At 57.8% G+C, this 97,995-nt stretch carries 81 protein-coding genes, 2 tRNA genes and 1 other RNA gene; 40 read left to right on the top strand and 44 right to left on the bottom strand.

The window, feature by feature from the left end; genetic code table 11:
* Positions 1-19 precede the first annotated feature (19 nt).
* The 6 genes from msrQ to ALP40_RS18470 all read right to left on the bottom strand — a co-directional run bounded on the left by msrQ (position 20) and on the right by ALP40_RS18470 (position 6,002).
* The gene (msrQ, locus tag ALP40_RS18495; protein ID WP_122209637.1) at positions 20-640 is read right to left on the bottom strand and encodes a protein-methionine-sulfoxide reductase heme-binding subunit MsrQ; all 621 of its coding nucleotides are present in this window, start codon (positions 638-640) and stop codon (positions 20-22) included.
* Entirely contained in the window at positions 640-1,653 is a 1,014-nt protein-coding gene (gene msrP, locus ALP40_RS18490) for a protein-methionine-sulfoxide reductase catalytic subunit MsrP (RefSeq protein ID WP_122209636.1), read from the bottom strand. The genes msrQ and msrP overlap by 1 nt, the downstream gene beginning before the upstream one ends.
* Before the next feature lie 63 nt (positions 1,654-1,716).
* Positions 1,717-2,574, bottom strand: a complete 858-nt coding sequence (gene pssA / locus ALP40_RS18485; protein WP_122209635.1) for a CDP-diacylglycerol--serine O-phosphatidyltransferase — start codon at positions 2,572-2,574, stop codon at positions 1,717-1,719.
* A gap of 146 nt (positions 2,575-2,720) precedes the next feature.
* Positions 2,721-3,737, bottom strand: coding sequence for a ketol-acid reductoisomerase (gene ilvC, locus ALP40_RS18480; RefSeq protein WP_122209634.1), 1,017 nt, complete (start codon positions 3,735-3,737; stop codon positions 2,721-2,723).
* Between the two features lie 46 nt (positions 3,738-3,783).
* The gene (ilvN, locus tag ALP40_RS18475) at positions 3,784-4,275 is read right to left on the bottom strand and encodes an acetolactate synthase small subunit (protein ID WP_025258538.1); all 492 of its coding nucleotides are present in this window, start codon (positions 4,273-4,275) and stop codon (positions 3,784-3,786) included.
* A 2-nt stretch (positions 4,276-4,277) separates the two neighbouring features.
* Complete coding sequence (locus ALP40_RS18470) at positions 4,278-6,002, bottom strand: acetolactate synthase 3 large subunit (RefSeq protein WP_122209641.1); 1,725 nt, start codon at positions 6,000-6,002, stop codon at positions 4,278-4,280.
* A 398-nt stretch (positions 6,003-6,400) separates the two neighbouring features.
* Here ALP40_RS18470 and ALP40_RS18465 point away from each other — a divergent pair, with 398 nt between their 5' ends.
* The gene (locus ALP40_RS18465; RefSeq protein ID WP_122209633.1) at positions 6,401-6,832 is read left to right on the top strand and encodes a DUF4124 domain-containing protein; all 432 of its coding nucleotides are present in this window, start codon (positions 6,401-6,403) and stop codon (positions 6,830-6,832) included.
* Between the two features lie 12 nt (positions 6,833-6,844).
* Here the strand turns inward: ALP40_RS18465 and ALP40_RS18460 are convergent, their stop codons facing one another.
* Genes ALP40_RS18460 through mrcB form a run of 3 tightly spaced genes read right to left on the bottom strand, consistent with a single transcriptional unit; the run spans position 6,845 to position 10,255 of the window.
* On the bottom strand, positions 6,845-7,174 hold the full coding sequence (locus ALP40_RS18460; protein WP_122209632.1) for a YqcC family protein: 330 nt from the start codon (positions 7,172-7,174) through the stop codon (positions 6,845-6,847).
* Complete coding sequence (locus tag ALP40_RS18455; protein ID WP_181116871.1) at positions 7,174-7,878, bottom strand: M48 family metallopeptidase; 705 nt, start codon at positions 7,876-7,878, stop codon at positions 7,174-7,176. The genes ALP40_RS18460 and ALP40_RS18455 overlap by 1 nt, the downstream gene beginning before the upstream one ends.
* Before the next feature lie 55 nt (positions 7,879-7,933).
* Positions 7,934-10,255 (bottom strand): penicillin-binding protein 1B, encoded by a 2,322-nt coding sequence (mrcB, locus tag ALP40_RS18450; protein WP_122209630.1) that lies wholly within the window; start codon positions 10,253-10,255, stop codon positions 7,934-7,936.
* A gap of 133 nt (positions 10,256-10,388) precedes the next feature.
* On the opposite strand from mrcB, the gene ALP40_RS18445 reads away from it, so the two are divergent.
* Together ALP40_RS18445 and ALP40_RS18440 are read left to right on the top strand one after the other, a co-directional pair.
* Positions 10,389-11,927 carry a bifunctional aminoglycoside phosphotransferase/ATP-binding protein gene (locus ALP40_RS18445; protein ID WP_122209629.1) on the top strand — a complete coding sequence of 513 codons (1,539 nt, stop codon included), beginning with the start codon at positions 10,389-10,391 and terminating at the stop codon, positions 11,925-11,927.
* A gap of 95 nt (positions 11,928-12,022) precedes the next feature.
* The gene (locus ALP40_RS18440; RefSeq protein ID WP_122209628.1) at positions 12,023-12,367 is read left to right on the top strand and encodes a pentapeptide repeat-containing protein; all 345 of its coding nucleotides are present in this window, start codon (positions 12,023-12,025) and stop codon (positions 12,365-12,367) included.
* Positions 12,368-12,629: 262 nt separating this feature from the next.
* On the opposite strand, the gene deoC is transcribed toward ALP40_RS18440, so the two are convergent.
* The gene (gene deoC, locus ALP40_RS18435; RefSeq protein ID WP_122209627.1) at positions 12,630-13,457 is read right to left on the bottom strand and encodes a deoxyribose-phosphate aldolase; all 828 of its coding nucleotides are present in this window, start codon (positions 13,455-13,457) and stop codon (positions 12,630-12,632) included.
* A 111-nt stretch (positions 13,458-13,568) separates the two neighbouring features.
* Entirely contained in the window at positions 13,569-14,330 is a 762-nt protein-coding gene (locus tag ALP40_RS18430) for a ChaN family lipoprotein (protein WP_122209626.1), read from the bottom strand.
* Positions 14,331-14,512: 182 nt separating this feature from the next.
* Here ALP40_RS18430 and ALP40_RS18425 point away from each other — a divergent pair, with 182 nt between their 5' ends.
* Entirely contained in the window at positions 14,513-14,851 is a 339-nt protein-coding gene (locus ALP40_RS18425; RefSeq protein WP_122209625.1) for a Rieske 2Fe-2S domain-containing protein, read from the top strand.
* A 13-nt stretch (positions 14,852-14,864) separates the two neighbouring features.
* Here the strand turns inward: ALP40_RS18425 and sfsA are convergent, their stop codons facing one another.
* Both sfsA and ALP40_RS18415 read right to left on the bottom strand, forming a co-directional pair.
* A complete protein-coding gene (gene sfsA, locus ALP40_RS18420; protein ID WP_122209624.1) occupies positions 14,865-15,578 on the bottom strand; it encodes a DNA/RNA nuclease SfsA in 714 nt (237 codons plus the stop codon).
* On the bottom strand, positions 15,578-16,750 hold the full coding sequence (locus ALP40_RS18415; protein WP_122209623.1) for a pyridoxal phosphate-dependent aminotransferase: 1,173 nt from the start codon (positions 16,748-16,750) through the stop codon (positions 15,578-15,580). The genes sfsA and ALP40_RS18415 overlap by 1 nt, the downstream gene beginning before the upstream one ends.
* A gap of 351 nt (positions 16,751-17,101) precedes the next feature.
* Here ALP40_RS18415 and dksA point away from each other — a divergent pair, with 351 nt between their 5' ends.
* The 17 genes from dksA (at position 17,102) to ALP40_RS18330 (ending at position 39,025) form a co-directional block, all read left to right on the top strand.
* Positions 17,102-17,542, top strand: a complete 441-nt coding sequence (gene dksA / locus ALP40_RS18410; RefSeq protein ID WP_122209622.1) for an RNA polymerase-binding protein DksA — start codon at positions 17,102-17,104, stop codon at positions 17,540-17,542.
* 248 nt (positions 17,543-17,790) lie between these two features.
* Positions 17,791-18,678 carry a tRNA glutamyl-Q(34) synthetase GluQRS gene (gene gluQRS / locus ALP40_RS18405; RefSeq protein ID WP_122209621.1) on the top strand — a complete coding sequence of 296 codons (888 nt, stop codon included), beginning with the start codon at positions 17,791-17,793 and terminating at the stop codon, positions 18,676-18,678.
* A gap of 98 nt (positions 18,679-18,776) precedes the next feature.
* Positions 18,777-18,953 carry a hypothetical protein gene (locus ALP40_RS18400; protein WP_004879930.1) on the top strand — a complete coding sequence of 59 codons (177 nt, stop codon included), beginning with the start codon at positions 18,777-18,779 and terminating at the stop codon, positions 18,951-18,953.
* Entirely contained in the window at positions 18,937-21,891 is a 2,955-nt protein-coding gene (locus tag ALP40_RS18395) for a sensor histidine kinase (protein WP_122209620.1), read from the top strand. Before ALP40_RS18400 ends, ALP40_RS18395 begins: the two co-directional genes overlap by 17 nt.
* A 22-nt stretch (positions 21,892-21,913) precedes the next feature.
* Positions 21,914-23,347, top strand: a complete 1,434-nt coding sequence (locus ALP40_RS18390; protein ID WP_122209619.1) for a sigma-54 dependent transcriptional regulator — start codon at positions 21,914-21,916, stop codon at positions 23,345-23,347.
* Between the two features lie 702 nt (positions 23,348-24,049).
* Complete coding sequence (locus tag ALP40_RS18385; protein WP_122209618.1) at positions 24,050-25,453, top strand: polynucleotide adenylyltransferase PcnB; 1,404 nt, start codon at positions 24,050-24,052, stop codon at positions 25,451-25,453.
* Entirely contained in the window at positions 25,428-25,952 is a 525-nt protein-coding gene (gene folK / locus ALP40_RS18380) for a 2-amino-4-hydroxy-6-hydroxymethyldihydropteridine diphosphokinase (protein WP_219853923.1), read from the top strand. Before ALP40_RS18385 ends, folK begins: the two co-directional genes overlap by 26 nt.
* Positions 25,953-26,185: 233 nt before the next feature.
* Positions 26,186-26,986, top strand: coding sequence for a 3-methyl-2-oxobutanoate hydroxymethyltransferase (gene panB, locus ALP40_RS18375; RefSeq protein WP_122209617.1), 801 nt, complete (start codon positions 26,186-26,188; stop codon positions 26,984-26,986).
* Positions 26,983-27,834 carry a pantoate--beta-alanine ligase gene (gene panC, locus ALP40_RS18370; protein ID WP_122209616.1) on the top strand — a complete coding sequence of 284 codons (852 nt, stop codon included), beginning with the start codon at positions 26,983-26,985 and terminating at the stop codon, positions 27,832-27,834. Before panB ends, panC begins: the two co-directional genes overlap by 4 nt.
* Before the next feature lie 7 nt (positions 27,835-27,841).
* Positions 27,842-28,222, top strand: coding sequence for an aspartate 1-decarboxylase (gene panD, locus ALP40_RS18365; RefSeq protein ID WP_122209615.1), 381 nt, complete (start codon positions 27,842-27,844; stop codon positions 28,220-28,222).
* Positions 28,223-28,414: 192 nt separating this feature from the next.
* Positions 28,415-30,079 (top strand): glucose-6-phosphate isomerase, encoded by a 1,665-nt coding sequence (pgi, locus tag ALP40_RS18360; RefSeq protein WP_122209614.1) that lies wholly within the window; start codon positions 28,415-28,417, stop codon positions 30,077-30,079.
* Between the two features lie 132 nt (positions 30,080-30,211).
* Entirely contained in the window at positions 30,212-32,149 is a 1,938-nt protein-coding gene (gene acs / locus ALP40_RS18355; RefSeq protein WP_122209613.1) for an acetate--CoA ligase, read from the top strand.
* 52 nt (positions 32,150-32,201) lie between these two features.
* A complete protein-coding gene (locus ALP40_RS18350) occupies positions 32,202-33,068 on the top strand; it encodes an oxygenase MpaB family protein (RefSeq protein ID WP_122209612.1) in 867 nt (288 codons plus the stop codon).
* Positions 33,069-33,196: 128 nt separating this feature from the next.
* Entirely contained in the window at positions 33,197-34,375 is a 1,179-nt protein-coding gene (locus ALP40_RS18345) for an acetyl-CoA C-acetyltransferase (protein ID WP_122209611.1), read from the top strand.
* A gap of 219 nt (positions 34,376-34,594) precedes the next feature.
* The gene (locus tag ALP40_RS18340; RefSeq protein ID WP_122209610.1) at positions 34,595-35,611 is read left to right on the top strand and encodes a class I SAM-dependent rRNA methyltransferase; all 1,017 of its coding nucleotides are present in this window, start codon (positions 34,595-34,597) and stop codon (positions 35,609-35,611) included.
* A gap of 109 nt (positions 35,612-35,720) precedes the next feature.
* Positions 35,721-38,693 (top strand): DUF748 domain-containing protein, encoded by a 2,973-nt coding sequence (locus ALP40_RS18335; RefSeq protein WP_183136065.1) that lies wholly within the window; start codon positions 35,721-35,723, stop codon positions 38,691-38,693.
* 50 nt (positions 38,694-38,743) lie between these two features.
* Positions 38,744-39,025 (top strand): DUF2845 domain-containing protein, encoded by a 282-nt coding sequence (locus ALP40_RS18330; RefSeq protein ID WP_122209639.1) that lies wholly within the window; start codon positions 38,744-38,746, stop codon positions 39,023-39,025.
* Between the two features lie 154 nt (positions 39,026-39,179).
* On the opposite strand, the gene ALP40_RS18325 is transcribed toward ALP40_RS18330, so the two are convergent.
* The 16 genes from ALP40_RS18325 to rlmE all read right to left on the bottom strand — a co-directional run bounded on the left by ALP40_RS18325 (position 39,180) and on the right by rlmE (position 55,200).
* On the bottom strand, positions 39,180-39,533 hold the full coding sequence (locus tag ALP40_RS18325) for a BON domain-containing protein (RefSeq protein WP_122209608.1): 354 nt from the start codon (positions 39,531-39,533) through the stop codon (positions 39,180-39,182).
* A 287-nt stretch (positions 39,534-39,820) separates the two neighbouring features.
* On the bottom strand, positions 39,821-41,926 hold the full coding sequence (gene pnp / locus ALP40_RS18320; RefSeq protein ID WP_004879969.1) for a polyribonucleotide nucleotidyltransferase: 2,106 nt from the start codon (positions 41,924-41,926) through the stop codon (positions 39,821-39,823).
* A 175-nt stretch (positions 41,927-42,101) separates the two neighbouring features.
* Complete coding sequence (gene rpsO, locus ALP40_RS18310) at positions 42,102-42,371, bottom strand: 30S ribosomal protein S15 (protein ID WP_002555121.1); 270 nt, start codon at positions 42,369-42,371, stop codon at positions 42,102-42,104.
* 159 nt (positions 42,372-42,530) lie between these two features.
* Positions 42,531-43,448, bottom strand: a complete 918-nt coding sequence (truB, locus tag ALP40_RS18305; protein ID WP_122209606.1) for a tRNA pseudouridine(55) synthase TruB — start codon at positions 43,446-43,448, stop codon at positions 42,531-42,533.
* Between the two features lie 3 nt (positions 43,449-43,451).
* The gene (gene rbfA, locus ALP40_RS18300; protein WP_122209605.1) at positions 43,452-43,868 is read right to left on the bottom strand and encodes a 30S ribosome-binding factor RbfA; all 417 of its coding nucleotides are present in this window, start codon (positions 43,866-43,868) and stop codon (positions 43,452-43,454) included.
* A 159-nt stretch (positions 43,869-44,027) separates the two neighbouring features.
* Positions 44,028-46,562: a translation initiation factor IF-2 gene (gene infB, locus ALP40_RS18295; protein WP_122209604.1), complete on the bottom strand. Its 2,535-nt coding sequence runs from the start codon at positions 46,560-46,562 to the stop codon at positions 44,028-44,030.
* Between the two features lie 27 nt (positions 46,563-46,589).
* Positions 46,590-48,071, bottom strand: a complete 1,482-nt coding sequence (gene nusA / locus ALP40_RS18290; protein WP_122209603.1) for a transcription termination factor NusA — start codon at positions 48,069-48,071, stop codon at positions 46,590-46,592.
* 59 nt (positions 48,072-48,130) lie between these two features.
* Entirely contained in the window at positions 48,131-48,589 is a 459-nt protein-coding gene (gene rimP / locus ALP40_RS18285) for a ribosome maturation factor RimP (protein ID WP_004879978.1), read from the bottom strand.
* A 130-nt stretch (positions 48,590-48,719) separates the two neighbouring features.
* A tRNA-Met gene (locus ALP40_RS18280) sits at positions 48,720-48,796 on the bottom strand.
* A 95-nt stretch (positions 48,797-48,891) separates the two neighbouring features.
* Positions 48,892-48,977 (bottom strand) — tRNA-Leu (locus ALP40_RS18275).
* A gap of 45 nt (positions 48,978-49,022) precedes the next feature.
* Positions 49,023-49,403: a preprotein translocase subunit SecG gene (gene secG, locus ALP40_RS18270; RefSeq protein WP_004879981.1), complete on the bottom strand. Its 381-nt coding sequence runs from the start codon at positions 49,401-49,403 to the stop codon at positions 49,023-49,025.
* Positions 49,404-49,407: 4 nt separating this feature from the next.
* Positions 49,408-50,163: a triose-phosphate isomerase gene (gene tpiA, locus ALP40_RS18265; protein WP_122209602.1), complete on the bottom strand. Its 756-nt coding sequence runs from the start codon at positions 50,161-50,163 to the stop codon at positions 49,408-49,410.
* A gap of 66 nt (positions 50,164-50,229) precedes the next feature.
* The gene (gene glmM / locus ALP40_RS18260) at positions 50,230-51,573 is read right to left on the bottom strand and encodes a phosphoglucosamine mutase (protein ID WP_122209601.1); all 1,344 of its coding nucleotides are present in this window, start codon (positions 51,571-51,573) and stop codon (positions 50,230-50,232) included.
* A gap of 16 nt (positions 51,574-51,589) precedes the next feature.
* Entirely contained in the window at positions 51,590-52,441 is an 852-nt protein-coding gene (folP, locus tag ALP40_RS18255; protein WP_122209600.1) for a dihydropteroate synthase, read from the bottom strand.
* A gap of 8 nt (positions 52,442-52,449) precedes the next feature.
* Complete coding sequence (ftsH, locus tag ALP40_RS18250) at positions 52,450-54,354, bottom strand: ATP-dependent zinc metalloprotease FtsH (protein WP_122209599.1); 1,905 nt, start codon at positions 54,352-54,354, stop codon at positions 52,450-52,452.
* A 195-nt stretch (positions 54,355-54,549) separates the two neighbouring features.
* Complete coding sequence (rlmE, locus tag ALP40_RS18245) at positions 54,550-55,200, bottom strand: 23S rRNA (uridine(2552)-2'-O)-methyltransferase RlmE (RefSeq protein WP_122209598.1); 651 nt, start codon at positions 55,198-55,200, stop codon at positions 54,550-54,552.
* 104 nt (positions 55,201-55,304) lie between these two features.
* Here rlmE and ALP40_RS18240 point away from each other — a divergent pair, with 104 nt between their 5' ends.
* Positions 55,305-55,613 (top strand): YhbY family RNA-binding protein, encoded by a 309-nt coding sequence (locus ALP40_RS18240; protein WP_122209597.1) that lies wholly within the window; start codon positions 55,305-55,307, stop codon positions 55,611-55,613.
* Between the two features lie 153 nt (positions 55,614-55,766).
* Here ALP40_RS18240 and greA read toward each other — a convergent pair whose 3' ends face one another.
* The 7 genes from greA to grpE form a co-directional block, all read right to left on the bottom strand.
* A complete protein-coding gene (gene greA / locus ALP40_RS18235) occupies positions 55,767-56,243 on the bottom strand; it encodes a transcription elongation factor GreA (RefSeq protein WP_004879992.1) in 477 nt (158 codons plus the stop codon).
* Positions 56,240-59,461: a carbamoyl-phosphate synthase large subunit gene (gene carB / locus ALP40_RS18230; RefSeq protein WP_122209596.1), complete on the bottom strand. Its 3,222-nt coding sequence runs from the start codon at positions 59,459-59,461 to the stop codon at positions 56,240-56,242. Before carB ends, greA begins: the two co-directional genes overlap by 4 nt.
* 135 nt (positions 59,462-59,596) lie before the next feature.
* Entirely contained in the window at positions 59,597-60,733 is a 1,137-nt protein-coding gene (gene carA, locus ALP40_RS18225) for a glutamine-hydrolyzing carbamoyl-phosphate synthase small subunit (RefSeq protein ID WP_122209595.1), read from the bottom strand.
* Positions 60,734-61,006: 273 nt separating this feature from the next.
* A complete protein-coding gene (gene dapB, locus ALP40_RS18220) occupies positions 61,007-61,810 on the bottom strand; it encodes a 4-hydroxy-tetrahydrodipicolinate reductase (protein ID WP_122209594.1) in 804 nt (267 codons plus the stop codon).
* A 21-nt stretch (positions 61,811-61,831) separates the two neighbouring features.
* Positions 61,832-62,971 (bottom strand): molecular chaperone DnaJ, encoded by a 1,140-nt coding sequence (gene dnaJ / locus ALP40_RS18215; protein ID WP_122209593.1) that lies wholly within the window; start codon positions 62,969-62,971, stop codon positions 61,832-61,834.
* 325 nt (positions 62,972-63,296) lie between these two features.
* On the bottom strand, positions 63,297-65,249 hold the full coding sequence (gene dnaK, locus ALP40_RS18210) for a molecular chaperone DnaK (RefSeq protein ID WP_258198135.1): 1,953 nt from the start codon (positions 65,247-65,249) through the stop codon (positions 63,297-63,299).
* Between the two features lie 65 nt (positions 65,250-65,314).
* Positions 65,315-65,878 (bottom strand): nucleotide exchange factor GrpE, encoded by a 564-nt coding sequence (grpE, locus tag ALP40_RS18205; protein ID WP_122209591.1) that lies wholly within the window; start codon positions 65,876-65,878, stop codon positions 65,315-65,317.
* A gap of 269 nt (positions 65,879-66,147) precedes the next feature.
* Between grpE and recN the strand changes: the two genes are divergently transcribed.
* On the top strand, positions 66,148-67,821 hold the full coding sequence (recN, locus tag ALP40_RS18200; protein ID WP_122209590.1) for a DNA repair protein RecN: 1,674 nt from the start codon (positions 66,148-66,150) through the stop codon (positions 67,819-67,821).
* Positions 67,822-67,891: 70 nt separating this feature from the next.
* Here recN and fur read toward each other — a convergent pair whose 3' ends face one another.
* Positions 67,892-68,299, bottom strand: a complete 408-nt coding sequence (gene fur, locus ALP40_RS18195; protein WP_002555142.1) for a ferric iron uptake transcriptional regulator — start codon at positions 68,297-68,299, stop codon at positions 67,892-67,894.
* A 98-nt stretch (positions 68,300-68,397) separates the two neighbouring features.
* On the opposite strand from fur, the gene ALP40_RS18190 reads away from it, so the two are divergent.
* Positions 68,398-68,922 carry an outer membrane protein assembly factor BamE gene (locus tag ALP40_RS18190; protein ID WP_122209589.1) on the top strand — a complete coding sequence of 175 codons (525 nt, stop codon included), beginning with the start codon at positions 68,398-68,400 and terminating at the stop codon, positions 68,920-68,922.
* A gap of 60 nt (positions 68,923-68,982) precedes the next feature.
* Here the strand turns inward: ALP40_RS18190 and ALP40_RS18185 are convergent, their stop codons facing one another.
* From ALP40_RS18185 to ALP40_RS18175, 3 genes are read right to left on the bottom strand one after another with little or no spacing between them, the layout of a single operon-like run.
* A complete protein-coding gene (locus ALP40_RS18185) occupies positions 68,983-69,300 on the bottom strand; it encodes an RnfH family protein (RefSeq protein WP_122209588.1) in 318 nt (105 codons plus the stop codon).
* The gene (locus ALP40_RS18180; protein WP_122209587.1) at positions 69,293-69,727 is read right to left on the bottom strand and encodes a type II toxin-antitoxin system RatA family toxin; all 435 of its coding nucleotides are present in this window, start codon (positions 69,725-69,727) and stop codon (positions 69,293-69,295) included. The genes ALP40_RS18185 and ALP40_RS18180 overlap by 8 nt, the downstream gene beginning before the upstream one ends.
* A gap of 7 nt (positions 69,728-69,734) precedes the next feature.
* A complete protein-coding gene (locus ALP40_RS18175) occupies positions 69,735-71,138 on the bottom strand; it encodes a sodium-dependent transporter (RefSeq protein ID WP_122209586.1) in 1,404 nt (467 codons plus the stop codon).
* A gap of 113 nt (positions 71,139-71,251) precedes the next feature.
* Between ALP40_RS18175 and smpB the strand changes: the two genes are divergently transcribed.
* Positions 71,252-71,734 carry an SsrA-binding protein SmpB gene (gene smpB, locus ALP40_RS18170; RefSeq protein ID WP_025996617.1) on the top strand — a complete coding sequence of 161 codons (483 nt, stop codon included), beginning with the start codon at positions 71,252-71,254 and terminating at the stop codon, positions 71,732-71,734.
* A gap of 209 nt (positions 71,735-71,943) precedes the next feature.
* On the opposite strand, the gene ALP40_RS18165 is transcribed toward smpB, so the two are convergent.
* Positions 71,944-72,711, bottom strand: coding sequence for a GntR family transcriptional regulator (locus ALP40_RS18165; protein WP_122209585.1), 768 nt, complete (start codon positions 72,709-72,711; stop codon positions 71,944-71,946).
* 397 nt (positions 72,712-73,108) lie between these two features.
* Here ALP40_RS18165 and ALP40_RS18160 point away from each other — a divergent pair, with 397 nt between their 5' ends.
* The 11 genes from ALP40_RS18160 to ALP40_RS18105 all read left to right on the top strand — a co-directional run bounded on the left by ALP40_RS18160 (position 73,109) and on the right by ALP40_RS18105 (position 87,143).
* Positions 73,109-74,800: a lactate permease LctP family transporter gene (locus ALP40_RS18160; RefSeq protein WP_122209584.1), complete on the top strand. Its 1,692-nt coding sequence runs from the start codon at positions 73,109-73,111 to the stop codon at positions 74,798-74,800.
* Positions 74,801-74,884: 84 nt separating this feature from the next.
* Complete coding sequence (locus ALP40_RS18155; RefSeq protein WP_122209583.1) at positions 74,885-75,721, top strand: (Fe-S)-binding protein; 837 nt, start codon at positions 74,885-74,887, stop codon at positions 75,719-75,721.
* Positions 75,718-77,181 carry a LutB/LldF family L-lactate oxidation iron-sulfur protein gene (locus ALP40_RS18150; RefSeq protein WP_122209582.1) on the top strand — a complete coding sequence of 488 codons (1,464 nt, stop codon included), beginning with the start codon at positions 75,718-75,720 and terminating at the stop codon, positions 77,179-77,181. Before ALP40_RS18155 ends, ALP40_RS18150 begins: the two co-directional genes overlap by 4 nt.
* Positions 77,178-77,849: a lactate utilization protein gene (locus tag ALP40_RS18145; protein ID WP_122209581.1), complete on the top strand. Its 672-nt coding sequence runs from the start codon at positions 77,178-77,180 to the stop codon at positions 77,847-77,849. Before ALP40_RS18150 ends, ALP40_RS18145 begins: the two co-directional genes overlap by 4 nt.
* Positions 77,846-80,674 carry an FAD-binding and (Fe-S)-binding domain-containing protein gene (locus ALP40_RS18140; protein ID WP_122209580.1) on the top strand — a complete coding sequence of 943 codons (2,829 nt, stop codon included), beginning with the start codon at positions 77,846-77,848 and terminating at the stop codon, positions 80,672-80,674. Before ALP40_RS18145 ends, ALP40_RS18140 begins: the two co-directional genes overlap by 4 nt.
* Positions 80,675-80,861: 187 nt before the next feature.
* On the top strand, positions 80,862-81,149 hold the full coding sequence (locus ALP40_RS18135) for a hypothetical protein (protein ID WP_122209579.1): 288 nt from the start codon (positions 80,862-80,864) through the stop codon (positions 81,147-81,149).
* A gap of 108 nt (positions 81,150-81,257) precedes the next feature.
* Positions 81,258-81,649, top strand: a transfer-messenger RNA (tmRNA) gene (ssrA, locus tag ALP40_RS18130).
* A 187-nt stretch (positions 81,650-81,836) separates the two neighbouring features.
* A complete protein-coding gene (locus ALP40_RS18125; protein ID WP_122209578.1) occupies positions 81,837-83,093 on the top strand; it encodes an integrase domain-containing protein in 1,257 nt (418 codons plus the stop codon).
* 942 nt (positions 83,094-84,035) lie between these two features.
* Positions 84,036-85,019 (top strand): integrase domain-containing protein, encoded by a 984-nt coding sequence (locus ALP40_RS18115; protein WP_122209638.1) that lies wholly within the window; start codon positions 84,036-84,038, stop codon positions 85,017-85,019.
* Complete coding sequence (locus ALP40_RS25890; RefSeq protein ID WP_122209577.1) at positions 85,012-85,335, top strand: hypothetical protein; 324 nt, start codon at positions 85,012-85,014, stop codon at positions 85,333-85,335. Before ALP40_RS18115 ends, ALP40_RS25890 begins: the two co-directional genes overlap by 8 nt.
* Before the next feature lie 47 nt (positions 85,336-85,382).
* A complete protein-coding gene (locus tag ALP40_RS18105; protein WP_122209576.1) occupies positions 85,383-87,143 on the top strand; it encodes a hypothetical protein in 1,761 nt (586 codons plus the stop codon).
* Positions 87,144-87,411: 268 nt separating this feature from the next.
* On the opposite strand, the gene ALP40_RS18100 is transcribed toward ALP40_RS18105, so the two are convergent.
* The 3 genes from ALP40_RS18100 to ALP40_RS18090 form a co-directional block, all read right to left on the bottom strand.
* A complete protein-coding gene (locus tag ALP40_RS18100; RefSeq protein WP_110746717.1) occupies positions 87,412-88,353 on the bottom strand; it encodes an Abi family protein in 942 nt (313 codons plus the stop codon).
* 124 nt (positions 88,354-88,477) lie between these two features.
* A complete protein-coding gene (locus ALP40_RS18095) occupies positions 88,478-89,950 on the bottom strand; it encodes a class I SAM-dependent DNA methyltransferase (protein ID WP_122209575.1) in 1,473 nt (490 codons plus the stop codon).
* Positions 89,943-90,536, bottom strand: coding sequence for a hypothetical protein (locus ALP40_RS18090; RefSeq protein WP_218278449.1), 594 nt, complete (start codon positions 90,534-90,536; stop codon positions 89,943-89,945). Before ALP40_RS18090 ends, ALP40_RS18095 begins: the two co-directional genes overlap by 8 nt.
* Before the next feature lie 352 nt (positions 90,537-90,888).
* Between ALP40_RS18090 and hsdR the strand changes: the two genes are divergently transcribed.
* The 4 genes from hsdR to ALP40_RS18070 all read left to right on the top strand — a co-directional run bounded on the left by hsdR (position 90,889) and on the right by ALP40_RS18070 (position 97,636).
* Entirely contained in the window at positions 90,889-93,252 is a 2,364-nt protein-coding gene (gene hsdR / locus ALP40_RS18085; RefSeq protein WP_122209574.1) for an EcoAI/FtnUII family type I restriction enzme subunit R, read from the top strand.
* Between the two features lie 99 nt (positions 93,253-93,351).
* Positions 93,352-94,821 (top strand): class I SAM-dependent DNA methyltransferase, encoded by a 1,470-nt coding sequence (locus ALP40_RS18080; RefSeq protein ID WP_122209573.1) that lies wholly within the window; start codon positions 93,352-93,354, stop codon positions 94,819-94,821.
* On the top strand, positions 94,818-96,512 hold the full coding sequence (locus tag ALP40_RS18075; RefSeq protein ID WP_122209572.1) for a restriction endonuclease subunit S: 1,695 nt from the start codon (positions 94,818-94,820) through the stop codon (positions 96,510-96,512). The genes ALP40_RS18080 and ALP40_RS18075 overlap by 4 nt, the downstream gene beginning before the upstream one ends.
* Positions 96,513-96,547: 35 nt before the next feature.
* Positions 96,548-97,636: an endonuclease NucS domain-containing protein gene (locus ALP40_RS18070; protein WP_122209571.1), complete on the top strand. Its 1,089-nt coding sequence runs from the start codon at positions 96,548-96,550 to the stop codon at positions 97,634-97,636.
* The last annotated feature ends 359 nt before the right edge of the window (positions 97,637-97,995 follow it).

The following is a 97,995-nucleotide window of genomic DNA, read 5'->3' as shown; positions in this document are numbered from 1 at the left end:
AGCGCGTCAACCGTTATTTTCAGATTTTTGCCGATCGCTTTACACCGACATTAACCAGACGCGGGATTCGCCTAGCAATCATTGGGATTCGAAGAATTAATAGCACCGCTCCGATCGCTGCATATAAAGACCACTCCTTTAGATCGGCTCGAACGATCCAGAACATATGCAGCAAGCCCAACCCCAAAACCACATAGCTAAGGCGATGGAGCTTCTTCCAGCGCGCACCCAGTCGACGCTGACTGTAGCGATTGGAGGTCACCGCCAACGCCAGCAAGCACAGGAATGCCAGTGCCCCCACAATGATGTAAGGCCGCTTGACCAGCTCCACCCCCAACTGACCAAAATCCAGCCCAAGCACGAACAGCGTGTACATCGTCATGTGCAGAACAACATATGCAAAACACCAAAGCCCCAGCTGCCGACGTACCACGATCCAGAACGGCCAGCCGCTCAACTTCTGAAGCGGCGTCATGGCCAAGGTGATGAGCAACAGTATCAGCGTCCCTAAACCGAAGTTCTCAACCAGCGCCTTGCCCGGATCAGGCCCCAGCGCAAATATCCATGCCTGATAAAGCCAGAGAACAGGCGCGACACAGGCGGCAAGAAACACACAAAGGCGTAGGAACGGATAGCGCATCAATAGTCCTTCCGCAGGTCCATGCCCGCATAAAGAGAGGCCACCTCCTCCTCGTACCCATTGAACATCTTCGTGTCCATGACATTGGGACTGAACAACCCACTCGGCAGCCGTCTTTCACGGGCCTGCGTCCAGCGCGGATGATCCACGGCCGGGTTCACATTCGCATAGAAACCATACTCGTTGGCTGCAATGCTCTGCCAGGTCGTTTTGGGCTGCTCACTCACAAGGCTAATGCGCACAATCGATTTCACACTCTTGAAGCCATACTTCCACGGCACCACCAACCGGAGCGGCGCACCGTTCTGATTGGGCAATTCACGCCCATACATGCCCACTGCCAGAATCGCCAACGGGTTCATCGCCTCATCCAGACGCAACCCTTCTACATAAGGCCAGTCGATCAACGCAAAATCCGAGCGCTGCCCAGGCATGGACTTAGAGTCTTGAAGGGTTTCGAAACGGATGTATTTGGCCTTGGAAGTGGGTTCGACCTGCTTCAACAACTCAGAAATCGGGAATCCAATCCAGGGAATCACCATCGACCAGGCTTCGACGCAACGCAGACGGTAGATGCGCTCTTCCAGTTGATAGGGCTTCATAAAGTCTTCGAGCGCATAACGGCCTGGCTTACCGACCTCACCGTCGATCACCACGCTCCACGGTTCGGTCTTGAGCGAACCCGCATTTTTCGCAGGATCCCCCTTGTCGGTGCCGAACTCATAGAAGTTGTTGTAATGAGTCGCGTCCTTGAAGGGCGTGATCGCCTCATTCTTGACGTTGACCGCCTGCCATTTGGTGTCCGGAAGTTTTTCAGCGAACCAGCCCGGTGCCTTGCCTGCCTCAACATCGGCGTAACGGGAAGGATCTGCGGCGTCGGCCCAGCGCGGCAAAGCGCTCACGGCCAGACCGGCAAGTGAGCTGGCCAGCAATGTGCGGCGAGAGAGATAGATGGATTCAGGCGTGACGTCGGACTCTTTGGAGTCGGACGCAGAAGGAAGCTTGATTAGCATGATGACTCCGCAGCCTAGGGGAACTGATGCACCAATAGACTACGGAGTATGGGGTAAATTAGATCAATTGGCGGCTTTGTGGCGACGAAGACGCAACAAATATTGTGCAGGCCCGGACAGCGCGTAGCCGAGGAAGATCAGCAGCAGGATGCGCGGCGGATCGCTGAACACAACCGCGAATACCAGCACCACGGCCAGAATTGCAACGAATGGCACACGCCCCCTCAAGTCCAGCTCCTTGAAGCTGTTGTACTTGATGTTGCTGACCATCAGCATGCCTGCGCCAGCCACCAGTAGCGCGACCAGAAATGATAGTTTTGAGCCTTGAATGCCGAAGTCACTGAACGCCCATACCGTACCCGCGACTACACCCGCAGCAGCCGGACTGGCCAGACCGATGAAGTAGCGCTTGTCGGCCTTGCCCACCTGGGTATTGAAACGCGCCAGACGCAATGCCGCGCCCGCGACATAAATGAAGGCGACCATCCAGCCCACCTTGCCCATGTCCCCCAGTGCCCAGCCAAATGCCAGCAAGGCAGGCGCAACGCCAAAGGCAACCATGTCGGACAACGAATCGTATTCGGCACCGAAGGCACTTTGGGTATTGGTCATGCGTGCTACCCGACCATCAAGCCCATCCAGCACCATCGCCACGAAGATAGCGATGGCGGCAAAGGCAAAATACTTGCTGGCCCCCGCCGTATCACCGGCACTCAAGGCGCTCTGGGCGCTCATGGAGCTGATGATGGAATAGAAGCCCGCAAACAGGTTCGCGGTGGTGAACAGGTTGGGTAGCAGATAGATGCCGCGATGACGGACCTTGCGCCCTTCGGCGTCGTGTCCTTCTTCAACGTGCTCATCAATGGGTAGCAGACTTTCAGCGTCAGAGGCCTTGTTCGGCTCTTCAGGACGTTCGCTCATGGACATTACCTTGCAGCGGTTTGAAAAGGTTCGACAGATGTCTGCGACGAGGGTTCGTCCGCAAACGATGCAGCTTTATACCAGAGCCTGACCCCAGAACGAAAAAACGCGGCCGGTTGGCCGCGTTTTTTCATGAACCGAAAAGATCAGTTCTTTTCTTTGTCGACGATTTTGTTCGCCGCAATCCAAGGCATCATCGAGCGCAGTTTCTCACCGATGACTTCGATGCCGTGCGCAGCGTTGTTACGACGCTTGGCGGTCATCGATGGGTAGCCGGTAGCACCTTCGATGATGAACATCTTGGCGTATTCACCGTCCTGGATGCGCTTCAGAGCGTTGCGCATGGCCTGACGGGATTCGGCGTTGATGACTTCAGGGCCGGTCACGTACTCGCCGTATTCAGCGTTGTTGGAGATCGAGTAGTTCATGTTGGCGATACCGCCTTCGTACATGAGGTCAACGATCAGCTTCAGTTCGTGCAAGCATTCGAAGTAGGCCATTTCTGGCGCGTAACCGGCTTCAACCAGTGTTTCGAAGCCAGCCTTGACCAGCTCGACAGTACCGCCACACAGAACAGCCTGCTCGCCGAACAGGTCAGTTTCGGTTTCGTCTTTGAACGTGGTTTCGATGATACCGGTACGGCCGCCGCCAACGCCCGAAGCGTAGGACAGTGCAACGTTCTTGGCATTGCCCGAAGCGTCCTGGTAAACAGCGATCAGATCAGGAATACCGCCGCCCTTGACGAACTCGGTGCGTACGGTGTGGCCTGGAGCCTTAGGCGCGATCATGATCACGTCCAGGTCAGCGCGTGGCACGACCTGATTGTAATGAATGGCGAAACCGTGGGAGAAAGCCAGAGTGGCGCCCTTCTTCAGGTTTGGCTCGACTTCGTTCTTGTACAGCTGGGACTGGAACTCGTCCGGGGTCAGGATCATGACCAGATCGGCAGCAGCAACGGCGGAAGCAACGTCAGTCACTTTCAGGCCATGAGCTTCAGCTTTGGCGACAGTGGCCGAACCTTTGCGCAGGCCAACAGTGACATCAACGCCGGAGTCTTTCAGGTTGCACGCTTGAGCGTGACCTTGGGAGCCGTAACCGATGATGGCAACTTTCTTGCCCTGGATGATCGAAAGGTCGCAGTCTTTGTCGTAAAAAACTTTCATGGAAATCCCCTGTTATCTTGGCCGTTCAGGCCATTTGCTAAATGAGTTAAATGCTCAGCACTTTGTCGCCACGGGCAATGCCCGTCACGCCACTGCGTACTGTTTCCAGGATGGCGGCAGTGCCGATGGCCTGAATGAAGCTGTCCAGTTTGTCGCTCGTACCGCTCAACTGCACGGTATAGACGCTTGCGGTCACGTCGACGATCTGCCCACGGAATATATCCGTGGTGCGTTTGATCTCGGCACGCTGTGCGCCGGTGGCCTTGACCTTGACCAGCATCAGCTCACGCTCGATGTGCGCGCTCTCCGACAGATCGACCAGCTTGACCACTTCAACAAGCTTGTTGAGGTTTTTGGTGATCTGTTCGATCACCTCATCATGGCCAACAGTGGTCAGCGTCAGACGCGACAGGGTCGGGTCCTCGGTTGGCGCTACCGTCAGGCTTTCGATGTTGTAGTTACGCTGCGAGAACAGCCCGACGACGCGAGACAATGCACCCGGTTCGTTTTCCAGCAGTAGGGAAATGATGTGCCGCATGATTATGTCCGCTCCGTCTTGCTCAACCACATATCGCGCATGGAGCCGTCCTTGATCTGCATCGGATAGACGTGCTCGGTGACATCAACCTGAATGTCGAGGAAGACCAGACGATCCGTCATGGCGAAGGCTTCTTCCATTTTAGGCTTCAAATCTTTCAGGTCAGTGATGCGCATGCCGACGTGGCCATAGGCTTCGACCAGCTTGACGAAGTCAGGCAGCGATTCCATATAGGAGTGCGAGTGACGAGCGCCGTAGCTCATGTCCTGCCACTGGCGGACCATGCCGAGCACACCGTTGTTGAGCAGAATGATCTTCACCGGCAAGCCATACTGCAGGCAGGTCGACAGCTCCTGGATGTTCATCTGAATACTGCCTTCGCCGGTTACGCACGCAACGTGCGCATCAGGGAAATTCAGTTTGACGCCCATCGCTGCCGGAAAACCAAAGCCCATCGTGCCCAGACCACCGGAGTTGATCCAGCGGTTCGGCTTGTTGAAGCGGTAGTACTGAGCGGCGAACATCTGGTGCTGGCCCACGTCGGAGGTGACATAGGCATCGCCCTTGGTGACTTCGCACAGTGTTTCGATAACGGTCTGCGGCTTGATGACCGAACCATCGCCACGGTTGTAAGGGAACAGATCACCCCCGGCACGCCACTCATCGATCTGCTTCCACCAGGCAGCAACAGCGGCCTTGTCAGGTGTTTCGCCGATGTCTTTCAGGGTGGCGACCATTTCGGTCAGTACGCTTTCTACAGGACCTACGATAGGCACATCGGCCTTGATGGTCTTGGAGATGGAGGCAGGATCGATGTCGATGTGGATGATTTTGGCATTCGGGCAGAACTTGCTCGCACCGTTGATGACTCGGTCATCGAAGCGCGCGCCAACCGCCAGGATCACATCGGTGTGGTGCATCGCCAGGTTGGCGGTGTAGCTGCCGTGCATGCCCAGCATGCCGACGAACTGACGATCCGTACCCGGGTAGCAGCCCAACCCCATCAAGGTGTTGGTGACCGGTGCGTTGAGCAGTTGAGCCAATTCGGTCAGCGGCGCCGAACCGTTACCCATGATCACGCCGCCACCGGCATAAATGATCGGGCGCTTGGCCGCCAGCAGCATTTCGACCGCCTTGCGGATCTGGCCGGAGTGACCACGAACCGCCGGGCTGTAGGAGCGCAGCTTGGCTTTTTTTGGAAAGATGTATTCGAACTTCTCGGCCGGGTTGGTCATGTCTTTCGGGATGTCGACAACGACAGGACCAGGACGACCGGATTGCGCCAGGTAGAATGCCTTTTTCAGGATTTCCGGGATTTCCGACGCGTGCTTGATCATGAAGCTGTGCTTCACGATGGGACGAGAGATACCGATCATGTCGGTCTCCTGGAACGCATCGGTGCCCACCAGCGTACTGGCGACCTGACCGGACAGCACCACCATCGGGATGGAGTCCATGTAGGCGGTCGCGATACCGGTGATCGCATTGGTTGCGCCAGGACCTGAAGTCACCAGCACCACGCCCGCCTTGCCGGTCGCACGCGCATAGCCATCGGCCATATGCGTGGCAGCCTGCTCGTGACGAACGAGAATGTGGCTCACGGCCGGTTCTTTGAACAGGGCATCGTAGACATGTAGAAGGGCACCACCCGGGTACCCATAGATATGCTCAACGCCTTCGTCACGCAAAAAGCGGACGATCATTTCAGCGCCAGATAAAAGCTCCACGTTGTTCACCTCTAAAACGCCAGAATACCGCCCACTCCGGGACGGGTCTTAATAGGTTTACTGCCAAGCAGAGCATGAGCGACGGTGGTCGCCGACTACGTCAGCACTACTGAGCAAGTATTGGGATGTCCCTGAGTGTTGCGGAACATTCCCACCCAGCGCGAGGTAACGCGTTGCGGGTGTTACAGGTCGGCGCGGGTGTGCGCCTCATGATCTACCGAGAGGGTCTGCTTCTGGCAGTCCTTCTACAGCGAACTTTGGATTGTTGTGATTCGCCTCCCTCAAGTCAAGTCATCGTTGAGGTTTCTTGTTACCGAGGTCCTGAAAATGCACTGCTTCAGACGGAGGCGCACCGTTATGGTAGCTTTCCAACGGCAAAAACATCTCAAGGAAACAGCATGCAATGGATGATAGTGGCCGCCGCGCTGGCAATGGCCGCAAGCGCGAGCAGTCAGGCAGCTCCCATTTACAAATGGGTGGACGCCCAGGGCATCACTCATTTCGACGCCCAGCCCCCTGCCGGCAAAGAGGCGCAGCAAATCAACGTGCAAACACCAGTGCCTGCCTCACGATCGCCCTCATCTTCAGCGCCTGAGCGTTCGGACGCCGCCGAGCAGCGAGCGGTCGATGACAAAGTCAAAGGACAGCTAAAAGCGCAGGAAGCGAAACTCGAAGAGAACTGCGAGAACCTGCGCACCAACCTTGCGCAGTTACGGAACAACCCGCGGGTGCGCGAACAGGTTGGAGGGGAAGTGAGGCGTCTCACGGAAGAAAACCGCAAGACGCGCATCGAAGAGACCGAAAAAGCTATCAGCGAGTATTGCCGCTAGAACAGCCTTCGGTCAGCTGACGTCCGTGATCAACTGATCGAAACGGGCAAGACTTTGCTGCAACTGCCGGGTTTCGCCCAAGCGACCGGAATAGACCATTTCAGCCATCTCCAGAATGCCGGACGCGTTGGGCAAGGGAAGGTCGCGCTCAAGGATGATTTTCATGCGCGGCAGGAAAATCCACTGCAGCCATTGCGCAAACTCAAGCGTGTCGACGCAGAAAGGCTCCTGGCTGGACAACGCCTGCTCGCTGGGCGGCGTGGTATCCCACCAGCCCAGCACACGCAGCTCCCGTTCGATCAGCAATAACTGCTCGGCGATTTCAGGAAAGCGCTTGTCCATCAGCGGGCCTTTTGACGCGCCAGCGCAGCACCGGCCGAGTCACCCTGTTTCTCGCGGGACTGAGCGATCAATTCCCACAAGCTTGCCTGAAGACTGGCGCGGCCACTGGCGTACGTCAGACCACGACGGGCCAACTGTTCGGCTTGGGCTGCGTCACCCTGAGCCAAGCGCACCTGCGCCAGACGATAAAGCACCTGCGGCTCGCGAGGCGCGACACGCTGCGCACGTTCGAGGCTGGAGGATGCGCCATTGAGGTCGCCGCCGCTCTGTTGCTGTTGCGCGGTTGTCAGCAATGCCAGTACTGGGCCATCGAGCTGCTCATCTTCCGACAGGCCGCCACCGCTGGACGGAATGCCGGTCGGCGCCGAGGCTGGCGGCATGCTGTAGCTGGTATTGCTGGCAGGCGCAGGATTGATCGGTGCCTGATTGACCGGCGAGGTGTCGATAGGCGGCGCGTCTACGCTAAACGGTGCCTGACTGGCAGGCGCCGAGAAACTCTGACCTGAATTGCCGCCGCCTGCACCCGGGACCATCACCACAACGCCCGAATCCTGGGGCACGGCCTGAGGCTGCTGAGCCTGGGTGGTGTTTGCCCGGTACCCGCCATTACGCGACCCCGCGGAACCGTCACCATTCGAGACTCTCGAGCCCGAGTCCACGACCGGAATCGAGCCGCGCTCTACGCTGGCACAACCGTTGAGCAAAGCCAGAGCCGTTAAAGCTGGAATCCACCATTTATTCACTTCAAACCCTCATTGCTTAGTTCAACCAACCCTTGACCCAGTCCATCACCTCGGTGGCAGGTGCCGGACTGCCGCCGCATGTAGCACCGGGCTGGGGCTCACTGCCGCGAATATACGGCATCTGGACGGCATTCGGGCAGCTGGCATCAGAACCTTGTCCGGTCTGAGCATCAACCCAGGCCTGGACGACGTTGTCCGGCATGGCCATGTCCAGCGGCAACGGATCGGCCTTACGCATGAAACTGGTCCACACCTGCAAGGCACCCGTCGCGCCGGTGAACGGGGTTTTGCCGTTGTCATCGCGGCCCATCCACACAACGGCGAGCAGGTCCTGGCTGAAACCGGCGAACCAGCTGTCGCGCGAGTCGTTACTGGTGCCGGTCTTGCCCGCCAGGTTCAAAGATGCAGGCAAGACGTTGTACACAGACTTGCCTGTACCTTCGCGCATTACCCGCTGCATCGCATTCTGCACCAGATAAATGGCACCCGGATCGAAGCGTTGCTCGATCTGGAACGGATAGCGCTTGAGCGGTTCGCCCTCAGCGGTCAGGACGCTACGGATGCCACGCATCGGCGTGTTGAAGCCACCACTGGCAATGGTCTGATACATGGTGGCGACTTCCATAGGCGTCAGGCCACCGGCACCGAGCAGCATCGACGGATAGGCGGGCCATTCACGCGTGACACCCAGCTTGGCCAGCGTTTTGAAGACGGTCGGAACGCCCAGTTCAAGACCCAGTTTGGCAGTCGACAGGTTGTAGGAATGCGCCAGCCCCTGATACAGGAAAATATTGCCGTGGGACTTGTGATCGTAGTTCTGCGGCTTCCAGACCTGACCGTCCGCACCCTTGACCTGAAACAGCTCATCGGCGATCCAACTGGTCAGTGTGTACTGGCTTGGACGCTCCAGGGCTGTCAGGTAGATAGCAGGCTTGACCAGCGAGCCAATCGGTCGAACCGCATCAATGGCCCGGTTGAAGCCTGCAAACCCGGCTTGGCGGCTGCCCAGCAACGCTTGCACTTCACCGGTTTCAGGATTCGTCACGACCATTGCCGCTTCAACCTCATCCGAGCCCTTGCGCCCGGCCAGGCGCTTGAACGTGTCGTCCATTGCGGCCTGGGACTTCATCTGCAGGATCGGATCGAAACTGGTGAAGATCCGTAGACCTTCCTCGGTCAAGTCTTCGTCACGATAGTCTTCGCGCAATTGACGTTTGACCAGATCCAGGAATCCAGGGAATGAGCTGTCGGCCAACGTGCCGGTCTTGGTCACGCCCAATGGCATTTTCTTGGCTGCGGCCACGACTTCGGCGGTCGCAACGCCTTGCTGCTCAAACAAATCAAGCACCAGATTACGGCGCTCCAGCGCACGCTCGGGATTGCGGCGCGGGTTATAGAAGGAGGGCCCTTTGACCAGTCCGACCAGCATCGCCACCTGATGGATTTTTAGTTCGGACAAAGGCTGGCTGAAGAAATACTGGCTGGCCAGACCGAAACCATGCACGGCACGCTGACCATCCTGACCGACGAACACCTCATTGAGGTAAGCCTCAAGAATCTCCTGCTTGCTGTAATGAATCTCCAGCAGTACGGCCATCATGGCTTCGGTCAGTTTGCGCGAGAGGCTGCGCTCGTTGGTCAGGTAGAAGTTCTTCACCAACTGCTGAGTCAGCGTACTGCCGCCCTGCCGCATCTGGCCCTGGGACGTGTTGACCCACATGGCGCGCGCGATGGACTTGGGCGAAACACCGAAGTGGTGATAGAAGTCACGGTCTTCGACCGCCACCAGCCCGTCGAGCAGATAGGGGGGCGCCTGATCCAGCTTGATGAGAATCCGGTCTTCCAGGTTCTTCGGGTACAGACCGCCGATCAACAGCGGCTCCAGGCGTGCCACTGCAAGCTTGCCACCATTACCCGATGACAGCTCGGCCACGTAGTCGCCGGAAAACCGCACCCGAACCTGTTGGGCCGGATCGGTGCCTTCATAAAACTGGAACCCACGGGTGTTAAGGGCGACTGTGTTGCCATTCACCGCAGCGGCGCCCGGACCATTGGCAACGCTCTCGCGCCGATAGCCCAGAGCATCGAGTTCAATGAGAAAATCATCACGACTAAGCTTCTGGCCGACGAACAACTCCAGCGGACGCGCGTACACCTTCGCAGGAATCGTCCAGCGTTTGCCGGAGAATTTCTCTTGGACAATCGCATCCAGATAGATGGCCAGACCGGCCAGGAGAACCAGGCCGACAATACTGAGTTTCAACGCCCAGCCCAGCCATTTGCGCAGGCTGCCGGAGGGTTGCTTTTTTGAGGGACGAGAGGTGCGGGATCGAGTCATGGGCGCGGATTATACGCACTTTGCAAGGCTTCGACAGACACCCGACTGACCGGTTTGCACCCTCGCGCCAAGCGGCCATAATAGCGGCAATGAACCGCTACATTTTTTTGAATCCACTCTTGAAGGATCGCTTGTGAGCCAGTCTTTGATCGCAGCCCTGCAAAATCCTGCTCTTTTCCCTCATCCGGTGGGAAATTTCCAGGTTATCGAGACCCATATTTCCTGGGTTTTGCTCACTGGCCCCTACGCCTACAAATTCAAGAAACCGGTCAATTTCGGCTTTCTGGACTTCACGACGCTGGCCTTGCGCGAGCACTTCTGCAAAGAAGAACTGCGCCTCAACCAGCGCCTGACCGAGGATCTCTATATTGAAGTGATTCCCGTCACCGGTTCGGTCGAAGCGCCGCAATTGGGCGGCAGTGGCGAAGTCATCGAATACGCACTCAAGATGCGGCAGTTCTCCCAAGCCGGCCTGCTCAGCACCTTGCAGGCCAACGGCGAGCTGACCACTCACCATATCGACGAGCTGGCCACACAAATCGCCGAGTTTCATCTGCACGCGCCCCACGTCACTGCCGACACGGAATTTGGATCGCCAGACAGCGCGATGGCGCCAGTTCTGCAAAACTTTGAGCAAATTCGCCCGCTGATCAGCGAAAAATCCGACCTGACGCAACTCGATGCACTACAAGCCTGGGCAGAATCCAGCTTCGAACGGCTAAAGCCGTTGATGGCCCGGCGCAAGGCAGAAGGTTTTATCCGTGAATGTCACGGCGATATCCACTTGGGCAACGCCACCTTGATCGAAGGCAAGGTGGTGCTGTTCGACTGCATCGAATTCAACGAGCCGTTCCGCAAGACCGATGTCTACGCCGACACCGGCTTTCTGGCGATGGACCTTGAAGATCGCGGGCTCAAGTCGCTTTCCCGACGCCTGGTGAGCCAGTATCTAGAGAAGACCGGAGACTACGAAGGCCTTGAGCTGCTTAACTTTTACAAGGCCTACCGAGCGATGGTTCGCGCCAAGGTCGCACTGTTCAGCCAATCCGCCGATGCCGACGGCGTACAGCGCGCCGCGACTCTGCGCCAGTACCGCAACTACGCCAACCTGGCAGAGAGCTATAGCGCCATCCCTTCACGCTTCATGGTCATCACTCACGGTGTTTCCGCAGTCGGCAAAAGCCACGTCGCCATGCGTCTGGTCGACGCTCTCGGCGCAATCCGCCTGCGCTCGGACGTAGAGCGCAAGCGTTTGTTCGCTGATCAAAACACCGCCCTGTATGGCGAGCAGGCCAGCAGCGCGACCTACGATCGGTTGCACGAACTGGCAGGCAAGGTACTGCGCGCCGGTTTTGGTGTCGTGATCGATGCCACCTATCTCAAACACGAGCAGCGTGTCGCCGCCGCCAAAGTGGCTGAAACCACGGGCGTTCCGTTCCTCATCCTGGATTGCGAAGCGCCGGATGCCGTCATCGAAGGCTGGCTGGAACAACGTCAGGCGCAGAACACTGATCCCTCGGACGCCACCATGGATGTCATCAAGGCTCAACAAGCCAGTCGAGAACCGCTTACCGCTGAAGAAGTCATCTGCAGCAAGCACGTTGCAACTCATCAAAGTGGCGATCTGGACAGCCTGATCGATCATCTGCGCCAGCGCCTCCCGGGGCTCTGAAAACCATGCTCAGCCGTTGGGCAGGTCATGCTTCACGGCGGAGCAATGCTGGCGATATACTGGCGCCATAATTCCAACGCAACCACGAGGCCATCATGAGCCAGCCCAAACAGATCGATTCACCGCTTTACATGATGCTGCGTAAAGACGACGTCGAAGGCTTCAACCAAGAGAAGCCAAAAACCGGCACGATCGATATGGCCGGTGGCGATTTCCGGGGCCTGGATCTGCGTGAACTCGATACGGCGGGCATCGACTTTACCGATGCCTACTTCCGCTCGGCCGATCTGCGTGGTCTGGACCTGCGTCATACGCCGATGGAAGGCGCAAGCATCGCGCATGCCCAGATATCCGGCGTTTTTTTCCCGGCAGAACTCACGGCTGATGAAATTCTGATGTCGGTCAATTTCGGGACTCGCCTGCGCTACCGCACGCGCTGACCCAATAAGCTATAGCTTGAACCGGCGTGTGCAATGCATGCCGGACTCGCATGGCGGTTCGGCGAGCATTCCCCTATTTCAGACGACCTTTTCTTTACCGGGCATTCGCTGACGCAGACTGACGCCAGGCTGCCCATCTGCGTGGAAAAGAACTGTTGACTTACAAATGAGAATCGTTATGATTATCACATCCGGTCGCGAGACTGGACGATAACTGAAAGACCTTGGTTCGGACTTTCAGATTATCTCCTCATCAGGCTAATCACGGTTTTTGACCCGGCTCTTTGCCGGGTCTTTTTTTGCCTTGGATAATTGCCTGGCGATCAAGCATCCCGTGTACGCCCAGTTGCATCAACAGATCGTCCAGCAGGCTCGAACCGCCCATTCGCACACGCTCACGGCTTATCCAGTGAGAACCAAAACGCGCCTGAGCCAGCTGGATGAACACCCTGGCCTCTTCGAATGTACGCAGACCTCCCGCAGCCTTGAACCCAACCTGCCCACCCACATCGCCAATGGATTCCAGCATGATGCGCGCGGCCTGAGGAGAGGCATGACGTGCGGCTTTGCCGGTACTGGTCTTGAGGAAATCAGCACCCGCCTCGATGGCCGAGCGACAGGCGTCGTGAATGATTTGTGAGTCGCGCAACTCGCCGGTTTCAAGCGTCACCGTCAGCTTTACGTCTCGGTCCAAAACGGATTTACACGCCGAAATCAGCTCCCCGCCTACGTGTTGATCACCACAGATCAATGCACTGAAGGGATACACCACATCAATCTCGTCAGCACCTGCCATCAGCGCCATGCTCGTTTCGGAAACAGCAGCCTCGATACCTGTGCCGCCGTTCGGGAAGTTGACAACCGCAATCACGTTGACTCGCGGTGCCTGCAACCGATCCAGCGTGGTGCGCGCTCGCAAGACAAAGCGTGGATAAACGCAGACCGCTGCGACGGGCCCAAAGGGGGTCAGCGCCCGCTCACAGATCCCGACGATACGCCGCTCGGTGTCGTCATGATTGAGCGCAAACAGCTCCATCAAAGCGATGGCCTGACGTGCCAGCTGCTCGTTGTCTGCGGTGATCGCTGTCATGGTCTGTCGCTCGCGAAGATAGGAGCGAAACGATATACGAGCGCGTGGGCGCAAGGGGCACCCGCTCCCAAGGCGAGAGAAGTACCACGCTGGAAAAGGAAACGTCCGACGTTATTGGATGCCAGTTCCCGGCTTCGGTGTCGCAACTGTGTACCAGACATAATCGGCACTTCCTGCGACGACTTCTTCGCCCATCTGCGCCAATAGCAACACAACCGGCACCTCATCCGAATCCAGGTCCGCCATGTGCAAAGGTGCGCCTGCATCTTTACGCGCATGCCAGGAACCTGCGATCAAAATCGCAGGGGCCGGCGCGTTCAGCAGGCTTTGGGCCAGACGACGATCACGCTGTTGCTGCACGGCGAGCGTCGCGGTTTCCTGATTTTCGAGCAGCGCACTGCCATGCAGTTCACGCAGATGCCCCAGAAGAAGCGCTTGCACGGCAGAGGTTGTCGAGCGTGGCCCGGTGAGTTCCGGCATGTGCTGATAGATCGAAGCCACCTCGGCCACGTCCAGATTCGCCGATAACAAGGGGCAGGATTGTGCCAGTGCAAACCGCATGACCGGGCCGTGCAAGGACCAGTCCCAGGCTGGCTGCCACTGCAAGGCCAATGGCAAGTCTGCAGGATAATCCGACCGGGCGATCCGCTCCCGCACCGAATCGACGGAAGCCTGCTGGAGCGGGTTCAATGACTCGAACAACACACTGCCCTGAGGACGCTGATCGGCCAGAACCTGCAATAGCCACAATTGCACGGCCTGATGGTCAAGGTTGTCGCGCTGCTCACCCACAACCACCCTGGGTGCGGCAGCGAGACGCGCTGCAAGCTGCCTGCTTGTCAGTGCCCGGCCATTCTTGATGTCACGAATCATTCCTGAATCCAACTGCTCGTGCTTAGCCCGGAAATCCGGTATCAGGCAACATTACCTGCTCACATGGGTGCGCTGCCAGACTAACATCACGCAGAATGATCCTGACTAGAACATTTTGACCTGTACGACGACCGCGACCATCCACCACTTCGCACCCAACAACCAAGCATCACGGGGTTTTCTTGAGATTCCTTTGCACATCGAGCCATCTACCTGAATCACAAAGCAGAGGTTTTAACCTGGAAGGCCACGCATTTCTGGCAGTACGCCGGCAAGGTGAGGTGTTCATCTACAGAAATCGCTGCCCACATCGCGGTATTGCCCTGGAATGGCAGCCCGACCAATTTCTGGACAGCAGCGCCAGCCTGATTCAGTGCGCCACGCATGGCGCGCTGTTTCTCATCGAGAATGGCGAATGCGTTTCAGGCCCTTGCGAAGGCCAGTCGCTGAACGCGGTAGATTGCCGCGAAGATGCGCAGGGCATCTGGGTAAAGCTCCCGACAGAAGACCAGGAAGACTGATCCTGATGGCGGGTCAGCCCAGCCCTTGAACCTGAAAACGCCGATCTATGCGTATTTCCTCTGAATCCAGCTGAACACCATAGGCCAGGATCTCGACGCCTGCATCGATGGCATCTTGCAGCGCCAACGCGTAGGCAGGATCGATTTCCAGCGCGGGCCGGACAGCTTCGATCCCGGTCAGGTTGACGCAATACAGCAGGACAGACCTCACGCCGTCGCGCGCCAATGCAGCGAGTTCGCGCAGATGGCGTGCGCCTCGCTGTGTAACAGCGTCAGGAAATGCAGCGACCGCCGACTCATCGAAGCCGAGCGTGACGCTTTTTACTTCCAGATACACATAACCGTCGGGGTACTCCAGGCGAAAGTCGACACGGCTTTTTTCCTGCCCGTAAGCCACCTCCCGCTTGAGGGCCGTAAATCCGGTCAGCTCGGTGATGACACCGGTGCGCAGCGCTTCCTCCACCAGCGTATTGGCGCGCCCGGTGTTGATGCAGGCGAAGCGCCCCTGCGGCGTTTCACTGATTTCCCAAGTCCCCGGCAACTTGCGCTTGGGATCATTGGAGCGACTGAACCAAATGCGGCCTCCCGGCATCATGCAATTGAGCATCGAACCGGTATTGGGGCAATGGATGGTCAGCCGTTCACCGCTGTCGGTTTCGATGTCGGCCAGAAAACGCTTGTAGCGAATAATCAGGCGACCCGGTTCAAGCTCAGGCGAAAAACGCATCAGGCACTCCAGGTTCGCAGGCCACGCGCGATGCGCTCGACGGCCTCCTGCAATCTCTCAAGACTTTGCGTATACGCAAAACGCACATGATGCCCGGCCTGATGACGACCAAAGTCCAGCCCCGGCGTGAACGCAACGTGTACGGTTTCCAGAAAGTGACGACAGAACGCAAAAGCGTCACCGCCGAACGCGCTGATGTCGGCGTACAGATAAAAGGCCCCTTCCGGCTCGACAGCAATGCCGAAACCCAGCTCACGCAATGCAGGCAACAGAAAGTCCCGACGACGACCGAACTCTGCGCGGCGCTCTTCGAAAATCTCCAGCGTGTGTGGCTCGAAACAGGCGAGTGCGGCGTATTGCGCCATGCTCGGCGCGCTGATGTAGAGGTTCTGGGCCAGTTTTTCCAGATCGGCGACCGCTGCCGGCGGCGCAACCAGCCAGCCAAGACGCCAGCCCGTCATACCGAAATACTTTGAAAAGCTGTTGAGTACGAACGCATCGTTATCCACTTCCAATACGCTGCTTGCGTCCACGCCGTAAGTGAGGCCGTGATAAATCTCATCCACCACCAGATGGCCGTTACGCGCTTTCAGGCTCTGCGACAACGCAGCCAGCTCGTCGCGGTGCAGCAAGGTGCCGGTCGGATTGGCGGGCGATGCCACCAGCGCTCCGACACTGTCCTGGTTCCAGTACTGGCCAACCAGCTCGGGCGTCAATTGATAACGCTCTTGCGGACCGACCGGCACCAATTGCGCGCCCCCTTCGATAAGGCGCAGAAAGTGACGATTACAGGGGTAGCCTGGGTCGGCGAGCAACCAGTGTTTGCCCGGGTCCACCAACAGACTGCTGGTCAGCAGCAAGGCACCCGATCCGCCGGGCGTAACCAGAATACGTTCAGGATCGATGCTGACCTGATAACGCTGGGCATAGAAACCCGAAATGGCCTCACGCAGTTGGGGCAACCCACGGGCGGCGGTGTAACGCGTCTTGCCCTCTGCCAATGCAGCCTGACCGGCTGCGATAACGGGCTGGGCAGTGGTGAAGTCCGGCTCGCCTATTTCCAGGTGAATGACATCGTGGCCCGCCGACTGCAGCTCATTGGCGCGCGCCAGCAACGCCATGACATGAAACGGTTCGATGTCGCGACTGCGCGCGCTGTAGGGCTGGGTCATGGGTCCATCCTTATGGAGAAAACGTCTGGAAATATCATTGTCATGACAGCGGGGCACGATTCTACCCAACCCTGTGCCAGCAGTGCGCTAAATGATCAAGTCGGGGCGTATCGATAAAGCCGGAAGAAAAGAAAGCTACGACGGCAGCCAAAGGCTAGAGTTCATTTAAGGCAAGAGCAGTTTCGTCACGGCCGTCTCTGCAAGCAGACCGCGTCGTCATGCTCGACAACCGGGAGTAGCGCACTCCGATTTGATCTGGTAAGTTCGCCCGCTTGCAGCTGCAGGGCCGACGGGTGTCGGTGATGGAACAATCCTGCGCAATAGATTAGAAGAGTGAGAGGCGGTCCATACATGCCCACCCCAGAAAAGCAACAGAACCATCTAATCAGCGGCTTCGCACCCTACGTACCAACGAAGGGTGAGGAGTACATGAGCGACCCCATGCGCGCCCACTTCACCAAGATCCTGAACAAGTGGAAGCAGGACTTGATGCAAGAGGTCGATCGCACGGTAGACCACATGAAGGACGAAGCTGCCAATTTCCCTGATCCGGCGGACCGCGCCAGTCAGGAAGAAGAATTCAGTCTGGAACTTCGTGCCCGTGACCGCGAGCGCAAACTCATCAAGAAGATCGACAAGACGCTGCAACTCATCCTTGATGAGGAATATGGCTGGTGCGAATCCTGCGGCGTCGAGATCGGCATCCGCCGCCTCGAAGCTCGCCCTACCGCGGATCTGTGCATCGATTGCAAGACCCTGGCGGAAATCAAGGAAAAACAGGTCGGTAAATGACCTGTCGGGACCTGCCTTAAATGAAAAGACGCTTCGGCGTCTTTTTTGGTTTTGTGGACAGCGTTCGCGGACAAGTCCGCTCCCACAGCTGAACTCCGTACGTAGGAGTGGACTTGTCCGCGAACGCTGCTTCTCAGTCGCCGCGTCTCGTGACTGGACCGGCCGGTTCGATCAAGTAGGTCAGTACTCCATCTCCACACTGCCGCCACGCTTGATCGCCCAACCAGAGCACCAGTAACATCCGGCCCATGAAAAAATCTGCCTACATCGGGCGCTTTGCGCCGACACCCAGCGGTTATCTGCATTTTGGCTCGCTCGTTGCGGCGCTCGCTTCCTATCTCGACGCCCGGGCTGCGGGCGGGCAATGGCTGATGCGGATGGAGGACCTGGACCCTCCACGCGAAGTGCCCGGCGCGCAGGCCGCCATTCTCGATACGCTGGAGCGTTACGGTTTCGAATGGGACGGCGCATGGGTCCGGCAAAGCGAACGCCACGATGCTTACGCGGCCATCATTGATCGCTGGTTCAGCCACGGGCTGGCCTACGCCTGCACCTGCTCACGCAAACAACTCGAAGACTATCAGGGTGTCTATCCAGGCCTGTGCCGCAACGCAGGCCACTCCCCCGAAAACGCCGCCATCCGTATTCGCGTGCCGGAACTGGAATACCGCTTCGAAGACCGGGTGCAAGGCACGTACCGCATGCACTTGGGCAATGAAAGCGGTGACTTCGTGATCCGTCGCCGCGACGGCCTGTACGCCTATCAACTGGCAGTGGTGATTGATGACGCCTGGCAAGGTGTGACCGATATCGTGCGTGGCGCGGACCTGCTGGACTCGACGCCCCGGCATTTGTACCTGCAAGAGCTGCTGGGCATTCCCCAGCCACGTTACCTGCATGTTCCGCTGATGACCCAACCGAACGGTCACAAGCTCGGCAAGTCATACCGCTCCCCACCGCTGCCCGCCGATCAGGCGACCCCTCTGTTACTGCGCGCATTACGGGCACTGGGACAGCCGACCGATCCGCACCTGACCTACGCCACGGCGCAGGAAGTACTGGCCTGGGGCATCGAGCGCTGGAACGCTGACCTGATTCCAAAGCTGCGCAACATTGAAGAAGCCCGGATAGACTGAGCCAGAGCCGTCGCGCAAAAGTACTGCTTAAGGATAGTTGCAGGTTGTTCGACATCCGTTACCATGCCGCTCCTCATCTACCAGCGCAGGGAGACCAGATGTACATTTACCGGTTGGTTTTGCTTCTGGTGGTAGGTATCTATCTTTTTTCTCCAGCCATCATGGACTGGTGGATCGACGCGACGGGAGCCTGGTATCGGCCTTACCTGTTGTGGCTGATCCTGATCGTGGTGACGTTCATCCTGCAAAGCCAGCGAGATGCCGATGAGCTTTAGCCTGACGCAGATGCTGCTGGTGAGCGCCGGCTATCTGCTGGTGCTGTTTGGTGTCGCCTGGGTCAGTGAACGCGGCCTGATCCCGCGCGCCATCATTCGTCACCCCCTGACCTATACCTTGTCGCTGGGTGTGTACGCCAGCGCCTGGGCGTTCTATGGCACGGTCGGCCTGGCTTATCAGTATGGTTACGGCTTTCTGTCCAGCTACCTTGGCGTCTCCGGGGCATTTCTGCTGGCGCCGGTGCTGCTCTATCCGATTCTGAAAATCACCCGCACCTATCAGCTTTCCTCATTAGCCGACCTGTTCGCGTTCCGTTTTCGCAGCACTTGGGCCGGCGCACTGACCACCGTGTTCATGCTGATCGGCGTATTACCGCTGCTGGCCCTGCAGATTCAGGCCGTCGCCGACTCGATCAGTATCATGACGCGCGAGCCGGTGCAGGATCGGGTCGCGATAGCGTTCTGCGCAATCATCATGCTGTTCACGATCTTCTTTGGCTCCCGGCACATCGCAACCCGCGAAAAGCACGAAGGGCTGGTGTTCGCGATTGCCTTCGAATCGCTGATCAAACTGATCGCTCTCGGTGGCGTCGGCCTGTATGCGCTGTACGGTGTATTCGACGGCCCGCAGCAACTGGAACTCTGGCTGCTGCAAAACCAGACCGCCCTCGCCTCGCTGCACACGCCATTGCAGGAAGGTCCGTGGCGCACGCTGCTGCTGGTGTTCTTCGCCTCGGCCATCGTGATGCCGCACATGTATCACATGACCTTCACCGAAAACCTCAACCCTCGCTCGCTGGTCAGCGCCAGTTGGGGGCTGCCGTTGTTCCTGCTGCTCATCAGCCTGGCCGTACCACTGATTCTTTGGGCGGGGCTCAAGCTGGGGGCCACAACCAGCCCCGAATATTTCACGCTGGGAATCGGCATCGCGGCCGGTAAACCGGCGTTGGCACTGCTCGCGTACATTGGCGGACTGTCGGCGGCCAGCGGATTGATCATCGTCACCACCCTGGCGCTGTCGGGAATGGCGCTGAACCACCTGGTGCTGCCGCTTTATCAGCCCCCGGCCGAAGGCAATATCTATCGTTGGTTGAAGTGGACACGGCGCGGGCTGATCGTTGCGATCATCGCTGCAGGCTATGGCTTCTACCTGATGCTGGGTGCGCAACAGGATCTGGCCAACCTGGGCATCGTGGCCTTTGTCGCCACGCTGCAGTTTCTGCCCGGCGTGCTTTCAGTGCTGTATTGGCCGACCGCCAACCGACGCGGCTTCATCGCCGGACTGCTGGCGGGGATTGCAGTCTGGGTGGTCAGCATGCTGCTGCCGCTGATCAGCAACCTGCAAGGCTTCTACATCCCGTGGCTGAACATGATCTACGTGATGGACGACACCAGCTGGCACATGGCGGCCATCGCGTCACTGGCCGCCAACGTGCTGCTGTTCACGCTGGTGTCACTGTTCACCAACGCCAGTGCCGAGGAAGTCAGCGCGGCCGAAGCCTGCGCGGTGGACAACGTGCGACGCCCGCAACGTCGGGAACTGCACGCCGTCTCCCCGCAGGAATTTGCCACGCAACTGGCCAAGCCCCTGGGCGCCAAGGCGGCGCAGAAAGAGGTCGAGCAGGCCCTGCGTGACCTGTACCTGCCGTTCGACGAGCGACGACCTTACGCATTGCGCCGTTTGCGCGACCGTATCGAAGCCAACCTTTCAGGCCTGATGGGGCCGAGCGTCGCCCAAGACATGGTGGAAACCTTCCTGCCGTATAAATCGGGCAGCGAAAAATACGTGACTGAAGACATTCACTTCATCGAAAGCCGGCTTGAGGATTACCATTCGCGCCTGACCGGGCTTGCCGCCGAACTCGATGCGTTGCGCCGCTACCACCGTCAGACGCTTCAGGAATTGCCAATGGGCGTGTGCTCGCTGGCCGAGGATCAGGAGATCCTGATGTGGAACCGTGCGATGGAAGAGCTGACCGGCATCGTCGCCCAGCGTGTCGTCGGCTCACGCCTGGAAACCATTGCAGAACCCTGGAAAAGCCTGCTGACCGGATTCATCAGCGTTCCGGACGAGCACTTGCACAAGCAGCGCCTTGGCCTTGACGGACAGACCCGCTGGCTGAATCTGCACAAGGCCGCGATCAACGAACCACTGGCACCGGGCAACAGCGGTCTGGTGCTGCTGGTCGAGGACCTGACCGACACCCAGATGCTCGAAGACAAGTTGGTTCACTCAGAGCGGCTGGCCAGCATTGGCCGTCTGGCGGCAGGCGTGGCCCATGAAATTGGCAACCCGATCACTGGTATCGCCTGCCTGGCTCAGAATCTTCGCGAAGAGCGTGAAGAAGACGACGAACTGAAGGAAATCAGCAGCCAGATTCTCGAACAGACCAAACGTGTGTCGCGTATCGTGCAGTCGTTGATGAGCTTCGCCCACGCCGGCGCGCACCAGCACAGCGACGAAGCCGTCTGCCTGGCCGAAGTGGCTCAGGATGCTATCGGTCTGCTGGCGCTGAACCGACGTAATTTCGAAGTGCAGTTCTATAACCTGTGCAACCCCGAGCACTGGGTCGATGGTGACCCGCAACGGCTTGCGCAAGTGCTGATCAACCTGCTGTCCAACGCGCGCGATGCGTCGCCTGCGGGCAGTGCGGTCAGGGTCAAGAGCGAAGCTTCAGAACACACTGTGGACTTGATCGTCGAAGACGAAGGCAGTGGCATTTCCAAGGCAATCATGGACCGATTGTTCGAGCCCTTCTTCACCACCAAGGACCCCGGTGAAGGAACAGGACTGGGCCTTGCACTGGTCTATTCCATCGTTGAAGAGCATTATGGACAAATCACCATCGACAGCCCGGCCGACCCCGAGCACCAGCGTGGTACCCGTATCCGGGTGACTCTGCCACGCCATGTCGACGCGACGTCCACCGCGAACTGAGACCGTCGAGAGAACTGAATCAATGCCGCATATTTTGATCGTCGAAGACGAAACGATTATCCGCTCAGCCCTGCGTCGCCTGCTTGAACGCAACCAGTATGAAGTCAGTGAAGCAGGCTCTGTTCAAGAGGCTCAGGAACGTTTCAGCATTGCGTCGTTTGACCTGATCGTCAGTGATCTGCGGCTGCCCGGCGCGCCTGGCACCGAACTGATCAAGCTGGGCGAAGGCAAGCCGGTGCTCATCATGACCAGCTATGCAAGCCTGCGTTCGGCCGTCGACTCGATGAAGATGGGCGCGGTGGACTACATCGCCAAGCCCTTCGATCACGACGAAATGCTCCAGGCCGTATCCCGCATCCTGCGTGATCGCCAAACCGTCAGCAGCCTTCAGGCCGAACGCGGTGCCACCGGCAAGGCGAGCGGTGTCGAGAAAGGTGCCGCGCCGAATAATAACGGCGAGATCGGTATCATTGGGTCCTGCCCGCCGATGCTGGATCTGTACAGCAAGATTCGCAAAGTGGCACCCACCGACTCCAACGTGCTGGTCCAGGGCGAATCGGGCACTGGCAAAGAGTTGGTCGCTCGCGCCCTGCACAACCTGTCTCGCCGCGCCAAGGCACCGATGATTTCGGTCAACTGTGCGGCTATTCCCGAATCGCTGATCGAGTCCGAGCTGTTCGGTCACGAAAAAGGCGCGTTCACCGGTGCCAGTGCCGGACGCGCGGGCCTGGTCGAAGCGGCGGATGGCGGTACCCTGTTCCTCGATGAAATCGGCGAGTTGCCGCTTGAAGCGCAGGCGCGCCTGTTGCGCGTATTGCAGGAAGGCGAAATTCGCCGGGTGGGTTCGGTTCAGTCACAAAAGGTCGATGTGCGACTGATCGCCGCGACCCACCGGGACCTCAAGACCCTCGCCAAGAACGGCGAATTCCGTGAAGACCTGTTCTACCGCCTGCACGTGATTGCGCTGAAGCTTCCAGCGCTGCGTGAACGTGGCAGTGACGTGCTGGAAATCGCCCATGCGTTCCTGGCGCGCCAAAGCGCCAAAGTCGGCCGCACCGACCTGAAGTTCGCACCCGATGCCGAGCAGGCTATTCGTCACTACAGCTGGCCGGGCAACGTCCGCGAACTTGAAAACGCGGTAGAGCGCTCGGTGATCCTTTGCGAAAACCCGGAAATCACAGCCGACCTGCTGGGTATCGACATCGAGCTGGACGGTCTGGGGGACGATGAGTACATGGGCCTGGCACCGCTGCCCAACGGATCGACCTCAGGCAGTAGCGAACCGACCGAGGATCTGTCGCTGGAAGATTACTTTCAGCATTTCGTTCTGGAACATCAGGACCACATGACCGAAACCGAACTGGCGCGCAAACTCGGGGTCAGCCGCAAATGCCTGTGGGAACGTCGCCAGCGACTGGGCATTCCACGTCGCAAAGGTGTCGCCAACGAGACCTGATACCCCGCCCAAGCCTCTGGCACGCGGTGCACAGGGTTTTGCGCAAACTGTTACCTTACTTGCATCACGTAACAAAAGCCGGGGCTTACGGTAACGAAGTCCCGGCTTTTTTATGCCTGACTGAATCGCCAAAAGCGTGCAAAGCCCCGTTTTCCGGGGCTTTGCAAAAGTTGGCACAGGTCCTGCTATATCTCTAGTACAAGAAGAACAACAAGCAGTACGACACCCATAACAAGAACAATACGAATCGACTCACGCATAACAAGAACAACACGGCGGAGGCGCAGCTAACTGATTCTTTTGGAGAGGAGTTGTATTTGGGGCTTGCCCCGCAACCAGGCCGAGAACAACAAAAAACTACCCTTAGGTAGAGCCTGAACTGGTTGGATCTAATGATCATTGCAACGCAGCGACCAAAGCAATCCGTTTGCTCTTGACTCCCGATTGGGAGGTTTCACAGGCGAAAGTCTCGTGAATGGGCACTCAACAAAAACAAGAAGCCCTAACAGAAAACAATAATAAAGAGCACACACTTTGGGGGAGCTTCGGCTCCCCCAGTAGCTTGCGGAGCAAAATCAGGCCGCTACTTTTCCCCTTCCGCGTCAGCGTCCTACACCATCCCCCGACTAAATGCTAGAATCCCCGCCCATCATGCGGTCATTCCACGTTTTTGGCCGAATATTCCTTCAAACAGTGCATCCCATGCTGAAGAAGCTGTTCCAGTCATTTCGTTCTCCACTGCGCAAGCCGCAGCAACATACGCGCACCACGCCAGAAGTGCTCAATAGCAGCCAGCACTCGCTGCAGCGCGCTCAGTTCAGCCGCTATGCCGTCAACATTGTCGAGCGCCTGCAAAACGCGGGCTATCAGGCCTATCTGGTCGGTGGCTGCGTACGCGACATGATGCTCAATATCACGCCCAAGGATTTCGACGTCGCCACCAGCGCCACGCCAGAACAGGTGCGTGCCGAATTTCGCAATGCCCGTATCATCGGTCGCCGGTTCAAACTGGTACACATCCACTTTGGTCGCGAGATCATCGAAGTGGCCACGTTCCGCGCCAACCATCCGCAGGATGACGAAGAAGAGGACAGCAATCAGTCCTCGCGCAATGAAAGCGGCCGCATCCTGCGTGACAACGTGTACGGCACCCTTGAAGAGGACGCCCAGCGTCGCGACTTCACGATCAACGCCCTGTATTACGATCCGGTCACCGAGCGTGTGCTGGATTACGCCAACGGCGTACACGACATCCGCAATCGCCTGATCCGCCTGATTGGCGACCCGGAGCAGCGTTACAAGGAAGACCCGGTGCGCATGCTGCGTGCCGTGCGTTTCGCCGCCAAGCTGGATTTCGGCATCGAAAAGCACAGCGCCCTGCCGATCCGTCCGCTGGCCGCCATGCTGCGTGATATCCCGTCGGCGCGCCTGTTCGAAGAAGTGCTCAAGCTGTTCCTGTCCGGTCATGCCGCCTCGACATTCGAGATGCTGGTCGATCTGGAGCTGTTCGAGCCGTTGTTCCCGGCCAGTTCCAAGGCGCTGGAATACAACCCGACCTATACGCACACGCTGATCAGCAATGCGCTGATCAACACTGACCTGCGCATCAAGCAGAACAAGCCCGTCACCCCCGCGTTCCTGTTTGCCGCCCTGCTCTGGCCCGCACTGCCTGCCAAGGTGCTGCGCGCTCAGGAGCGTGGCATGCCGCCGATCGCCGCGATGCAGGAAGCTGCGCATGAGCTGATCATCGAGCAGTGCCAGCGCATCGCGATTCCGAAGCGATTCACAATGCCGATCCGCGAGATCTGGGACATGCAGGAGCGTCTGCCGCGCCGTTCGGGCAAGCGTGCCGATCTGCTGCTCGACAACTCGCGCTTCCGTGCCGGCTACGACTTCCTGCTGCTGCGCGAAACCGCAGGCGAACAGACCGATGGTCTGGGACAGTGGTGGACCGACTATCAGGAATGTAACGAAAGCCAGCGCCGCGACATGATTCGCGACCTGAGCGGCAAGCCGGAAGCTGCCGGCGCCGCGCCGCGCAAACGTCGTCGCAGCAGCGGTGCGAAGCGCAAGCGCACCGATGCCGAGACATCCGGCGGTGAATGACACGTCGTTGACCGGTGAACGTGTTTATATCGGCCTGGGCAGCAACCTTGCAGACCCGGCAGAGCAACTGCGCAGCGCCGTCAAAGCGCTGGAACAGTTGCCGGACAGTCGATTGGCAGGTGTCTCCTCGTTTTACGTCAGCGACTCACTGCTCCCCGGCCAACCGCGCTTCACCAACGCGGTCGCGGCGCTAGACACCACCCTCTCGCCACTTGCGCTGCTCGATGCGCTCCAGGCGATCGAACGGGACCAGGGCCGTGAACGCCACGAGCGCTGGGGTCCTCGCACGCTGGACCTCGACATTCTGCTGTTCGGCAACCGCCTGATCGACGAACCTCGCCTCAAAGTGCCGCATTACCACATGCAGGCCAGGCCTTTCGTTCTCTACCCGCTGGCCGAACTGGCGGCTGGTCTGACCCTCGCCGACGGCCGCCAACTGAGCCAATTATTGAGCGAATGCCCGTTCGTTGGCCTGGAACGTCTGCCCGTCCAGGCGTAACCCCGGCCTGCCACTCGTTACCTGAGCTGTAACCGCTCCGGTAAACGGGTAACACCTGCAATTGACTTCATGCCCCCTCCTCACGAAGATAGGCCTCCCGCCGCCACCCCAATGGCGAACGGGCGCGAAACAGGCCTTTGCAAAACACCGCGACACGACGGTGTGCCTGCTTTTCCAGGATGACTCTCACGCGCTGGGTCCCGCAGTTTTCAGCGCCTGATGGAGGACTTTACATGCCGAACATAACCGTTACGTCGCTGCTGGGTATGAAACAGAAAGGTGAAAAAATCACCATGCTGACCTGCTACGACGCGACCTTCGCCCACGCTGCCAGTCAGGCGGGCGTCGAAGTGCTGCTGATAGGCGACTCGCTGGGCATGGTCCTGCAGGGCCATGACAGCACGCTGCCGGTGACCACCGCCGAGATGGCGTATCACGTGGCCTGCGTCAAACGCGGCAATGAAGGCGCATTGATCCTCGCCGACCTGCCATTCATGGCCAACGCCACGCTGGACCAGACCTTCATCAACAGCACCGCGCTCATGCAGGCGGGCGCCCACATGGTCAAGGTCGAGGGGGCCGCCTGGCTGGCCGAGTCGATCCGGCTGCTGGCAGAGCGCGGCATTCCGGTCTGCGCCCACATGGGCCTGACACCGCAGTCGGTCAACGTGCTGGGCGGCTACAAGGTGCAGGGACGTCTGGAAGCTCAGGCACGCCAGATGCGCGCCGACGCCATTACGCTGGAGCAAGCTGGCGCGGCAATGATTTTGCTTGAGTGCGTACCCAGCGAACTGGCCGAAGAGATCACCCATGCGGTGAAGATTCCGGTGATCGGGATTGGCGCGGGCAGTGCCACCGACGGACAGGTACTGGTGCTGCACGACATGCTGGGGCTTTCCATCACGGGACGCGTCCCGAAGTTCGTGAAGAACTTCATGGTCGGTCAGCCTGACATTCAGTCGGCCATCCGGGCGTATGTCACCGCCGTCAAAGACGTCAGCTTTCCCGCCATCGAACACGGATTCTCGGCATGATCACAGTGACAACCGTTTCGCAGCTGCGCGCAGCCGTCTCCAAGGCACGCAGTGAAGGAAAGCGCATCGGCCTGACGCCGACGATGGGCAATCTGCACAGCGGCCACGCCGCACTGGTCACCAAAGCCGCCCAGTGCGCCGACTTCGTCGTAGCGACCATCTTCGTCAACCCGCTGCAGTTCGGCGCCAACGAAGACCTGGCCACCTACCCTCGCACACTGGCGGCAGATCAGGAAAAACTGCTGCAGGCAGGCTGCGACCTGCTGTTCACACCAAGCGTGGAAGAAATGTACCCCAACGGCATGGACGGCCAGACGCTGGTCAGCGTGCCGCTTGTATCGGAAGGCTTGTGTGGCGCGAGCCGCCCCGGCCATTTCGATGGCGTGGCGACAGTCGTCAGCAAGCTGTTCAACATGGTGCAACCTGACGTCGCGGTATTCGGTGAAAAAGACTTCCAGCAGCTTGCGGTGATTCGGGCAATGGTCCGCGACCTGAATATGCCGATCCAGATCGTCGGCGAACCGACCGTACGTGCCGACGATGGCCTGGCGCTTTCCTCACGCAACGGTTACCTGAACGAGGAGCAGCGTGCCGCCGCACCTGCGCTGTATCGCGTGCTTCGCCAGACAGCCGACGCCATCCACGCGGGCGAGCAGAACTTCGACGGACTGTTACAACGCAGCGGGCAGGCACTTGAGGCCGCAGGCTTTCGCATCGATTACCTGGAAATACGTGAGGCCACCAGCCTGCGTCCGGCCACTGTTCAAGACCGTGACCTGGTTGTCATCGCCGCCGCATTCATGGGCAAGACCCGACTGATTGACAATCTGCACCTGATCAAGGAATAACAACAAGATGCACACCGTGATGCTCAAAGCCAAACTGCACCGCGCGCAAGTGACCCACGCGGTGCTCGACTATGAGGGCTCGTGCGCCATTGATGGCGAATGGCTGGACCTGTCGGGCATTCGTGAGTACGAACAGATCCAGATCTATAACATCGACAACGGCGAGCGCTTCACCACGTACGCCATCCGGGGCGAAGAAGGCTCGCGCATGATTTCGGTGAACGGCGCTGCCGCACACAAAGCGAAAGTCGGCGACCGGGTGATTATCTGCGCCTATGCTCACTACTGCGACGCAGAGCTGGTCAATTTCAAGCCGCGCATGCTGTACCTGTCGCCTGGCAATGAACTAAGCCACACCAGCAATGCCATACCGGTACAGTTTGCGTAACTGAACGCCAACAGCATTCAAGCCAACAGTCCGGCGATTGTGTGAAATAGTACCGGGCTCAGGTTCGGCGAAGCGCAGACAAACCGGCATGCGAGCGTTAGTCTGCGTTATGTGGCCCATGAGTCAGTTCGCGACCTCGCTTCAGACAGTCTGAATGCCCAAAGACAGATCCAGTTAAGGAAACCCGCAGCGATGGCGTACTACCGCACTCCTTCCGATGTGACCGCTTTGCCCGCTTGGCAAGCGTTGAGTGAACACCGCAAAGCCATGCAGAATTTCAGCATGCGCGAGGCGTTCAATGCAGATCCGCAGCGCTTCGATGAGTTCACCCTCAGCAGCGCTGGCCTGTTTCTCGATTACTCGAAAAACCTGATCACCACAGAAACGCGTGATTTGCTGGTAAGCCTGGCCAACGAAGTGGGCCTGAAAGACGCGATCAAGGCGCAGTACGAGGGTGAGCTGGTCAATGCTTCCGAAGGTCGCCCGGCATTGCACACCGCCCTGCGCCGCCCGGTGGGTGACAAGCTCAAGGTCAATGGCGTCGATGTGATCCCGGACGTGCATCGCGTTCTCAATCAGATGACCGAACTGGTCGGGCGCATTCATGACGGCCTGTGGCGCGGCTACACCGAAAAGCCGATCACTGACGTGGTCAACATCGGCATCGGTGGCTCCTTCCTTGGCCCGGAGCTGGTTTCCGAGGCCCTGGTCGCTTACGCCCACAAAGGCGTTCGCTGCCATTACCTGGCAAACATCGACGGCAGTGAATTCCACGAACTGTCGATGAAGATTCGCGCCGAGACCACGCTGTTCATCGTCTCGTCCAAATCGTTCAACACCCTGGAAACGCTGAAGAATGCGCAGGCAGCACGCGCCTGGTACCTCGCGCAGGGCGGTTCGGAAGCGGAACTGCATCGCCACTTCATCGCCGTTTCCAGCAACAACGCCGCCGCTGTGGCGTTCGGTATTCGTGAAGAAAACATCTTCCCGATGTGGGACTGGGTCGGCGGTCGTTACTCGCTGTGGTCGGCAATTGGTCTGCCGATTGCGCTGGCCATCGGCATGTCCAACTTCAAGGAGCTGTTGTCCGGCGCCTACACGATGGACCAACATTTTCAGAGCGGGCCGTTCGAGAAGAACATGCCGGTGCTGCTGGCCTTACTGGGCGTCTGGTACGGCAATTTCTGGAATGCGCAGAGTCACGCGATTCTGCCGTATGACCACTATCTGCGTAACATCACCAAGCACCTGCAACAGCTGGATATGGAATCCAACGGCAAAAGCGTGCGTCAGGATGGAACGCCAGTATCAACCGACACGGGCCCGGTCATCTGGGGCGGCGTGGGTGCCAACGGTCAACACGCCTACCACCAGTTGCTGCATCAAGGCACCCAGATGATTCCGGCTGACTTCATCGTGCCGATCGTCAGCTTCAACCCGGTAGCCGATCACCATCAATGGTTGTACGCCAACTGCCTGTCGCAAAGCCAGGCCCTGATGATGGGCAAGACCAAGGCTGAAGCGGAAGTAGAGCTGCGCGAAAAAGGCATGGCCGAAGATGAGGTGCAGGAACTGGCACCGCATAAGGTCATTCCGGGCAACCGTCCGAGCAACACGCTGGTGGTCGAGCGTATCAGCCCGCGTCGTCTTGGCGCGCTGGTGGCAATGTATGAACACAAAGTGTTCGTGCAAAGCGTGATCTGGGGCACCAATGCCTTTGACCAGTGGGGCGTCGAGCTGGGCAAGGAAATGGGCAAGGCTGTGTACCATCGTTTGACCGGCGGCAGTGAAGAGCCGGCTGATGATGCGTCCACCCAAGGCCTGATCAACTACTTCCGCGGCCGTCACCGCGGTTAATGGATTGAGCTGATCCGATCGTGTCCACGTTATGCGTGGGCACGATCCAACGGGCCTCATCTGCGCCTGTATTGAACCCCTCCCCTTACGCATGACTCCCATTTCTGTAGATCACAGAATAAGGAAGCCGTCATGTTCGATATCAGCGCTTTCCCCAACGCCCTCGCCGTATGCAAGGCTGCGCAACTCAGTGAAGCCGACTACCGACGCCTCTACCGCCAATCGATCGATCACCCCGACGAGTTCTGGGCGGAGCACGCCAACCTGTTTCTGGAATGGTCTGCGCCCTGGAGCCAGGTCCAGCAGGCTGATCTTGCGACAGGAAAGGCCACATGGTTCAAAGACGGCAAGCTCAACGTCAGCCACAACTGCATTGACCGTCACCTGAAAGACCGCGCCGATCAGATAGCCATTATCTGGGAAGGCGACAACCCGTCCGAATCGGCAGAAATCACCTACGAGAAACTCCACCACCACGTGGCCCGTCTGGCCAACGTGTTGAGGAGACGCGGCGTGAAAAAGGGTGATCGGGTGTGCATCTACATGCCGATGATTCCGGAAGCCGCCTACGCCATGCTGGCCTGCGCCCGGATCGGAGCGGTGCACTCGGTCGTATTCGGCGGCTTCTCTCCGGACGCGTTGCGCGACCGGATTCTGGATGCTGACTGCCGTACCGTCATCACGGCTGACGAAGGCGTTCGTGGCGGTAAGTACATCCCACTCAAAGCCAACGTCGACAAAGCGCTGCAAAGCTGCCCGAACGTTAGCACGGTGTTGGTGGTAGAGCGCACCCAAGGTGAGATCGAATGGGTCAAAAACCGCGACCTCTGGTATCACGAAGCAATCCACGGGGTGGGTGATGACTGCGCGCCAGAACCGATGGACGCCGAGGACCCGCTGTTCATTCTCTATACCTCAGGCAGCACCGGTAAACCCAAGGGCGTCCTGCACACCACGGGCGGCTACCTGCTCCAGGCGGCCATGACCCACAAGTACGTATTCGACTACCGGGACGGCGAAATCTTCTGGTGTACGGCAGATGTCGGCTGGGTCACCGGGCACAGCTACATTGTTTACGGACCGTTGGCCAATGGTGCCACGACCCTGATGTTTGAAGGCGTACCCAACTACCCGGACTCGTCACGTTTCTGGCAGGTCATCGACAAACATCAGGTCAACATCTTCTATACGGCGCCGACCGCCTTACGCGCCCTGATGCGTGAAGGTGCAGGTCCGCTGCAAGGGTCGTCCCGCGAAAGCCTGCGATTGCTGGGCAGCGTGGGCGAACCGATCAACCCGGAAGCCTGGGAATGGTATTTCCATCAGGTCGGCAAGGAGCGCTGCCCCATCGTCGACACCTGGTGGCAAACCGAAACCGGAGGAATCATGCTGACGCCGCTCATCGGTGCCGGCCGGGTCAAGCCCGGTTGTGCCACTGCGCCCCTGTTTGGCGTGCATCCTGTGTTGCTCGACGCAGAGGGTAAGGAAATCGACGGCCCCGGCAGCGGTCTGCTGGCGATAAAAGCCAGTTGGCCTGGGCAGATCCGCAGCGTGTACGGTGACCCGCAGCGCATGATCGACACCTACTTCAAACCCTTCCCCGGCTATTACTTCACCGGCGATGGTGCACGGCGTGACCAGGAAGGCGATTACTGGATTACCGGACGTGTCGATGATGTCATCAATGTGTCGGGGCATCGCATCGGTACTGCCGAAGTCGAAAGCGCGCTGGTGCTGCACGACAACATTGCCGAAGCGGCCGTGGTGGGCTATCCGCACGACGTCAAAGGCATGGGCATCTATGCTTTCGTTACGCCGATCAACGGGATCGAACCCAACGACGATTTGAAAAAAGAGCTGCTCACCCACGTCAGCAAGGACATTGGCAGCTTCGCCAAACCGGATCATATTCAGTGGGCGTCAGCCTTGCCGAAAACCCGCTCAGGCAAGATCATGCGCCGCATTCTGCGCAAGATCGCCTGCAACGAGCTGGACAGCCTGGGCGATACGTCCACACTGGCAGACCCAGGCGTGGTGGACGATCTGATCGACAGACGCTTGAATCGTTGAAGCTGCCAAGGCATGGCCAGCGCCGCGTTCGCTGTAGTAAGCATGAGGGAACATGGAATTCATTCGCAGTCGTATCGAAACGCAAGTCATCAGCCTGACCGGCCTCTCGCTCGGCCAACTGGACCTGGAAAACCCCAAAGGAGATCCGGGTCTGTTTGGCCCTAAGGCCGTCTGCTGGGCCGTACACGGCGACTTCATCAGCATGATGGTCGGCGGCATCAGCGCCTTGATGCTGCAGGCCCTACACCCGCTGGCTTTGGCGGGCATCTGGGATCACTCCAACTTTCGCGACGACATGCTGGGACGGCTGCGACGCACCGGGCAATTTCTGTCCGGCACCACGTTCGGCTCGACCCGTGACGCCGACTGGCTGATCGAGAAGGTTCGGACCATCCACTTGAACATCACTGGTACCGCGCCGGATGGCAGGCCCTACGCAGCCAGCGACCCGGACTTGCTGACGTGGGTGCATGTCGCCGAAGTCAGCAGTTTCATGGCCGCCCACCTCCGCTACCTCAATCCACACCTGTCAGCGGCCGATCAGGACACCTACTACGCTGAAACCGCATTGGTCGCTCAACGGCTCGGCGCACGTGACGTGCCGCATTCGCGCAAAGCCATCGACGATTACCTGACAAATATTCGTGGGCAACTGGTGTGCGATGCGCGAAGCCGTGAGGTGCTGCGCGTGTTGCTCGAAGCCCCGGCGCCAAATCCGCTGGTCAAGCCATTTGGCGTGTTGATGATGCAGGCCGGGATTGAGCTGCTGCCGAACTGGGCCTGCGACATGCTCGATGTGTCGCAGGGACCGTTGAAGCGCAAGATGATCCGTCTGGGGGTCAACACCTGCGCACCGATCCTGCGCTGGGCCGTGCGCGACAGCTCCTCGCACCGAGCGAGGCGACGAATGGGGCTGTGATCGAGGCAAAATATGACCGACGGGTTCGCAGTTGGAAGATCAATCCCCATCTGTGACACCATGAGCGACGTGATCACAGCCAGCCCTGTCATCGGGCTCGCCTTCCAAAAACAATGAGGATCAGCACCATGCAGGACGTTGTTATCGTTGCCGCCACCCGCACCGCAGTGGGCAGTTTCCAGGGCTCTCTGGCTACCGTGCCGGCTGTTGATCTGGGGGCTGCGGTCATCCGCCAACTCCTGACCCAAACGGGCATCGACGGCGCGCAGGTCGATGAAGTCATCATGGGCCAGGTTTTGACAGCCGGTGCCGGGCAGAATCCGGCACGCCAGGCCGCCATCAAGGCTGGGCTGCCCTTCGCCGTGCCAGCCATGACCCTGAACAAGGTCTGTGGCTCGGGCCTGAAGGCGCTGCATCTGGCGACCCAGGCGATCCGGTGCGGCGACGCCGAGATCATCATCGCGGGCGGCCAGGAAAACATGAGCCTGGCCAACTACGTGCTGCCCGGCGCACGAACCGGTTTGCGCATGGGCCACGCCACGATGATCGATACCATGATCAGCGACGGCCTGTGGGATGCCTTCAACGACTATCACATGGGCATCACTGCGGAAAATCTGGCCGAAAAGTATGAGATCAGCCGTGAGGCTCAGGATGCCTTTGCTGCCTCATCGCAGCAGAAAGCGATTGCTGCCATCGAGGCCGGACGATTTGTCGAGGAAATCACCCCGATCCTGATCCCGCAACGCAAAGGCGATCCGCTGTCCTTCGCCACCGATGAACAACCGCGTGCAGGCACCACGGCCGAAGCGCTGTCCAAGCTCAAGCCCGCGTTTAAAAAGGACGGTACGGTCACGGCCGGTAACGCGTCCTCGCTCAATGACGGCGCTGCGGCGGTGATGCTGATGAGCGCTGCCAAGGCTGAGCAATTGGGTCTGCCGGTACTTGCCCGAATCGCAGGTTACGCCAACGCAGGCGTAGACCCGGCCATCATGGGCATCGGCCCGGTCAGCGCCACTCGTCGCTGCCTGGACAAGGCAGGCTGGACGCTGGAGCAACTGGACCTGATCGAAGCCAACGAAGCCTTCGCCGCTCAATCACTGTCGATTGGCAAGGAGCTGGGACTGGATCCTGCCAAGCTCAACGTCAACGGCGGCGCTATCGCCATCGGCCACCCCATCGGTGCATCAGGTTGCCGCGTATTGGTGACCCTTCTTCACGAAATGATCAAGCGCGACGCCAAAAAAGGCTTGGCGACCCTGTGCATCGGCGGCGGTCAGGGCGTGGCGTTGGCGTTGGCGCGCTAACCGGCTGAAACGTGGGAGTGAGCTTGCTCACGAAGGCATCTGTCCAGGCGGAAGATTTCCGGCGCCTGCAATACAGCGTTCGTGGACAAGTCCACTCCTACGTGGGAATGCTAAGCCGTGGGATGCAACTGAGTTGCAAAGGCGGCATTTCAAGCGATACATCCAGCGGGTCAGTAACTGATAAACTCCCGCGCCTTAATCCAGCCCGAGGCGCGTTGTATGTCTTCCTTGAATCAGGCGCTCAGCGTCGCCCTCGATACTCGCCAGCGCCTGCTGGCCGAACTGCATGAACAAGGCACCGACTGCTACCGCCTGTTTCATGGCAGTCAGGAAGGTGCCAGCGGCTTGACCATCGACCGCTACGGTCCGCAATTGCTGGTACAGAGCTTTCATACCGGGCTGGACCGGGTCTCGCTGCTTGAGCTGCATGCACAGGTCAATCGCCATTTGAGTCTGGAAACCCTGCTGGTCTACAACGACCGCTCGCAAGGCAATTCGCGCATCGATCGTCAGGACGCCGTTTACAAAGCCGAGGATGCCGCGCTTCAGGATCTGATCGGCCACGAGTGGGGCTTGAACTACCGGGTTCGTGGACGCCACGCAGGCCAGGACCCTTTGCTGTTTCTCGATCTGCGCAACACACGCGGCTGGGTCAAACGGCACAGCGCAGGCAAGAGCGTTCTGAATCTGTTCGCCTATACCTGTGGCGTCGGCCTCAGCGCAGCGGCTGGCGGCGCAAGCGAAGTGTGCAATCTGGATTTTGCCGAGGGTAATCTGGCAGTAGGCCGTGAGAACGGCGCGCTGAATCCACAACTGCCGACCATGCACTTCATCCAGTCGGACTATTTTCCGGCGATCCGCCAACTGGCGGGCTTGCCGGTATCGGCTCGCCGTAGCCAGAAGCTTCCTGAATACATCAAGCTGGAGCAACGCCAATACGATCTGGTGCTTCTGGACCCGCCCGCCTGGGCGAAGAGTGCGTTCGGCACGGTCGACCTGCTGCGTGATTATCAAAGCCTGCTCAAGCCTGCCCTGCTGAGCACGTCCGACGATGGCGTGTTGATCTGCTGCAACAACCTGGCGAAGGTCAGTATGGAAGACTGGCGCGAACAGGTGCTGCGCTGCGCCACCAAGGCGGGTCGGCCGGTACGCGAGTGGCAGGTGATGCGGCCTGCCGAAGACTTTCCGTCGCAAGATAACCAGCCGCCGTTGAAAACCCTGATCCTGCAGTTTTAGGCCGTCCGCAATACCGGAAACTTCCTACAAGCACGATTGACGTGGCCTTGGGAACCGAACAGGCATGTCATACTCCAAGGACCTCCGAAAGAGCGAGACGCCGTTGCCCATGTCCAGAGGATTGAAAATCACACTTGGCTCCCTGCTGACTGTGTTCGCGCTCTATAGCTTGCTGGGGTTCTTCATCCTTCCCGGCGTTGCGCTGCGCATCGCAAACCAGCAACTGGCCATTTACTCGACCGCTCCTGCAAAGATAGAGCGGCTGGAGTTCAATCCCTACACGCTGGAGCTGACCGTTTGGGGCCTGAACATCGGCACGCCTGGCAAGGAAGAGATCGCATTCGAGAAGCTCTACGCCAACCTTCAGATCGACAGCCTGTGGACACGGGCTTTACACCTGCAGCGCATTGAACTGCTGGAGCCGAAGACAGAGCTGCTGTTCGACAAACAAGGCAAGTTGAACCTGGCGCAACTGTTCACGTTTCCTGCCAGTGAGCCAGCGAAGGACGAGCCACCGAGCAAGCCTTTCCCGCTGCGTATCGACGAGATCAAGCTGGCTGACGGCTACCTGCACTTCCGCGACCTGCGCCCCAGCGAACCCATCGAATTCCTGTACGACAAACTGAACTTCGAGCTCAAAAACCTCAGCACCTTGCCCGAAGACAACGCGGACATGACCCTCGTGGCCGCAGGTCCCGACGGCGGACAGATCGACTGGGTCGGGCGTATCAGTCTGGTGCCGATCACTTCCGAAGGCACCCTGAAAGTCACCGACGGCCAAATGAAACTCTGGTGGCCTTACGTGCGTGATGCGCTGCCGCTTGCGATTCAGGACGGCGTGCTGAATTTCAGTACCGCCTACAGACTCGACCTGGCCAAGGAAACCGAACTGCAACTGACCAACCTGTCGGCAAGCGTTGCGCCATTCGGACTCAACGCACCTGATGGTCGCCCGCTGGTACGCTTAAAGCGTCTGGACGTGAGCGAGACGTCGGTCGACCTGGCCAGGCAGCACGTCAATGTGGGCAAGATCCGCAGTCAGGGGCTGGAAACCTGGGCAGCGCGTGAGTCGGACGGTCAGTTGGACTGGCAAAAACTGTTTGCCAGCAAGCCCGCCAAACCCGCAGCACCGCAAAAGCCTCCTGTCGACGAGAAAGCCGCTGAACCGGCTCCGGTCACAGAAGCCTCGGCCAAGACAACCCATGAGTCCGCAAAACCTGGAAAACCCTGGCAGGTCGTCCTGCGCGATGTGCAGTTGCGCAATTACCAAGTCCATTTGGCAGACCGAGTGCCCGCCGAGCCGGTCATGCTCGATGTAGGCCCGCTGAATTTGGAAATTCAGAATTTCGACAGCCTCAATACGTCGCCCTTCACGCTCAAGCTCGACACCGGTATGGGTAAGCAGGGCAACCTGACCGCCGCTGGCGAGGTCAATCTCAATCCCGTAACGGCCCGATTGAACGTGGCGACGCGCGACATCGATCTACGACTCGCCCAGTCCTACATCAGCCCGTTCATCAAGCTTGAAATGCGCAGCGGCATGCTGGGCAGCGATCTGGCCGTCAACCTCAAAAGCACCGAGCCACTGGCGTTCAGCGTGACCGGCAAGGCTCAGGTCAATCAGTTGCACACGCTCGATACCCTGAAACAACGCGATTTTCTCAAATGGGAAAAGCTGGACCTGGAAGGTCTGGACTATGAGCACGGCGTAGCGCTGTCGATTGCCAAGGTCAACATGCAGCAGCCTTACGCCCGCTTCATGATCAACGACGACCGGACGACCAACATCGATGACCTGTTGATACCGCAGCCTGACGATGGAAAACCGGCGACGAAGGCATCCGCCAAGAATGCGCCCAAAGCCAGTCAAGAGAAGCCGCCGGGTATCTATGTCGGCGAAGTGAACATCAAGGATGGCTCAGCCAACTTTGCCGACATGACGCTGACCCCGAACTTCTCGACGGCGGTGCAACAGCTCAACGGGCGTATTGGCACCATTGATAACCGCCAGTCCAAACCCGCCCCGGTGAATATCGAAGGCAAGGTTGACCGCTACGCGCCAGTCACGATCAAAGGTAGCCTCAACCCCTTCAATCCAATGGCCAGCCTCGATATCGCCACCAGCTTCAAACGCGTTGAGCTGACCACGCTGACGCCTTACTCGGGCAAGTTCGCCGGCTTCAGGATTCGCAAAGGGCGACTCAACCTAGACCTGCACTACCTGATCACCAATGGCCAACTCAAAGCGCAGAACAAAGTGCTGGTGGAGCAATTGCAACTGGGCGAGAAAGTGGACAGCCCGGATGCGGTCGACCTGCCCATCCGTCTGGCGGTAGCGCTGCTCAAGGACACTCAGGGTCGGATTTCCATTGAGCTTCCGATTGAGGGCGATCTGAACAACCCGCAGTTCAGCGTCATGCCCATCGTCTGGCAAACCCTGCGCAATCTGGTCCTGCGCGCCGCCCAGGCGCCGTTCAAGATGCTGGGCAGCCTGGTGTCTGGAGGAGGCTCTGAGGACCTCGGCAACGTGAGCTTCGCACCCGGTTCCAGTGAGCTGAGCAACGACACACAAAAGGCCCTGGACAAGCTCTCAGCTGCGCTCAAGGAGCGCCCGACCTTGAAGCTTGAGATCGAGGGCACCAGCGCAGCCAGCAGTGATGGTCCGTTGATCGCCCAACAAAGGCTTGAACGGGAATATCAGGCCACTTACTACAAGATCCTGCAGCGTCGGGGCGACAAGGTGCCTGCCAAAGCCGCGCTGTTGCAGGTGCCGGATAGCGAAAAACCGCCGATGCTCGAAGGCATCTACCGGGCACGCCTGAAGCAACAGCCACCGGCTGAATGGGCGAATCTGGGCAAAGAGGAACGTGCCAACCAACTGCGTGCAGCCATGCTGAAGTTCTGGAGCGGCAATGAAGTATTGCTGCGCGAGCTGGGGCAGAATCGGGCCAGCAGCATCAAGGATTATCTGGTCGACAAAGGCAAGCTTGAGGATGAGCGTGTCTATTTCGTCGATGCCCGTCTGGGTCAGGCTCAGCCAGACGGACGCGTCATTAGCCCATTGCATCTGGATAGCGAGTAACGCCTTTGCCTCACTTTTCGTTCAAACGCGGCCTTTACCTGGCGTTGGTCATGACCACCGTATCCGTGGCGCTCGACGCTCAGGCCGCTTCGACCTTGCGCTGTGGCAGCCAACTGGTCAGTACCGGGGACAGAACCTTTGAGGTTCAGCAGAAGTGCGGCGAGCCTGTCAGCCAGCAAGTGGTGAGCAGCCGAGAAGTGGTCAATTACTATCGTCAGTCCGAAGAGGTGATCGTCGAAGAATGGGTCTACGGACCCAGCCACGGCATGTATCAGTACCTGCGCTTCGTAGGCGGCCGTCTGACGGAGATCAACAGCAAGCGCGGCAACTGAAAAGCGAGGATTGATTACAGCCCCCACACTTTTCCCCGCCCACAATAGAACAGGCCCCGACTCGAAAGCCGGGGCCTGTAATGGCTACATCCTTGTAGCCTCGCATGAACTTTCCATCGGTCAGATGACAGGGATGCTCATGGGCAGAATCTGATTACTCAGCTTTCAGGCCAGCAGCGGAAACGTCTTTCACGCCTTTGATTTTCTTGGTGATATCAACCGCCATTTTCTTCTGGCTTTCAGTCACAGCAACGGTCGACGACAGGGAAACCACGCCTTTGTTGGTCTCAACCTTGATGTCCGAACCTGGAATGCCTTTTTCAGTCAGCAGGTCAGCTTTGACTTTGGTGGTGATCCAGGTATCAGAAGTGTCTTCTTTGACTTCCTGGGTAGTGGTGTTAGCTGCCAGCACCATTGGAGATTGAACGGCGGTCTGTGCGAAAGCAGCGCCAGCCATTGTCAGAGTCAGGGTAGTAGCGGTAGCAGCAGCGATAACGAACTTCTTCATACGATAACTCCTGTTTTTCTCAAAATCTGCGCCAGCGTGTGGCAGCAGGGTTAACAGGTATATCGCAATCGGTGTGCCAACCTCCGCACGCGCATAAAAGCCAATAAAATCAACATGTTAGTATTTTGCTGATTTTTCGAAATCGTGCAGTTTGCCCGCTTGGGCTCGTTTACACATGCAAGATGCATGTTTGAACCATGCAACATGAGGCGCCGGGCGATAACCCTTTAATTGCGCACATAAAAAAAGGACCCCGAAGGGTCCTTTTCATGCTGCCGTAAGATCAATCAGACGCCGGATGCTTTCGCAGCCGCTACGTCCTTGATCGACAGTTTGATACGGCCACGGTTGTCCACGTCCAGTACCAGCACTTCGACTTCCTGACCTTCTTTCAGAATGTCGGTCACTTTCTCGACGCGAGCATCACTCAGCATCGAGATGTGAACCAGACCATCCTTGCCCGGCAGGATGTTCACGAATGCGCCGAAATCGACGATGCGTTCAACCTTGCCGACGTAGATCTTGCCGATCTCCGCTTCTGCAGTGATGCCCAGAACGCGCTGACGAGCCGCCTCGGCCGCTTCCTTGGATTCACCGAAGATCTTGATCGAGCCATCGTCTTCGATATCGATCGAAGCTTTGGTCTCTTCACAGATTGCACGGATGGTCGCGCCGCCTTTACCGATGACGTCACGGATCTTATCGGTGTCGATCTTCATGGCGATCATGGTCGGAGCGTTGGCCGACAATTCAGTACGCGACTGACCGATGATCTGGTTCATCTGACCCAGGATGTTCAGGCGAGCTTCCAATGCCTGGCCCAGCGCGATCTCCATGATCTCTTCGGTGATGCCCTTGATCTTGATGTCCATCTGCAGCGCGGTAACACCTTTGGCGGTACCGGCTACCTTGAAGTCCATGTCGCCAAGGTGGTCTTCGTCACCCAGGATGTCGGTCAGGACAGCGAACTTTTCGCCTTCCTTGACCAGGCCCATCGCGATGCCGGCAACCGGCGCCTTCATAGGCACACCGGCGTCCATCAGCGCCAGAGAGGCACCGCAGACCGAAGCCATCGAGCTGGAACCGTTGGACTCGGTGATTTCCGACACAACACGAATGGTGTACGGGAACACGTCAGCGCCCGGCAGCATGGCTTGTACGCTGCGACGCGCCAGACGGCCGTGACCGATTTCGCGACGACCCGCGCCACCCATACGACCACACTCGCCCACCGAGAACGGAGGGAAGTTGTAGTGCAGCATGAAGGGGTCTTTCTTCTCGCCTTCAAGGGTATCGAGCAACTGCGCGTCACGTGCGGTACCCAGCGTGGCAACGACCAGTGCCTGGGTTTCGCCACGAGTGAACAGTGCCGAGCCGTGAGTCTTCGGCAGAACGCCGACTTCGATGTTCAGCGGGCGAACGGTGCGGGTGTCACGACCATCGATACGCGGCTTGCCGTTGACGATGTTTTCGCGAACGGTGCGGTATTCGATTTCACCGAATGCGGCTTTGACTTCGCTGGCAGACGGGCTGCCCTCTTCAACAGCCAGTTTCGCAACGATCTGCTCACGCAACTCGCCCAGACGCGCATAACGGTCGGCCTTGATGGTGATGGTGTAAGCCTGGGAAATCGCCTCGCCGAATTCGGCACGGATAGCGCCCAGCAGAGCAGTCGCTTCAGGCTTTGGCTGCCAGGTCCAGGTTGGCTTGGCGGCTTCGGCGGCCAGTTCCTTGACGGCGTTGATCACGACCTGGAACTCGTCGTGTGCGAACAGCACGGCGCCCAGCATCTGATCTTCGGTCAGTTCTTTGGCTTCCGATTCAACCATCAGAACGGCTTCGGAAGTACCGGCCACGACCATGTCCAGGCTGGACGCCTGAAGCTGCTCGTAAGTCGGGTTCAGCAGGTAACCGGTGCTTTCATGGAAAGCAACGCGCGCAGCGCCGACCGGACCGTCGAACGGAATACCGGAGATGGCCAGGGCAGCCGAGGTACCGATCATCGCAGCGATGTCCGGATCGGTCTTCTTGCTGGTGGAAACGACGGTGCAGACAACCTGCACTTCGTTCATGAAGCCTTCAGGAAACAGGGGGCGGATCGGGCGATCGATCAGACGCGAGGTGAGGGTTTCTTTCTCGGAAGGACGGCCTTCACGCTTGAAGAAACCGCCAGGAATTTTGCCGGCAGCGTAGGTCTTTTCCTGATAGTGCACAGACAGGGGGAAGAAGCCTTTGCTGGCGTCGGCTTGCTTGGCGCCGACCACAGTCACCAACACGCTGACGTCGTCGTCAACGGTGACCAATACTGCGCCGGAGGCCTGACGGGCGATACGGCCTGTCTCGAGGGTTACGGTCGATTGACCGAACTGAAACTTCTTGATTACCGGGTTCACGGTTTCCTACCTTTCTTTGTGGCTCTTGGGGAACTGGTTTCTTGCGAATTCTTGGGCAGCGCGGGGAATCGGCCCCTTCCACGGTCCAGATAAAACTTGAGGCTGGGAGCCTGCCAGAGCCCCCGGGAAAACCCGATGACTCGTGACAGACAGCCAACCTCTAGCAACGTCGTTATTAGCGACGCAGACCCAGACGACCGATCAGGGCGCTGTAACGGCTAACGTCCTTACCTTTCAGGTAATCCAGCAGCTTGCGACGCTGGTTTACCATACGGATCAGACCACGACGCGAGTGGTGGTCCTTACCGTTGGCCTTGAAGTGGCCTTGCAGTTTGTTGATGTTGGCGGTCAGCAGTGCAACTTGCACTTCTGGCGAACCAGTATCACCAACAGCTTGCTGGTAGTCGGTTACGATCTGAGCTTTTTCTTCAACGCTGAGTGCCATGTGGGCAATCCTTTTATTCAAGGAAGCGTTTCCGAAGAAACGTTTCCAACAGGCCGAGGACAGATCCTCGTATTAAAAAATGAGGCTTGACCGTGCCTGTTGACAGCCATCCTCGTTCCACCCCACCTGCAGGCAAGCCTGCCGATGGACTGGTTCCGGTCACTCTGACCGAATCAATCGACGCGGCGCAATACGCCCGTCTTCGCTGACTTCACCAATACCGATGAAGCGACCCTCATGATCCTGCACCCGCACCATGCCAAACTTCGGTGCGTCCGGTGCTCTCACTGGCTGACCATGCAGCCAGTAGAACGAACTGTGTTCCGAAAATTTCAGCAGCGGCCAGTCCAGCAGTCCGCTGTCCGATGGCATCAGGAAGCGATCAACCGCCTCGTTTCCGCCATCGGCATGCACCTGTTCAAGCTCTTCCAGCGTGACTGTCTGAGCCAGACTGAAAGGGCCGGCCTGGGTACGACGCAATTCTGCGACGTAGGCACCACAACCGAGCTGTTCACCAATATCCTCGACCAAGGTCCGGATATAGGTGCCCTTGCTGCAATCGACCGACAGACGCGCCGTGTCGCCTTCGCAGGCGAGTAATTCCAAGCGCGCAATAGTAACAGAACGAGGCTCGCGCTCCACTACTTCCCCTGCACGTGCCAGCTTGTACAAAGGCTGTCCGTCACGCTTGAGGGCGGAGTACATCGGCGGTATCTGGCTGATTTGTCCACGAAAAGCGGGCAATGCGGCCTCGATATCGTCACGACCAACGGTCACGGGACGCGTCAGCAAAACATCGCCTTCGGAGTCGGCCGTGGTGGTGGTCTTGCCGAGTTGCATCAGGGTTTCGTAGGACTTGTCCGAGTCGAGCAGGTATTGCGAGAACTTGGTGGCCTCACCGAAGCACAAGGGCAATACGCCGGTTGCCAGCGGATCGAGACTGCCGGTGTGGCCTGCCTTCTCTGCATTGAGCAACCAGCGAACCTTTTGCAAGGCTGCGTTGGACGTAAAACCCAGCGGCTTGTCGAGCAGGATGATCCCGCTGACGTTGCGGCGTATACGCTTGACCTGAGCCACCCTTTACTCCTCGGTACTTTCAGGCTTGACGCCTTGTGACGCAGAACCTTCCTGGTGCTGTCCGTCTTCTGCCACGGCCCGCTCGATCAATGCCGAGAGGTGGGCGCCACGCACGACGCTTTCGTCGTAGTGGAAATGCAATTGCGGCACGCTGCGAAGTTTCATCTCACGAGCCAACTGCATGCGCAGGAAACCTGCGGCAGCGTTGAGCACCTTGATGCTTTGCGCGATTTCTTCAGCGCTGTCCTGCCCCATCACGGTCATGAAGATCTTTGCATGACCCACGTCGCGACTGACGTCTACGGCGGTGATGGTGACCAGACCCACACGAGGGTCCTTGATTTCACGACGGATCAGCTGCGCCAGCTCGCGCTGCATCTGATCGCCAATACGTTGGGTGCGGCTATATTCTTTTGCCATGTTTGTTACCTGTTACTGATCCGGGACCAAACCCTGACAGTCTGAAAGCGGCAAACGCCCGGCCTGACAAATGCCAGACCGGGCGTTGCGTTGAGAGTCCATGATGAAGACAGCGGCATTTGCATGCGATGTTTCACCATGACTCCTGAAGCTCGCGATTTAGAGGCTGCGAGCCACTTGGACCTTCTCGAAGACTTCGATCTTGTCACCGACCTTGACGTCGTTGTAGCTCTTGACGCCGATACCGCACTCCATGCCGGCACGCACTTCGGCAGCGTCGTCCTTGAAGCGGCGCAGGGATTCCAGCTCGCCTTCAAAGATAACGATGTCGTCACGCAGTACACGGATCGGACGGTTACGGTGCACGTTGCCTTCCAGAACCATACACCCTGCGATCGCGCCGAATTTCGGCGAACGGAACACATCGCGGACTTCGGCGATACCCAGGATGTTTTCCCGGACGTCGCTGCCAAGCATGCCGGTGAGGGCCTTCTTGACGTCTTCGATGATGTCGTAGATCACGTTGTAGTAACGCATATCCAGACCTTCCTGCTCGACGATCTTGCGAGCGCCAGCATCGGCACGCACGTTGAAGCCGAACAGTACAGCGTTGGAGGCCAGTGCCAGGTTGGCGTCGCTCTCGGTGATACCACCGACACCGCCGCCGACTACGCGCACTTGCACTTCATCGTTACCCAGGCCGCCAAGGGCGCCCTGCAATGCTTCCAGAGAACCACGAACGTCGGATTTGAGGACGATGTTAAGCGTCTTCTTCTCTTCCTGCCCCATGTTCTCGAAGATGTTTTCGAGCTTGCCGGCATGAGCGCGAGCCAGTTTGACTTCGCGGAACTTGCCTTGGCGGAACAGAGCGACTTCACGGGCTTTCTTCTCGTCAGCCAGTACAGACATCTCGTCGCCAGCATCCGGCGTGCCATCAAGACCCAGTATTTCGACCGGAATCGAAGGACCTGCTTCTTTGACCGGCTTGCCGTTCTCGTCGAGCATGGCGCGAATACGACCGAAATTCGAACCCACCAGAACCATGTCGCCCTGACGCAGCGTGCCGTCCTGAACCAGAACCGTCGCGACCGGGCCACGGCCCTTGTCCAGACGGGACTCGACGACCACACCACGACCAGGAGCCGACGGAGTAGCTTTCAGTTCCAGGACTTCAGCTTGCAGCAGGACCGCTTCGAGCAGCTCGTCGACGCCGGTACCCATTTTCGCGGAAACCGGTACGAACGGCGTATCACCGCCCCACTCTTCAGACGTCACGCCGTGAACCGACAACTCGCTACGGATGCGATCGAGATCTGCGCCCGGCTTGTCGATCTTGTTCACTGCAACCACCAGAGGCACGCCAGCAGCAACAGCATGCTGAACCGCTTCGATGGTCTGTGGCATTACGCCGTCGTCCGCCGCAACCACCAGGATCACGATGTCCGTCGCCTTGGCACCACGAGCGCGCATTGCGGTAAACGCAGCGTGACCCGGGGTGTCGAGGAATGTCACCATGCCGCGCTCGGTTTCAACGTGGTAAGCACCAATGTGCTGAGTGATACCGCCGGCTTCGCCAGCAGCCACCTTGGCACGACGAATGTAGTCGAGCAGGGAAGTCTTACCGTGGTCAACGTGGCCCATTACGGTCACGACCGGCGCACGGGAGAACGTCTCACCTTCGAACTTCAACGATTCAGCCAGGGAATCTTCCAGCGCATTGTCGCTGACCAGCGTGACCTTGTGGCCCAGCTCTTCGGCGATCAACTGGGCAGTTTCCTGATCCAGTACCTGGTTGATGGTGACCGGAGTACCCATCTTGAACATGAACTTGATGACTTCGGCAGCCTTGACCGACATCTGAGCGGACAGTTCGCCGACAGTGATGGTCTCGCCGATGGCAACATCACGAACCACAGGACCCGTAGGGCTCTGGAAACCGTGCGCGTTGCGCTTCTTCAGCTTGGACTTGCCACGACCGCCGCGGCGGAAACCATCGCTCTCTTCATCGGTGGTACGAGGGGCAACGCGTGGAGCCGGAGCCTTCTCTTTGACCGAAGCGCGATGAGGCGCGTTCTTACGCTCGCCATCACCACTGCGTGCATTGCGATCATCGGCGCGCGGCTTGTCCGGACGACGTTGATCATCACGCTTGCGGACTTCAGCGGTCGGCGCTGCGTTAGGATGCGCCGGAGCCGGAGCAGCCGACGCTTCGCGTGCAGGTTCTGCAGCAGCAACAGGCTGAGCAGGCGCAGGTGCGGCTTGCTCTGCACTTTGTGCAGCAGCAGGCTGAGCAGGCGCTTCCTCGGTGCGACGCTTGGCTTCTTCTTCAGCCTTTTGACGAGCAGCATTTTCTACTGCACGGCGTTCGTCCATCTCACGCTTGCGCTCGGCTTCGATTTCTTCCGGGCTGCGCTGTACGAAGACTTTCTTCTTGCGCACTTCAACGCTGATGCTCTTGCTGCCAGCAACGCGCAGTGTGCTGGTGGTCTTGCGCTGCAAAGTGATCTTGCGCGGTTCTTCCACCTTGGCCTTGTGACCGCTTTTCAAATGCGTCAACAAAGCTTGTTTTTCGTTATCGGTCACAACTTGCTCGGCGGCGGTGTGCGGCAGACCTGCCTCACGCATCTGCTGTAACAGGCGCTCTACCGGTGTGTCGACCACTTTGGCCAGTTCTTTCACCGTGACTTGCGTCATGCACTTCTCTCCTCAGGCCGCGCCTACTTACTCGAACCAATGGGCTCGGGCGGCCATGATCAACTTGCCGGCACGATCATCGTCAATGCCGTCGATGTCGAGCAGGTCATCTATAGACTGCTCGGCCAGGTCTTCGCGGGTAACTACGCCGCGCACCGCCAGTTCCATCGCCAAATCCTTGTCCATACCCTCAAGCGAGAGCAGGTCTTCGGCCGGATGGGCGTCTGCCAGCTTTTCCTCAGTAGCGATGGCTTTAGTCAACAAACGATCCTTGGCACGAGCGCGAAGCTCGTTGACGATGTCTTCGTCAAAGCCGTCGATGTTGAGCATTTCTTCCAACGGTACGTAGGCAATCTCTTCCAGGCTGGTGAAGCCTTCATCAACCAGAACCTGCGCCAGCTCTTCATCGACTTCCAGCTCTTCGACGAAATTGCGCAGGATGTCACCGGTTTCAGCTTGCTGCTTGGCCTGGATGTCCGATTCGGTCATTACGTTCAGGGTCCAGCCAGTCAATTGGCTTGCCAGACGCACGTTCTGACCGCCACGACCAATCGCCTGGGCCAGGTTGTCCGCGCCAACCGCGATATCCATTGCATGCGCGTCTTCATCTACGATGATTGCCGCCACTTCAGCAGGGGACATTGCGTTGATCACGAACTGTGCCGGGTTATCGTCCCAAAGCACGATATCCACACGCTCGCCACCCAGCTCGCCGGAAACGGCTTGAACTCGCGAACCACGCATGCCGATACAGGCGCCTTGCGGGTCGATTCGTTTGTCCTTGGAGCGAACAGCGATTTTTGCACGCGAACCCGGGTCACGGGAGGCAGCCATCACCTCAATCAGACCTTCGGCAATTTCCGGTACTTCGATACGGAAAAGCTCGATCAGCATCTCTGGCGCAGTACGCGACAGAATCAGCTGGGGGCCACGGTTTTCGGTGCGGATTTCCTTGAGCAGTGCCCGAACGCGAACACCGACCCGGAAAGTCTCCCGGGAAATGATGTCTTCGCGAGCCAGCAGTGCTTCGGCATTGTTGCCAAGGTCAACGATGACATTGTCACGTGTAACCTTTTTGACCGTGCCGGAAATGATTTCGCCCAGACGCTCGCGGTAGGCGTCGACAACCTGAGCACGCTCAGCCTCACGAACCTTCTGCACAATGACTTGCTTGGCGGTCTGCGCGGCAATACGGCCGAACTCGATGGAGTCGATTTTCTCTTCGATCAGATCGCCAGCCACAGCACCCGGCTTCTTGGCCTGTGCCTGGTCAACCGCCAACTCGTAAGCTGGATCGTCCAGATCTTCGTCTTCGACCACTGTCCAGCGACGGAAAGTCTCGTAGTTACCCGTGTGACGGTTGATTTCCACACGCAGTTCAACTTCATCTTCAAAACGTTTCTTGGTAGCAGTGGCAAGAGCCAGCTCCAGCGCTTCGAAAATTACACCTGCCGGAACGCCCTTTTCATTGGACACCGACTCAACAACCAGCAGTACTTCTTTGCTCATCGTACGCCTCGCCTTTCGCAAGCCATTGGATCCGCGGGATCCGCAGTATCTGGCACGTCTCAGTCAAACGTGGGAATAATGTTGGCCTTGTCGATCAAGTCGATCGGCAACAGATATTCATGGTCTTCTACATGCACCACGACATCCTGCTCCTCTACCCCGCGGAGAAGGCCTTGAAAGTTGCGTCGGCCATCGAAGGGCGAGCGCAGCTTTATTTTCACTTGTTCCCCAGCGTGCAGAGCAAACTGTTCAAGAGTGAACAGTGGGCGGTCCATGCCGGGAGAAGACACCTCAAGCGTGTATTCGGCGGCGATTGGATCTTCTACGTCCAATACACCACTGATCTGGCGGCTGACGATTTCGCAGTCCTCCACCAGAACACCACCTTCCTTGTCGATATAAATGCGCAGCAGTGAATGTCGGCCCTGGGAAAGAAACTCTATTCCCCAGCATTGATAGCCAAGAGCCTCGACCACCGGGGCCAACAAGGCCTGCAACTGTTCTAGCTTGCTCGACACCTGAACCCCCTCGTGCATGCTTTAAAAATAAAAAAATGGGCAAAAGCCCATCCATGAGAACGCCGCTGAACATCGACGTCATGTACTGTCCAGCTAACAAAAAGCCCCTGAAAAGGGGCTCCGCTAAAACTGGTTGCGGGGGCTGGATTTGAACCAACGACCTTCGGGTTATGAGCCCGACGAGCTACCAAGCTGCTCCACCCCGCGACAAAGCTGGGGCGGAAGTATACGACTGATCCATCTATGGGTCAATCGAACATCCACCTACAAGAAAGCCCGCTAATGCGGGCTCTCCTGTTAATTGGTACCGAGAAGGGGACTCGAACCCCTACACCCTATGGGCACAACCACCTCAAGGTTGCGTGTCTACCAATTCCACCACCTCGGCATTACAACTCTTTTTGGCGACCTCAAAAAACATCGCCGAATTCTTTTATTTCTGCTCTGGAGCCTGAGGTACGTCAGCTGGAACAACAGCTGGCTTTTGCCCTTCGAGCACCGGGACATCATCTGCCGCCGGCTTTTGCTTCACTTCCAATACCGCTGGATCTGGCAACCCTACCTGAGTCAGCTGTTGAGCTTTCTCTTTAGCAAAGTAACCTAACCCCAAGCTGGTTATGAAAAAACATGCGGCAAGTATAGCAGTAAACTTACTGAGAAAGGTAGAGGTTCCTTGTCCTCCGAAGACAGTATTTGACGCACCTGCTCCGAAAGACGCACCTGCGTCCGCACCTTTACCCTGCTGCAGCAATACCAGAGCAACAACGCCCAGGGCACCCAACAGATGAAAAACGACTACGACTGTTTCCAGCATTTTTTCAGTTTCCCGCGGCGCGACAGATCGCACCGAACTCATCTGCATTCAGGGAGGCACCACCAATGAGCCCCCCATCGATATCCGGCATACTGAATAACTCGACCGCATTGGTCGACTTAACGCTGCCGCCATAAAGAAGTCGCACGCCTTGTGCGACTTCGGCATTCTTTTCTGCCAGTTGCGCACGAATGGCTGCGTGCACTTCCTGCGCTTCCTGAGGCGAAGCGGTCAATCCGGTGCCAATGGCCCAGACCGGCTCATAAGCGATGACTGCATTGACGAACGCATCGACACCGAACTCGGTAATGACACTGTCAAGCTGACGACCCACCACTTCAAGCGTCCGACCTGCCTGACGCTCTTCCAGGGTTTCACCAATGCAGAGCACCGGTGTCAGACCACTTGCCTGAATAGCTGCAAACTTGCGGTTCAGCACATCATTCTGCTCGCCAATCAACTGGCGACGCTCGGAGTGACCTACCAGAACCAGTGTGCACCCGACATCAGCCAACTGGCTTGATGCGATTTCGCCTGTCAGCGCACCTTGCGCAGCCTGTATTGCTGCATCCTGCGCGCCAACCTTGATCGAAGTGGCCGAAAGGCCATCGATCACCTGCCCGATGAACAGACTCGAAGGCATCACGGCAACATCAACGTTACCCGGCATCGCCTGCTTACCAAGCCCGGCGATCAGCTCAGCGACGCTGGCGCGGGTACCGTGCATTTTCCAGTTACCAGCTACCATTGGGCGACGCATGCTACACCTCGTGGGTCAAAGTGGGCGCAGATGTTACCCAACACTTAAGACACTGGCAAGCCGTAATCAGGCGCAAACTTCAGCGACCAGCTTTGCCAGCTCTTCGGCATAGGCTTTGACTTGAGCCTCGTCCTCGCCTTCAACCATCACACGAACCAATGGCTCGGTGCCGGACTTGCGCAAGAGAACACGCCCACGCCCCGCCATTTGCTCGGTAACCCGCGCGCACGCTTCCTGAACCGAAGGGTGTGAGACCGGGTCCACACCCTCCCCACCAAAACGCACATTGATCAATACCTGCGGGCATTTGCGCAATTTCAGGCGCGCTTCGGCAAGAGTGATATTGGCGCGTCGCAACGCCAGAATCACCTGCAGGGACGCAATGATTGCATCGCCCGTGGTGGCATGCTGGAAGCAGACGATGTGCCCTGAGTTTTCGCCACCGATCTGCCAGTTGCGCTCAAGCAGCTCAGCAATCACGTAACGGTCGCCCACATTGGCGCGCACGAACGGAATATTCTGCTCGGCCAATGCCAGCTCAAGCCCCAGGTTACTCATCAGCGTCCCAACCACACCACCCTGCAAGCGGCCACGCTCGTGCAGGTCTCGCGCGATGATGTAAAGCAGTTCGTCACCGTCCACGATGGTGCCCGTATGATCGACCATCAGAACACGATCGCCGTCACCGTCGAAGCCGATACCCATGTCTGCCTTTTCGGCCAGCACGGCGGCCTGCAGCGCCTCCATATGGGTAGAACCACAATCCTTGTTGATGTTCAGACCGTCCGGCTGAGCGGACAGCACGACCACCTGGGCACCGAGTTCACGGAAAACGTTGGGCGCGACCTTGTAGGTCGCACCATGCGCGCAGTCGATGACAACCTTCAGGCCGGCAAAGTCGGTGCTGGTAGGAACGCTGCTTTTGCAAAACTCAATGTACCGACCTGCCGCATCGTTGATCCTCGAGACCTTGCCGAGATTCTCTGACTCGGCAACGGTCATCGGCGCATCCAGCAGCTCCTCGATCATCATTTCGATTTCGTCAGGCAGTTTGGTGCCCTGCCCGGAGAAGAATTTGATGCCGTTGTCATAGTGAGGGTTGTGCGAGGCGCTGATGACGATACCTGCCTCCGCGTGAAACGTACGCGTCAGATAGGCGATCGCAGGCGTCGGCATTGGACCCAGCAGCAGCACATCGGCACCCGCAGCGGACAGCCCGGCTTCCAGCGCCGACTCGAACATGTAACCCGAAATACGGGTGTCCTTGCCGACGAGAATGCGACAGGTGCCCAGCTTGCGAAAAGCCATGCCTGCCGCCCAGCCCAGCTTGAGCATGAATTCAGGCGTAATGGGAAACTGGCCCACTCGACCGCGAATGCCGTCGGTTCCGAAATACTTTCTGGTAGTCATGAATGCCCCACTGTTGTTATTCAGCTGCTTCGACAGCTGCGATCATGCGCACGACGTCTGCCGTTTCGGCGACATCATGCACACGTAAGATTCTTGCCCCTTTGGTGATGGCCAAGGCGGCCAACGCCAGCCCACCAAACAGTCGCTCGCCGACAGATCGACCGAGCACCGCGCCAATCATGCTTTTGCGCGACACACCGACAAGCAACGGGCGACCAAGGGAATGCAGCACTTCCATATGCTTGAACAAACTCAGATTGTGCGCCAGCGTTTTCGCAAAGCCAAAGCCGGGATCGAGAAGGATACGGCTCCGGTCAATGCCAACAGCGTCGCACTGCTCCATTCGATCAATCAGGAAGGCGCTTACCTCACCGACCAGATCGTCATAGTGCGGATTATCCTGCATGTCACCCGGCTCGCCCAGCATATGCATAAGGCAAACCGGAAGACCGGTTCTGGCTGCAGCATCGAGCGCACCTGGACGTCGTAACGAACGCACATCGTTGATCAGCCCCGCGCCCAGCCTGGCAGACTCGAGCATGACCTCGGGCGTTGAGGTATCAACCGAGATAATGACATCCAGTTCACGGGCGATGAGCTCCACCAATGGCGCTACGCGCTCAACTTCTTCCGAAGGCGAAACCGGAAGCGCGCCAGGACGCGTGGACTCGCCGCCGACGTCAATCAGCGTGGCACCCGCCGCAACCATCGCTTGCGCATGGCGCAAGGCCGCGTCGAGCTGGCTGTAGCAGCCGCCGTCAGAAAATGAGTCCGGGGTTACGTTGAGGATGCCCATCACGTGCGTGCGGGCCAAATCAAGAACCCGGTTGCCGCAAGGCAACCGGGTTGGGTACAGCGCAGAAGTCATGTCAGGCCTTAATGTTCGGCAGCAGGACCGCCGATCGGCGTTTCAGGACGAGGATCAGGCGTGATTGGAGTGCCCTTGGTACCCGAACCACCTTCCCAGTCACGCGGCTCACGCGGCGGACGACCGGACATGATGTCATCGATCTGATCGGCGTCGATCGTTTCGTACTTCATCAGTGCATCGGCCATTGCATCAAGCTTGTCACGGTTGTCCGTGAGCAGCTGCTTTGCGGTGCCGTAGCAGAGGTCGATAATGCTGCGAACCTCGGAATCGATCAGTTTTGCCGTCTCACCGGAGAAGTTGGAGTTCTGGCTGCCACCACGACCGAGGTAGCCAGCGTCTTCGTCCTCGGAGTACATCAGAGGACCCAGTTTTTCCGACAGGCCCCACTTGGTGACCATGTTTCGCGCAATCTGGCTGGCACGCATGATGTCGTTGGAGGCACCCGTGGTAACGCCGTCAAAGCCAAGCGTCATCTCTTCGGCGATACGACCGCCATACAGCGAGCAGATCTGGCTGATCAGTGCCCGCTTGGAGAGGCTGTAGCGATCCTCTTCCGGCAGGAACATGGTCACACCCAAGGCACGGCCACGAGGAATGATCGAAACCTTGTAAACCGGATCATGCTCAGGCACCAGGCGACCCACAATAGCGTGACCCGCCTCGTGATAAGCCGTGTTCTGCTTTTCCTTTTCGGACATAACCATCGATTTGCGCTCTGCGCCCATCATGATTTTGTCTTTAGCCAATTCGAACTCTTTCATCTCAACGATGCGCTTGCCGGAGCGCGCTGCGAACAGCGAAGCCTCGTTCACCAGGTTGGCCAGATCGGCACCCGAGAAGCCTGGCGTGCCACGAGCGATGACGCCAGGATTCACATCCTCGCCCATCGGAACCTTGCGCATGTGGACCTTGAGAATCTGCTCGCGACCACGAATGTCTGGCAGACCTACCACAACCTGGCGGTCGAAACGGCCTGGACGCAACAGCGCAGGGTCAAGCACGTCGGGACGGTTGGTCGCTGCAATGACGATGATGCCGTCATTCATTTCGAAACCGTCCATCTCGACCAGCAACTGGTTGAGGGTCTGTTCACGCTCGTCGTGACCACCGCCCATACCAGCGCCGCGATGACGACCGACAGCGTCGATTTCGTCGATGAAGATAATGCAAGGTGCGTGCTTCTTGGCCTGCTCGAACATGTCACGGACGCGGCTTGCACCAACGCCGACGAACATTTCGACGAAATCGGAACCGGAAATAGTGAAGAACGGCACTTTCGCTTCGCCGGCAATGGCCTTGGCGATCAGCGTCTTACCGGTACCCGGAGGACCTACCATCAAGACGCCGCGAGGGATTCGGCCACCCAGGCGCTGGAACTTGCCCGGGTCACGAAGGAACTCGACGAGCTCGCCCACTTCTTCCTTGGCTTCGTCGCAGCCTGCGACGTCAGCCAAGGTGGTTTTGACCTGATCTTCGGAGAGCAGGCGCGCCTTGCTCTTGCCAAAGCTCATCGGCCCGCCCTTACCACCGGCTCCGCCTTGCATCTGGCGCATGAAGAACATAAAGACCGCAATGATCACCAGGATAGGGAAGCTGGCAACCAGCAACTGGGTCCAGATGCTCTGCCGCTCAGGCTGCTTGCCTTCGACCACAACGTTATTGTCGACCAGATCACCAATCAGACCGTTATCCTGAATATCCGGACGGATCGTCTTGAAGGTGTCGCCATCGCTGCGCTTGCCAGTGATGACGTAGCCGTCGACGGAAACCTTCTCAACCTTGCCATCCTTCACTTGCTGGATGAACTCGGAGTAATTGAGGGTCTGCGGCTCGTTCGGGCTGGAGAAGTTGTTCATCACCGTCACGAGGACAGCCGCGATGATCAACCACAGGATCAAATTCTTTGCCATATCGTTCAATTAGCTACCCTCTGAAGCAAGCTCCACGCAGCAAGCGTGCCTCGCATGATATTTTCACCGGCCTAACTTACTACAGAACCTACAGATGTAGCAGGCACCGTCTGTAACCCTTTGTGAAACTTTGACTACGCAATGGTCGAACATGCTGCATTGGCAATGCCATTTAAAAAAAGCTATCGCATCGCGTCAAAGACGCTCATCACTGGCAGCACCTTCGATGCCCTTGAAGCCACGGCCCAGCAGGTATTGCTCGCGGGACCTATCACGGGACGACAACGGTTTACGCATTTGCACCTTGTCGAACAGCTTGCGGATATCTTTGTGGTAGACGTCAAACCCTTCCCCCTGGAAGACCTTGATCAGGAAATCGCCACCCGGGCGTAACACCCGACCGGCCAGATCCAGCGCCAACTCACAAAGAAACATTGCTCGCGGCATGTCGACGGCGCTCAATCCACTCATATTGGGGGCCATATCGGAAATCACAAGGTCTACCTGTGTATTACCGACAGCTTCCAGAATTTGTGTGAGTACGGCGTCTTCAGTGAAGTCACCCTGAATAAAGGTCACATCAGGGATGCTGTCCATTTCAAGGATGTCGGAAGCGATCAATCGACCTTGACCGCCAATCAGACGACTGGTCACCTGCGACCAGCCACCCGGCGCGGCACCGAGATCGATCACGGTCATGCCCGGACGAATGATTTTGTCCTTTTCCTGGATTTCGAGCAGCTTGTAGCTGGCACGTGAACGGTAACCGTCCTTCTGCGCCATTTTGACGTACTTGTCGTCGAAGTGTTCTTTAAGCCAGTTATGGCTTGTCTTGGAACGGGCCACGGGGCACCTCAAAAATAAACGAGTCGTGATTAACTGGGCGGTCCCGGACTCGCTCGGGTAAACTGGCCGCCGCTTTTTACAAGATCAGACGCAGAGGTCAGATTATGCCGCTCACTCAAGAGCAGAAGAAACAATACAAATCCATTGGCCACCACCTGAAACCAGTATTGATCGTGGCTGACAATGGTTTGACTGAAGGTGTGCTGGCAGAGCTTGAACGCGCACTGAGCGATCATGAGCTGATCAAGATCAAGCTCAACATCCTCGACCGTGAAAGCCGCTTGCAGGCCATTGCAGAAATCTGCAAAACCGGCTCGGCCGACCTTGTTCAGGTCATCGGCAAAATGGCGTTGATCTATCGCAAGAACCCAAAGGTAAACAAGCTGTTGTCCAACGTCCACCGCGCGCACTAAAAAAACAGAAGCCAGGGCCGCTCTCGGCGCGCCCTGCTCCTGATTCGCCAGCGCTTTCTTTTACTCCACTATCGAACAGGCTACCGCCACACCTTCAGGGCCAAAACCATGAAGGTTGCAAGGTTGCGCCCGCCAATAAGCGGACGCACAGCCTTAGATGTGACGGACTTCGACGATTTCGTATTCGATGACGCCGCTAGGCGTTTTCACCACAACAACGTCGCCCTCTTCCTTGGCAATCAAGGCACGAGCAATGGGCGAACCCACTGAAATCTTGCCTTTCTTGATGTCCGCCTCGTCTTCACCGACGATCTGATACGTGACGCTTTCGTCAGTTTCAACGTTGGCGATTTCAACGGTCGTGCCGAAAATCACCTTGCCGGTATGAGGAATGGTGGTGACGTCGATCACCACGGCATTCTGCATACGGCCTTCGATGTCACGAATACGCGCCTCGACCATACCCTGCTGCTCGCGTGCAGCATGGTATTCAGCGTTTTCCTTGAGATCGCCCAGCTCCCGGGCCGTGCCGATGTCCTGGCTCAGCTTGGGACGGACCACCTTGGTCAGATGCGTCAATTCTTCTTCCAGGGCGCGAGCGCCCTGAACAGTCATTGGGTATTTGATCATGCCTTCAATCCTGCATGGAGATCCTGCAAGCGACGCACGGTCTTCTCTGGACCGAACTTGAGCGCTTCGCAGATGGCTTCGCCTGCCGCAATAGTGGTGGTGCAGTAAATCTTGTGCTGCAAGGCGTTGCGACGAATGGAGTAAGAATCCGCGATCGACTGGCGACCTTCAGTGGTATTGATGATCAGCGTGACTTCGTCATTTTTGATCATGTCGACCACGTGCGGACGACCTTCGGTGACCTTGTTGACGCGACGAACCTTGAGGCCGGCCGCTTCGATCAGCTTGGCGGTGCCCGCCGTCGCGACAATCTCGAAGCCCAGACCGATCAGGTCACGTGCAACGCCGGCCACCAGTGGCTTGTCGTCATCACGCACGCTGATGAACGCAGTGCCGCCGGTCGGCAGCACTTCGCTGGCACCCATCTGGGCCTTGGCGAATGCTTCACCAAAGGTATCGCCTACGCCCATCACCTCACCGGTCGACTTCATCTCCGGGCCGAGGATTGGGTCAACGCCTGGGAATTTGGCGAACGGGAACACCGCTTCTTTCACGCTGTAGAAATTCGGAATGATTTCCTTGGTGAAATTAAGCTCTTTCAGGGTTTTGCCTGCCATCACGCGCGCAGCGATCATGGCCAGCGAAACACCGATGCACTTGGACACGAACGGAACAGTACGCGATGCACGCGGGTTCACTTCGATGACGTAGATGTCCTCGCCCTGCAAGGCCAGCTGCACGTTCATCAGGCCCACAACACCCAGCTCCAGTGCCATCTTCTTGACCTGCTCGCGCATCTCGTCCTGGATGTGGGCCGGCAGCGAATAAGGCGGCAGCGAGCATGCAGAGTCACCGGAGTGAACACCCGCCTGTTCAATGTGCTGCATGATCGCGCCGATGACCACGTCGGTACCGTCGCAGACAGCATCGACGTCCATTTCGATGGCGCAGTTCAGGAAGTGGTCCAGCAGCACAGGGCTGTCGTTGGAAACCTGAACCGCTTCACGCAGGTAACGCTTGAGCTCGTCTTCCTGATAAACGATTTCCATTGCGCGACCACCCAGCACATAGGATGGACGCACAACCAGCGGATAACCGATCTTCGCGGCAGCACGAATCGCTTCGTCCTCACTGCGCACGGTCGCGTTTGGCGGCTGACGCAGATTCAGGCGCTCGACCATCTGCTGGAAGCGTTCACGGTCTTCTGCACGGTCGATGGCGTCAGGGCTGGTGCCGATGATTGGCACGCCCGCAGCTTCCAAGGCACGAGCCAGTTTCAGCGGCGTCTGGCCGCCGTACTGGACGATGACACCTTTTGGCTTCTCGACGCGGACGATTTCCAGCACGTCTTCAAGCGTCACCGGCTCGAAGTACAGGCGGTCGGAAGTGTCGTAGTCGGTGGAAACGGTTTCCGGGTTGCAGTTGACCATGATGGTTTCGTACCCGTCATCGCGCAGCGCCAGTGCGGCGTGTACGCAGCAGTAGTCGAACTCGATGCCCTGACCGATACGGTTCGGACCGCCGCCCAGGATCATGATCTTGTCGCGAGTCGAAGGCTTGGCCTCGCACTCTTCTTCGTACGTGGAGTACAGGTACGCCGTGTCAGTCGCGAACTCGGCGGCGCAGGTGTCAACGCGCTTGTAGACCGGGAACACTTCCAGCTTGTGACGGTGGGTACGCAGGTTCTTCTCGGTCACGCCCAGCAGCTTGGCCAGACGCGCGTCGGAGAAGCCCTTGCGCTTGAGGCGGAACATCAGGTCGCGGTCGATGCTCGACAGCCCCAGGGTCTTGACCTTTTCTTCGTCCTTGATCAGATCTTCGATCTGGACCAGGAACCAAGGGTCAATCATGTTCATTGCGAAGATATCTTCGACGCTCATGCCGGCGCGGAAGGCGTCAGCGACGTACCAGATACGCTCAGCACCCGGCACGGTCAGTTCGCGCTTAAGGGTGCTCATGCTGTCCGGATGGCTCAGGTCGAGCTTCGGATCCAGACCACAGACGCCGACTTCCAGACCACGCAAGGCTTTCTGCAGGGATTCCTGGAAAGTGCGACCGATGGCCATAACCTCACCCACCGACTTCATCTGTGTGGTCAGGCGCGCGTCAGCCTTGGCGAACTTCTCGAACGCAAAGCGCGGCAGCTTGGTAACCACGTAGTCGATGGACGGCTCGAAGGATGCCGGGGTCTTGCCGCCGGTGATGTCGTTCGACAGCTCGTCCAGCGTGTAGCCAACCGCCAGCTTGGCCGCGATCCTGGCAATCGGGAAGCCGGTTGCCTTGGAAGCCAATGCCGACGAACGCGAAACACGCGGATTCATCTCGATCACGACCATACGACCGGTGTCCGGGCAGATACCGAACTGTACGTTGGAACCGCCGGTTTCCACGCCAATCTCGCGCAACACTGCCAGCGAGGCATTACGCAGGATCTGGTATTCCTTGTCGGTCAGGGTCTGTGCTGGCGCAACCGTGATCGAGTCACCGGTGTGTACGCCCATCGGGTCAAAGTTTTCGATGGAGCAGACAATGATGCAGTTGTCCTTTTTGTCGCGGACAACTTCCATCTCATATTCTTTCCAGCCGATCAGCGATTCGTCGATCAGCAGTTCCTTGGTCGGTGACAGATCCAGACCGCGGGCGCAGATTTCTTCGAACTCTTCACGGTTGTAGGCGATACCGCCGCCCGTGCCGCCCATTGTGAAGGACGGACGGATGATGCAAGGGAAGCCAAGACGCTCAAGCACAGCGTTGGCTTCTTCCATCGAGTGGGCGATGCCGGAACGCGGGCAGTCCAGGCCGATGGATTTCATGGCCTTGTCGAAGCGCGAACGGTCTTCAGCCTTGTCGATGGTGTCGGCATTGGCGCCGATCATTTCGACGCCAAACTTCTCCAGAACACCTTCGCGCTCCAGGTCCAGCGCGCAGTTCAGCGCAGTCTGGCCACCCATCGTTGGCAGCAGCGCGTCAGGACGCTCTTTCTCGATGATCTTGGCAACGGTCTGCCACTTGATCGGCTCGATGTAGGTAGCGTCGGCCATCGCCGGGTCGGTCATGATGGTGGCTGGGTTGGAGTTCACCAGGATGACGCGGTAACCCTCTTCGCGCAGGGCTTTGCAGGCCTGGGCGCCGGAGTAGTCGAATTCACAGGCCTGGCCGATCACGATGGGGCCGGCGCCGAGAATCAGGATGCTTTTAATATCTGTACGTTTTGGCATGGGTTGTCACTCAAATCCGCAGGTCAGTCGGCAAGCCGTCTTGAACATTTCATTGAGGTGGCCTGGGTGGCGTCGACCGGACGTGCTGTCCGGGTCCAGCCAGGTCACCTGCTTACTACATCTCAAGGCAACCGGTCAGCGTCGCTTGGCCATGGCTTCGATAAAGCGATCAAACAAAGGGGCTACGTCGCTCGGGCCAGGGCTGGCTTCAGGGTGACCCTGGAAGCTGAAGGCGCTCTTGTCGGTACGTTCGATACCCTGCAGGGTGCCGTCGAACAGCGATTTGTGAATGGCACGCACGTTGGCTGGCAGCGTGGCTTCATCCACCGCAAAACCGTGGTTCTGGCTGGTGATCATAACGACGCCGGTGTCCAGATCCTGAACCGGGTGGTTGGCACCGTGGTGACCGTGCCCCATCTTCACCGTCTTGGCGCCGGAGGCCAGGGCGAGCAACTGGTGGCCCAGGCAGATACCGAAGACTGGCGTTTCGGTTTCCAGCACTTCCTTGATGGCCGTGATGGCGTAATCGCATGGCTCGGGGTCGCCAGGACCGTTGGACAGGAAAACACCGTCCGGCTTGTAGGCCAGCACATCCTTGGCAGGCGTCTGCGCCGGAACCACGGTCACACGGCAGCCACGCTCAACCAGCATGCGCAGAATGTTCAGCTTCACGCCGTAATCGAACGCGACGACGTGGTAAGGCAGTTCGGACGCAGCGATTTCAGCATGGCTATCGGTCTTCAGATCCCAAACGCTGGAACGCCACTCGTAGGTCTCCTTGGTGCTGACCTCTTTGGCCAGATCCATGCCCTTGAGGCCGGGAAAACCACGTGCAGCTGCGATTGCAGCCTCGTCGGAAATGTTGTCACCGGCCATGATGCAGCCGTTCTGTGCGCCTTTCTCACGCAGGATGCGGGTCAGGCGACGGGTATCGATACCAGCGATGGCGACGACGTTGTTGGCTTTCAGGTAGTCACCCAGCGACAACTTGTTACGCCAGTTGCTGGCAACCAGCGGCAGGTCACGAATAACCAGGCCAGCCGACCATACGCGATCAGACTCGGCGTCCTCTGGCGTAGTACCGGTGTTGCCGATATGGGGATAAGTCAGAGTCACGATCTGCTGGGCATAGGAAGGATCGGTAAGGATTTCCTGATAGCCTGTCATTGCGGTGTTGAACACCACCTCACCAACGGTCTGACCGTCGGCTCCAATGGCTTCGCCGCGAAAAATGCTGCCATCAGCAAGGGCGAGTATGGCTGGCTTAGTCAAGAAGACCTCCCGTAAATAAAGCCTGAAAGGGCGTTCGCAGGTTGCAAAAAAGCGGAATGACGTAGATACGTCACCCCGCTTTCTTATAGAATCATCTGCGCGCTTTTAGTGGACACACTAAAGCTGTAGCTTACAGAAAAGGCCCATTTTGGTCTACCACCAATGTGCCTGAAAAGCGGGAAAATGCGACAGCGGGCTGAAACGAACAGGTCGGAAAAAGGCCGGAGCCCGCGATGTTCACGAGATCCGGCCTGACGACTGCAGCGGCAGAGATCAATGCAGATCCAGCACGTCCTGCATGTCATAAAGCCCCGGCGCTTTGCCATCGAGCCACATGGCAGCCCTCACAGCACCCTTGGCGAACGTCATGCGACTGGACGCCTTGTGAGTGATCTCGACGCGCTCACCTTCCGCCGCGAACAGCACGGTATGATCACCCACCACATCACCCGCACGGATCGTGGCAAAGCCGATGCTCTGACGATCACGCGCGCCGGTCTGACCCTCGCGACCATAGACCGCAACCTTTTCCAGATCACGACCCAGTGCATTGGCAACCACCTCACCCATGCGCAACGCAGTCCCCGACGGCGCATCAACCTTGTGACGATGATGCGCTTCGGTGATTTCGATATCGACCTCATCACCCAGCACCCGAGCGGCCGTATCGAGCAGCTTCAGGCACAAGTTGACGCCGATGCTGAAATTGGCCGCGAACACGATCGGGATCTCTTTTGCCGCTTCGGCCAGGCGCTGTTTTTCTTCGGCACTGAAACCGGTCGTGCCGATGATCATGCCTTTGCCCGCCTTGCGGCAGAAAGCCAGATTCTTTAGCGTCACCGACGGATGAGTGAAGTCGATTAGCACATCGAACTCATCTGCAACCTTGGCCAGGTCGCCTGACAGCGGAACGCCGATGCGGCCCAACGCCGCCAACTCTCCGGCATCAGCACCCACCAGCGTGCTGTCAGGACGATCAATTGCGGCGGTCAGACCGGCGCCAGGCGCCTGCTGAATCGCCTCGATCAAGGTTTTGCCCATGCGCCCGGCGGCGCCTACTACAGCAATACGTCGCATGCCGTTTTTCCTCAAATTGCCTTACAAATCGCCGAAGAAACGCTTCACACCCTCAAACCAGCCACTGGCTTTAGGCGAGTGAGAATCGTCGCTTTCAAGCGATGTACGGAACTCTTCGAGCAGCTCACGCTGGCGCTTGCTCAGATTGACCGGTGTTTCGACAGCCACACGGCACATCAGATCACCCGCGCCGCCGCCACGCACAGGAGCGACGCCCTTGCCGCGCAGACGGAACTGCTTGCCGGTTTGAGTACCTTCCGGGATTTTCAACTTGACGCGACCGTCAAGGGTCGGCACTTCAAGCTCGCCACCCAAAGCTGCATCGGTAAAGCTGATCGGCACTTCGCAGAACAGGTGTTTACCGTCGCGCTGGAAGATGTCGTGCTCGCGAACATTGATCACAACATACAGATCGCCGGTCGGCCCACCCTGAACGCCCGCCTCGCCTTCGCCCGACAGGCGAATACGGTCGCCGGTATCGACACCTGGCGGCACTTTGACGGAGAGCGTCTTGTACTCTTCGACACGACCTTCGCCGCGGCACGAATCGCACGGATCGGAAATGATCTTGCCGTTACCATGACAGCGAGGACAGGTCTGCTGTACAGAAAAGAAGCCCTGCTGCATGCGGACCTGGCCGATACCGCCACAGGTTGGACAGGTCACCGGCGACGAACCTTTCTTCGCGCCGCTGCCGTCGCACGGCTTGCAATTGACCAGCGTCGGAACGCGGATGCTGACGGTCGTGCCACGCACCGCCTCTTCGAGGTTCAGCTCAAGCGTGTAACGCAAATCGCTGCCACGCTGCGCACCGCCGCGACCACCGCCGCCTGCACGACCGCCACCGAAGAAGTCACTGAACACATCACCGAAAATATCGGAGAAGTTCGCACCACCAGCGCCGCCACCAAAGCCACCGCCGCCACCCATGCTCGGGTCGACACCGGCATGTCCATACTGGTCGTATGCAGCACGCTTGCTGGCATCGGACAGAACCTCGTAGGCCTCGTTGGCCTCCTTGAACATCTCTTCCGACGCTTTGTCATCAGGGTTGCGGTCAGGGTGATGCTTCATCGCCAGACGACGGTACGCCTTTTTCAGGTCCGCCTCGCTGGAGCCTCGCTCCACTCCCAACACTTCGTAATAATCACGCTTTGCCATAATTCTTCCGCACTCTTGAGGACGTTCGGCGAGACCCTCCTGAGCCCTGCCAAACTCGTTGAGCCCCATACAGGCCCGGACCCAACTCACGTCAATTCAACGATCCTGGACTTCGTTCAACAGCCAGTAACGCTGGCCGAGAAAGCGGCAGAATGAGTCGCCACGCAGGAGCGTCGCGATCTTGCCACAGGGCGTGCGGACCTGAATCCGCGCGCCGAAATTTTGCCTGTTCCAGACACGCCAACGCGGGAGCTAGCTCCCGCGCGGCGACATCCTACCAGCCACCGCTCGAAAGAGGTCAACTGGCTTTCAAGTGAGCCTGCGCTTACTTGTGGTCTTTTACTTCTTCGAACTCGGCGTCGACAACGTCGTCAGCCTTGGTCGGTTCTTCAGCAGGCTTGGCCGCAGCTTCCGGGTTTTCGGCCTGCTCGGCGTACATCTTCTGAGCGATCGGCGCGGAAACCTTGGACAGCTCCTCGACCTTGGCTTCGATAGCGGCCTTGTCGTCGCCTTTAACAGCGGCTTCCAGGGCGACGACGGCAGCTTCCACTGCGGTCTTCTCTTCAGCAGTCACTTTATCGCCTGCATCGGAGATCATCTTGCGAGTCGAGTGGACCAGCGCATCACCCTGATTACGGGCAGAAGCCAGCTCTTCGAACTTGCGGTCTTCTTCAGCGTTGACTTCAGCGTCACGAACCATCTGCTGGATTTCTTCCTCGGACAGACCGGAGTTGGCCTTGATCACGATGGACTGCTGCTTGCCAGTCGCCTTGTCTTTCGCGCCCACGTGCAGAATACCGTTGGCGTCGATGTCGAAGGTAACTTCGATCTGTGGCACGCCACGTGGAGCCGGTGGAATCTCGGCCAGGTCGAACTTGCCCAGAGACTTGTTCTGACCGGCTTGCTTGCGCTCACCTTGCAGCACGTGAATGGTTACAGCGCTCTGGTTGTCGTCGGCAGTCGAGAACACCTGGGATTTCTTGGTAGGAATCGTGGTGTTTTTCTCGATCAGCGCAGTCATCACGCCGCCCATCGTCTCGATACCCAGGGTCAGGGGGCTTACGTCGAGCAGCAGAACGTCTTTAACGTCACCGGCCAATACCGCGCCCTGGATGGCAGCACCCATTGCAACCGCTTCGTCCGGGTTAACGTCTTTACGTGCTTCTTTGCCGAAGAACTCGGTAACGAGCTTCTGAACCAGCGGCATACGGGTCTGACCACCGACCAGAATCACGTCGTTGATCTTGCTGATGTCGATACCAGCATCTTTCAATGCGGTGCGGCAAGGCTCGATGGTGCGCTGAACCAGGTCTTCAACCAGCGACTCCAGCTTGGAACGGGAAATTTTCACGTTCAGGTGCTTAGGACCGGTTGCATCTGCAGTGATGTACGGCAGGTTGACGTCGGTCTGCATGCTGGAAGAAAGCTCGATCTTGGCTTTTTCAGCGGCCTCTTTCAGACGCTGCATCGCCAGCGGGTCACCCTTAAGGTTCATGCCGCTTTCTTTCTTGAATTCGTCGACGAGGTAGTCGATCAAACGAATGTCGAAGTCCTCACCACCCAGGAAGGTGTCGCCGTTGGTGGCCAACACTTCGAACTGGTGCTCGCCATCGACTTCAGCGATCTCGATAACGGATACGTCGAAAGTACCGCCACCCAGGTCATAAACGATGACCGTGTGGTCGCCCTTCGCCTTGTCCATACCGTAGGCCAACGCAGCAGCGGTAGGCTCGTTGATGATGCGCTTGACGTCTAGACCCGCAATACGGCCGGCGTCTTTGGTGGCCTGACGCTGGCTGTCGTTGAAGTAGGCTGGAACGGTGATGACGGCTTCGGTAACCGCTTCACCGAGGTAGTCTTCAGCGGTCTTCTTCATCTTCTTCAGGATTTCAGCGGAAATCTGAGGAGGCGCCATTTTCTGGCCATTCACTTCAACCCAGGCGTCGCTGTTGTCAGCCTTGACGATCTTGTAAGGGACCATCTGGATGTCTTTCTGAACGACTTCTTCTTCAAAACGACGACCGATCAGACGCTTTACTGCGTATAGCGTGTTGTGCGGGTTTGTGACCGCCTGACGCTTTGCGGATTGACCGACCAGGATTTCACCGTCGTTGGCATACGCGATGATCGACGGCGTGGTGCGGGCACCCTCGGCGTTCTCGATAACCTTGGCCTTGCCGTTTTCCAGAATGGAGACGCAGGAGTTGGTGGTCCCCAGGTCGATACCGATAATTCTGCCCATCTTGACTCTCCCGAAACTTTGATTTGGTTGCCGCAACTGCGTTTAAACGTTGCGGTAGCTCTTAAACGCTTGACCTTTAAATGGGGGCCTTGCAGCTGATTTCAAGCCTGCTCGTCAATTGACGGCGTAACAGGCGATGGTGCCTTGCTGACCACGACCATAGCCGGACGCAGCAGACGACCATTGAGCTGGTAACCCTTCTGAAACACTTTGAGCACCGTGTTGGGCTCTACATCTGCACTTTCCTGCATGGCCATCGCCTGGTGCTGTTCGGCACTGAACGGCTGGCCGTGCGGGTCGACGGCTTCCAGCTGATAACGCTTGAGGGTGTCCTGAAACATCTTCAAGGTCAGCTCGATGCCTTCACGCATCGGGCGAATGCTCTCGTCGTCCGGGTTGGACAGCTCGATACCTCGCTCCAGACTGTCGATGATCGGCAGCAGATCACCGGCAAATTTTTCCAACGCAAACTTGTGAGCCTTTTCAACGTCCTGTTCAGCACGACGGCGGACATTCTGCAGATCCGCAGCCACTCGCAGGGACTGGTCCTGCGCGGCAGCCAGTTGCTCCTCGAGCAGTTGCACACGGGTAGTCAGTTCGTCGCCCGCGCCTGCTTCGGCAGCCTGGTCCTGGCTCTGCGCATCCAGATTCTGTTCGTCAGCCATAAGTGTTCTCCTCTAAAAACGTCCGCGAACCCAACTCGCGCTTCTGCCCCCTATATGGGATCGGATTTTTCGGCTTCAAGGGCCCGAAGTGGCAGATGTGTGCATTTCCTCACAAAAAAACCGGGAATCAGACCGCAGGAAAATCGACAGGCATCTGCGCACGGACTAAAAAACAGACAACACCAATCAAATCGGGCTAAGCAGGGGCATTGTCAGAAGCAAATAAAACACTGTATAAATAACCAGACAAATCGCTCGGGAGCCGCTCAATGCTGGTGCACCTTTCCGTACACAACTACGCCATCGTCGAACACCTCGATCTCGAGCTTGATCGGGGCATGAGCGTAATCACTGGCGAAACCGGCGCTGGCAAATCGATCATGCTCGACGCGCTGGGTCTGACGCTTGGCGATCGTGCCGACAGCGGCGTCGTCCGCCCGGGAGCCGACAAGGCTGACATCCTGGCCACGTTCGACCTGGACGATATTCCCGAAGCACAGGTCTGGCTCAAGGAGCGCGACCTGGACAACGACGGCCCTTGCATCCTTCGCCGGGTCATTACTGCGGAAGGTCGCTCACGCGCCTATATAAATGGTTCGCCGTGCCCACAAGGCGATCTGAAGGCACTCGGCGAACTGCTGATCGACATTCACAGCCAGCACGAGCATCAATCCCTGCTCAAGACCGATACCCATCGCCGTCTGCTGGACGAATACGCGGGCGCAACCGATCTGGCGCGCCAGGTCCATCTGGCTGCGCAGCGCTGGCGTCAGACCCGACAGGAGCTGGAGCGACTCTCCAACTCGGGTGACGAACAACGCGCGCGCCACCAGTTGCTGAGCTACCAGCTGGAAGAACTGGAAAGCCTGAGCCTGGGCGAAAACGAGCTGGAGCAGCTTGAGCAGGAACACAAGAACCTGACCAACGCCGAAAGCCTGTTAAGCATCTGCCGGCAGGTGGTCGAGCAGTGCAGCGAGAGCGATTCGGGCAACGTCCTGAATGCGTTGACGGCCAGCCTGCATCGCCTTGGTAGCGTGAACAACTCACCTACCGCACTCAGCGAAGCCACGGACCTTCTTTCCAGCGCGCAGATCCAGGTCGAAGAGGCCGTTGGAGAGCTCAATCGCTTTCTCGATCACTTCGACGCCGACCCTGCCCGACTGCAGCAGCTTGAAGAGCGGCTCGATGCTATCTACACACTGGCTCGCAAACACCGCATCCAGCCAAACGAAGTGGCGACGATGCAACAGAAGCTGCTGGATGAGATCGAAACGCTCAACGCCAACGACGAATCCATCGAGCGCCTGGAGCACGAGGTACAGGCCTTCGCACGCCACTATCAGGAAAAGGCTCGCGAACTGAGCGACCTGCGTCGCACGTCATCGAGCAAGCTGGCCAATGCTGTCGAGCAGGAAATCCAACGCTTGGGCATGCCGGGGGGGCGATTCCAGATCGAGTTGAAACCCGTTCCCGGCACCGAACCTCATCCTCACGGACTGGAAAACGTCGAACTGCTGGTCAGCGCCAACCCCGGCCAGCCGCTCAAGGCATTGGCAAAGGTCGCGTCGGGGGGCGAGCTGTCACGGATCAGCCTCGCGATTCAGGTCATCACCGCGCAAACCTCTCGGGTGCCGACACTGGTGTTCGACGAGGTCGATGTGGGCATTGGTGGTCCGACGGCCGAAATCGTCGGCCAACTGCTGCGACGCCTGGGCGAACGTGGACAGGTCATGACCGTGACGCACTTGCCGCAAGTGGCAGCGCAGGGTCATCAGCATCTGTTCGTACACAAAGTCAGGGACAGCGACGCGACACGCACTGCCGTGTCGAAGCTGACCAAGACCGAGCGCATAGAAGAAGTGGCCCGCATGCTGGGCGGCATCGACCTGACCAAGGAGTCGTTGGCTCACGCCAAAAAAATGGTCATCACCGCGAAGAGCTGACTCACGAAGCAGCCATTGACGGATCATAAAAAGCACAAAGGCGACACTGAGGTCGCCTTTGCCGGTGTGCTTACGCTTTTTTGTTGCGTACGTAGAGCACCAGATTGTGGTCCACCAGATCAAAACCGTGCCTTTCGACAATGGCTTTCTGCAGCTTTTCGATTTCCTCGTCGAAGAACTCGATCACCTCACCGGATTCCACATTGACCATATGGTCGTGGTGGCCACCATCAGCCAGTTCGAACACAGCATGACCGCCGTCGAAATTGTGGCGTACCACCAGTCCAGCGGCTTCAAACTGAGTCAGAACACGGTAGACCGTGGCCAGACCGACATCCTCGCTCGCCTCCATCAGCGCCTTGTAAACATCCTCGGCGCTCATGTGACGCTGCTCGGCAGAATCGAGCATTTGGAGTATTTTGACCCGTGGTAGGGTCACCTTGAGTCCTGCTTTACGTAGTTCGCTATTTTCAACCATGGTCAGCTTTCTCGCAGACGCTGCTTCGCAGCTTCTCTTAATGCAGGTATGATCGGGGTTTACGTTGTCCCAGCCAAGATAGTGGAAGTCGCCCACCGATGCAAAACACCAAGCTCTTGCTAACCAGTTTCACCTTCGTGGGACTGCTCGCACTCGCCGGTTGTTCATTCCCCGGGGTTTACAAAATCGACATCCAGCAGGGTAATGTCGTCACGCAGGACATGATAAACCAGTTACGTCCCGGAATGACCCGGCGGCAAGTACGGTTTATCATGGGCAACCCCTTGCTGACCGACACCTTCCACGCCGATCGGTGGGATTACCTGTATAGCCTTCAGCCAGGTGGCGGTGAGCGCCAGCAGGAGCGCGTCAGTCTGATTTTCAATGAAAGCGATCAGTTGGTCAGCCTCTCAGGCGACTTCATGCCAGGCGTGAGCCGTGATGAAGCGATCCTCGGCAAAGACACCAACACCAACGCTGTGCCGGTCCAGAACCAGCCTGAACAGCCACCCGAAGAGCCCGCCAAACCAGGCTCCCTGCTGGACACGATCCAGAAGGACGTCGACAGTGTCGAAACGGTACCTGTTCCGACCCAAGAGCCACTGGACGTCAACCCTCGCTGACTCAAAGCGCTCACGAAAAAGCCCGGCATGCCGGGCTTTTTTATGCGTTGCGTTCAGCCGTCATTCAGCTGGCTGCCCCCTGCTCTGGCGGGCTTTCGCTGCACGCTGCCGACGCACTTCCATAGGATCGGCCAGCAACGGGCGATAGATCTCGATTCGCTCTCCCGCCTCGACGCAACGCACCGAAGCATCACTGACCACCTTGCCAAAGATACCGACCGCGCAATGGGCAAGATCCAGCTCGGGAAATGCTTGATCGATGCCTGAAGCGGCCAGTGCTTGCCGTACCGAGGAGCCCGCAGGCACATCGACAGTCATTAGCACCTGACGATCGACGGCGGCATACACCACCTCGACCGAAATCAGCGCCTCAGGCATGCAGTTGCTTGGCTCGCTGACAGAATGCGTCCACCAGCGTATTGGCCGCCTGATTGAACAGCGGTCCAAGCGTTGCGCGCACAATGGGCCCTGCATAATCGAAGGACAGATCCAGGCTGATCTTGCAGGCTTTCTCGCCCAGAGGCTTGAAGGTCCATACACCGTGCAGCTGCTCGAAAGGCCCTTCGACCAGGTCCATCACGATGGACTCGCCCGGTATAAGTGTGTTTCGGGTAACGAACTGCTGACTCAGACCACCCTTGGCAATTTCCAGACTGGCACGCATCTGCTCCTCACTGGACTCCTGAACGGTGGCCGATGAGCACCACGGCAGAAACTCCGGGTAACGTGCAACATCATTGACCAGGTCGTAGAGGAAACGAGCCGGATACGGCAAAAGGGCAGAACGTTGAATATGCGTAGTCATGTGAGCGTCATTTCCAGAGCTGAGCGGCAAACACCACAAGAATGCCGAGCGGCGCCACGTAGCGCATCAAAAAGAACGTCAGGTTGAAAAGCAGCGGGCTGCGAATCGACAACTCGTCGCGCACCGCCTCACGGCCCATCACCCAACCGGCGAATACTACAAAACACAACCCACCCAGCGGCAACATGATCCGCGAAGTGAAGAAATCGATGACTCCGAAGAAGTCCAGGCCACTGGTTGCGCCCCATTGGTAGAGATGGAAAGCACCCTCATCGTTCACGAAAAACTTGGCCTTTTGCCAGATATTGAACGAAAACACGGTGCCAAGGCCAACAAACCAGCAACTGAACGCGAGCCAGAACGTCACCCAGCCACGACGAATACCGGTGCGTTCCACCAGATACGCGACCATCGGTTCAAGCAACGAAATCGCCGAACTCCAGGCGGCAACCGCTACCAGCACAAAGAACACTACGCCCATCAACTGGCCGAACGCTACGTTACCGAAGGCGAAAGGCAATGTTACGAACATCAGGCCCGGCCCTTCACTGGGGTTCAGACCTGCGGCAAAAACGATCGGGAACAGTGCAAGACCCGCCAGCAGAGAAACGAAGGTATCGAGCAAGGCAATGCCGACCACGGTCGTGCTGATTGATGCGCCTTTGGTCATGTACGCGCCGTAGACCATGATCGACCCGACACCAACACTCAGCGAAAAGAACGCATGCCCCATCGCGGGCAGCAAACCGTCAAGCACTTTGTCCGGGTTGAAGTCGAACATGAAATGCACGCCTTCCATGAAGTGCCCGGTGGTCAGGCTATAGCCCAGCAGAATGAGCATGAGCACAAACAGCATCGGCATCATGATCCGCAGACTGCGCTCAAGCCCGGCCTCGACACCTTTGCCAATCACCACCGCCGACAACAGCATGAAAATGGTATGCCACAGAATCAAACGCCAAGGGTCGGCAATCACAGCGCCAAAATAAGCGCCGACCTGATCAGGCGTCACGCCTTGAAAGTCGCCACGGCCCATGTCGATGATGTAATCCAGCGACCAGCCGCCGACCACACTGTAAAAGGAAAGAATGAGCAGCGCCGTGATCATCCCGGCGAAAGCGCCCCAGGACCAGCGCGCCGAATGCCCCGCCTCGACCGCCAGGGTCTTGAGCGCATTGGCCGGGCTCAGCCGGGCACGACGGCCGATAAGCGTCTCGGCCATCATGACCGGAATGCCGATCAGCGCGATGCAGGCCAGAAACACCAGCACGAACGCGCCGCCGCCGTAGGCGCCGACCATATAGGGAAATTTCCAGATACTGCCCAGCCCGACTGCGGACCCCGTCGCAGCCAGAATGAATACCCAGCGGCTTGCCCAGCTACCGTGGACCGATACCTTGTCCGTCGACATTGATGAATCGCCCGCCCAAAAAAGAGCGCGCATTGTCCGGGATTCAACCATTGTGCTCAAGCACACGCTTTCCCGTAGCCGACAATGAAGCAACTCCCTATAATGCGCCCCCTATGGCTAAGCTCAAGAAACACCCTACAGGGACCATCGCGCAGAACAAGAAGGCGCGACACGATTACTTCATCGAACACAAGTTCGAGGCCGGTCTGGTCCTGGCTGGCTGGGAAGTAAAAAGCCTGCGTGCCAACAAGGTACAGCTGGTCGACAGTTACGTGCTGCTCAAAGATGGCGAGGCATGGCTGATGGGCTGCCATATCACGCCGCTCAAGACAGCCAGCACGCACGTCATCGCTGACCCGACACGCACCCGCAAACTATTGCTGAACCAACGCGAGCTCGAAAAGCTCATTACGTCGGTCCAGCAGAAAGGCTATGCCTGCGTGGCCCTTTCCCTCTACTGGAAGCAGCACTTGATCAAGTGCGAAATCGCTCTGGGTAAAGGTAAAAAGGAATACGACAAGCGCCACACCGAACGCGAGCGCGACTCGGACCGCGAGTTGCAACGCGCCGTGCGCAGCAAAGGCAAGGACGACTAAGCCTTCGCTCATCGCGCCCGTGCCTCACGTTCGTTGCTCGTCGTTATGCACACATCGCAATGATGCATCCAGAGCAGGCACGATCTCGGCCGTGGGAGCGGACTTGTCCGCGAAAAGGCTAGTACATCCAAACAAAACTCAGCGAAGGGAACGCAGCATTCGCGTACAAACGGAATGCCGCCCGATCCGCTCCCACGGCTTTCGCACGATCACATCGTATTGCGCCGCTCCGCACGCGCCGTCCGCTGAACCTGCTGCCTGACCTCTTCCAGCACTTCCTGCACGTACGTCAGGTGCCTGCTCGACACTTCCCTCGCATCCTGCGCACGACCCTCAATGATCGCCATGTACAATTCCCGGTGCTGCTTGATCAGCATGTCGCGGGTTTCCGTGCGCTGTTTGTACATGCCGCCGATGTTAATCACCACGTTGCGCTTGAGCAAATCGAACAGACCACGAATGGTATGCAGCAACACCGCGTTATGGCTGGCCTCGGCAATCGCCAGATGGAAATTGGCATCCGCCTCCCCCTCCTCGGCCCGGCTGACCTCGTCAGCCCGCGAATAACAATCCAGCAGCGACTCGAACGCCATGCGCAAACGCTCGCGATCCATTTCAGTGGCGCGCATCGCCGCGTAATAGGCGCAGGACGCTTCCAATGTGTGACGAAACTCCAGCAGATCGCGCTGAGCATCGGGACTGCTTTCCAGTAAGTGCAGCAAAGGATCGCTGAACGTCGAACCGATATTCTCGACCACATAATTACCGCCGCCCTGGCGACTGACCAACAAACCCTTGGCCGTCAATTTCTGAATCGCCTCGCGCAACGAGGGGCGTGACACACCGAACTGCTCAGCCAGTGCTCTTTCAGCGGGTAAACGCCCACCCGACTTCAGGGTGCCTTCCAAAATCATTTTTTCCAGCTGCTCGACGATATCGTCGGACAAACGGCGCTGACGCACCTGATCAAAGCCCATAGCACTTACTCCACCGTCCCGACTCGTTGCCGGGCGTGCGTATTCTGGCTGATTGCCGCCACCAAGGCACCTGCCCAATTCAGCCGAAAACCCTGTTTGGCACTACCCTTCCAGAGCGCATGCGACAAAAGTCCTGGCCCTGCAAATTGACACACCGATCACAAGGCCACTAATCTAGCCAGCAGACATTGTAAATTGGTATTACCAATTATCCAATGCCAGCGTTCGGCGAGTAACCTCCGCTGCGCTGCAAGACCTTTGCAACAGAAGGACTTGAGCTGGTGAGCTGTGCGATTCAGTCGTCAGCATCGAACAGACCTCGCCAACACGACGTCGACTCGAAGCCGCGCACACAGAACACCGGGCCTTACCAACAATAATTAAGGGGCCTCCCGACATGCAGACATGGCAACAGCTCTACACACCCTTTGGCAGCCTCGGCCTTTCCGCCGCTGCCGCGCTGATCCCCATCGTATTTTTCTTTCTGGCGCTGGCCGTGTTCCGGCTCAAAGGCCATATCGCAGGCAGCGTCACGTTGGCGCTGTCGCTGCTGGTCGCGATCTTCGCCTTCCAGATGCCGACCGACATGGCGCTGGCCGCAGCCGGTTACGGCTTTGCGTACGGCTTGTGGCCCATCGCGTGGATCATCGTTGCGGCAGTGTTTCTCTACAAACTGACCGTCAAGAGTGGTCAATTCGAGATCATCCGGAGCTCGGTCATGGCCATCACCGATGACCAGCGTTTGCAGGTGTTGCTGATCGCCTTCTGCTTCGGTGCCTTTCTGGAGGGTGCGGCAGGTTTTGGCGCGCCGGTCGCCATCACCGCTGCCTTGCTGGTGGGCCTTGGACTCAATCCACTCTACGCCGCGGGCCTTTGCCTGATCGCCAATACCGCGCCGGTCGCATTCGGTGCGCTGGGGATTCCGATCATCGTTGCAGGCCAGGTTTCAGGGCTGGACGCCTTCAAGATCGGCGCGATGGCAGGCCGTCAATTGCCCTTCCTGTCGATCTTCGTGCCGTTCTGGCTAATGTTCATGATGGACGGCGTACGCGGCGTCAAAGAGACCTGGCCCGCAGCCTTGATCGCGGGCACCACCTTTGCGATCACCCAGTTCCTGACGTCCAACTTCGTCGGTCCGGAGCTGCCCGACATTACTTCTGCGCTGGTCAGCATCGTCTCGCTGACCCTGTTCCTGAAAGTCTGGCAGCCGCAGCGCGCAACCGACACGGTCGTGGTCAGCGGAGGCTCGGCCGCGATCATCGGTGGCCCGAGCGGCTTCGACAAATCCCGCTCTTCGGTCGCATCGCCTTATAGCCTCGGCCAGATCGTCAAGGCATGGTCGCCCTTCCTGATTCTGACCGGCATGGTCACCCTGTGGACCTTGAAACCTTTCAAGGCGCTGTTTGCGCCGGGCGGCACGCTGCAGGCGTTCACCTTCAATATCCCGGTGCCGCACCTCGATCAACTGGTCATGAAGACCGCGCCCATCGTCGCGAACGTGACCGCGATGCCCGCCGTGTATAAGTTCGACCTGATTGCCGCTTCAGGCACCGCGATTCTGTTCTCGGCCATCCTCGCGATGCTGATACTGCGTATCACCCCCAAGATTGGTCTGACCACTTTCAAGGAAACCCTGATCGAGCTGCGATGGGCCATTGTGTCCATCGGCATGGTGCTGGCCTTCGCCTTCGTCATGAATTACTCCGGCATGTCCTCGACCCTGGCGCTGGTGCTGGCCGGAACAGGCTCAGCGTTCCCGTTTTTCTCGCCGTTTCTGGGCTGGCTGGGCGTTTTCCTGACCGGCTCCGACACCTCGGCCAATGCGCTGTTCGGCTCGCTACAAGCCACCACCGCTCACCAGCTGGGCGTCAGCGACGTGTTGATGGTGGCGGCGAACTCAAGCGGCGGCGTGACCGGCAAGATGATCTCGCCCCAGTCCATCGCCGTGGCCTGCGCTGCGACCGGACTGGTCGGCAAGGAGTCGGATCTGTTCCGCTTTACCCTTAAGCACAGCCTGTTTTTCGCCACCATCGTCGGCTGCATCACCTACGCCCAGGCGTACTGGTTCACCGGCATGCTGGTTCACTGATGACCGAATGACGCATCACCTGACGCCGAATCGACCCGTCGGCGTCAGCCATTCATAACCGGGCCCACCCGGAGACTCGAACTGATGAGTGAGCTTTTTTACAACGCTGCACACGACACGCCCACTAACGCCACCCGCGTCGCGCCCGCTCGCCATGCGCCACGCGACTACCCGACCGATAAACCAAAACGCGTTTACCTGTTCGGCACCTGCGTGGTTGATCTGTTTTTCCCGGAAGCCGGTATGGACGCGATTCACCTGCTCGAACGCGAAGGCATTCAGGTCGACTACCCGCAGGCACAAAGTTGCTGCGGCCAACCGGCCTATACCTCGGGTTATACCGATCAGGCCCGCGAGGTGGCACGCGCCCAGCTTGCGCTATTCAAAGGAAACGACCCGGTGGTGGTGCCTTCGGGCTCCTGTGCCGGGATGTTTCGCGAGCATTATCCGGACCTGTTCAAGGACGAGCCTGAGACGCTTGAGCAGGTCCGGCACCTGGCCGCTCGCACGTATGAGCTGACCGAATTCCTGCTGCACGTCTGCAAGACGCGCCTGAACGATCACGGCCAACCCACCCGCATCGCCCTGCACACATCATGCTCGGCACGCCGCGAGATGAACACACACCTGCACGCCCGCGAACTGCTGGCGCAACTGGGCAACGTGGAGCGCGTCGACCATGATCACGAAAGTGAATGCTGCGGCTTCGGCGGGACATTCAGCGTGCGCATGCCGGATATTTCTGGCGCGATGGTCGCCGACAAGACACGCGCATTGAAGGATTCAGGCGCCGAGCAGATCCTCACCGCCGATTGCGGCTGCCTGATGAACATTAACGGCTCACTTGAAAAACAACGCGAATCCATTCGCGGCCAGCACCTGGCGAGCTTTTTGTGGCAACGCACCGGAGGTCAGCGATGAACGTGCAGACCCGCATCCCCGCCGTCGAAATCCATCAGCCGGATTTTCGCGAGCGTGCCCATGAAGCACTGGGCGATCCGCAACTGCGCGGCAACTTCCGTCGTGCTATGGATTCGCTGATGACCAAACGCGCAGCGGCCTTCAGCAATCCGGACGAGCGCGAAGACCTGCGCTCGCTGGGCAATGCGATCCGTGCGCGCGCCTTGTCCAAGCTGCCCGACCTGCTGGAGCAACTGGAACGCAACCTGATCCGCAACGGCGTGCAGGTGCACTGGGCAGAAACCGTCGAGGAAGCCAACGCAATCGTGCTGTCGATCGTCGAAGCCCATGAAGCCAAACAGGTGATCAAGGGCAAGTCGATGGTCAGCGAAGAAATGGAGATGAACGACTTTCTTGGCGAGCGCGGCATCGAGTGTCTGGAAGCTGACATGGGCGAGTACATCGTGCAGATGGACCACGAAAAGCCTTCGCACATCATCATGCCCGCCATCCACAAAAATGCAGGCCAGGTCGGCAGGCTGTTCCACGACAAGCTCGGCGTGGAGTACACCACCGACGTCGACCAGTTGATCCAGATCGGCCGCCGCGTGTTGCGCCAGAAATTCTTCGAAGCGGACATCGGCGTCTCGGGCGTCAACTTCGCAGTCGCGGAAACCGGCACGCTGCTGCTGGTGGAAAACGAAGGCAACGGGCGCATGGTCACCACCGTGCCGCCTGTACACATCGCCGTGACCGGTATCGAAAAAGTCGTCGAGAACCTGCGCGACACCGTGCCACTGCTATCGTTACTGACCCGGTCAGCGCTGGGCATCCCCATCACCACCTATGTCAACATGATCTCCGGCCCACGCAAAGCCCATGAACTGGACGGCCCACAGGAAGTTCACCTGGTGCTGCTGGACAACGGCCGCAGCCAGGCGTTTGCCGACAGCGAACTGCGCCAGACACTGAACTGCATTCGCTGCGGCGCGTGCATGAACCACTGCCCGGTGTACACCCGCGTCGGCGGCCACACTTATGGCGAGGTCTACCCGGGCCCCATCGGCAAGATCATCACGCCGCACATGGCTGGGCTGGCGAAAGTCCCGGACCACCCCAGCGCGTCTTCCCTGTGTGGCGCGTGCGGCGAAGTGTGTCCGGTGAAGATTCCGATCCCGGCACTGCTGCGGCGTCTGCGCGAAGAAAACGTCAAAGCCCCCGACGCGCCGAATCGTGTGATGCGTGACCAAGGCAGCAAATACTCGCGCAAGGAACGGTTCATCTGGAACGCTTGGTCGAAGCTCAACACCTCGCCCGCGCTTTACCGCCTGTTTGGTTTTTTTGCCACACGGCTGCGCAACCTGACGCCCGGCAACGTCGGCCCCTGGACGCAAAACCACAGCGCCCCGAAACCTGCCGCTCGCTCACTGCACGAGATGGCCCGCAAGCACCTGACACGGAAGTCTGGAGATCAACCATGAGTGCCAAGCAAAACATCCTCGCCAAACTGCGCAACAGCCTGACTGGAACGACACCGGTTGCGGACAATTTTGACGAAGCGCTGGTGACCGAGCCCTGGCGCTACGCCCCGGACAATCGAGTCGCCCAACTGCGCACATTGATGGAAGCGGTGCATACCGAAATCCACTTGTGCAGCGAACAGGACTGGCCACGCAGGCTCGGCGAGCTGGTCAGGGATCGTCAGTTACCCAGCCTGCTGATTGCGCCAGGCACGCCCCACGGCCGACGGGTCTGCGAGCACTGGGCCGCGCAGCCGGACCTGCCCGCGCTCAAGGCTTACGACCGCCCTATCGAAGCGTGGAAAAAAGACCTCTTCGATGACACGCCTGCCAGCTTCACCACCACCCAGGGCGCAATCGCCGCCACCGGCAGCCTGATCGTCTGGCCTACCCGCGAAGAGCCCCGTTTGATGAGCCTGGTGCCGCCGGTGCATTTCGCCCTGCTCAAGGCCAGCGAAATCTACGACAACCTTTACGAAGCGCAACTCAAGCAGAACTGGGTGGGCGGCATGCCGACTAATGCGTTACTGGTGTCCGGTCCGTCGAAAACCGCCGACATCGAACAGGTGCTGGCGTATGGCGCGCACGGCCCCAAGGACCTAGTCGTGCTGATTGTGGAGGATGCATGAGCCTGCCCACTGCCTTTCTGGACAGCGTCCGTCGTCTGATCCCTGAAAAACGCCGCTTCGATGACCCGCTTTCGACCCTGGCATTCGGCACTGACGCAAGCTTCTACCGATTGATTCCAAAGCTGGTGATCCGCGTCGAGTCCGAAGATGAAGTCATTGCCGTGCTCAAGCAGGCTCAGGCTGAAAATGTCGCGATCACGTTTCGCGCGGCGGGCACCAGCCTCTCTGGTCAGGCGATCAGCGATTCGGTGTTGCTGGTGTTGGGCGACAACTGGAACGGCCGCGAACTGCGCGATCAGGGCACGCAAATCCGCCTGCAACCGGGCGTCATCGGCGCACAGGCCAATGCCTGGCTGGCACCGTTCGGGCGCAAGATCGGCCCGGACCCCGCCTCGATCAACGCGTGCAAGATCGGCGGCATCGTCGCCAACAACGCCAGCGGCATGTGCTGCGGAACCGCGCAGAACACCTATCACACACTGGCGGGCATTCGCCTGATCCTGGCCGACGGCACGCTGCTGGACACCGAAAATCCGGCAAGCGTCGCCGCCTTTCGTACAAGCCACGCCGACCTGTTAAACAGCCTGGATCGCCTCGCTCGGGAAACCCGCGCCAACAGCGAACTGGCGACCCGAATTCGTCACAAATACCGCCTGAAAAACACCACCGGCCTGTCGCTCAATGCGCTGGTGGACTTCGACGAACCGCTGGATATCCTCAGCCACCTGCTGGTCGGCTCCGAAGGCACGCTGGGCTTCATTAGCGCCGTGACCTACAACACCGTGATCGATCACCCACACAAAGCATCGGCGCTGATCGTATTCCCCGATGTGGAAACCTGCTGCAACGCCGTCACCGTGCTTAAGCGCCAACCGGTGGCCGCCGTCGAATTGCTCGACCGCCGTAGCCTGCGCTCGGTGCAGGACAAACCGGGCATGCCAGCCTTCGTGCGTGAACTCTCGGAGAACGCCTGCGCCTTGCTGATCGAAGCCCGCGCTGCCTCCCGCCCTTTACTGGATGAACAACTGCTGCAGATCATGGCGTCGCTGGCTGCCTTCCCCGTCGAAAAGCAGGTGGACTTCACACACGACCCTGCTGAGAACGCCCGCCTATGGGCTATCCGCAAAGACACTTTTCCTGCCGTCGGCGCCGTTCGCCAGACCGGGACCACAGTCATCATCGAAGACGTGACCTTTCCCGTCGAACAACTGGCCCTTGGCGTACGCCGCCTGATCGCGCTATTCGACAAACACCACTACGACGAAGCCATCCTGTTCGGCCATGCATTGGAGGGCAACCTGCACTTCGTCTTCACCCAAGGTTTCAACACTCCGCAAGAAGTCGCCCGTTACCAGGCGTTCATGGATGACGTGGCCCACTTGGTGGCGGTCGAGTTTGGTGGCTCGCTCAAGGCTGAGCACGGCACCGGTCGCAACATGGCGCCCTTCGTCGAGAAGGAATGGGGCAGCGACGCGTATCAATTGATGTGGCAGCTCAAACACCTGCTCGACCCCAGCGGCATCCTCAACCCTGACGTAGTGCTGAGCACCGATCCGCAGATCCACCTCAAACACCTCAAGCCGCTGCCGGCCGCCGATGAAATCATCGACAAGTGCATCGAATGCGGTTTCTGCGAACCGGTTTGCCCGTCAAAAGGCCTGACCTTGAGCCCTCGACAACGCATCGTCATCTGGCGCGACATTCAGGCGAAGAAACGCGCCGGAACCGACACCCGACAACTGGAGCGCGATTACCGCTACCAAGGCATCGACACCTGCGCCGCCACTGGCCTGTGCGCCCAGCGCTGCCCGGTCGGGATAAACACGGGTGAGCTGGTAAAAAAGCTGCGCAGTCAGCAAGCCCAACACGGCAAGACCGCAGACTGGCTGGTGCACAATTTCAAGATCGCGTTGCAAGGCGCACGTTTTACTCTGCACGCCGCCAACGGCGCACGCATGTTGCTGGGTGCGCCACGGCTGGCGAAATGGTCAGGCTCATTGAGCAAACTGTCGGGCGGACGCGTTCCGCAATGGACACCCGCCATGCCACAGGCTGAACACGCGATTCGCATCAGCGCGCCGGTCGATGATCAACGGCCACGCGTGGTCTACCTGCCCGCATGCGTGTCCCGCGCGATGGGCCCTGCCGCTGGCGATCAAGAACAATCGTCACTGCTGGACAAGACCCGCAGCCTGCTGGAAAAAGCCGGTTATCAGGTGGTGTTCCCCGACAATCAGGACAGCCTGTGCTGCGGCCAGCCTTTCGCCTCCAAGGGCTACAATGGCCAAGCCGAAGCGAAACGCCAGCAACTGCTCGCCGCCCTGAGCAAAGCCAGCCGCGGCGGCCTTGACCCGATCTATTGCGACACCAGCCCTTGCACCCTGCGCCTGGTGCAAGACCTCAACGACACACGCCTGGACCTCTACGACCCGGTGCGCTTCATACGCACCCACCTGCTGGACAAACTCAACTTCACTCCCCAACAGGAACCCATCGCCGTCCACGTTACTTGCAGCACGCAACACCTGGGCGAAAGCCAGGCACTGATCGAACTGGCGAGACTGTGCAGCAACAACGTGGTTATCCCCGAAGGCATTCATTGCTGCGGTTTTGCAGGCGACAAAGGCTTTACCGTCCCGGAGTTGAATGCGCATTCGCTGCGTACGCTTAAAGATGCCGTGCAGCACTGTCACGAAGGCATCTCCACCAGTCGCACCTGTGAAATCGGCCTCTCGCAACACAGTGGTATCGACTACCACGGGTTGGTCTATCTGGTGGATCGCGTGACCCGCGCTATACCGCAAGATGCAGGCATCAAGCCGTAGATCGCCCCAATTTGGTGCTCTATGGCGGCGATGTGGCTTTTTCAAATGATGATAAAAATAAATAGAACCCCTGCGTTTCAGCACAGTCCATCTTTTAGGCCCGGCAACTGAACGGGCTTCTAGAAACCTCGGGCGACGGCCTCACTGACCGGCCATACCGAGTCCACAGGCTATTAAGGAGAAACACATGAAGCGTACCGCCCTCACTGGATTGTTCCTCAGCGCTGCTCTGTTGGCTTCGCCGGTCTTTGCCGCAGATGACCTGTGTGGCGCCAACCTGCAAACCCTCAAGGATGCGCAGACCTCGTCCGGCACCAACCTGAGCCCAGACGTGAAAGAAATGGTCGAAAAGACCGAGAAAGACGCAATGGCCGCAAAGGCAAGCGGTGACGAGAAGAAGTGTGTCGAACTGACCACAAAAACCATCACCCGCCTGAAAGGCATCGGCTCGGGCAGCGAAGGCGCGAGCAAGTAAGACACCCGGCAGGCCAGTCATCGCGACTGGCCTCATGGGGCAACACATGGGTCGACGTGCCACGCCGATTGGCGTACACTGCGCCCCAGCGACTGTGAGAGCAGTCTCGGGGCCGATTAGGATTCGACGCCGGTGATGAAACTCTAGGTGCATGCCGAGTTGGTAACAGAACTCGTAAATCCACTGTTGCAACTTTCTATAGTTGCCAATGACGAAACCTACGGGGAATACGCTCTCGCCGCGTAAGCGGTGCTAGCCTTCCTTCTGGTAGCTTCGGCTCCAGCAATCATCAGGGGATGCCTGTAAACCCGAAATGATTGTCATATAGAACAGGATCGTCGCCTAGTACGTTGTGGACGAAGCGACTAAAACTTACACAACTCGCCCAAAGCACCCTGCCCGTCGGGTCGCTGAGGGTTAACTTAATAGATACGGCTAAGCATGTAGTACCGAAAGCGGAGTACTGGCGGACGGGGGTTCAAATCCCCCCGGCTCCACCAAATGATCAAAAAAAGACGTCCAAGGGCGTCTTTTTTTGTGCCTGAGACCCAGTAAATACGCGGCCTCCAGCGCTTTTACGGTCTTTTGAGAGTTTTTGAGTTCCAGCCGTTTGGGTATTCCATACGGTATTCCAGCTCACCCGATGCTAATCTTTGGAATACCGAATCAGTGCCTGAGGAGAATCTCATGCCTGCTCAAAACCTCCGTCTCTCCGATCGACAGCTCAAGGGAGTCAAACCCGCGTCCAAGGATTACGTCCTCACTGACGGTGACGGTTTGCAGCTCCGAGTACGCAGCAACGGCTCGTTGCTGTGGAATTTCAACTACCGCGACCCGGTGACCAAGAAGCGCATCAACATCGGCTTCGGGACCTATCCCGAACTGTCGCTGGCGAACGCACGTAAGCTGGCAGTCGATGCGCGCGAGCTGCTTGCCCAAGGCATCGATCCGAAGGTGCGGCGCAATACGCTGAATGAAGCCAAGCGCGCAGAAACGGAACACACCTTCGAGAACGTGGCCACCGCCTGGTTCGAGCTCAAGAAAGACTCGGTCACTCCTGCTTACGCCGAGGACATCTGGCGGTCGCTCACGCTGCACGTGCTCCCCGATTTGAAGACGACCCCACTCGCGAAAATCACCGCGCCGATGGTGATCGGACTGCTTCGCCCAATCGAAGCGAAAGGCAGCCTGGAGACGGTCAAGCGTCTCAGCCAGCGGTTAAACGAGATCATGACCTACGGCGTCAACTCCGGCCTGGTCTTCGCCAACCCACTCACCGGCATCAGGGCAGTATTCAAGAAGCCCAAGAAAGAGAACATGGCCGCGCTTCCACCCGAAGAACTTCCCGAGCTCATGCTGGAGATCGCGAACGCCAGTATCAAACGTACGACCCGCTGCCTGATCGAATGGCAGTTACACACGATGACTCGCCCCGCAGAGGCGGCGACCACTCGCTGGGCAGACATCGACTTTGAAAGGCGTGTATGGACTATCCCTCCTGAGCGGATGAAAAAGCGCCGCCCGCATAGCATCCCGTTAAGCGATCACGCTGTCGCACTGTTGGAGTCACTGAAGACTCACAGCGGCCATCGCGAATACGTCTTCCCAGCAGACAGAAATCCGCGCACCCACGCCAATAGCCAAACCGCCAACATGGCGTTGAAACGCATGGGCTTCCAGGATCGGTTGGTCAGCCACGGCATGCGCTCGATGGCCAGCACCATCTTGAATGAGCATGGCTGGGACCCGGAACTCATTGAGGTCGCCCTGGCGCACGTCGACAAGGATGAGGTACGCAGTGCCTACAACCGAGCCGACTACATCGAGCGACGGCGGCCGATGATGGCCTGGTGGAGTGAGTACATCCAGAAAGCCGCCACCGGCAGCCTGCTCGCTTCAGCGTACGGCCAAGTCAGAGACAAGAACGTGGTGCCGATTCGCTAGCGCTGTGCAGGCGCAAGAATTGCGGCAACAACTGAACGTTCAAGATTCGGGGCAAGCAGCCTCGCTTATCCGCTTCTCAGCGCGGGTCCATCCAAACAGGGCTGCAAAGCCGCCCTGTTTGGATGGACCTTATTTTGAAAAGCTAAAAGTACGACGTTGTCCAGGATTTACCACGGAATTCCACCGGTGGATAACCGCTTTTCACGCCCCCAAGAGCGCTGAATTTCGGCCCTTGACCGAGTTTATCCACAGGCGTAGAACTGGCCGTGCAAAGGCTGTCGATGACAGCACCCCAGGTGACCCGAACCTTGAAGGTCACGCCGCTCCCGCGGTGGTTCTCCCCAAGGGCGATTCGCATCCGGCAGCTCGCCCGGTCACTACCCATGTGATGGATGCTCTTACACATATGGCGCTCGTGCGCCAGCTACACCGTATCTCGCTGCCCTGCAGCAACCTATCCGCTTGGCCGAATATTGCGCCAACCTGTGCCCGTCTCTTTCTTCAGGAAAGAGACGGGCACTTCTACCACTGCTGCAGCCCCGATCGCACAAGGCTTTGCGGCATTCCCCCTCGTGACAATCGGCGTGACAAACGCCGATGTCACCAGCAACAGCGCTGTAGATGATGGTGCCGCAGACCAAGGAATGGACTGCACCTGACTGACAGTCAGGCATGCCCCGGTCATCGCATTGCTGCTCGCACATGGCTCAGGATCTTCAGGCGCTGGTCTCGTCAGCCAGTGCTGCCTCCACCCGCCCACCGGTAACGGTGTTCAGGAGGCCAGATCATGAGATGCCCTTGCTCCCGGTCGTAAGGAGCCGCCAGTCCCGCGTAGTGGACTTTCCCCACAGGTCGCAGGGGCCTTGATCCCTGATAACACTCAACATTCTTGGCGGGATGACGTGGGGCGAAGATCGGAGAACGGCAGATGAGGTGATCGACATGGCATTGGTGGGTAGACGCGATGGCCGTAATTTCGGCTACGGCAGGCAATTGAGCTACGCAGGTCCGCAGGCGCTGAAAGATATGTTCGGCGGAGGCCACTACGGCACGGTCAAGGCACACTGTGATCGGTGGCGGGCATTCGTCAAATGGTGCCGCTCCGAACAAGGGCCAGGTATCAACGATGCGCGGCAGATTGATCGGAAGGTACTGGCGGACTATGCGGCGTATCTGCGCTACGTGGTTGGGCGCGGTGACCTCGCCATCAGTACCGCACAAAACCGACTATCCAGCGTTAACAGAACCATGGCGGCGCTTCGCGGTGATCAGTGCGTGAAATTGCCCAGTCCGAGCAAGGCGCTGGGTATGCAGCGCACCGGGGTTCGACATTCAGTGCCGCAGGGCCAAGACCGCGAACAAGTTAAGCTGATCGTCGATGCGCTTTGCAGCCAACATCAGCTACGGGCCGCCGCCATCGTTCTGTTGGCACGAGCCACGGGGATGCGCTTGCGCGAGGCCATCTTGGCTGACCTGCCACGACTATGCCGAGAGGCTAAAGACTTCGGCAAGATCAATATCCAAGACGGCACCAAAGGCGGCCGCGTCGGAGCATCGGTCCCACGTTGGATTACGGTGAATCAGCATGTTCGCGATGCTCTTGTATTTGCGGAGCAGGTTTCGCCAGCGGATAGTCCAAACCTGATTGCCCCCGAAGAAAGCTACGTGGATGTTCTGCAGCAAGTAGTACGCCCCGCACGAGATGTCCTGCACAGGTGTGACCTCAAAGGATTTCATGAACTACGGGCGGCGTACGCATGTGAGCGCTTTGAGCAGATCACCCAGCACCTAGCGCCTATCAATGGCGGTCATTGCTACGTGATAGACATGTGCCTTGATCGTGACGCCCGGAAGCAAGTCAGCTATGAACTGGGGCACGGCCGAATCGATGTGGTCGCTGCCTATATAGGTGGGCGGCATGAGTAATGCGTTCGATATGAAGCTTTTCCTGGCTGGAGTGTTAACCGGCTCACACGCAACGCGGCAACGCCATTTGCGTCAGGCGAAAACTATTCAGGCTGAAATCGCATCGCGCTGGCAGCGAGAAACACCTTGGGCTTGGCAGAGAAAGCATGTGGCTTGGTTTCTTGAGCACCGCCTGAGCCAGCGGAGTGAGGCGACGCGCTACTACTATCTACTGACTGTGCACTTGCTCGTTGAGCGCTTAGGCAGATCCTGGCAGTTCGACCATTACGCCAAGGCCATCAACCGGCGACGGGCTGTCGCTAGACCCAGATCATAACTGGCACTATGCCACCTACGGCTAAAATTTCCACGGACAGGTGCTTGATGTCGCAAGATCTCCTACTTACACAGAATGCTCAATTTTACCGTCCTACGGCCCCTTTCACTAAGGTTACACTCACGGTAATCCTCGAAGCTGCCAGCTCCAATATGACTATTGGCAGCGCGCTTATCGCGGATATTCTTGACCAGGATGATACGCTTTCTGATGGCAGCAAGTTCTCCTATAGTCTTCGAGTCTTCAAGACCGACCGTGATGTACATTTTTGGCAGCAACCGCTCAAAGATACAATCTATGCATTCATTTTGATCATTGCCGTAGATGACTGTATTGCCATTTTTAAAAAATCCTGTGCCAGCATAACGGAAAGCATGGATAAGCATGCGAAGCTAATCCGGAGTAGTGAACTGACCTCTGCTTTTAGCGACATCGATGCGCAATATCAAAAGATGGCGACCCGCAACATGACCGTTTCCGATCGAGCCATGCGCGGTCGAGCCTTTGAAGCTTCAGATCTGAAAGGGCTTATGTCTGTACATGCTGCTGGGAGGTCAATCCCCTACTTTTTCAAGCTCAAATTGAAGGGGCGCACCAAGACCATTTCCGCGCAAAGCGGTCGCGTGGTTGAGGCATCGGACCGAAAATCTATTCACCACGCAGTGGAATGGGTCAGGGTACAGCTGCACGACATCAATAACCCTTCCACTGAAAAAGATTTCCTCAACAACTTTGCCAAATTCATAGATCTTGACTTGGTCTGGAAATCGAGCACGCCAAACGCGGTTTTGCTGGAACATTCGTTTTCTGTAGAAAACGTAATCAATCAAGGAACTCCTATTTTCTACACAACCAGACGTGGTCGTGAAATCGAAATGACATCTAAGCACGTAAAATCCTTGATTGCGGAAATGGAACAGGTTTATGAGGTCGGTCCGGCACCTGACCACGAACTCATAGGTAGTGTCAGACAGGCCAAGCTCAAGAAGAATCTTCACTCGATCGCTGTCAATAGCCGGGCGCTTCAAAACATTCATTTTGAGCAGAATGGCAAGAAGACGACGCTCCAGGCGTACATCAAGAAGCAGAGTTTGGCGACCATCACATTCTCCGACCCCAGATACATGTACTTCATGGATCAGTGCTTTGAGGACGGTGCGGGAATCAACGAAATCCCTGCAATGCTTCGAACGTTAAAAGTCTTGCCAAAACTTGCCTCGGCGACGTCGGAGAAAGGTGAAATCACGAAAAAGATAACCAAGTTCGACTCCACATCAGTCTTCGATATAGTCGAGACAGCACACAACGCCGATGACTACGTTTTCTGCGACGACCTTGGCAACGAATGGGCTGATCACATCACCTTTAACCGAGCTGATTACTCCGTGTCTTTTATACACTCCAAACATGGGAAGCCCAGCAAGTCCGCCAGTAATCTACATGACGTCGTCGGCCAAGCCATCAAAAACATCGGCAACATGGACGTTGACCCGAAGCTCTTCCTAAAAAAACATAAAGAAAAACTTCGTAAAAACTATAATAACGGTCTTTTAAAACGCACCAGAAAAAGCATACCTGGAAAGCTCGGAGATTACATCTATGAACTCAGGCAGGACTATCGATTCAACCGCAGACGTATAATCTGCTGTTCGTTTATCTCGAAGAAAACAATCGAAAAAGAATTCAAAAAAATTCAGAAAGGGATAAGTGTGGCAGGAAATATAACCCAGCTCTACTGGATCCTATCGTCATTCATGCATGCTGCCAAAGAAGCGGGAATCCACCCCATCGTTTATTGTCAAGAATAACACAATAAACAATTAGTTTCATAGCAGCTTACCATCTCCACGGGTAGCCGCTTACGAATATAGTGTCAACAGCAGAAGCAGTGACGGCGAACATGGAGGCTGGGGATTGTACATAGCGAAGAAAAACATCACCAACATGGGAGGGAGATTTGGTAGTAATAAATATAAAAGGAGGGTGCAATTTTATATGAAGCTTGTAAACTCGGCACCCAGTCACGTTGCAGCGCTAATAGGAGCCGATTCGCCGGCGATGGGATGCAAGCCTTGCTCAGTAAAACATGCCCCGCAACAGTCGACGCCTTCTGATACCAAACACTTTGTCGTGGCGATCCTGCTTGCGTTTTGTAGCTTTCTTGGCCTTGTACACTGGCGCTGGAAGCATAGTCTTCTCATAGTTGACGGCTTTGCCGCCGTTTTCCCGGTACATGAACAGTGCATCTCTGGTCAACAACCATTGCAGATGACGCCAATGGGGTGTCGCCTTGATATACAAGCTAATCTGCGGATCGATCCATCCTGCAAACCAAGCGATCTGATCTGCTAGCAAGCGCATGCTGGTAATGGTTTGCCGAGGCCGGCGAGGAACGAAACCTCGACGCCCATAGGCATCGAATTCGGCCGTTTTCCACAGTGAATCGTGATGGCCAATACGATTTCGGACGTCACGCATCTGGTAAAGCAGGCTAGCTATTCGGTCGACAAGGGCTGGATCACCGAAGACGCCATTGCTCAGATCAGGAATGCTCGGGAACGCAACTGCCAAAACGCGCGCCTGCATGCCTTTTGGGTGAGAATTGTGTTTCAACCCGTTTACGATTGCCTCCCAGAAGCCAAAGGCGACTTTCGCGACGATATCGTCCACGGTTACCCTGCAGCCCTTACCTTTGCTCTTCTTGATTTTTTCGACTGCGCCGAGCACATCGTCGTGAGTACGGGGACTCAGCTTGTGCCAAGACGTTAACCCACCGGGACTAGAGCGGTTGGGGCGCGTCTTGAGCATCCACTCAAAGCTTTCTGTGTTTCCGTAGTACTGCGACAGACCACGATGCAAAGCGTTACGCAAGCTCACCTCGAGGTCGCCCAAAATCGGTAACAGCGCTGCCCCTACCGCCTGGGTCCACGCATAGCAACCATAGAGGTCGCTCTCGCTAGTGGTTTTGAAGAATTCTTCGAGGGTTTTGAGCCGGGCAGCGGTCAGATGAACGAGCATGAGGCACCTTGTCAGCAGATCGATTTTCTACTATCTTATTATTCGACACGCGGGTTTTCCGGATTTCCGGTCGTGCCCGTGTACCCTGAGTGAGAACCCCGCCTAGCTGCGGGGTTTTTGCTTTTTATGGCTTGGGTACACCTCGGTAGTCATAACCGATCCGTGCGAGCAGCTCCTCCAGCTTTTCTTCAAGGGTCGCCAGCTCACATTCGAGCTGCAGTCGCTCGGCCCGTAGCACGTCTACATTGACCGGCTCCTCCATTTCGACGTGCTCGACATAGCGCGCAACCGAGAGGTTGTAATCGTGCTGCGCAATCTCAGCCTGTGACACCACCCGCGCAACCTGAGCCACGTCGCTCCTCGCCTGGTAGGTGGCCTCAATGAAACTCAAGTCACTCTCGTTCAAGCGATTGCGAATCTTTCCAGGCTCAAAAGTACGGCTAGCATCAATGAACAGCACGTCATCTGCTTTTCTGTCTTTACGCAGCAGCAAAATCGCCGTCGGAATACCCGTGTGAGTGAACAGTTTGGGAGGAAGAGCTATCACTGCATCGATCAGCTTGTCGTTAATCAAGTGCATTCGAATCTGGCCTTCCACCCCGCTGCGGAACAAAACGCCATGTGACACCACCACCGCCATGCGGCCATGGGGCTTCAAGCTTCTGAGCATGTGGCTAATGAATGCGAAGTCTGCCGACGCGCGGGGCGGGATCCCCCGGAGATAACGCCCGAACGAATCATGAGTTGCATCCTCATGCCCCCACTCCCGTCTTGAGAAGGGAGGCTGGGACACTGCGATATCGAACGTCATCAGCTCGCCAGCCTGGTTCAGCAGCGTAGGGTTTCGCAAGCTGTCACCCCATTCAAGGCGATAGCTATCCTCGCCATACAGGACCATGTTCATCCGAGAAAATGCCAACGTGTCTGCATTCACTTCCTGGCCATACAGACTCGCGCCCTGCCCCACATTGGAAAGACGAGCCTGTTTTCCACATTCGATTAGGGAACGGCCTACACCGAGGCACGAGTCATAGACCGACTCACCCGCTGCGGGGCGCACCAGTCGTGCCAGTAATCGCGAGACTTCCGGGGGCGTCACTGCCTCCCCATCACGCTTGCCACAAGCGTCATCCATAAAAGCCCACAACGCATCACATACCTGTGCAGCAGTACTTGGCGCCTGACGATGCTCTCTATTGAAGTTCAGGACGGGAACGTCGAATGCTTCCAACAATTGGCTGAGCAAAATGTCTGCCCGCGCCGTCGCACCAAGCTTGACCGAACAGAAATCGATACCGTCGAACATACCGTAGAGCTCGTCGTTAGCTTGCTCTAGCAAGCGCAGCGCATTATTGATGCGCTCGCCATTATAAGGTTCAGAGCGGGCACCCTTGAGCTGCTGAAAGTGCGCCTGCTTTGGTACCCGATAGCTCAAGCGATTGCTGCATCCGGAGTCAGAGACATCAGAAAGGTATTTCAGCACCAGCAAGGGCAGGACAAAGTGTTTGCTTTCTTCGCAAATACTACTCCCTCTGAAGACCTCAAAAATTTTGGCGATAGCCAAAGAAATCGCAGCGTCCTTATTTTGATCAGCCATGACTGCCGCCCTCTGCGTGCAGGAAAGACGACGTCACGTACGCAACTTCTTCCTTATCCAACTCATTCAGCCGATGCCGGATGGCGCCGATCCGCTGGACCGTGCGATCTAAATCGGCGATCAATAGCTGCTTGTCAAAGTCTGGCAGCTCTATTGCCAAGCTAAGCAGCGCAATTTTAGTGAGCGCTTTGATGCTCGTCCCAGTCAGCAGTGAGCCCAGCTTCGCCTGAGTAGATTTCTTGTTCAGGTACCATGCTAGATAGCGCGCATCCAGCGTGGAATGAGGTGTGATGATATTCAACTGACCCAACGGGAACACCGGCGCACTTGCACCTTCGTAGACCCACGATCTGTAGTAATCCCCCCTGGAGGGAATCACGACATCACCTGGCTGTAAGCATTGCCCGAGCAGGCTTTCATCAACCGAGATGCGCGGAAGCTCGTCCCAGCGCAATGGCTTGGCGGATACCAAATCCCTGATGGCCAAAGCCCGCACATTCCCGTCCGGCGCCTCTTGAGGAGCCTGGGTCCTGAAGACCATGGCCGTGCGGATTTGGGCGTGATTGCTGAGCTCAACGGCCTCCACTGCAAATGACTCTACTTCACCAAGATGAAGAGATAGTAATCGTGCCTAGCCCACCTCGCAAGTAGAATCATTTGCTGCATGGGAAATTTCCTGCAAGGCCTAGTAATTGATCTCACAAAACGGGCTCAAAGTCGGACAGGGACGCGTCGAGTTAGACGATTCGAGGAGATCCGGTATCAATCCCGCTGACCGTACGACTGCTACCTCGTCGGTAAGAAAATCCACGGTTTCCACCATCATCAGGGCATATGCAGATCGGAGGGTCGAACTGAGAGCCCCGCTTCTGATACTGGCAGCATGCCTCTATCTCTTCTGATAAAGTCCGCAGCATGTCATAGGGATACGGTCAGCCATGGACAAGAAATCACTTTCCGAGCGGGACATCTGTAGTAAATACATCGCCCCAGCTATCCAGCAATCTGGGTGGGACATGCACAAACAGGTGCGTGAGGAAGTCAGCTTCACCAAAGGCCGGATTATGGTCCGTGGCAAGCTTCACAGCCGGGGGGAAGCACGCCGTGCAGACTTCATTCTCTACCACCAAGCTAACCTGCCCATCGCTGTGATCGAGGCGAAGGATAACAAGCACTCGATTGGCTCCGGTATGCAGCAAGCTCTTGGCTATGCAGAAGCGTTGGATGTGCCGTTCGTATTCTCCAGCAATGGCGATGGCTTCCTCTTTCATGATCGCAGTGGGACAGGCAGCAAGGTCGAAACGGAACTTTCCTTGGATCAGTTCCCTAGTCCTGCCGAACTTTGGCACCGCTACTGCCAATGGAAGGGATTGGACAATGCTGCTCAACACAAGATAGAAGCGCCCTACTACGACGACGGCTCCGGCCGCATGCCTCGCTATTACCAAATGAACGCCATCAACCGCACTGTTGAGGCGGTAGCGCGTGGCCAGGACCGTGTCCTGCTGGTAATGGCAACTGGCACCGGAAAAACCTACACCGCCTTTCAAATCATCTGGCGACTGTGGAAATCAAAACAGAAAAAAAGAATCCTGTTCCTTGCCGACCGCAACATCCTGGTCGACCAGACAAAGAACAACGACTTTAAGCCCTTCGGCCAAGCGATGACCAAAATCGCCAGACGCCAGATAGACACCTCCTACGAGATCTACCTGTCGCTCTATCAGGCGGTGACTGGCGCTGAAGAAGAGATGAACGTCTACAAGCAGTTCTCCCGCGACTTCTTCGACTTGATCGTGATCGACGAGTGCCACCGTGGCAGCGCCGCCGAGGACTCCGCCTGGCGCGAGATTCTTGACTACTTCTCCAACGCCACCCATGTCGGCCTCACCGCAACACCGAAGGAAACCAAAGAGGTGTCCAGCATCACCTACTTCGGTGAGCCGGTTTACAGCTACACCCTCAAACAGGGCATCGAGGACGGTTTTCTCGCGCCCTATAAAGTGGTGCGGATCGACTTCGACAAAGACCTGCAAGGCTGGCGCCCACCCAAGGGCATGCTCGACAAGAATGGCGAGCTGATCGAAGACCGCATCTACAACCTCAAGGACATGGATCGCACCCTGGTCATCGAGGCGCGTACCCAACTGGTGGCGCAGAAGGTCACCGAGTTCCTCAAGGCCTCCGACCCGTTCCAGAAAACCATCGTCTTCTGCGACGATATCAATCACGCCGAGCGTATGCGCCAGGCCTTGGTCAACCTCAACCCCGAGCGCGTGGCTGAGAACCGCAAGTACGTCATGCGCATCACCGGCGATGATCAGGAAGGCAAGGCCGAGCTGGATAACTTCATCAACCCGGAAGAGCGCTACCCGGTCATCGCCACCACCAGCAAGCTGATGACCACCGGAGTCGATGCGCAGACTTGCAAGCTGATCGTGCTCGACCAGCACATCAAGTCGATGACCGAGTTCAAGCAGATCATCGGCCGTGGCACCCGCATCAATGAAGACTTCGGCAAATACTGGTTCACCATCATGGACTTCAAGAAGGCCACCGAGCTGTTTGCCGACCCGGCCTTCGACGGTGACCCGGTGGTGGTCTACGCCCCCGAAGGCAGCGAGCCGCCAGTCCCGCCCGACGATTTACTTGAAGGCGATGGCATCAACGCAGGCAGCGATGGAGAAGGTGATGATCTGGACTTTACCGACGAGGAAGACGGCAAGAAGCGCATCAAGTACGTCATCGATAGCATCTCGATCTATGTCATCGCCGAGCGTGTGCAGTACTACGGCCCGGATGGCCGGCTGATCACCGAATCGCTGCACGACTACACCCGCACCTGCGTGCAAAAACAATTCGCCTCGCTGGACGACTTTCTGCGCCGTTGGAGTGATGCCGAGCAGAAAAAGGCCATCATCGACGAAATGGCCGCCCAGGGCATAATGTGGGAAGCCCTGGCCGAAGAAGTGGAAAAGAAACAAGGCAAGCCCCTCGATCCGTTTGATTTGATCTGCCACGTCGCCTTCGACCAACCGCCACTGTCGCGTAAAGAACGCGCCGAACAGGTGAAAAAGCGCAATTACTTCGCCAAGTATTCCGGTGCAGCCCGCCAAGTGCTGGAAGCGCTGCTGGATAAATACGCCGACACCGGCATTGAGCACATAGAGGACATCAAAATCCTCCAGCTTGATCCCTTTAACCAACTTGGTGCCCCCATCGAACTGGTCAAAGCCTTTGGCGGCAAAGCTGGCTATAACAAAGCCATCCATGAACTGGAAGACGCGCTTTACGCCAGTTAACCGACTCCATGCGTAGGTGGGTAACGGCACAGCCTTACTCACCTAATTAGCCAACTCCATTACAATCCCCTGCTTTGCCGCATCAAATGAGAATTCGTTATGTCCATCAGCTCCACCATCAAATCCATCCAGGACATCATGCGCAAAGACGTCGGTGTCGACGGTGACGCCCAGCGCATTGGCCAGTTGGTCTGGCTGCTGTTCCTGAAGATCTTCGATGACCGCGAGCTGGAATGGGAGCTTATGGACGACAACTACAAGTCGCCCATCCCTGAGAGCTGCCGCTGGCGCACCTGGGCCGCCGACCCGGAAGGCATGACCGGCGATGCGCTGAAGGACTTTATCGACAACAACCTCTTCCCCCAGCTGCAGAACCTGCACGAATACAGCAACACGCCGTCGGCATTTGTAGTTCGCAGCGTGTTTGAAGACGCCTACAACTACATGAAGTCCGGCCAGTTGCTGCGCCAGGTGATCAACAAGATTCAGGAAGGCGTGGACTTCAACAAAGCCCAAGAGCGCCACGAGTTCGGCAACCTTTACGAGCAACTGCTGCGCGACCTGCAGAACGCCGGCAACGCCGGTGAATTCTACACCCCGCGTCCGGTCACCGAATTTATGGTGCGCATGGTCGACCCCAAGCTGGACGAAAAAGTCATGGACCCGGCCTGCGGCACGGGTGGCTTTCTCACCTGTGCCATCGAGCACAAACGCAGCCGCTACGTGAAAACCGCCGAGGATGAACGCACCCTGCAGGCCAGCATTTTCGGCGTGGAGAAAAAGCCGCTGCCGCACCTGCTGGCCACCACCAACATGATCCTGCACGGCATCGAGGTGCCCAGCCAGATCCGCCACGACAACACCCTGAGCAAACCGCTGATCAGCTGGGGCCCGAGCGAGCGTGTGCACTGCATCGTCGCCAACCCGCCGTTCGGCGGCATGGAAGAAGACGGCATAGAAACCAACTTCCCCGCCGCCTTCCGCACCCGAGAAACCGCCGATTTGTTCCTGGTGCTGATCATGCAGCTGCTCAAGGACGGCGGCCGCGCCGCCGTGGTGCTGCCCGATGGCTTTCTGTTCGGCGAAGGCATCAAAAGCCGCATCAAGGAAAAATTGCTCACCGAGTGCAACCTGCACACCATCGTTCGCCTGCCCAACGGCGTGTTCAACCCCTACACCGGCATCAAGACCAACCTACTGTTCTTTACCAAAGGCACACCCACCAAACAGGTGTGGTTCTATGAACACCAGTACCCGGCCGGGGTGAAGAACTACTCCAAGACCCGCCCTATGCGCATCGAAGAATTCGCCGTCGAGGAAGCCTGGTGGGGCAGCGAAGCCGATGGTTTTGCCGCTCGCGTGGAGAACGAATTCGCCTGGCAGGTCAGCCTCGAAGAGCTGCAAGCCCGCAACTGGAACCTGGACTGCAAAAACCCGCATATTGGCGAACAGATCAGCCACGATCCAGACGAACTGCTGCGTAACTACGCCAACCTGCAAGGCGAGATCAGCGACCTGCGCGAACAGCTCAAGGCGGTGCTGGCGGAAGCCCTGGAGCGTCAGGTATGACGGCATTGATCACCGACAACCTGCCGCTGCTGGCCGGTACGCCCAATGGCATCAAAAAGCTGCGCGAGTTAATTCTGGAACTGGCGGTGCGCGGCAAGTTAGTGCCGCAAGATCCGAGTGATGAGCCGGCCAGTGAGTTGCTAAAGCGGATTACCGAGGAAAAAACTCGGTTGGTGGCTGAAGGCAAAATAAAAAAACCAAAATCGCTACCAGATGTTGAAACTCTGGAAAAACTTTACGACCTGCCTGCGGGCTGGGAATGGACAACTTTACCTGGGGCTGCGAGTTATCAAATTGGTAAAACGCCTCCAACCAAGGAAGCTAAATACTGGGACGACTCAGGCTTACCGTGGGTAAGCATTTCCGACATGGAGCACTACGGCGAAATAACACAAACCTCACGTAGAGTTTCGGAAGTTGCCAGCAAGGATATTTTCAAATATCAGCCGATTCCCGCAGGCACACTGCTGATGAGCTTCAAGCTTACCGTTGGCAAGGTCGCGATTCTGGGTATCGATGCATACCACAACGAAGCAATTATTTCGTTATCGCCTTACAACGGTGTTTCTAAGGAATACCTCTTTAGATTTCTGCCGAGTATCGCTCTTGGTGGACAGCAGAAAAATGCATTGATGGGTAATACCCTCAACTCCGAATCGATGGCGCAGTTGCTGATCCCAATTCCTCCTTTGGCCGAACAACAACGAATCGTCGCCAAAATCGATGAGCTAATGGCCCTCTGCGACCGCCTAGAAGCCCAGCAGGCCGACGCCGAAAGCGCCCACGCCCAACTGGTGCAAGCGCTGCTCGACAGCCTGACCCAAACCAGCGACGCCACCGACTTCGCCGCCAACTGGCAACGCCTGGCCGAGCACTTCCACACCCTGTTCACCACCAAACCCAGTATCGACGCCTTCAAACAAACCCTGCTGCGACTGGCCGTGATGGGCAAGCTGGTACCGCAAGATCCCAACGATGAGCCGGCCAGTGAGTTGCTCAAACGAGCAAAAATCAAGAAAAAAGTCATAGCCGATAAGTGGGGTTACAGAGAAAAAAAATTAGAAGTTTCGACCACTGAAATACGATCTGCGCTGCCACAAGGTTGGGAGCTTAGTGCGTTAGGTGAATTTTCTTTTGTGAAGGGTGGAAAAAGAATCCCCAAGGGTAGAGATTTTTGTCAGGTAAAGACTCCATATGTATACCTGCGCGTCACTGATATGAAAGAGCATGGAATTACTCTAGACGGCCTTAGATATATAGATGAGAGCCTGCATAAAGAACTTGCTAGATACACGATAAGCTCCCAGGATATTTATGTTGTTATTGTTGGCGCGACGATTGGAAAATGCGGAATTGTTCCAGTCGAGCTGGATGGTGCGCACCTTACGGAAAATGCCGCGAAAATCATGTGCGGAGAGTTGCTTAAGGAGTATCTACTGATTTCTGTCAAGAGCAGCTATATCCAAGATCAATTCATGGAAAAAATTTTTCAGCAGGCCCAACCTAAGCTTGCCTTAGAAAGAATCGAAACCACAGTTCTGCCTATCCCACCGATCGCCGAACAACACCGCATCGTCGCCAAAGTCGATCAACTGATGGCCCTCTGTGACCAACTAAAAACCCGCCTAACCCAGGCCCGCCAACTCAACGAACAACTGGCCAGCACCCTGGTCCAGCAGGCCGTGGCCTAGCGGCTTGTAGGCTGCATCACGTTAAGGACAACCCTATGCCCATCAAAACGCAAATCTGGACGGTCGGTGGCCAACCCAGCCAGTTGCATGAGTGCATCCTACCCAGCGAGCAGTTGTTGGAAGACATGATCGTCAGCGCGCCACGGCTGCTGTCGGAAGAGTGGATGTTGATCGGCCGTCAGGAAAGCACCGGGCTGGGCGGGCGGATCGATCTGCTGGCCATCGCCCCGGATGCCTCCCTGGTGCTGATCGAACTCAAGCGCGACCGCACTCCGCGTGATGTGGTGGCGCAGGCGCTGGACTATGCCTCGTGGGTGGAGAAGCTGGCCGCCGAGGATATTGCCGCCATCTACAAACGCTACCGCCAGAACGCCGACTTGGCGGCGGACTTTCAGGCCTACTTCGGCCTGCCGCTGGATGAAGAGGCGCTCAACCAAAGTCACCAGATCATCATCGTCGCATCCGGGCTGGACGCCAGCACCGAGCGTATCGTGGCGTACCTCAGCGAGCGGGATATCGCCATCAACGTGCTGTGCTTTCAGGTGTTCCAACAGGGCGCGCAACAACTGATCAGCCGCTCCTGGCTGCTCGACCCTGTGGAAACCCAGGCCAATGCCAGCAACACCCGCAGCGATGGCCCGAGCGAGCCGTGGAATGGTGAGTTCTATTGCTCGTTTGGCCACAGTTCCACGCGTTCCTGGCTGGATGCGCAAGCCTTTGGTTTTATCTGTGGCGGTGGCGGCACTTGGTACAGCAACAGCCTGAAGATGCTCGCCCCCGGCGACCGGGTGTGGGTCAACATTCCGCAGCAGGGCTACGTCGGCGTCGGCCTTGTAACCGGGCGGGCCACAGCAGCGGCAGACTTCACCGTGCCCTACAACGGCGTCGATACGCCGGTGCTGCAAGCCGCCAAACGTGGTACCTACCACGCCGAATACAGCAACGACCCAGTGCTGTGCGAGTACTTCGTGCCTGTGGAATGGCTGCAGACCGTGCCGGTTGAACAGGCCATCAAGGAAGTCGGTCTGTTCGGTAACCAAAACACCGTCTGCCGCCCAACCACACCCAAGTGGCGTTGGACGATAGAGAGGTTGAAGGCGCGTTTGCTCAACAAGGCGCAATGATCATTCGACTCATCCGGACAAGCTATCGGCTCTGGCACCTAGCAATCTCAATCACCACCTGTAATCTGCTCAGCCAAACGGATAGCAAGTCTGGCGGACGGTCGCGGGAATCATCCTAGCTAAAAAATTGGTGGATACGGCAGGCTCTATTCTTGGGCATGCCGTGCTTCCGACTCGTTGACAGGAAACAGACTAGGCACTCTGCTCAATTCGGGCCCACCCTAGATGATTTGAATAATCAGATATAAAGATTCCCGAAACTTTACCTTGTGTTCAGAACCACAAAAACTAGGAAGAAACACACGCTCATGGCACCCGTATCTCCCCCCACAACCATCCCTCAAAGCCTGTCTCTTATA

Source organism: Pseudomonas viridiflava, from assembly GCF_003702045.1.
Taxonomy (GTDB): Bacteria; Pseudomonadota; Gammaproteobacteria; order Pseudomonadales; family Pseudomonadaceae; genus Aquipseudomonas; species Aquipseudomonas viridiflava_C.
Note: the sequence above shows the minus strand (reverse complement) of the source record. Positions and strands in the feature narration are given on the sequence as shown.

Excerpts from the sequence above, each read along its gene's own strand:
- ALP40_RS18390 (WP_122209619.1), top strand. The coding sequence starts at position 21,914 with ATGCCGCATATTTTGATCGTCGAAGACGAAACGATTATCCGCTCAGCC.
- hsdR (WP_122209574.1), top strand. The coding sequence starts at position 90,889 with ATGGACAAGAAATCACTTTCCGAGCGGGACATCTGTAGTAAATACATC.
- ALP40_RS18430 (WP_122209626.1), bottom strand. The coding sequence starts at position 14,330 with ATGATTCGTGACATCAAGAATGGCCGGGCACTGACAAGCAGGCAGCTT.
- ALP40_RS18075 (WP_122209572.1), top strand. The coding sequence starts at position 94,818 with ATGACGGCATTGATCACCGACAACCTGCCGCTGCTGGCCGGTACGCCC.
- tpiA (WP_122209602.1), bottom strand. The coding sequence starts at position 50,163 with ATGCGTCGCCCAATGGTAGCTGGTAACTGGAAAATGCACGGTACCCGC.
- panC (WP_122209616.1), top strand. The coding sequence starts at position 26,983 with ATGATCACAGTGACAACCGTTTCGCAGCTGCGCGCAGCCGTCTCCAAG.
- ALP40_RS18100 (WP_110746717.1), bottom strand. The coding sequence starts at position 88,353 with ATGCTCGTTCATCTGACCGCTGCCCGGCTCAAAACCCTCGAAGAATTC.
- folP (WP_122209600.1), bottom strand. The coding sequence starts at position 52,441 with ATGACTTCTGCGCTGTACCCAACCCGGTTGCCTTGCGGCAACCGGGTT.
- ALP40_RS18415 (WP_122209623.1), bottom strand. The coding sequence starts at position 16,750 with ATGACCCAGCCCTACAGCGCGCGCAGTCGCGACATCGAACCGTTTCAT.
- dapB (WP_122209594.1), bottom strand. The coding sequence starts at position 61,810 with ATGCGACGTATTGCTGTAGTAGGCGCCGCCGGGCGCATGGGCAAAACC.
- ALP40_RS18350 (WP_122209612.1), top strand. The coding sequence starts at position 32,202 with ATGGAATTCATTCGCAGTCGTATCGAAACGCAAGTCATCAGCCTGACC.
- secG (WP_004879981.1), bottom strand. The coding sequence starts at position 49,403 with ATGCTGGAAACAGTCGTAGTCGTTTTTCATCTGTTGGGTGCCCTGGGC.
- rpsO (WP_002555121.1), bottom strand. The coding sequence starts at position 42,371 with ATGGCACTCAGCGTTGAAGAAAAAGCTCAGATCGTAACCGACTACCAG.
- pssA (WP_122209635.1), bottom strand. The coding sequence starts at position 2,574 with ATGAGCGAACGTCCTGAAGAGCCGAACAAGGCCTCTGACGCTGAAAGT.
- pgi (WP_122209614.1), top strand. The coding sequence starts at position 28,415 with ATGGCGTACTACCGCACTCCTTCCGATGTGACCGCTTTGCCCGCTTGG.
- ALP40_RS18175 (WP_122209586.1), bottom strand. The coding sequence starts at position 71,138 with ATGTCGACGGACAAGGTATCGGTCCACGGTAGCTGGGCAAGCCGCTGG.
- ALP40_RS18155 (WP_122209583.1), top strand. The coding sequence starts at position 74,885 with ATGAGTGAGCTTTTTTACAACGCTGCACACGACACGCCCACTAACGCC.
- ilvC (WP_122209634.1), bottom strand. The coding sequence starts at position 3,737 with ATGAAAGTTTTTTACGACAAAGACTGCGACCTTTCGATCATCCAGGGC.
- infB (WP_122209604.1), bottom strand. The coding sequence starts at position 46,562 with ATGACGCAAGTCACGGTGAAAGAACTGGCCAAAGTGGTCGACACACCG.
- ALP40_RS18440 (WP_122209628.1), top strand. The coding sequence starts at position 12,023 with ATGAGCCAGCCCAAACAGATCGATTCACCGCTTTACATGATGCTGCGT.
- ALP40_RS18125 (WP_122209578.1), top strand. The coding sequence starts at position 81,837 with ATGCCTGCTCAAAACCTCCGTCTCTCCGATCGACAGCTCAAGGGAGTC.
- ALP40_RS18335 (WP_183136065.1), top strand. The coding sequence starts at position 35,721 with ATGTCCAGAGGATTGAAAATCACACTTGGCTCCCTGCTGACTGTGTTC.
- ALP40_RS18185 (WP_122209588.1), bottom strand. The coding sequence starts at position 69,300 with ATGCCTGAGGCGCTGATTTCGGTCGAGGTGGTGTATGCCGCCGTCGAT.
- smpB (WP_025996617.1), top strand. The coding sequence starts at position 71,252 with ATGGCTAAGCTCAAGAAACACCCTACAGGGACCATCGCGCAGAACAAG.
- ALP40_RS18240 (WP_122209597.1), top strand. The coding sequence starts at position 55,305 with ATGCCGCTCACTCAAGAGCAGAAGAAACAATACAAATCCATTGGCCAC.
- sfsA (WP_122209624.1), bottom strand. The coding sequence starts at position 15,578 with ATGCGTTTTTCGCCTGAGCTTGAACCGGGTCGCCTGATTATTCGCTAC.
- panD (WP_122209615.1), top strand. The coding sequence starts at position 27,842 with ATGCACACCGTGATGCTCAAAGCCAAACTGCACCGCGCGCAAGTGACC.
- rbfA (WP_122209605.1), bottom strand. The coding sequence starts at position 43,868 with ATGGCAAAAGAATATAGCCGCACCCAACGTATTGGCGATCAGATGCAG.
- dnaJ (WP_122209593.1), bottom strand. The coding sequence starts at position 62,971 with ATGGCAAAGCGTGATTATTACGAAGTGTTGGGAGTGGAGCGAGGCTCC.
- ALP40_RS18105 (WP_122209576.1), top strand. The coding sequence starts at position 85,383 with ATGTCGCAAGATCTCCTACTTACACAGAATGCTCAATTTTACCGTCCT.
- ilvN (WP_025258538.1), bottom strand. The coding sequence starts at position 4,275 with ATGCGGCACATCATTTCCCTACTGCTGGAAAACGAACCGGGTGCATTG.
- greA (WP_004879992.1), bottom strand. The coding sequence starts at position 56,243 with ATGATCAAATACCCAATGACTGTTCAGGGCGCTCGCGCCCTGGAAGAA.
- ALP40_RS18345 (WP_122209611.1), top strand. The coding sequence starts at position 33,197 with ATGCAGGACGTTGTTATCGTTGCCGCCACCCGCACCGCAGTGGGCAGT.
- ALP40_RS18070 (WP_122209571.1), top strand. The coding sequence starts at position 96,548 with ATGCCCATCAAAACGCAAATCTGGACGGTCGGTGGCCAACCCAGCCAG.
- ALP40_RS18190 (WP_122209589.1), top strand. The coding sequence starts at position 68,398 with ATGCAAAACACCAAGCTCTTGCTAACCAGTTTCACCTTCGTGGGACTG.
- dksA (WP_122209622.1), top strand. The coding sequence starts at position 17,102 with ATGCCCACCCCAGAAAAGCAACAGAACCATCTAATCAGCGGCTTCGCA.
- panB (WP_122209617.1), top strand. The coding sequence starts at position 26,186 with ATGCCGAACATAACCGTTACGTCGCTGCTGGGTATGAAACAGAAAGGT.
- glmM (WP_122209601.1), bottom strand. The coding sequence starts at position 51,573 with ATGACTACCAGAAAGTATTTCGGAACCGACGGCATTCGCGGTCGAGTG.
- ALP40_RS25890 (WP_122209577.1), top strand. The coding sequence starts at position 85,012 with ATGAGTAATGCGTTCGATATGAAGCTTTTCCTGGCTGGAGTGTTAACC.
- ALP40_RS18460 (WP_122209632.1), bottom strand. The coding sequence starts at position 7,174 with ATGGACAAGCGCTTTCCTGAAATCGCCGAGCAGTTATTGCTGATCGAA.
- folK (WP_219853923.1), top strand. The coding sequence starts at position 25,428 with ATGCCGAGACATCCGGCGGTGAATGACACGTCGTTGACCGGTGAACGT.
- ALP40_RS18140 (WP_122209580.1), top strand. The coding sequence starts at position 77,846 with ATGAGCCTGCCCACTGCCTTTCTGGACAGCGTCCGTCGTCTGATCCCT.
- nusA (WP_122209603.1), bottom strand. The coding sequence starts at position 48,071 with ATGAGCAAAGAAGTACTGCTGGTTGTTGAGTCGGTGTCCAATGAAAAG.
- ALP40_RS18135 (WP_122209579.1), top strand. The coding sequence starts at position 80,862 with ATGAAGCGTACCGCCCTCACTGGATTGTTCCTCAGCGCTGCTCTGTTG.
- ALP40_RS18395 (WP_122209620.1), top strand. The coding sequence starts at position 18,937 with ATGCCGATGAGCTTTAGCCTGACGCAGATGCTGCTGGTGAGCGCCGGC.
- ALP40_RS18385 (WP_122209618.1), top strand. The coding sequence starts at position 24,050 with ATGCTGAAGAAGCTGTTCCAGTCATTTCGTTCTCCACTGCGCAAGCCG.
- acs (WP_122209613.1), top strand. The coding sequence starts at position 30,212 with ATGTTCGATATCAGCGCTTTCCCCAACGCCCTCGCCGTATGCAAGGCT.
- msrP (WP_122209636.1), bottom strand. The coding sequence starts at position 1,653 with ATGCTAATCAAGCTTCCTTCTGCGTCCGACTCCAAAGAGTCCGACGTC.
- ALP40_RS18400 (WP_004879930.1), top strand. The coding sequence starts at position 18,777 with ATGTACATTTACCGGTTGGTTTTGCTTCTGGTGGTAGGTATCTATCTT.
- msrQ (WP_122209637.1), bottom strand. The coding sequence starts at position 640 with ATGCGCTATCCGTTCCTACGCCTTTGTGTGTTTCTTGCCGCCTGTGTC.
- ALP40_RS18325 (WP_122209608.1), bottom strand. The coding sequence starts at position 39,533 with ATGAAGAAGTTCGTTATCGCTGCTGCTACCGCTACTACCCTGACTCTG.
- mrcB (WP_122209630.1), bottom strand. The coding sequence starts at position 10,255 with ATGACTCGATCCCGCACCTCTCGTCCCTCAAAAAAGCAACCCTCCGGC.
- ALP40_RS18465 (WP_122209633.1), top strand. The coding sequence starts at position 6,401 with ATGCAATGGATGATAGTGGCCGCCGCGCTGGCAATGGCCGCAAGCGCG.
- ALP40_RS18330 (WP_122209639.1), top strand. The coding sequence starts at position 38,744 with ATGACCACCGTATCCGTGGCGCTCGACGCTCAGGCCGCTTCGACCTTG.
- ALP40_RS18080 (WP_122209573.1), top strand. The coding sequence starts at position 93,352 with ATGTCCATCAGCTCCACCATCAAATCCATCCAGGACATCATGCGCAAA.
- ALP40_RS18115 (WP_122209638.1), top strand. The coding sequence starts at position 84,036 with ATGGCATTGGTGGGTAGACGCGATGGCCGTAATTTCGGCTACGGCAGG.
- ALP40_RS18095 (WP_122209575.1), bottom strand. The coding sequence starts at position 89,950 with ATGGCTGATCAAAATAAGGACGCTGCGATTTCTTTGGCTATCGCCAAA.
- ftsH (WP_122209599.1), bottom strand. The coding sequence starts at position 54,354 with ATGGCAAAGAATTTGATCCTGTGGTTGATCATCGCGGCTGTCCTCGTG.
- fur (WP_002555142.1), bottom strand. The coding sequence starts at position 68,299 with ATGGTTGAAAATAGCGAACTACGTAAAGCAGGACTCAAGGTGACCCTA.
- ALP40_RS18145 (WP_122209581.1), top strand. The coding sequence starts at position 77,178 with ATGAGTGCCAAGCAAAACATCCTCGCCAAACTGCGCAACAGCCTGACT.
- recN (WP_122209590.1), top strand. The coding sequence starts at position 66,148 with ATGCTGGTGCACCTTTCCGTACACAACTACGCCATCGTCGAACACCTC.
- ALP40_RS18165 (WP_122209585.1), bottom strand. The coding sequence starts at position 72,711 with ATGGGCTTTGATCAGGTGCGTCAGCGCCGTTTGTCCGACGATATCGTC.
- deoC (WP_122209627.1), bottom strand. The coding sequence starts at position 13,457 with ATGACAGCGATCACCGCAGACAACGAGCAGCTGGCACGTCAGGCCATC.
- ALP40_RS18180 (WP_122209587.1), bottom strand. The coding sequence starts at position 69,727 with ATGACTACGCATATTCAACGTTCTGCCCTTTTGCCGTATCCGGCTCGT.
- grpE (WP_122209591.1), bottom strand. The coding sequence starts at position 65,878 with ATGGCTGACGAACAGAATCTGGATGCGCAGAGCCAGGACCAGGCTGCC.
- ALP40_RS18160 (WP_122209584.1), top strand. The coding sequence starts at position 73,109 with ATGCAGACATGGCAACAGCTCTACACACCCTTTGGCAGCCTCGGCCTT.
- gluQRS (WP_122209621.1), top strand. The coding sequence starts at position 17,791 with ATGAAAAAATCTGCCTACATCGGGCGCTTTGCGCCGACACCCAGCGGT.
- carB (WP_122209596.1), bottom strand. The coding sequence starts at position 59,461 with ATGCCAAAACGTACAGATATTAAAAGCATCCTGATTCTCGGCGCCGGC.
- ALP40_RS18340 (WP_122209610.1), top strand. The coding sequence starts at position 34,595 with ATGTCTTCCTTGAATCAGGCGCTCAGCGTCGCCCTCGATACTCGCCAG.
- ALP40_RS18150 (WP_122209582.1), top strand. The coding sequence starts at position 75,718 with ATGAACGTGCAGACCCGCATCCCCGCCGTCGAAATCCATCAGCCGGAT.